Annotated in this window: 100 protein-coding genes (2 of these 100 only partly in view); 46 read left to right on the forward strand and 54 right to left on the reverse strand. The window is 65.9% G+C overall.

Going from position 1 to position 112,531, the window contains the following annotated elements; genetic code table 11:
• The 4 genes from ACN0WF_RS14015 to dctP form a co-directional block, all read right to left on the reverse strand.
• A protein-coding gene (locus ACN0WF_RS14015; RefSeq protein ID WP_417773389.1) for a hydroxymethylglutaryl-CoA reductase, degradative crosses the window boundary here: on the reverse strand, positions 1-176 show its 5' portion. 1,102 nt of this gene lie to the left of the window's left edge; the window shows 176 of its 1,278 coding nt (coding positions 1-176); the start codon lies at positions 174-176; its stop codon lies off the left edge, out of view.
• A gap of 15 nt (positions 177-191) precedes the next feature.
• Positions 192-1,505 carry a TRAP transporter large permease gene (locus ACN0WF_RS14020; RefSeq protein ID WP_417773390.1) on the reverse strand — a complete coding sequence of 438 codons (1,314 nt, stop codon included), beginning with the start codon at positions 1,503-1,505 and terminating at the stop codon, positions 192-194.
• Positions 1,502-2,005, reverse strand: coding sequence for a TRAP transporter small permease subunit (locus ACN0WF_RS14025; RefSeq protein ID WP_417773391.1), 504 nt, complete (start codon positions 2,003-2,005; stop codon positions 1,502-1,504). Before ACN0WF_RS14025 ends, ACN0WF_RS14020 begins: the two co-directional genes overlap by 4 nt.
• A gap of 82 nt (positions 2,006-2,087) precedes the next feature.
• A complete protein-coding gene (gene dctP / locus ACN0WF_RS14030) occupies positions 2,088-3,122 on the reverse strand; it encodes a TRAP transporter substrate-binding protein DctP (protein WP_417773392.1) in 1,035 nt (344 codons plus the stop codon).
• A gap of 150 nt (positions 3,123-3,272) precedes the next feature.
• Here dctP and ACN0WF_RS14035 point away from each other — a divergent pair, with 150 nt between their 5' ends.
• The 3 genes from ACN0WF_RS14035 to ACN0WF_RS14045 all read left to right on the forward strand — a co-directional run bounded on the left by ACN0WF_RS14035 (position 3,273) and on the right by ACN0WF_RS14045 (position 6,013).
• Positions 3,273-4,643 (forward strand): PLP-dependent aminotransferase family protein, encoded by a 1,371-nt coding sequence (locus ACN0WF_RS14035; RefSeq protein WP_417773393.1) that lies wholly within the window; start codon positions 3,273-3,275, stop codon positions 4,641-4,643.
• 82 nt (positions 4,644-4,725) lie between these two features.
• On the forward strand, positions 4,726-5,685 hold the full coding sequence (locus ACN0WF_RS14040; protein WP_417773394.1) for a diacylglycerol/lipid kinase family protein: 960 nt from the start codon (positions 4,726-4,728) through the stop codon (positions 5,683-5,685).
• A gap of 43 nt (positions 5,686-5,728) precedes the next feature.
• The gene (locus tag ACN0WF_RS14045) at positions 5,729-6,013 is read left to right on the forward strand and encodes a hypothetical protein (RefSeq protein ID WP_417773395.1); all 285 of its coding nucleotides are present in this window, start codon (positions 5,729-5,731) and stop codon (positions 6,011-6,013) included.
• A 121-nt stretch (positions 6,014-6,134) separates the two neighbouring features.
• On the opposite strand, the gene ACN0WF_RS14050 is transcribed toward ACN0WF_RS14045, so the two are convergent.
• The 3 genes from ACN0WF_RS14050 to ACN0WF_RS14060 form a co-directional block, all read right to left on the reverse strand.
• On the reverse strand, positions 6,135-6,410 hold the full coding sequence (locus ACN0WF_RS14050) for a hypothetical protein (RefSeq protein WP_417773396.1): 276 nt from the start codon (positions 6,408-6,410) through the stop codon (positions 6,135-6,137).
• A gap of 62 nt (positions 6,411-6,472) precedes the next feature.
• Entirely contained in the window at positions 6,473-7,510 is a 1,038-nt protein-coding gene (locus ACN0WF_RS14055; protein ID WP_417773397.1) for an AI-2E family transporter, read from the reverse strand.
• Positions 7,511-7,621: 111 nt separating this feature from the next.
• Positions 7,622-9,187 carry a CHASE domain-containing protein gene (locus tag ACN0WF_RS14060; protein WP_417773398.1) on the reverse strand — a complete coding sequence of 522 codons (1,566 nt, stop codon included), beginning with the start codon at positions 9,185-9,187 and terminating at the stop codon, positions 7,622-7,624.
• A 245-nt stretch (positions 9,188-9,432) separates the two neighbouring features.
• Between ACN0WF_RS14060 and ACN0WF_RS14065 the strand changes: the two genes are divergently transcribed.
• Positions 9,433-9,630: a CsbD family protein gene (locus ACN0WF_RS14065; protein ID WP_417773533.1), complete on the forward strand. Its 198-nt coding sequence runs from the start codon at positions 9,433-9,435 to the stop codon at positions 9,628-9,630.
• Positions 9,631-9,847: 217 nt separating this feature from the next.
• Here the strand turns inward: ACN0WF_RS14065 and ACN0WF_RS14070 are convergent, their stop codons facing one another.
• A complete protein-coding gene (locus tag ACN0WF_RS14070) occupies positions 9,848-10,642 on the reverse strand; it encodes a response regulator (RefSeq protein WP_417773399.1) in 795 nt (264 codons plus the stop codon).
• Between the two features lie 152 nt (positions 10,643-10,794).
• On the opposite strand from ACN0WF_RS14070, the gene ACN0WF_RS14075 reads away from it, so the two are divergent.
• A complete protein-coding gene (locus ACN0WF_RS14075; RefSeq protein ID WP_417773400.1) occupies positions 10,795-10,980 on the forward strand; it encodes a NepR family anti-sigma factor in 186 nt (61 codons plus the stop codon).
• Positions 10,977-11,534 carry a sigma-70 family RNA polymerase sigma factor gene (locus ACN0WF_RS14080; protein WP_417773401.1) on the forward strand — a complete coding sequence of 186 codons (558 nt, stop codon included), beginning with the start codon at positions 10,977-10,979 and terminating at the stop codon, positions 11,532-11,534. The genes ACN0WF_RS14075 and ACN0WF_RS14080 overlap by 4 nt, the downstream gene beginning before the upstream one ends.
• Positions 11,535-11,665: 131 nt before the next feature.
• On the opposite strand, the gene ACN0WF_RS14085 is transcribed toward ACN0WF_RS14080, so the two are convergent.
• The 4 genes from ACN0WF_RS14085 to ACN0WF_RS14100 form a co-directional block, all read right to left on the reverse strand.
• Positions 11,666-12,178 carry a Dps family protein gene (locus ACN0WF_RS14085; RefSeq protein ID WP_417773402.1) on the reverse strand — a complete coding sequence of 171 codons (513 nt, stop codon included), beginning with the start codon at positions 12,176-12,178 and terminating at the stop codon, positions 11,666-11,668.
• A gap of 44 nt (positions 12,179-12,222) precedes the next feature.
• Entirely contained in the window at positions 12,223-12,654 is a 432-nt protein-coding gene (locus ACN0WF_RS14090; protein WP_417773403.1) for a hypothetical protein, read from the reverse strand.
• Between the two features lie 3 nt (positions 12,655-12,657).
• Complete coding sequence (locus ACN0WF_RS14095) at positions 12,658-12,996, reverse strand: DUF883 family protein (protein WP_417773404.1); 339 nt, start codon at positions 12,994-12,996, stop codon at positions 12,658-12,660.
• A gap of 144 nt (positions 12,997-13,140) precedes the next feature.
• Positions 13,141-14,067 (reverse strand): PRC-barrel domain-containing protein, encoded by a 927-nt coding sequence (locus ACN0WF_RS14100; protein WP_417773405.1) that lies wholly within the window; start codon positions 14,065-14,067, stop codon positions 13,141-13,143.
• 520 nt (positions 14,068-14,587) lie between these two features.
• Between ACN0WF_RS14100 and ACN0WF_RS14105 the strand changes: the two genes are divergently transcribed.
• Positions 14,588-14,767: a DUF1328 domain-containing protein gene (locus ACN0WF_RS14105; RefSeq protein ID WP_417773406.1), complete on the forward strand. Its 180-nt coding sequence runs from the start codon at positions 14,588-14,590 to the stop codon at positions 14,765-14,767.
• Positions 14,768-14,866: 99 nt separating this feature from the next.
• Here ACN0WF_RS14105 and ACN0WF_RS14110 read toward each other — a convergent pair whose 3' ends face one another.
• The 6 genes from ACN0WF_RS14110 to ACN0WF_RS14135 form a co-directional block, all read right to left on the reverse strand.
• Positions 14,867-16,480, reverse strand: a complete 1,614-nt coding sequence (locus ACN0WF_RS14110) for a sensor histidine kinase (RefSeq protein ID WP_417773407.1) — start codon at positions 16,478-16,480, stop codon at positions 14,867-14,869.
• Positions 16,467-17,045, reverse strand: coding sequence for a sigma-70 family RNA polymerase sigma factor (locus ACN0WF_RS14115; protein ID WP_417773408.1), 579 nt, complete (start codon positions 17,043-17,045; stop codon positions 16,467-16,469). Before ACN0WF_RS14115 ends, ACN0WF_RS14110 begins: the two co-directional genes overlap by 14 nt.
• A complete protein-coding gene (locus ACN0WF_RS14120; protein WP_417773409.1) occupies positions 17,045-17,236 on the reverse strand; it encodes a NepR family anti-sigma factor in 192 nt (63 codons plus the stop codon). The genes ACN0WF_RS14115 and ACN0WF_RS14120 overlap by 1 nt, the downstream gene beginning before the upstream one ends.
• A 276-nt stretch (positions 17,237-17,512) precedes the next feature.
• Positions 17,513-17,704 (reverse strand): PLDc N-terminal domain-containing protein, encoded by a 192-nt coding sequence (locus ACN0WF_RS14125; protein ID WP_417773410.1) that lies wholly within the window; start codon positions 17,702-17,704, stop codon positions 17,513-17,515.
• A 513-nt stretch (positions 17,705-18,217) separates the two neighbouring features.
• Positions 18,218-18,946, reverse strand: a complete 729-nt coding sequence (locus ACN0WF_RS14130; RefSeq protein ID WP_417773411.1) for an SDR family oxidoreductase — start codon at positions 18,944-18,946, stop codon at positions 18,218-18,220.
• A 123-nt stretch (positions 18,947-19,069) separates the two neighbouring features.
• Positions 19,070-21,091: an ATP-binding protein gene (locus tag ACN0WF_RS14135; RefSeq protein ID WP_417773412.1), complete on the reverse strand. Its 2,022-nt coding sequence runs from the start codon at positions 21,089-21,091 to the stop codon at positions 19,070-19,072.
• A gap of 210 nt (positions 21,092-21,301) precedes the next feature.
• Between ACN0WF_RS14135 and ACN0WF_RS14140 the strand changes: the two genes are divergently transcribed.
• Both ACN0WF_RS14140 and ACN0WF_RS14145 read left to right on the forward strand, forming a co-directional pair.
• Entirely contained in the window at positions 21,302-21,982 is a 681-nt protein-coding gene (locus ACN0WF_RS14140; RefSeq protein WP_417773413.1) for a response regulator transcription factor, read from the forward strand.
• A gap of 740 nt (positions 21,983-22,722) precedes the next feature.
• Positions 22,723-29,601 (forward strand): hypothetical protein, encoded by a 6,879-nt coding sequence (locus ACN0WF_RS14145; RefSeq protein WP_417773414.1) that lies wholly within the window; start codon positions 22,723-22,725, stop codon positions 29,599-29,601.
• A gap of 96 nt (positions 29,602-29,697) precedes the next feature.
• Here ACN0WF_RS14145 and ACN0WF_RS14150 read toward each other — a convergent pair whose 3' ends face one another.
• From ACN0WF_RS14150 to ACN0WF_RS14160, 3 genes are all read right to left on the reverse strand, one after another.
• Positions 29,698-31,110 carry a PepSY-associated TM helix domain-containing protein gene (locus ACN0WF_RS14150; protein ID WP_417773415.1) on the reverse strand — a complete coding sequence of 471 codons (1,413 nt, stop codon included), beginning with the start codon at positions 31,108-31,110 and terminating at the stop codon, positions 29,698-29,700.
• Positions 31,111-31,193: 83 nt separating this feature from the next.
• The gene (locus ACN0WF_RS14155; RefSeq protein ID WP_417773416.1) at positions 31,194-31,622 is read right to left on the reverse strand and encodes a DUF2946 family protein; all 429 of its coding nucleotides are present in this window, start codon (positions 31,620-31,622) and stop codon (positions 31,194-31,196) included.
• 51 nt (positions 31,623-31,673) lie between these two features.
• Positions 31,674-33,632, reverse strand: a complete 1,959-nt coding sequence (locus tag ACN0WF_RS14160) for an adenylate/guanylate cyclase domain-containing protein (protein WP_417773417.1) — start codon at positions 33,630-33,632, stop codon at positions 31,674-31,676.
• Between the two features lie 214 nt (positions 33,633-33,846).
• Between ACN0WF_RS14160 and ACN0WF_RS14165 the strand changes: the two genes are divergently transcribed.
• Positions 33,847-35,724: an amidohydrolase gene (locus tag ACN0WF_RS14165; RefSeq protein WP_417773534.1), complete on the forward strand. Its 1,878-nt coding sequence runs from the start codon at positions 33,847-33,849 to the stop codon at positions 35,722-35,724.
• A 105-nt stretch (positions 35,725-35,829) separates the two neighbouring features.
• Here the strand turns inward: ACN0WF_RS14165 and ACN0WF_RS14170 are convergent, their stop codons facing one another.
• From ACN0WF_RS14170 to ACN0WF_RS14200, 7 genes are all read right to left on the reverse strand, one after another.
• Entirely contained in the window at positions 35,830-37,626 is a 1,797-nt protein-coding gene (locus tag ACN0WF_RS14170) for an ABC transporter ATP-binding protein (RefSeq protein WP_417773418.1), read from the reverse strand.
• Complete coding sequence (locus ACN0WF_RS14175) at positions 37,623-38,492, reverse strand: ABC transporter permease (protein ID WP_417773535.1); 870 nt, start codon at positions 38,490-38,492, stop codon at positions 37,623-37,625. The genes ACN0WF_RS14170 and ACN0WF_RS14175 overlap by 4 nt, the downstream gene beginning before the upstream one ends.
• Positions 38,493-38,539: 47 nt before the next feature.
• Positions 38,540-39,481 carry an ABC transporter permease gene (locus ACN0WF_RS14180; RefSeq protein WP_417773419.1) on the reverse strand — a complete coding sequence of 314 codons (942 nt, stop codon included), beginning with the start codon at positions 39,479-39,481 and terminating at the stop codon, positions 38,540-38,542.
• Positions 39,482-39,650: 169 nt separating this feature from the next.
• A complete protein-coding gene (locus ACN0WF_RS14185) occupies positions 39,651-41,192 on the reverse strand; it encodes an ABC transporter substrate-binding protein (RefSeq protein ID WP_417773420.1) in 1,542 nt (513 codons plus the stop codon).
• A 69-nt stretch (positions 41,193-41,261) separates the two neighbouring features.
• Entirely contained in the window at positions 41,262-41,975 is a 714-nt protein-coding gene (locus ACN0WF_RS14190) for an SDR family NAD(P)-dependent oxidoreductase (protein WP_417773421.1), read from the reverse strand.
• Between the two features lie 13 nt (positions 41,976-41,988).
• Positions 41,989-43,167 (reverse strand): NAD(P)/FAD-dependent oxidoreductase, encoded by a 1,179-nt coding sequence (locus tag ACN0WF_RS14195; RefSeq protein ID WP_417773422.1) that lies wholly within the window; start codon positions 43,165-43,167, stop codon positions 41,989-41,991.
• A complete protein-coding gene (locus tag ACN0WF_RS14200) occupies positions 43,164-44,459 on the reverse strand; it encodes an NAD(P)/FAD-dependent oxidoreductase (protein WP_417773423.1) in 1,296 nt (431 codons plus the stop codon). Before ACN0WF_RS14200 ends, ACN0WF_RS14195 begins: the two co-directional genes overlap by 4 nt.
• 95 nt (positions 44,460-44,554) lie before the next feature.
• Between ACN0WF_RS14200 and ACN0WF_RS14205 the strand changes: the two genes are divergently transcribed.
• Complete coding sequence (locus tag ACN0WF_RS14205) at positions 44,555-45,457, forward strand: LysR family transcriptional regulator (RefSeq protein ID WP_417773424.1); 903 nt, start codon at positions 44,555-44,557, stop codon at positions 45,455-45,457.
• Between the two features lie 9 nt (positions 45,458-45,466).
• Here ACN0WF_RS14205 and ACN0WF_RS14210 read toward each other — a convergent pair whose 3' ends face one another.
• The 6 genes from ACN0WF_RS14210 to ectA form a co-directional block, all read right to left on the reverse strand.
• The gene (locus ACN0WF_RS14210; protein ID WP_417773425.1) at positions 45,467-46,177 is read right to left on the reverse strand and encodes an RES family NAD+ phosphorylase; all 711 of its coding nucleotides are present in this window, start codon (positions 46,175-46,177) and stop codon (positions 45,467-45,469) included.
• Positions 46,174-46,593, reverse strand: a complete 420-nt coding sequence (locus tag ACN0WF_RS14215; RefSeq protein ID WP_417773426.1) for an antitoxin Xre-like helix-turn-helix domain-containing protein — start codon at positions 46,591-46,593, stop codon at positions 46,174-46,176. The genes ACN0WF_RS14210 and ACN0WF_RS14215 overlap by 4 nt, the downstream gene beginning before the upstream one ends.
• Before the next feature lie 205 nt (positions 46,594-46,798).
• Positions 46,799-48,310, reverse strand: coding sequence for an aspartate kinase (locus ACN0WF_RS14220; protein WP_417773427.1), 1,512 nt, complete (start codon positions 48,308-48,310; stop codon positions 46,799-46,801).
• A gap of 115 nt (positions 48,311-48,425) precedes the next feature.
• Positions 48,426-48,818, reverse strand: a complete 393-nt coding sequence (locus ACN0WF_RS14225) for an ectoine synthase (RefSeq protein WP_417773428.1) — start codon at positions 48,816-48,818, stop codon at positions 48,426-48,428.
• Positions 48,819-48,824: 6 nt separating this feature from the next.
• Positions 48,825-50,114 (reverse strand): diaminobutyrate--2-oxoglutarate transaminase, encoded by a 1,290-nt coding sequence (gene ectB, locus ACN0WF_RS14230; protein ID WP_417773429.1) that lies wholly within the window; start codon positions 50,112-50,114, stop codon positions 48,825-48,827.
• A 49-nt stretch (positions 50,115-50,163) separates the two neighbouring features.
• The gene (gene ectA, locus ACN0WF_RS14235; RefSeq protein ID WP_417773430.1) at positions 50,164-50,709 is read right to left on the reverse strand and encodes a diaminobutyrate acetyltransferase; all 546 of its coding nucleotides are present in this window, start codon (positions 50,707-50,709) and stop codon (positions 50,164-50,166) included.
• Positions 50,710-50,889: 180 nt separating this feature from the next.
• Here ectA and ACN0WF_RS14240 point away from each other — a divergent pair, with 180 nt between their 5' ends.
• Positions 50,890-51,366: a MarR family winged helix-turn-helix transcriptional regulator gene (locus tag ACN0WF_RS14240; RefSeq protein ID WP_417773431.1), complete on the forward strand. Its 477-nt coding sequence runs from the start codon at positions 50,890-50,892 to the stop codon at positions 51,364-51,366.
• A gap of 28 nt (positions 51,367-51,394) precedes the next feature.
• Here ACN0WF_RS14240 and ACN0WF_RS14245 read toward each other — a convergent pair whose 3' ends face one another.
• The 10 genes from ACN0WF_RS14245 to uxaC all read right to left on the reverse strand — a co-directional run bounded on the left by ACN0WF_RS14245 (position 51,395) and on the right by uxaC (position 60,672).
• Positions 51,395-51,733: an ArsR/SmtB family transcription factor gene (locus ACN0WF_RS14245; RefSeq protein ID WP_417773432.1), complete on the reverse strand. Its 339-nt coding sequence runs from the start codon at positions 51,731-51,733 to the stop codon at positions 51,395-51,397.
• Positions 51,734-51,820: 87 nt separating this feature from the next.
• Entirely contained in the window at positions 51,821-53,014 is a 1,194-nt protein-coding gene (uxuA, locus tag ACN0WF_RS14250) for a mannonate dehydratase (protein WP_417773433.1), read from the reverse strand.
• A complete protein-coding gene (locus tag ACN0WF_RS14255; protein ID WP_417773434.1) occupies positions 53,007-54,452 on the reverse strand; it encodes a mannitol dehydrogenase family protein in 1,446 nt (481 codons plus the stop codon). The genes uxuA and ACN0WF_RS14255 overlap by 8 nt, the downstream gene beginning before the upstream one ends.
• Entirely contained in the window at positions 54,442-55,185 is a 744-nt protein-coding gene (gene kduD, locus ACN0WF_RS14260; protein WP_417773435.1) for a 2-dehydro-3-deoxy-D-gluconate 5-dehydrogenase KduD, read from the reverse strand. Before kduD ends, ACN0WF_RS14255 begins: the two co-directional genes overlap by 11 nt.
• Positions 55,182-56,006: a 5-dehydro-4-deoxy-D-glucuronate isomerase gene (kduI, locus tag ACN0WF_RS14265; protein WP_417773436.1), complete on the reverse strand. Its 825-nt coding sequence runs from the start codon at positions 56,004-56,006 to the stop codon at positions 55,182-55,184. Before kduI ends, kduD begins: the two co-directional genes overlap by 4 nt.
• Positions 56,007-56,038: 32 nt before the next feature.
• Positions 56,039-56,356 carry a cupin domain-containing protein gene (locus ACN0WF_RS14270; protein ID WP_417773437.1) on the reverse strand — a complete coding sequence of 106 codons (318 nt, stop codon included), beginning with the start codon at positions 56,354-56,356 and terminating at the stop codon, positions 56,039-56,041.
• Between the two features lie 13 nt (positions 56,357-56,369).
• A complete protein-coding gene (locus tag ACN0WF_RS14275) occupies positions 56,370-57,650 on the reverse strand; it encodes a TRAP transporter large permease (protein WP_417773438.1) in 1,281 nt (426 codons plus the stop codon).
• Positions 57,651-57,654: 4 nt separating this feature from the next.
• Complete coding sequence (locus ACN0WF_RS14280; RefSeq protein ID WP_417773439.1) at positions 57,655-58,164, reverse strand: TRAP transporter small permease; 510 nt, start codon at positions 58,162-58,164, stop codon at positions 57,655-57,657.
• Between the two features lie 81 nt (positions 58,165-58,245).
• Positions 58,246-59,226, reverse strand: coding sequence for a TRAP transporter substrate-binding protein (locus tag ACN0WF_RS14285; RefSeq protein WP_417773440.1), 981 nt, complete (start codon positions 59,224-59,226; stop codon positions 58,246-58,248).
• Positions 59,227-59,265: 39 nt separating this feature from the next.
• Positions 59,266-60,672 (reverse strand): glucuronate isomerase, encoded by a 1,407-nt coding sequence (gene uxaC, locus ACN0WF_RS14290; RefSeq protein ID WP_417773441.1) that lies wholly within the window; start codon positions 60,670-60,672, stop codon positions 59,266-59,268.
• Positions 60,673-61,116: 444 nt separating this feature from the next.
• Between uxaC and ACN0WF_RS14295 the strand changes: the two genes are divergently transcribed.
• Entirely contained in the window at positions 61,117-61,827 is a 711-nt protein-coding gene (locus ACN0WF_RS14295; protein WP_417773442.1) for a GntR family transcriptional regulator, read from the forward strand.
• A gap of 13 nt (positions 61,828-61,840) precedes the next feature.
• Here ACN0WF_RS14295 and ACN0WF_RS14300 read toward each other — a convergent pair whose 3' ends face one another.
• On the reverse strand, positions 61,841-62,911 hold the full coding sequence (locus ACN0WF_RS14300; RefSeq protein ID WP_417773443.1) for a D-TA family PLP-dependent enzyme: 1,071 nt from the start codon (positions 62,909-62,911) through the stop codon (positions 61,841-61,843).
• A 598-nt stretch (positions 62,912-63,509) separates the two neighbouring features.
• Here ACN0WF_RS14300 and ACN0WF_RS14305 point away from each other — a divergent pair.
• The 6 genes from ACN0WF_RS14305 (at position 63,510) to ACN0WF_RS14330 (ending at position 74,296) form a co-directional block, all read left to right on the forward strand.
• The gene (locus tag ACN0WF_RS14305; RefSeq protein WP_417773444.1) at positions 63,510-64,265 is read left to right on the forward strand and encodes a YqcI/YcgG family protein; all 756 of its coding nucleotides are present in this window, start codon (positions 63,510-63,512) and stop codon (positions 64,263-64,265) included.
• A 338-nt stretch (positions 64,266-64,603) separates the two neighbouring features.
• Positions 64,604-65,971, forward strand: a complete 1,368-nt coding sequence (locus ACN0WF_RS14310; RefSeq protein WP_417773445.1) for a lysine N(6)-hydroxylase/L-ornithine N(5)-oxygenase family protein — start codon at positions 64,604-64,606, stop codon at positions 65,969-65,971.
• Positions 65,972-66,047: 76 nt separating this feature from the next.
• Positions 66,048-66,707, forward strand: a complete 660-nt coding sequence (locus tag ACN0WF_RS14315) for a hypothetical protein (RefSeq protein ID WP_417773446.1) — start codon at positions 66,048-66,050, stop codon at positions 66,705-66,707.
• Positions 66,708-66,775: 68 nt separating this feature from the next.
• A complete protein-coding gene (locus ACN0WF_RS14320; protein WP_417773447.1) occupies positions 66,776-73,339 on the forward strand; it encodes an amino acid adenylation domain-containing protein in 6,564 nt (2,187 codons plus the stop codon).
• Positions 73,340-73,355: 16 nt separating this feature from the next.
• Positions 73,356-74,090 carry a thioesterase II family protein gene (locus ACN0WF_RS14325; RefSeq protein WP_417773448.1) on the forward strand — a complete coding sequence of 245 codons (735 nt, stop codon included), beginning with the start codon at positions 73,356-73,358 and terminating at the stop codon, positions 74,088-74,090.
• Positions 74,091-74,092: 2 nt separating this feature from the next.
• Entirely contained in the window at positions 74,093-74,296 is a 204-nt protein-coding gene (locus ACN0WF_RS14330) for an MbtH family protein (RefSeq protein WP_417773449.1), read from the forward strand.
• A 12-nt stretch (positions 74,297-74,308) separates the two neighbouring features.
• On the opposite strand, the gene ACN0WF_RS14335 is transcribed toward ACN0WF_RS14330, so the two are convergent.
• From ACN0WF_RS14335 to ACN0WF_RS14345, 3 genes are read right to left on the reverse strand one after another with little or no spacing between them, the layout of a single operon-like run.
• Positions 74,309-75,490 carry an osmoprotectant NAGGN system M42 family peptidase gene (locus ACN0WF_RS14335; RefSeq protein WP_417773450.1) on the reverse strand — a complete coding sequence of 394 codons (1,182 nt, stop codon included), beginning with the start codon at positions 75,488-75,490 and terminating at the stop codon, positions 74,309-74,311.
• Positions 75,487-77,331 carry an N-acetylglutaminylglutamine synthetase gene (gene ngg / locus ACN0WF_RS14340; RefSeq protein WP_417773451.1) on the reverse strand — a complete coding sequence of 615 codons (1,845 nt, stop codon included), beginning with the start codon at positions 77,329-77,331 and terminating at the stop codon, positions 75,487-75,489. Before ngg ends, ACN0WF_RS14335 begins: the two co-directional genes overlap by 4 nt.
• A gap of 9 nt (positions 77,332-77,340) precedes the next feature.
• Positions 77,341-79,116: an N-acetylglutaminylglutamine amidotransferase gene (locus ACN0WF_RS14345; RefSeq protein ID WP_417773452.1), complete on the reverse strand. Its 1,776-nt coding sequence runs from the start codon at positions 79,114-79,116 to the stop codon at positions 77,341-77,343.
• 3 nt (positions 79,117-79,119) lie between these two features.
• Between ACN0WF_RS14345 and ACN0WF_RS14350 the strand changes: the two genes are divergently transcribed.
• Positions 79,120-79,920 (forward strand): MarR family winged helix-turn-helix transcriptional regulator, encoded by an 801-nt coding sequence (locus ACN0WF_RS14350; RefSeq protein ID WP_417773453.1) that lies wholly within the window; start codon positions 79,120-79,122, stop codon positions 79,918-79,920.
• Here ACN0WF_RS14350 and ACN0WF_RS14355 read toward each other — a convergent pair.
• From ACN0WF_RS14355 to ACN0WF_RS14365, 3 genes are all read right to left on the reverse strand, one after another.
• Positions 79,901-81,271, reverse strand: coding sequence for an aspartate aminotransferase family protein (locus ACN0WF_RS14355; RefSeq protein ID WP_417773454.1), 1,371 nt, complete (start codon positions 81,269-81,271; stop codon positions 79,901-79,903). The two genes, ACN0WF_RS14350 and ACN0WF_RS14355, sit on opposite strands and share 20 nt — an antisense overlap.
• A gap of 103 nt (positions 81,272-81,374) precedes the next feature.
• Positions 81,375-82,892, reverse strand: coding sequence for an NAD-dependent succinate-semialdehyde dehydrogenase (locus ACN0WF_RS14360; RefSeq protein WP_417773455.1), 1,518 nt, complete (start codon positions 82,890-82,892; stop codon positions 81,375-81,377).
• A gap of 174 nt (positions 82,893-83,066) precedes the next feature.
• Entirely contained in the window at positions 83,067-83,552 is a 486-nt protein-coding gene (locus tag ACN0WF_RS14365) for an Lrp/AsnC family transcriptional regulator (RefSeq protein WP_417773536.1), read from the reverse strand.
• 217 nt (positions 83,553-83,769) lie between these two features.
• Between ACN0WF_RS14365 and ACN0WF_RS14370 the strand changes: the two genes are divergently transcribed.
• A complete protein-coding gene (locus ACN0WF_RS14370; RefSeq protein ID WP_417773456.1) occupies positions 83,770-84,954 on the forward strand; it encodes a M24 family metallopeptidase in 1,185 nt (394 codons plus the stop codon).
• Positions 84,955-84,967: 13 nt separating this feature from the next.
• Positions 84,968-86,128: an acetylornithine deacetylase gene (argE, locus tag ACN0WF_RS14375; RefSeq protein WP_417773457.1), complete on the forward strand. Its 1,161-nt coding sequence runs from the start codon at positions 84,968-84,970 to the stop codon at positions 86,126-86,128.
• Here argE and phnF read toward each other — a convergent pair.
• The gene (gene phnF, locus ACN0WF_RS14380; protein WP_417773458.1) at positions 86,125-86,931 is read right to left on the reverse strand and encodes a phosphonate metabolism transcriptional regulator PhnF; all 807 of its coding nucleotides are present in this window, start codon (positions 86,929-86,931) and stop codon (positions 86,125-86,127) included. The genes argE and phnF overlap by 4 nt on opposite strands.
• A gap of 287 nt (positions 86,932-87,218) precedes the next feature.
• On the opposite strand from phnF, the gene phnG reads away from it, so the two are divergent.
• The 17 genes from phnG (at position 87,219) to ACN0WF_RS14465 (ending at position 103,515) form a co-directional block, all read left to right on the forward strand.
• Complete coding sequence (phnG, locus tag ACN0WF_RS14385) at positions 87,219-87,695, forward strand: phosphonate C-P lyase system protein PhnG (protein ID WP_417773459.1); 477 nt, start codon at positions 87,219-87,221, stop codon at positions 87,693-87,695.
• Positions 87,695-88,318, forward strand: coding sequence for a phosphonate C-P lyase system protein PhnH (phnH, locus tag ACN0WF_RS14390; RefSeq protein ID WP_417773460.1), 624 nt, complete (start codon positions 87,695-87,697; stop codon positions 88,316-88,318). The genes phnG and phnH overlap by 1 nt, the downstream gene beginning before the upstream one ends.
• Position 88,319: 1 nt before the next feature.
• Positions 88,320-89,444, forward strand: a complete 1,125-nt coding sequence (locus tag ACN0WF_RS14395; RefSeq protein ID WP_417773461.1) for a carbon-phosphorus lyase complex subunit PhnI — start codon at positions 88,320-88,322, stop codon at positions 89,442-89,444.
• Entirely contained in the window at positions 89,441-90,367 is a 927-nt protein-coding gene (locus ACN0WF_RS14400) for an alpha-D-ribose 1-methylphosphonate 5-phosphate C-P-lyase PhnJ (protein WP_417773462.1), read from the forward strand. The genes ACN0WF_RS14395 and ACN0WF_RS14400 overlap by 4 nt, the downstream gene beginning before the upstream one ends.
• On the forward strand, positions 90,364-91,158 hold the full coding sequence (gene phnK / locus ACN0WF_RS14405) for a phosphonate C-P lyase system protein PhnK (RefSeq protein WP_417773463.1): 795 nt from the start codon (positions 90,364-90,366) through the stop codon (positions 91,156-91,158). Before ACN0WF_RS14400 ends, phnK begins: the two co-directional genes overlap by 4 nt.
• A 2-nt stretch (positions 91,159-91,160) precedes the next feature.
• Positions 91,161-91,892 carry a phosphonate C-P lyase system protein PhnL gene (phnL, locus tag ACN0WF_RS14410; protein ID WP_417773464.1) on the forward strand — a complete coding sequence of 244 codons (732 nt, stop codon included), beginning with the start codon at positions 91,161-91,163 and terminating at the stop codon, positions 91,890-91,892.
• 11 nt (positions 91,893-91,903) lie between these two features.
• A complete protein-coding gene (locus ACN0WF_RS14415; protein ID WP_417773465.1) occupies positions 91,904-92,533 on the forward strand; it encodes a DapH/DapD/GlmU-related protein in 630 nt (209 codons plus the stop codon).
• 101 nt (positions 92,534-92,634) lie between these two features.
• Positions 92,635-93,471, forward strand: coding sequence for a phosphonate ABC transporter ATP-binding protein (phnC, locus tag ACN0WF_RS14420; protein WP_417773466.1), 837 nt, complete (start codon positions 92,635-92,637; stop codon positions 93,469-93,471).
• A 98-nt stretch (positions 93,472-93,569) separates the two neighbouring features.
• Positions 93,570-94,493, forward strand: a complete 924-nt coding sequence (gene phnD / locus ACN0WF_RS14425; RefSeq protein ID WP_417773467.1) for a phosphonate ABC transporter substrate-binding protein — start codon at positions 93,570-93,572, stop codon at positions 94,491-94,493.
• A gap of 80 nt (positions 94,494-94,573) precedes the next feature.
• Positions 94,574-95,563, forward strand: a complete 990-nt coding sequence (gene phnE / locus ACN0WF_RS14430) for a phosphonate ABC transporter, permease protein PhnE (RefSeq protein ID WP_417773468.1) — start codon at positions 94,574-94,576, stop codon at positions 95,561-95,563.
• A gap of 14 nt (positions 95,564-95,577) precedes the next feature.
• A complete protein-coding gene (gene phnE / locus ACN0WF_RS14435) occupies positions 95,578-97,206 on the forward strand; it encodes a phosphonate ABC transporter, permease protein PhnE (protein WP_417773469.1) in 1,629 nt (542 codons plus the stop codon).
• A 138-nt stretch (positions 97,207-97,344) separates the two neighbouring features.
• Complete coding sequence (locus ACN0WF_RS14440) at positions 97,345-98,046, forward strand: DUF1045 domain-containing protein (protein WP_417773470.1); 702 nt, start codon at positions 97,345-97,347, stop codon at positions 98,044-98,046.
• Positions 98,047-98,057: 11 nt separating this feature from the next.
• Positions 98,058-99,197: an alpha-D-ribose 1-methylphosphonate 5-triphosphate diphosphatase gene (locus ACN0WF_RS14445; protein WP_417773537.1), complete on the forward strand. Its 1,140-nt coding sequence runs from the start codon at positions 98,058-98,060 to the stop codon at positions 99,195-99,197.
• The gene (gene phnN / locus ACN0WF_RS14450; RefSeq protein ID WP_417773471.1) at positions 99,190-99,768 is read left to right on the forward strand and encodes a phosphonate metabolism protein/1,5-bisphosphokinase (PRPP-forming) PhnN; all 579 of its coding nucleotides are present in this window, start codon (positions 99,190-99,192) and stop codon (positions 99,766-99,768) included. The genes ACN0WF_RS14445 and phnN overlap by 8 nt, the downstream gene beginning before the upstream one ends.
• Before the next feature lie 221 nt (positions 99,769-99,989).
• On the forward strand, positions 99,990-100,724 hold the full coding sequence (locus ACN0WF_RS14455) for an FkbM family methyltransferase (RefSeq protein ID WP_417773472.1): 735 nt from the start codon (positions 99,990-99,992) through the stop codon (positions 100,722-100,724).
• Positions 100,725-101,000: 276 nt separating this feature from the next.
• A complete protein-coding gene (locus tag ACN0WF_RS14460; protein WP_417773473.1) occupies positions 101,001-101,492 on the forward strand; it encodes a molybdopterin-dependent oxidoreductase in 492 nt (163 codons plus the stop codon).
• Between the two features lie 4 nt (positions 101,493-101,496).
• The gene (locus tag ACN0WF_RS14465; protein ID WP_417773474.1) at positions 101,497-103,515 is read left to right on the forward strand and encodes a putative bifunctional diguanylate cyclase/phosphodiesterase; all 2,019 of its coding nucleotides are present in this window, start codon (positions 101,497-101,499) and stop codon (positions 103,513-103,515) included.
• 159 nt (positions 103,516-103,674) lie between these two features.
• Here ACN0WF_RS14465 and ACN0WF_RS14470 read toward each other — a convergent pair whose 3' ends face one another.
• Both ACN0WF_RS14470 and ACN0WF_RS14475 read right to left on the reverse strand, forming a co-directional pair.
• Positions 103,675-105,354 carry a methyl-accepting chemotaxis protein gene (locus ACN0WF_RS14470; protein ID WP_417773475.1) on the reverse strand — a complete coding sequence of 560 codons (1,680 nt, stop codon included), beginning with the start codon at positions 105,352-105,354 and terminating at the stop codon, positions 103,675-103,677.
• 211 nt (positions 105,355-105,565) lie between these two features.
• A complete protein-coding gene (locus ACN0WF_RS14475; protein WP_417773476.1) occupies positions 105,566-105,787 on the reverse strand; it encodes a hypothetical protein in 222 nt (73 codons plus the stop codon).
• Positions 105,788-105,837: 50 nt separating this feature from the next.
• On the opposite strand from ACN0WF_RS14475, the gene ACN0WF_RS14480 reads away from it, so the two are divergent.
• The 7 genes from ACN0WF_RS14480 to ACN0WF_RS14510 form a co-directional block, all read left to right on the forward strand.
• A complete protein-coding gene (locus tag ACN0WF_RS14480; RefSeq protein WP_417773477.1) occupies positions 105,838-106,554 on the forward strand; it encodes a FadR/GntR family transcriptional regulator in 717 nt (238 codons plus the stop codon).
• Positions 106,544-107,560, forward strand: coding sequence for an ABC transporter ATP-binding protein (locus ACN0WF_RS14485; RefSeq protein ID WP_417773478.1), 1,017 nt, complete (start codon positions 106,544-106,546; stop codon positions 107,558-107,560). Before ACN0WF_RS14480 ends, ACN0WF_RS14485 begins: the two co-directional genes overlap by 11 nt.
• The gene (locus tag ACN0WF_RS14490) at positions 107,557-108,681 is read left to right on the forward strand and encodes an ABC transporter ATP-binding protein (protein ID WP_417773479.1); all 1,125 of its coding nucleotides are present in this window, start codon (positions 107,557-107,559) and stop codon (positions 108,679-108,681) included. The genes ACN0WF_RS14485 and ACN0WF_RS14490 overlap by 4 nt, the downstream gene beginning before the upstream one ends.
• 37 nt (positions 108,682-108,718) lie before the next feature.
• The gene (locus tag ACN0WF_RS14495; RefSeq protein WP_417773480.1) at positions 108,719-110,233 is read left to right on the forward strand and encodes an ABC transporter substrate-binding protein; all 1,515 of its coding nucleotides are present in this window, start codon (positions 108,719-108,721) and stop codon (positions 110,231-110,233) included.
• An 87-nt stretch (positions 110,234-110,320) separates the two neighbouring features.
• The gene (locus ACN0WF_RS14500) at positions 110,321-111,121 is read left to right on the forward strand and encodes a glycosyltransferase family 25 protein (RefSeq protein ID WP_417773481.1); all 801 of its coding nucleotides are present in this window, start codon (positions 110,321-110,323) and stop codon (positions 111,119-111,121) included.
• Between the two features lie 43 nt (positions 111,122-111,164).
• Positions 111,165-112,112 (forward strand): ABC transporter permease, encoded by a 948-nt coding sequence (locus tag ACN0WF_RS14505; RefSeq protein ID WP_417773482.1) that lies wholly within the window; start codon positions 111,165-111,167, stop codon positions 112,110-112,112.
• A protein-coding gene (locus tag ACN0WF_RS14510) for an ABC transporter permease (protein ID WP_417773483.1) crosses the window boundary here: on the forward strand, positions 112,109-112,531 show its 5' end (the start). Its footprint extends 462 nt past the window's final position; only the first 423 of its 885 coding nucleotides appear in the window; the start codon lies at positions 112,109-112,111; the stop codon falls past the right edge of the window. Before ACN0WF_RS14505 ends, ACN0WF_RS14510 begins: the two co-directional genes overlap by 4 nt.

Genomic DNA, 112,531 nt, shown 5'->3' on the forward strand with positions numbered 1-112,531 from the left:
GCGGAGATGGCATTCTCGACCAGTCGGTCGGCCAGCTCGATCTGTCCGTCGGCGGCCGCCGAAAGGCTGGCGATGGCCGCGTTGCCGAGCTCCGCCTGTTGCGCCACGGCCTGGAGGCGGGCCTCCGGCGCCATCTTGTGGAGGCCTTCAATACGAGACGATCTGACGTCGCTCATCGTGTGTCCTGCTTGTTACTTGATCATGGATTGGGGGAGCCACAGCACGAGCTCCGGGAAGATCGCGCAGATCAGGATCCCGAGTGCCTGGAGGAGCATGAAGGGGATGATTGCGCGGTAGACGGTGCCCATGCCGATGCCGGCGGGCAGCACGCCCTTCATGTAGAAGAGCGTGTATCCGAAGGGCGGTGAGATGTAGGCCATCTGCGCCGAGACGAGGAACAGGATGCCGAACCACAGCCTGTCGAACTCGAGATAGTCGATCACCGGCAGAAAGACGGGAACGCAAAGCAGGATGATGCCGATCTCGTCGAGGAACATGCCCAGGAAGAAGAGCATGGCCAGCATGACGGCGAGCACGACCCAGCGGTCTGCTTCCAGGTTCTGGATGAAGCCGAGCAGGAAGTCTGCTCCCCCGGTTCCGGTGAAGATGGCGACGAAGGCGCGCGCGCCGATGGTGATCCAGAGGATCATCGTCGTCACCTTGACAACGTCCATGCCGACGCCCTGGATCAGCTCCCAGCCGAAGCGACGCTCGATGAGCGCCGAGACGAAGGCCAGCGCGACGCCAACGGCCGCCGCCTCGGTCGGTGTGGCGATGCCCATGTAGATGGTGCCGAGCACGCCGACGATGATGAGCATCGGCAGCACCAGCGACTTGAGCGCCGCGATGCGGATGCTCCAGGTGATCTCCTCGGTCTCGGGCGGGCGGGGAGCGACGGACGGGTTGAGCGTCGCCCGCAGCACGATATAGCCGATATAGAGCGAGGCAAGCAGCAGGCCTGGGACCACGCCGGCGATGAACATCTGGCCGATGGAGGCCTGTGCCGTCACGGCGTAGACGATGGTGATCACCGAGGGCGGTATCAGGATGCCGAGCGTGCCGCCGGCACAGATCGTGCCGATGGCCAGCTCCGGCTGGTAGTTGCGCTTCAGCATCGAGGGCAGGGCGAGCATGCCCATGGCCGCGACCGCGGCGCCGACGATGCCGGTCATGGCGGCGATGATGGTGCAGATGGCGATGGTACCGACGGCAAGGCCGCCGGGAAGCCGGCGCGACCACAGTTCCATGGCCTTGTAGAGGCTCTCGATCACCCCGGAGCGCTGCAGAATGCTGGCCATCATCACGTACAGCGGGATCGCGAGAAGCGATTCCGAGTGCATTGTGTCGAACAGGTTGAGCACGGTGACGGCCAGCGCTGCCTGTCCCCAGAGCGTGATGGTGAAGACCAGCGCAAGAGCGCCGAGGGTGAAGGCGAGCGGGACGCCCGTCAGCAGAAGGCCGACGAGGCTTGCGAACATGATCGCCAGGACGAGCTCTGAGCTCATGGACGTGCCTCCTCGTCAGACTGTCCGGAAAGGGCGGAAATCGCCTCGACGAGGGCCTGGGCGAAAAGCATGGCAAAGGCGAAGGGCACGACGAACTTCAGCCACCAGATGGGCGGGTTCCAGGCGGAGAAGCTGGTCTCCCCGAGCGCATAGGCGTTGACCGCCAGCGGCCAGCTCACCATGGCGAAGACGGCGGCGAAGATCGCGACGACGGCGTAGGTGAAAACTTCCAGCGCCTTGCGCGGCGCACCCTTGACCCGCTCGCTCAGGATGTCGACCGAGACGTGGCCGTGCAGGTGCAGCAGATAGGGGCCGGCCAGCATGAAGTGGGGGCCGAAGACGAGCGTGCTTGCCTCCATGGCCCAGACCGTCGGCGCGTTGAAGGCATAGCGCGCGACGACCTCATAGAGCAGCATCGGCACGACGGCGAAGATGATCGCGGCGGCGATGACGAAAAGGACCCGGTTCAGGCCGGTGACAAAGGCGCAGAGTGCTTTCATGGAGCTGCCGGTTGGCCGCGACGCGCGGCGGAAACGGGCGGGCGGCGCCTGCTGGCGCCGCCCGCTTGCTGTCTTGTCGGGATCAAAGGAGAGCGAGCGACTTCATGAAGGCGGTCTGGCTCTCGACGATCTTGGTTGCGAGGGGATCGCCCTTGGTCGCCTTGGACCAGGATTCGACCGCCTTGGCGCGGGCCTCAGCCACATCGCCCTGGTCGAGGTGGATCACCTCGACGCCCTGCTCGCGATACTTGTCGAGAACCTTGGTGTCCTCGACGAGGATGCGCTGGCGCAGCGAGCCGGAGATTTCGCGGGCGGCGACGGCGAGCGCCGCCTTGAAGCTTGCGGGCAACGCCTCGTAGGCGGCGGTGTTGGCCACGTAGCTGGTCGCGGTCGTCGGCTGGTGCACGCCCGGCAGGATGATGAACTTCGCCACCTCGGCGAGACCGGCCTCGTAGTTGGCCGTCAGGTCGCCGCGGTCGGCGAAATCGATCAGGCCCTTTTCGAGGCCCGAATAGACCTCGGCGGTGGCCAGCGGCGTCACCGCGACACCGAGGTCACCCATGACGGCGGAGGCGAGACCGACGAAGCGGCCCTTCTTTCCGGCCATGTCGGCGATGGTCTCGATCCGGACGGTGGAGTGCATCGGCTCCTGGCCGTAAACGGTCGGAGCAATGTAGGACAGGCCGGCCTTGCCATAGGCCTCGCGGGCCATCTCGAGACCGCCGAGTTCATAGAACCACGCCTCGTACTGATCCGCCTCGGGGAAGCCGAAGGGAATGGTCGAGGTGAAGGCGAAGGAGGGGATCTTGCCCGCTTCGTACCCGTCGAAGGTCTTCATCATCTGGAAGGCGCCGGCACGCACGGCGTCGAAAGCCTGGTTCGCTGGCACGAGCTGGCCCGCGGAGAACAGCTTGATCTCGAAACGGCCGTCGGTCAGCTCGCCAACGCGCTCGACAAACTTCTTCTCGAATTCGAACGGCGTCGTGCCGCCGTCCCACAGCGCCTGCATGCGCCACTGAACGGTTTCCTGGGCATGGGCAATCGCGGGCATGGCAAGCGTCGCGGCGCCGCCAAGCGCCGAGGCCGTCAGCAGACGGCGGCGGGTCAAATCGGTCATGGGCATCCTCCCGGGGATTGTATGTTTGTAGACCAGCTCGAATTGTCATAAAATGAAATGGGACAATCAAGGGACAGTTGCATGCGATTTCGCAATGACTGTCCCAATTGAATGGGTGGGACAATCATCGTCAAGGCTGCGAAAGCACGCATGTCGAGGGCCGGCAAAATCGTCCAGCATGTCAGCGGCTTGCTGTCCGCCGGCGCCTACAAGGCCGGCGAGCGGCTGCCCTCCGTGCGTCAGGCGGCCCGCGAGCACGGCGTTTCGAAGAACACAATGGCGGAGGCCTATGACCGGCTGGTGGCGCAGGGCCTGCTCGAGGCCCGCGCGGGATCCGGCTACTATGTGGCACAGTTCCAGATCGTTCGCCCGGTCCCTCAGGCTCCTCATGTGGCGGCGGCGGTGGACGTCGTGTCGCTGCTGCGCGAGCAGCTCGATCAGCACTATGAGGTCCGCCCCGGCGACGGGCGTCCTCCTGCGTTCTGGACGGAAGGATCGGAGCTCAAACGCTTCTTCTCCGGCTTCAAGACGGCCGAGCCGGCCTCGGTGGACTTCGGATACGGCAGCTCCTGGGGCTACGCTCCCTTGCGCGAGCGGTTGCGCATGCTGCTGCTCGAACGCTCCATATCCGTGCCGCCGGACGGCCTTCTGCTCACCCATGGCGTCAATCACGGGCTCGACCTGATCATCCGTCATCTGATCGAGCCAGGCGACACGGTCTTTGTCGACGATCCAGGCTACTATCCGCTCTTCGGCAAGCTGACGCTCGCCAAGGCGCATATGGTCGGCATCCGTCGCGGTGCTGACGGGCCGGATCTGGAAGACCTGGCGGCGAAGCTCGCCGTGCATCGGCCGAAGGTCTTTTTCACCCAGTCGCATGCGCACAACCCGACGGGCGGCACCCTTTCGCCGGCAGTGGCTTTCGGGCTGATGCAACTCGCAGAACGCTGGGGCTTCCTGATCGTGGAAAACGATGCGCTTGCCGACATCGTACCTGCGACGCTTCCCAGGCTTGCCGCGCTCGATCAGCTCAATCGCGTGCTCTATGTGGGGACCTTTTCCAAGACATTGTCGGCAAGCCTGCGCTGCGGGTTTGTCGCCGGCCATTCCTCCATCGTCGGTGCGCTGAGCAATCTCAAGATGCTGACGACGGTCGCGACCTCGGACTATGTGGAGCGCTTCGTCTTTCACCTGATCCAGGGAGGGCAGTATCTGCGTCACCTTCGCCGGCTCAAGGCGCGGGTCGAGGAGGCGCACAAGGCCTCCGGCGCGCAACTCGAGGCGGTTGGCCTGAAGGTGCGGCAGAGTGTGACGCCCGGCTTCTATCTCTGGGCGGAGTTTCCGGGTGATGTCGACGAACTGGAGCTGTGCCGCAAGGCGGCGGAGCGCAGCATCTTTCTCGCCCCCGGCAGCGTGTTCACGCCCGACCGGAGTGCGCGCGGGGCGGCCGCGATCCGCGTCAACGTCGCTTATGGGACCAATCCCGTGTTTATCGAGTTCCTGCGCCAGCAAGTGAGGTGAGGGAACCAGGCGGCCGGTTCGCGGTTGTCCTGTGGCAAGGCGCGGCCCCGTCCCGCGCATCCGCGACACGCGAAGAGGTCTCATGGCGTCCAGCTCGAAACGCAGGGTCTGCATTCTCCTCAATCGCAATGCGGGCACTGTCCGCGGCGCTGACACCGACGCACTTGTCCGCCGGATCTGCGAGCCTTTTCTTGACCGTGGCGACTTGGTGGACCTGCGGCTGCGGGCACCGCGCAGGCTTGCCGCGGAAACGCGCGCGCTCAGCCGCCAAAAGGCACATGATCTGATCGTCCTGGGCGGCGGCGACGGCACGCTCTCGCGCTGCGCCCGCGATCTTCAGGACCACCCGGCGACGCTGGCGTTCCTTCCGCTTGGGACGATGAACCTGTTCGCCAGGGCGCTGGGCATGCCGATGGAACCTGGCGCAGCCGCCCTTGCCATCGCCGGTGGAAGGCAAGCGCACATCGATGTCGGGATGATCAATGGCGACCTCTTTCTCCATCATGTGTCCTTCGGCCTGCATCCCGCGCTGATCCGCCAGCGCGAGCGCATGACCCATCGCTCGCGGCTGGGCAAGATGATTGCCGGTGCGCGCGCGTTCTGGCTGACGGTCAGGAAACCGCGTCGTCTGCGGTTGCTTGCCAAGGTCGACGGTACGCTTCACGAACGCCCGGCCACAGCGCTGATTGTCTCCAACAACGCCTTCGGTCGCGGGCACATGCCTTATGCGGACTGGCTGACGGGCGGACGGCTCGGCGTCTATTTCTGTCACAGCTTCTCCTGGCCCTCGCTCCTGCGCATTGGTGCGGAGACGCTGCTCGGCCGGTTTGCGGAGAACCCCGAGATCGCGAGCGGGGAGGCGGTCCGCGTTGATCTCGAAGCCGGGCGAGGAAATGAGGTCATGGCCTCCGTCGACGGAGAGCTCGTCCGCGTGTCCCTGCCCGGATCCGTCGACATCGTGCCGGGACGCCTGAGCGTGATGCTGCCGGCGGCCGAGACGCAGGGCTCGCCTGTCGAGCTGGCGTCGGAGCCGGGTGTGTGAAACCAAATCCCTGCTTCCGCGTTAACCTGTCGGAGGTACCGTGATGAAAACGCCCAAGATCAAGCCCTACGCTGTCGCAATCGCCGTTGCCCTGACCCTGTCCACGGGTGCTGCCGTATTGGTGCTGGCGGAGACGCAGGCCACGGCGCATGGCGCCACGGAAAGCACTCGCGCGGCGGCCGATGAAGGTGGGCGCGCCGCCAAGTCCGACTTGAAGCTTGCGACCGGGAACCTGGGCGCGGTGGAGGTGCGATGCGTGGCGCGGGGCAACCAGAGCACTTGCACCGGGTGGCCCGTTGCTGCTGCATTTGACGTCAGCGGGCTGTAATCCGCATTCGCCAACTCATTTTCCGCCCTGCCGCGTATTGCGGACGAGGGCGGCAAGGTTCGGCCGCCGGCACACGATATGCCGGCGGCTTTTTTGTTGGCGGCGTTCGAGAAGGCTCTGTCTAGAGCGCGTCCGGGCCGGAGAGGTGTGCGATTGCGCGGTCGATTTCCTCCAGCAGCGGCTTCAGGTCCTCGCCCTTGTCTGTTCCCATGCGGGAGACCAGTTCCTGGCGCATCCGCTGCAAGCGGTCGCGGCGTTCGGCCAGCGGCTCCTCCGAGATCGCGGCGGCCTGGATTTCGCGCGAACCTATGGTCAGCGCGGTCTGTTCCACGTCCTTGGCATCGCCGACCGTGGCATCGATCGGGTTCGGTTCCGACTTCGGGGTCTTCGGTTTCATGGTCTTCTCCGGATTTGTCGAATGGTGGGCCGGATCCGGTTCGCCCGGTCCGCTTGCCCGCTTCAGGCTTCCGTGGGCAAAATGTTGGTCAGTACGGCGCCGATCATCAGCAACGACGGCACGGCGATGAAGCCACCGACCGGGCCCCAGAGCCAGATCCAGCCTGCAAGCGAGAGCAGGACAATGAACGGATTGAGCGTCATCGTCTTGCCTAGGACGAGCGGTGTGAGGAACTGGGCTTCCATCAGGTTGAGTGCGAGGTAGGCGGCCGGCGGGGTCAGGATGCCGAACGTCGTGTCGGCGGTCGCCAGCCCGACCCCCGTGAGCACAAGTGCCATGACCGCCGGGCCGATATAGATCACGTAGTTCAGCGCGCCGGCCATCAGGCCCCAGAGCAGCGGCGAGGGTACGCCGAGCACGTAGAGCGTCAGCGACACGGCGATGGCCAGAACGATGTTCACGCCGGTGATCGAAAGCAGATAGCGCGACACCCGCGTCTCCACGTCGTCGAAGGTGCGGCGCACGCGGTTGCGCAACTGCGGCGTGATGCAGCGGGTGATCACGGCCTCGCGGAAATCCTTCCGGGTGGCGATGAAGAAATACATGCTGGCGAGAAACAGAATGATCTGAGCCATGAACGCGGGAGCGAAATAGACGACGCTCTCGACGGCGGTCGTGTCCTCGACGTTGACCTTCATGCTGGTGCCCGTGCCCATGGCGCTACGCAGCTGCTCCTGAAGGCCGCCGAACGAGGCGATGATGCCCTTCCAGCTGGTCAGCTCCGTCTGCAGCCGGGACCAGATGGACGGCAGCTTGTCGAGCCAGTCGGACAAGGGAACGGCGAAGCCGGTCGCGGCCGCCGAAATGAGGACCAGAAACAGGACAACGATGGCGAGCGCCGAGATCCAGGAGGGAATGCCGTAGCCTTCGATCCTGTCCGACAGCGGGCCGAACATCAGGCCGATCACGACCGCGAGGAAGACAGGTGCGAGGATGACCTGCGCCACGTCGAGCGCTGCAATCAGCACGATTGTGGCGATGGCGATCAGCGACAGCCGCGCCACGTTGGCGAGCAGTGTTTCGAACTCCGCTTTTGACAAGAACCCTCGTGCCTCCCGGCGGATGGTTCCGCGCGACATTGCGCCATCCGCTCGGTGAAGAACGTTGCAGGCGCGCGAAGGTTCCCGGATTGCGGCTTCTGTGCGGGCTGCCTAGATCGGGATGGTCATCTGGAACGACATGCCATCGGGCCGGAAGGTCCTCTCCAGCGTGCCGCCAAGCTCACCCTTGATGTTGGCGTCGATAAGCCGCGAGCCAAACCCCTTCTGCTGCGGCTCCTCGATCTGCGCGACAGTGGTCTCGATCCAGTCGAGGTGAAGCTTGCGCTCGCTGCCCTTGCCGATGATCTGCCAATGCACGGCGAGGTCGCCGTCATTCGTCGAAACGCCGCCGTACTTCAGCGCATTGGTGGCCAGCTCGTGGAAGGTCAGGCCCAGGGCCTGGGTGGTGCGTTCGTCGAGAAGGACCTGGGGCCCGTCGATCTTTTCCTTGCCATAGTTCCCGCCGAAGACCTGCTCGAGTTCGGTGCTGAGCAATTCGTGCAGGTCGGCCCGCTGCCAGTGCGAGCGCGTCAGCATGTCCTGGGCGTTGGCCATGGAGTGAAGCCGGGCGGAGAACGACTGGGCGAATTCGTCGATATCTTTGGAGTTCGCGGCCGTCTGGCGGGAGATGGCCAGCACGCGCGCGATGGAGTTCTTGATGCGATGCTTCATTTCCTGAAGCATCAGGTCCTTCTCCTGGATCGTCTTTTCAGAAACCTTGCGCAGCGCGTGGGCTGTCTCGACAGACTTGATCTGGAACCTGGTCGACATCGCCAGGGCAATTGCCAGAAGCAGCGAGATCGTGCCGATCAGGATCGTGTAGAAATGCCCGGCATTGCCGCGAAACGCGGGCGTCGCATGGATCGTGAAGGTCCATTGCCGTCCGGCGACCGTGGCGATGCGCGTCGCGGTGAGTTCGTCGAAGCTCTGGTCAGGGCTGAAATCCCGTGAGTGAAACAGATCCACGGGCGCATCGCCCGTCGTGTCCGCCGTGTCGACGGTGACGGGGAGCGGGGGCACACGCTCGAGTGCGGCCAGATGCAGGTCTCCGGCCCTGAAGGGCGCATAGACGAACCCGTCGACGGCGGTATCGGGGAGGCGTCCGGCATCTTCCGCGCCTTGCGATGTTCGTGCGCTGAAGGGGATATAGACGAGGAAGCCGGTCTGCTTGTTCTCCGTGATCTCCTGCACGAGTTCCACGGGCGCGCTTGCGCGCGGCTCTCCGGCCTCTATCGCCTTCAGCATGGCATCGCGGCGGCTCGCATCGCTGAACATATCATAGCCAAGGGCTGCAAGATTGCGCTGGTCGATCGGCTCCAGAAGAACGATTGGCGTGCGCAGACGCTGCGAGGTCTGCGGCCAGATCTCGCGTTCGATGCCGTAATTGCGGCTGAGATCGTCCTGCGCCGGCTGCTCGGCTCCCTTCGGCACGACCCGGGCATAGCCGATCCCGCGAATGCCCACGAATTCGCCCTTGAGGTCGAGGCTGGTCACATAGCGCTCGAACGCCGGGCGCGAGACGTCGCCGGATTGCGCGGTGAAGAATGCGTGGGCCGATATCAGCAGCGCGATGTGCTGGTTCACGCGGGCCACGACCCGGTCCACCGTCTCGTCCGCAATGCTCTCGAAACGGATGCGGTCGGAGGATTCCTCCGCGTCATACACAACCGCTGTCATGCAGACACCGATCAGTGTGATCACGGCAAATACAGCCGAAGGTAGAATTCGGATCACGCTGCTACTTCCATGTAATCGAGATTTTCTTTTACATCCATTGCTTGTTTTCGCCAATGATTTTCGCTGGTTGGCAAATTCCAACGTGCTTTCACCCGCAGTGGGGATCGAATTGGAACCACTCCTGCGTTCGTACGTTATCCCCCCAGGAGCATGTGTTGATGCTCCTTGAAGAAAAGGAGTTTTCCATGAACTGGAATCAGATCGAAGGTAGCTGGGAGCAATTCAAGGGTAAGGCGCAGTCTCACTGGGGGCGTCTGACCGGTGATGATCTCGATGTGATCGCCGGAAATCGCAAGAATCTTGTGGGCAAGATTCAGGAACGCTACGGCAAGGCGCAGGAAGAGGCCGAGCGCGAGATCGATGACTGGCTCGCGCGCCACTGATTGACGTTCCGGGCCTGCAAGCGAGGCCATCCAAAAGCGATCCGCGCCGGCTCCCTCCCGGCGGTGCGGATCGCTTTTTTTTTGAGGCTGACGGTGTTTTCCAGGACCGCTCAAAAGCCCGCTCGGCGCGCGGACCGGCCGTCGACCACCACAAAGGCCGGACCGATTGCAGATCGGCCCGGCCTTTGTCGTGGTGTGATCCTGTGGGAAGAGATCGTCAGGCGGCGGCGCCGACGCTCTGGTCGAAGAACAGAGCCTGACTGATCAGCGCCTTCACCATGTCCGGATTGAACGGCTTGGTGATCAGGAAGGTGGGTTCGGGGCGCTCGCCCGTCAGCAGGCGCTCGGGGAAGGCGGTGATGAAGATCACCGGCATGTCGTGCGACTTGAGGATGTCGTTGACGGCATCGATGCCGGAGCTGCCGTCGGCGAGCTGGATGTCGGCGAGCACCATCTTCGGCTTCGTCTTTGCGAAGAGCTCGACCGCTTCCTTGTGGGTCCGGGCAATGCCGGTGACCTTGTGGCCAAGTTCCTGGACGATGTGCTCGATGTCCATGGCGATCAGCGGCTCGTCCTCGATGATCAGGATCTCGGTCGCGATCTGGCTGGAGATGCCTTGCGCGGCATCCGCGAGCAGGCCTTCGATCTCACCTGCCGAGACGCCAAGAACTTGTGCCGCCTCCGCCTCGGTGAAGCCTTCGACGGATGTCAGAAGGAACGCCTGGCGGGCCGGGGAGGGGAGGATCGAAAGATTGGCGTTGGCGCGCTTTTCCCAGGCAAAGGGAGAATCATGCTCGCTTGGCTCGATCTGCGTCGAGCCGTAAATCGAGGCGAAAAGCTTGTAGAGGGAGACACGGTCGCTACCGGACTGCGGGAAACTCGAGACGTCCGCGATGAGCGCTTCCAGAGCTGCCGCTACATAGGCATCGCCCGACTTTTGCGACCCGGTGACCGCCCTTGCGTATCGACGCAGATACGGGAGGTGAGACGCAACACGGGTAGATAGTGACATGAGGGGCTCCCTGTTTGCCTTCTTCGGCATTCAACAACAGGCAAACGTCCAAGAGAACGGAAAGTTCCATCCGTTTGGATGATTTTTGAAAATCGGCGCTATAATAATACCGGGTCGACGCACTCGGCGCATCTGCGAGCAACGGAGCTGACATGCCGGACACGCGAAATTCGCCAAAGCGGGAACAGCCTCGCGGCCCCGATCACGAGCAGATCACGCAGAAGCTGCGTGAGTACTACGACTCGGTTCAGGACGAGGGTATTCCGGACCGTTTTCTCGACCTGCTTGAACGACTGGACGAGGCCGAGAGGAAATCCTCCGGCGCCGACAAGGCATGAGCGAACAGCCGCCTGCTTCCGATCCCGCCTTCAAGCGGGCCATGCTGGCCCAGTTGCCGGCCCTGCGCGCCTTCGCGATATCGCTGTGCGGGCGCGGCGATCGTGCCGACGATCTCGTGCAGAACGCCATTCTCAGGGCATGGTCCAAGCAGCATACCTTCATTCCGGGAAGCAACATGAAGGCCTGGCTGTTCCGCATCCTGCGCAACGGCTTTTACAGCGACCTTCGAAAATCGGGCCGTGAGGTCTCCGATGCAGATGGAATTCTTACCGAGCGCATGGCCGTTGGCCCGGCCCAGGACGCCTCCCTGGCGCTCAAGGACTTCCGTCATGCGCTGGAAGCTCTTCCAAGTGATCAGCGGGAGGCGATCATCCTGGTCGGTGCCTCCGGGTTTTCCTACGAGGAGGCGGCGGGGATCTGCGACTGCGCTGTCGGAACGCTCAAGAGCCGCGTCAACCGCGCACGCACGAGGCTTCGCGAGCTCCTCTCCCTTGCGGACAACGAAGGGGCGGCTCCCGATCGCTCCGGCCCGCTCGCCGGGTCCTTTGTCTGAACCTGCGAGCTTCGTGGCCAGGCTTGCCGTCGCTGCCGGAGATGTGTGAACGCAAGCAAGCCGCCACGCCGGTTGAAGGCGTGGCGGCCTGAGACTTGCGTTTCACCTAAAAGGGGCCGTGATCGATCAGGTCAGCTCGTTGCGATCGCGCGAAGCATCCAAAGGGCCTTCTCGTGGAAGGTCAGTCGCGCGGTGAGCATGTCTTCCGTCACCACATCACCGACTTCGCCGGCCTTCTCGGCTGCCTTGCGCATCGACTTCACGGCCGCGCGGTGGTCGGCGATCAGGTCGGCGATCATGTCCGCGGCTGTCGTGTGGTCGACCTCGGCGGCCTTGGGCGCGAAGGAGGCGACCTCGCCGAACTTCGCCGGGGCGAGGTGGCCGAGTGCGCGGATGCGCTCGGCGATCACGTCCGCCGCGCTGAAGAGCGCTGTGTAGTGCTCTTCGGTCAGTTCGTGCAGCGGCTTGAACAGCGGGCCGACCACATTCCAGTGGTAGATCTGGCTCTTGATGGTCAGCCGGTAGGTGGCGGCGAGGATCCCGGACAGGGAGCCGGCCATATCGGAAAGATAGGCGTCGTCGAGACCGATATCGAGCTTCTCGTCGTGGGACTCGGGCTTCAGGACTGCTGCGATCTTGGTCATGTCGGTTCCTTCATTGTCTGCTGTGGCAGTGATGCCGGCGGATGTCATTTGTCGGGCGTGCGATCCCGCGTCATCGCCAGGAACGCGAGGCCTCCAACGGCAGCCAGGCCGAGTGCGCCCTTGGAGCGCATCAGTTGCGGAAGCACGGAGACGGCGAGTGTCGCCAGCAGCGCCGGGCCGGAGGAGTTGCTGTTGCGTTCGCGGCGGCGCTTGCGCTCGAGCGCGTTGGCGATGGCCAGACCGGCAACGAGCAGCGCCGCAAGGGCGATTTGGGCGAGGGCGATGATCAGGGCGGCGTCAACCGGTCCGAAAAGGCCGGCGAGATGAACGCCGAGCGCGACGAGCGCGGCCGCATAGGCCGATATCAGCAGCAGTCCGGCAAGCGCATAGACGACTGCCGAACGCCGGAGCCGGCGCAGTGTCGCGCCGAAGTCCGTCGCCAGGATCGAGGCCAGGAGCGGCGCGAGACGCAGCATGAATCAGCGCCTGGCCAGAAAGGCGACCAGGAAGCCGATGCCGGCGGCGATGCCAAGTGCCTGCAATGGTTTGTCGCGCACCCGCGTCGAGACGGCCCGCTCCAGATCATTGAGCTCGGCGGTCAGGCTGTCGAGCGTGTCCTTGGAGGCCTGCGCCAGATCGTTGCCCGCCTTGTTCGCGCGGTCCTTGTATTCCCCGGTCTTGTCCGCGCCGTAGCGCGAGATCGACTGGGCGAGCGCGGAAATGTCGCCACGCAGGCGTTCGATGTTCTGCTCGATGTTGGCGACGTCGTCTTCCCCGCGCGAGGCGGTATTGCGAGCGGCGGATGTGCTGGTGGCCATGTAAGTCACCTCCATGTTGATTGATATTGAAGGAACGCGGCAGCGGCGAAATCGTTCCGTGGACGCGCCCTTTTTCGCGAACATCGTGCGGGCACGAGAAAACGCCGGCACGGGTGCCGGCGTTCTCGTCACTGCTGCGAGCTGTTACTGGGCAGCGGCGGGCTTGGCCTCGCCGGCGTTGCCCGAATACTCGGGAAGCGCCTCGAGCTGCTCCTGCGTGTAGCTCGTGTGGATGCGCAGGTCGCCGTTGGCATCCTCCTTGATGTCGAGCGTGTCCAGGGCCATGGAAACCGGCTTCGCACCGATGCCGAGGAAGCCGCCGACGTCGATGATGAACGCCTCGACCTGACCCTCGCCCGAGACGATCACGTCGCGAACTTCGCCGAGGTTCTCGTCCTGCGCGCCGTAGACGGCCGTGCCGATCAACTGCTCCGCCGATGCCGCCGAAACCTTGACCGGAGCCGGCTGCGTGTCGGTGGCCGCCATGTCGCTGCCCGTTGTCATCGCCGGATCGGTGGCGGCGGCCGACTTGTCGCCGGTCATCGTGCCGCTGCTTGTCCCGGCCATGGGCGTGGTGTCGGTCGCCATGGCACTCTCGCTCGGCTCGATCATCGACCGGTCGAAGGCCGGTGCGTTCTCGAGCTCCTTCTGCGTGGCGCTGATCGTGAGCCAGCGTTCGCCATCGCGCTCGACCCAGCTGACGCGCTCGAAGTCGACGGCCACATCCTTGGCGCCGATGCCCAGGAAACCGCCAACGCCGACCACGATGGCCTCTGCGTTGCCCGTCCTGGAGAGGACGACGTCATTGACCTCGCCGATGTTGCTCGCGTCCTCGCCGGCGCCGTTGTAGAGGGAGGAGCCGATCAGCGAGCTGGCGAGAATCTGGTCGGTCGAAGCGGCGAAGTAACCGTTCTTGCTCTGCATGGGAGCGGTGTCCGGAGAGGTCGAGAACACGGCGCTGCCTGCGCCGGTCGCGCTGTCCATCTCCGTCTTCTTCATGTCGCTGGCAGCGAGCGCACCCGTCGTCAGGACAGCCGCAAGTGCAGTGGTGGTCAGAAGCGTGCGGATCATGGTGTGATCTCCAAATCTGTCGAATTTCTGTATAGGTCGCAACTTTCTGGGCGTTTTGCATGTCGCCGGCCCGTTGCGACCTCGTGACAACAGATCAACCAGCGAGGAGCGGAAAGGTTCCTCTTTTTTCGTTCTTTATTTTGATGGAGATGGATTTCCGGGGTTCTTCAAAACCGCGCGCACGGCAGGCGTTCTTTTTTGACAAAGGGCCTTGCCGCGGTTCCTCACCGTGTTCCGCCAGGCGCTGGTCCGCCTGGCGCAGGCGTGCCCCGGTAACAGAAGTCAGGTCACTATAAAGACGCGTATGCGGTGCATTTCGTCGTTCTTTGGAAGAAATATTTCGAAAATTTGTCTTTCGGGCGAACCAAAATCGATATTCCGCGTTCTTGTTTTGACAGCGCAAGCCGCGTTGGTGAAATCGGAGGCCTTGGTCTTTCCCCTCAGACCAAAGCGCTTCGCCACGAACAAGATCATCTTGCGCCTGTGTTGGCTGCGAGATGCTGCTCAAAGGAGAAAGAACATGTTTGGTTGGGCCCTGACCTTTCTGATCATCGCGCTAATCGCCGCGTTCCTGGGATTTGGCGGCATCGCCGGCACAGCGATTGGCATCGCCAAGCTGATCTTCTTCGTTGCCCTGGCGCTCTTCGTTGTGTCGCTGATTTATGGCCTCATCAGCGGGCGTCGTCCGCCGGCGGTCTGACCGACCGCACGACAAGCAGCTTCCCCTCCCTGACTGCCTGGCCCTGACACCGCGGAGAAATCTTCTCCGCGGTGTTTTTTTGAGCGCCGCGGGCTGCGTCTAGTACAGGCTGGCTTTCGGCATCTCGAGACGCGTGGTCTCGCCGTCGATCGTGCAGGTTGCCGACAACTGGCTGAGATAGGCACGCACCAACCGCGACCGCAGCGGCGTCTCGTCCTCGAATTCGTCCAGCACGTCCTCGATCTGGCTCGCTCCGGAAATCAGGATGAGGATCTTGTCGCCGCCGCGAACCTCGACCTTGATCGTCTCGCCCGGCTGCAGGCAATCGAACCGGGGCGGCAGAAGCTCGGCAAGAATGAAGGCGAGCGGGATGGCGCGGTCCAGATCGATTGCCAGATGCGCCATTTCCGCGACATGGATGCGCACCTTTCCCTGAGACACCCTCGCCGGCTCACGCAGGGACTCCACCACCTCCCGCACCAGCGCCTCGATGGAGACATCCGTGCCTTCGTTCGAGGCATAGGAAATCCGATACGCGGCGGATATCGACAGGACCCTTTCCAGCGCTACCCGAAGAACGGCCTTCTCGCTCGATTCCTTTGCATCGCGGCGCTGCATGACCAGAAGACTGGTGATCATCTGCAGGGTGTTCTTGATGCGATGATGGAGTTCGCGGGTCAGGCGTCTTTGCTCGGAAAGCGAGGTTTCCAGATCCTTGGTCCGGTGCTCGATCCGGTCCGCCATCATGTCGAAGGTCATCCCGAGGATGTTGATCTCAGGTGGAGCGGTGGCGAGCATGCCGACGCGCGCGCCGGTCTCGCCGGACCCATAGCGGCGGAAGGTTGCGTAGATATGGCGCAGGTAGCGCAGCAGGAAGCGCTGGATGCCATAGCGCAGGACCACGAAGACGACGGCGAGAAGCATCAGCGGCAGAAGCAGAGCCTTGGCAATGCTGAGCCACGGCTCGAGCTGTGTTTCCGAGGGACGTGATGCTGTCACGATGCGATAGCGGGTTCCGGTCAGCGTCGCGACACCCACGTACCAGTTGCCCTCGCTGCGGGCGAAGGATGTCTGTGTTTCCTTATTGAGGTCGAGGGAAGAGACGAGGTTCAGGAAGGACTTGTTTTCTGCGGCGTCGGCCATGTGGGAGGCGACGACCAGGCCCTTGTCGTCGACAAGGGCGAAGCCGACATTGTTGTTTGCCCCCGTGGCCTCGATCGGCGCGATTAGCAGCGTTTGCGGGCGCAGGCCGATGCGGATGCCGACACCGGTTTCCTTGTTTTCACGGAAGACGGGCAGCACGCGGTCTTCGGGCACATCGGCTTCGCCGGGGCGGATGACCGTCACGCGGCCGCTGCGCAGCGCAACGGTGCAGATTGTCCTGTCGGCGACGCTTACGTCCAGGCGAACCGCCTCGCGCAATTCGCCGCGCATGGACTCGAACAAGGCTCCGCAATCGGTGAGGGCGGTGGCGTCGCGCGCCGACAGGGCTGAGGCATAGCCTTCCGCGCGCGCCATGACCTTGGCGCTCGACTGGCCTATCAGGCGCGCGTAGTCGACGAAGTTTGAATGCCCTTCCTCGGCTCGGCGCAAATGATCCGAATAGGAGAACAGAAACGCCAATGCGGCGAGCGGCACGAGTGCCGCCGCCATATAGCCGAAGAGCCGGCGATCCAGTCTGGTGCTTGTCGGGGGAAGCTTATTCCATGGCACGAATCTTGACCGCTGGTACCGAGGACACTGAAATAACTGCCTGAACGGACCTGTCGGGCCCGAACTCCTCAGCAGAATCAATACTTAGAGTTTCCGAGAGCCTGTTTCTAGCCCTGTTGACGCGGCTCTTCATCGTGCCCACGGCGCAGCCGCAGATTTCGGCGGCTTCTTCATAGGAGAAGCCGGAGGCGCAAATGAGGATCAACGCCTCGCGCTGGTCTTCGGGAAGAGCGTCGAGCGCGTTGCGAAAATCCTCGAAATCGAGATGACCGTGCTGCCCGGGGTGCTCGGCGAGTGTCGCCGAGTATTGACCGTCGACGTCCTGAACTTCGCGCTTCTTCTTGCGGTAGTCGGAATAGAAGGTGTTGCGAAGGATGATGAACAGCCAGGCCTTCATGTTGGTGCCGGCCTTGAAGCGATTCATGTTCGCCCAGGCCTTCATCAGCGTCTCCTGCACCAGGTCGTCGGCCCGGTCGCCGACCCCGACCAGCGAGGCCGCGAAGGCACGCAGGCTTGGAATGCAGGAGACGATTTCCTCCTTGATCTCGACAGTCATCGCCGCCATTACCGCGTCTCCTGTCCGGAGTTGCTCTGTTCATCAAGGCGTCGCAGCAGATCGTCGAAGCGATCCGGCACGGGCTGCGTCAGGACCTGATCGTAATAGGCCTTGAGCTGTGTCCCGATGCGCAAATGGATGTCTTCCTCGACACTCTCGCGACTTTCCCTCCGCAGATCGGTATCGGTAAGATCCGCCATTTGTAACTCGTCCTTTTTATTGCAGGCGCCAGTTTACTTCAGGCGCTAAGGGCCGGGGCCGATGTCCGGTCCGGTCTTGCAATCAGCCGTGCGTTCCGGGCCCGTTCGAACTCCCGGCATCGGCAGATGCGAGAGAGGGAAGCGCTGGACATGGCGGACGTACCGATCGCGAAACTGTTTCACGAAGCTGAAACGCACCCGCCCGGGTTCGGTTCCCTCGGCTTTCGATTTTTTTTGGATCGGCGCGAGGCCCCTCTCGGGGCCTGCGCTGCCGCGTCACGCGTAGGACGATCGCGACGGTCCCGCGAAGATCCAGAGCAGGAAGCCCAGAACCGGCAGGAGCAGGATAAGGACGATCCACAGAACCTTGCTGCCTGCGGATGCGCCGGAGCCGACGATCTTCACGATGGCATAGACATCGAGAATGAGAATGACGAGGCCCAGCAGACCTCCAACTTCGATACCCATGGGGTCACTCCTTTCTGTCTCGGTGTTCGCGGCAGGAACGCTCTTTGCCGTGGTTCCGACGGACGTTGACGCCCGCGAGCTGGCGCAAACGCGGTGCCTTCGGGCCGTTGTGGAGGCGACGGTCTCGCCGCAGGGCTGGCGATGCGTTCGTCAGAACGTCTGGCCAGCCGGCCTTCGTGGTGAGAACTCGCGTGGGGGCAATTTGGTTCCCCGGGAAATTCCCTCGCAGGCTTTTCCGCGCGCCAGGCAGGCAGGGATCGGCAAGGGGGAGGGGGCGAGACCGTCGCAACCGCGCTGCCGGAGCCATGGCGCGGCGGCTGCTTTTCCTGTCCGCATCCCGGGCGCGTGGCCGGCCTTGCCGATGTGGCCGGTCAAAGGGCGCCCCCGAAGGCGGGGGCGCGTGCAAGCGCGGTCGGGCACCTGGTCGCATGCCGGCGTCGCCCCCGGCGGTGACCCGCTTGAAGGCGCGCGACCGGGACGCGGCTTTTATCGTTCAAGGATGTGTTGCCGGCCTCAGACGGCCCAGCCGCCGTCGATGACGTGGCACTGGCCGGTGGTGAAGGCGGATTCCTCCGATGCGAGATAGACCGCAAGTGCTGCGATTTCCTGCGGGCGGCCGATCCGGCCCATCGGCTGGCGGGCGATGAAGTCGGCCATTGCCTTCTCGTAATCGCCGGTGGCGCGCAGGCGCTCGTGCAGGGATGGGCTCTCAACCGTGCCCGGGCAGATGGCATTGCAGCGAACGCCTGCGGTCACATAGTCGGCGGCCACGGATTTGGTCAGCCCGACGACCGCGGCCTTCGAGGCGCAATAGGCGAAGCGGTTGGGCACGCCCTTCACGGACGAGGCGACGGACGACATGTTGATGATCGAGCCGCGGCCCTTCTCCAGCATTCCGGGCAGATAGGCGCGGATCATGCGAAACATCGCCTTCGCGTTGAGCTCGAAGGCGAAGTCCCAATCCTCCTCCGGGCAGGCGAGAAGTGCGCCGGCGTGCACCACCCCGGCGCAGTTGAACAGGACGTCGACGGGGCCGGTTTCCTCCAAAAGTGCGGAAATTGCCGACGGATCGGTGACGTCGAGCTTGCGGGCATGCGCGCCGTCAAGACTGGCAAGGGCATCGCCGTTCACATCCGTTGCCCACACCTGTGCGCCTTCCGCAAGAAACGCTTCGGCCGTTGCCCGGCCGATGCCCTGTCCGGCTGCGGTGATAAGGCATGTTTTTCCGCTGAGACGTCCCATCGTCGATTGTCCTCCCCGTTGACCGATTGTCTTACGTCATAACGCCTGTGTGCGGCGGCTGTCAGCGCAAATCTCCCGATCCGCCGCGATCGCGGCGGCGTCTGACCCGCTGATGGCGCGGAGCTAGGCGATGGCGCGCGCGTCTTCGGCGACCCGCTCCTGCATGCGGCCGTCGAGAGGAAGGACGAGGGTGGCGACGACGCCGCAGGTCGCGCCGTTGCGCACTCGAAACCTGCCGCCATGGGCGCGCGCGACCGCGTCGACGATGTGCAGGCCAAGTCCGCTGCCGTGGATCTCTCCGGTGTTCGAGGCCCGGAAGTAGCGCTTGGCGAGATGCTGGAGCTCGTTTGCCGGAATGCCGATGCCCTGGTCGGTGACCGTGACCGTCAGGTGCGCGTCGTCGATGCTTGCGCGCACATGGACAGCCTTGTCCGCCGGGGAGAACTTGGCGGCATTGTCGAGCAGGTTGGTCAGAGCGATACCCAGCATGTTCGCGTCGAACCAGGCGTGCGTGGCGGGCGGCAGGCCCGAGGTGTCGAGATGGATCCGCTGGTCGGAAATGAGATCGCGCGACCTTTCCACAATGGTCTCGAGTGTCGAGCCGACAGGCAGGAGCCTGCACTCCGGCTTCACGGTGATCCCCGCGACCCGGCTGCGGTGAAGCGAAACGTCAAGCACCTCCACCAATGCGCGGATGGCGGACTGGATGCGCCCGATCCGGCCGCGGTTCGCATCGTCTCCGGGCGGGAGCGTGTGGAAGATCGCGGAGACGCTGGAGCGGATCACCGCCAGAGGGGTCTGGTACTGATGGGTGATCACATCGACGAAACGGATCTGCTCGGCCTGGGCGGCGCGTTCGCTGGCGAGGGCTGCCTCCGCCTCCTGCTTGGCGGCTTCCAGCTCCGCCGTCCGGATCTTCACCAGGGACCGTGCGGCGTATTCGGCCTTGCGCGCGATGCGCAGCGACGCCCCCTCGCGCCGCCTGATATCGGCCACGCGTGCGCGCTGGACCAGCGAGAGCGACATCAGGATGACGAAGATGATCGAAAGCGACTGGTAGCTGTGCTCGGTGAACATGTTCAGGCCGAGGATGCCGAACAGCCTTCCGGCGGCCAGCGTGATGCCGCAGAAGTAGACGAACGACGCTGCTGTCGCCAGGACGATGTCCAGTCTCCTGCGGCGCAGAAGCAGCAGCACGTTGCCGAAGAACAGGAAGCCCGCAAGCAGGATGGCGACGAGGATCACCGGCCCGATGACGGTCTGGTAGAAGCCGGCGAGGCTCGCGACCAGGGTGGCGGCGATGACCGGCGCGAGTAATTTCAGAAGCTTGTCGCCAAGCGGAAAGTTCCGGCGGGTTTCGAGCTGGTAGCGGGTGAAATACAGGGACGTCAGGACCACGAGGATCACGGCCCAGCCCGTCAGGATGTCGATGGCATACTGATCGCCGATGGCGAACATGCGCGGCAGCAGGCCGCTGTCGGTCAGGCCGGAAAGCATGTCCGCGAGAAGGAAGCAGAAGAAGCTCAGGAAGAGCGGCTTCCGCAGGTAGATCCAGTAGAAGAAGTTGATCAGCGCGAACGCAAACATGACGGCGCACAGGGACGCCAGTTTGACGGCACGCCACATCGAAAGGCTCGCCAGCGCTTCCGGGGACACAAGGGCACCCCTCAGGGACATCGTGCTGGTTGTCTTGATCCGCAGGTAGACGTCGAACCGGTCCGTCGCGGGAAACTGCAGTTTCGTGGCGATATACGGCAGGGGGATGCCCTTGTCGCCGTCGGCGACATGATCGCCGGCCATCTCGTGACGGAAGTCGTCCGGCGAGCGGGGGGCACCCGATTGCGCGAGGTAGATGTCGACTCTGTCCAGATATGTCGGGCTCAGGATCATGAAGAGCGCCTCTGGCCAGACACCGTCGCGTTCGAGCGTGAGCCTGATCCAGATGGGATCTTTCGTGTAGCCGAGCGCCAGCTTGTCGGGGAGGGCCGTGAAGCTGTCGCGCGCCGGGCCGAAGGCGACATCCGCGAACGAGAGATCATGCGCCGTGTCACGCAGCAGCGACATGTGCCCCTCGATCGATTTCTCGAACAGTCCCTGCTCGATCCGCAGCGTCCGCGCGGCGTCCGCGTGCGTCGCCGACGGCAAAAGACAGGCGGATATCGAGATTAAAATCCAGGCAAGGACAAGAGTTGCCTGATGTATGAGCGGCCGCTTATAAGACGAGGTGGCTGGCAGATCTCCGTCGGACGGTCCGGGGCAGGATCGCAGGCGGGCGGAAGGCGGGCTGTTCCATCCGGTTCGCGCACGCGGGCTGGTCTCTCCCGGGAATGAGATACGATTTTGGCAGACGTGATATTGATCGAGGACAACGTCGCCCTCAGGAAAAGTCTTGCTGACTGTCTGACCGTGCTCGGCCATCGGGTGACCGAAGCCGGGGATGCGGTCGAACTTTACCAGCTTATCGGCCAGCAAGTGTTCGATGTTGCCGTCGTGGACGTCAACCTTCCTCATCACAGCGGGTTTTCCATCACCGAGTATCTGTCCGGACAAACCCGGACGGCGGTGATCATTACCACCGTAAGGGATGCGGTTGAAGATCGCGTGCGTGCCTATCAGAGCGGCGCCGACATCTATATGGCCAAGCCCGTCGAGCCGGAAGAGCTTTCCGCGGCGATCCAGCATCTCGCCGGACGCCGCCGCGCCGGTGACGAAGGCGAGGGGGCTCAAGGCGAGCAGGGCTGGGTGTTCCAGACGCAATCCATGATGCTGACAGCGCCGAATGGCGAGGCCGTTCGGCTGAGCCGCCGCGAGGCCTTGTTCGTCGAGCACATGGTGCGTTCGGAGAGTGACGTCGTCGGCCGTCAGGAAATCTTCGCAGCCCTTGGGGAGCCGGACAACGAGACTTCGAGAAGCCGTCTCGACGTGCTCCTGAGCCGGCTGCGCTCCAAGGTGCTTTCCGGCACCAAGGCCAGTCTCCCCGTGATTACCGCGCACAACACCGGCTTCAGCCTGTCGGCTCCCTTCCATTTGAGGTGATGCCGGCACATGCAATGCCGGCGGGTGCGGCAGCGCCGTCAGGTCGATGGACAGAGCCGGCCATGATCTGACTCTGCGGCATCGCGCGCATTCGGATTTTTTTGCGCCTTTTAGGATAGTTTCGGCGCCGGTGTTGGTTCCTTCCCCTTCGTTGTCTTGCTTTTCCTTTTGCGGATCATCTTGTTTTTTCGGAATTTCATAGGTTGTCGATTTTAATAACATTAATTTCTAGTATTTTCTTTTATTTATTTATCAATACTCATTTATTTTTTAACGTTATAAGTATTTACTTGAAATGAAAGATATCTTTCGAAATGTAGTTTGGAGTTTCCATTATACTATATTTTATTATTTCGGGGTTTAACTTAGTCTCACCAATGAAATGCGGGCGAATCGCTCTTGTTCGGGCGATGGGCTGGTTGGGGCGAGTGAAGTGACTTGTGGCGTCATTGTTCCGGTGCGGGGGCTCCGGGCATGCGATGCCGCACCAATCTGCGTCCAATCGGCGTCTGCTTCCTTACTTGCGTTGTCCCGTCCGCGGCGGCGCGGGTCCAGCTTATTGAGCAGAGGTTTGCCCGATGCAGCGTGAATTTCCTTCCGTCTATGCGTTTTCGCGACGTGTCGTCCCCACGGGGCTCAGGTATGTCGTGGGGCTGCCATTCGCGGCCTTGCTGCTGTCGGGAACATCGCTGACGCCGGCAATGGCATATTGCAACGTAATCGATGGAGTGGCGACCTGCATGGGCGCCGACCCCATGCCGATTGTCTATGACGATTACTCGCAAGACAGGGTGACTACGGTCAACCTGCGGCAGGTTCCCGAGACCATCGATGCAACTCGTGGCGGTGACGGCTTTGGTCCGGCCGTCTATATCCGCGACAAGGGTGGAGCGACGCCGGTTCCCGGCGATTGGTCGACCCACAATCAGGACGGCCAGAAAGGCGTGGACGGCGACGCGGGGCAATCGCTCTCCGCCACGGTCACCCTCGATTATGGTTTCGACATCACCGGAGCGAGCGCTGTCGAGCTCGTTACCCAAGGTTGGCATGGCAGCGCCGGGCACGAAGATGTGCACTTCGACAAGCATGCCCAAGGCGGCTGGGGTGGCGACGGCGGTGCGGGCGGCGATCTGGTTTTCGAGGCCAAATACGACGGGAAGCCAGCCACCAAGAAGGTCGGCGCGATCAAGGCGACGGGCAAGCGATCAGACTCGCGCGGCATCCAGCTCACCACTTTTGGTGGCAACGGTGGCCTGGGCGGCTGGGCGGAGTCGGACGGCGGACTGGATGATGCCAAGGGCGGCATTGGAGGCGCGGGCGGCGCCGGCGGCAGCGTCACGCTCTCCCTGCTTGACGGACACTATCTGGACTACAACGGCGCGAGTTTCGGCATTCAGGTCCTCTCCCAAGGTGGGTACGGCGGGGGAGGAGGCTATGGTGATGTCAGTGGGGCGAACACGTCCTATGGCGGTTCAGGATTCATGGGCGGTGATGGCGGCGACATCACCGTTTCCGCGAAAGAAACGCTCAGCAAAATCACCACCACGGGGTTTGTCGGGATCGAGATCGCCAGCCTGGGCGGCGATGGTGGTACCGGCGGCAATGGCAACTATGCCGGCGATGGCGGCGCTGCGGGGGCAGGCGGAAACATCACCGCCGACCTGATGGTCGACGTCACCACGACCGGGGCCAACGCCTACTACGGAATCTATCTCAAGAGCGCCAGTGGCGTTACAGGCGAGAGCGGCAACGGGAGTCACGCCGGAGACCCGGGCAAGCCGAAAGATGCGGGCACAGTAACCCTCACCCTGACGTCCTCGAGCGTTGTGACGGACAATAGCGAAGCAGATGCGATCCTTCTGCAGAGCATTGGCGGCATGGGCGGTGCCGGCGGGGATGCCTCGGGATTCATCGCCTATGGAGCGACGGGAGGTGTGGGCGGAAACGGCAACACGGTGACCGCGACGTTGATCTCGTCGGCTCTTTCGACCAAGGGGGCGCACGCGAATGCCCTCTATGCCCAGTCCATCGGCGGTGGCGGCGGCAAGGCCGGCAAGACCTCGGGGGTTATAGCGGCCCTGGCCGCAGATGCCGGCGCCGGTGGCGACGGCGGCACCGTCAACGTCACACTGACTGACAGTATACTCGAGACGACAGGCCTCAATTCGGCCGGGGTCAAGATTCACGCCATCGGCGGTGGCGGCGGCAGCTCTGGGGCATCCGACGGCTTCTACGCCGTCGGTGGCCAGGCCGGTCTTGGCGGCAATGGCGGGGCTGTCAATCTCAACCTGGACGGCGCCACCATCAACACCATGGGGGCGAATTCGGTCGGCATCCTTGTGGAGAGCATCGGTGCCGGCGGCGGCGACGCCTATTCGCCGAGCGGTGCGTTTGCCTTCGGTCAGAATGGTGGCGGCGGCGGCAACGGAGACAAGGTAACTTTCACGAGCAAAGGCTTCTCCCTCGTGACCCAGGGGGACCACGCAGACGGCGTGATCCTGCAGTCGATCGGCGGCGGCGGCGGCAAGGGAGCAAGCTCCTTTGCAGCGATCGACATTATCGAGCCGCTGCTTGGTACGAGCGGAGGGGCAGGCGGCTTTGGCGGCGACATCAGCTTCTCCGGATCGTCGCACGACAGTATCACGACCGGTGGCGACCATGCGCGCGGCTTCTTCGCCCAGTCGCTGGGCGGTGGCGGTGGCATCGGGGGCAATACGGTCTCGATTGATATCGGTCTCACGTTCAATTCACAAAGTGGATCGAGTTCATTCGGCATTGGCCAGAATGGCGGCACCGTAGCGGGGTCGGTCGGCGGGGCCATCTCAACGGCTGGAGACAATTCGGCCGGCTCGCTCATCCAGTCGATCGGCGGCGGCGGCGGCGCGTCCGGAAACAGCATCGAGGCTGGCGTTTCGCTTGAATTCAACCACGACATGGGATCGGACGGCGGAACGGGGGGCAACGGCGGCACGGTCGACTTCACCAACAACGCGAAGATCACCACGCTCGGGCGAGATTCCGACGGAATCCTCGCCCAGTCCGTTGGCGGCGGTGGCGGCCAGTCGAGCACCGTGATCGACGCCAATGTCGGTGTGAACATTGGCCAGTATGGCACAACGCAGGGCGCCCAGGGCGGCATCGGTGGCAGTGGCGGGAAGGTAACTGTTACCTCCAATGGAGACATTTCCACCACCGGCGACCAGTCGCTCGGCATTCTGGCCCAGTCGCTGGGCGGCGGCGGCGGCAAGTCCGGGATGACCATCGACGGCGATATTACGGTTTCGCTTGGTGCGGTGACGCTCGGTCAGTCGGGCGGCGGCGGTGGCCAAGGCGGCGATGTCGAGGTTGTCAACAAGGGCAGTATCACGACTGCCGGCCACCTGGCCGCGGCTATCGTCGCCCAGTCAATCGCCGGTGGTGGCGGCCAGGCGGGCATGACCGTCAATGGCAACATCGGGCTGTCGCTTGACTACACTCATGGCGGTGACGGCGGCGAGGGCGGAGAGGCTGGCGATGTCAAGGTCACCAACAACGCAGATCTCGAAACCCAGGGCGATGGCGCCTTCGGCATCTTGTTGCAGTCGCTTGGCGGTGGCGGCGGCAACGGCGGACTGACGGCCAATGGCGCGGTGAGCGTCGTCAATGTCATGATTGGCGTGGGCGGCGACGGTGGTACTGGCGGGACTTCCGGCACGGCCGATGTCACCAACACGGCCAAGATCAACACAAAGGGCAATTATGCCGTCGGCATTCTGGTCAATGTGACGGGCGGTTCCGGTGGCAGTGCGGGAATGCTGGCGCAGGGGTCGGGGACGGGCGGACCCATTTCCGGCGCCATCTCCGTCGCCGTTGGAGGCAGCGGCGGCGCGGGTGGCAAGGGCGGCAGTGCCACGGCCACCAACTCTGGTGCGATCGAGACGTCGGGCTATGCGGCATCCGGCATCGTGGTCCAGTCGATGGGCGGCAACGGCGGCATGGGCGGCGCGGTCTATGCCGGTACGCTCAACGTCTCCACCGAAGGCAGCGGCACGGTCAACGTGACGGTCGGAGGCGACGGCGGCGACAGCGGCCAGGGCGGGGATGTCACAGTCACGAACCATGGCAGCGTCACGACCCACGGCCACTATGCGGATGCGATCTACGCGCAATCGGTGGGCGGCAACGGTGGCTCGGGCGGGCTGAGCTATGGCGCGGAGATCGGTGTCGACTTCGGTGGAACGGTCCAGTCCAATGTCCAGGTCGGCGGCACAGGCGGCTCCGCGGCCGTCGCCGGTGATGTTTCGGTGACGAATACGAGCCAGTTGGCCACGACCGGTGGCAATTCTCACGGCATCTTTGCCCAGTCCATTGGCGGAAACGGCGGCGATGGTGGTGCCGGCTACGGCTTCTTTGGCAACTTCGGCCGCGAGAAGGAGAAATATCTCAAGATTGCGCTCAACTCGCAGGTTGGCGGCTATGGCGGCACAGGCAGTCACGCCGGCACCGTTACCATCGACAACAGCGGCAAGATTTCCACCGCTCAGGACACATCCTACGGAATCTTCGCGCAGTCGGTGGGTGGCGGCGGCGGCGACGGTGGCAATGCGGGCGCTTATTCCATCGGCTACACGCACACGCCCAAAAACGAGGAAGGCGAGGAGGCGGAGTCCAAGGGCGTCACCATTTCCTACACGATGGGTGGCTTCGGCGGTGGTGGTGGTCATGGCGACACGGTCAATGTCACCAATGGCAAGGGCGCTGACATCACGACCAGCGGCACCGCTTCCTATGCGATCTTCGCCCAGTCGGTTGGCGGGTCGGGCGGTATCGGCGGCAATGGCGAACCTGACCTCAAGGGGTGGCTTGCCGATGTCTATGAGGTTTACGAGCAAATCAATACGGGCAAGGAGATCTACGAGCAGGTCAAGGGATTCCCGAAGAGCCTGATCGAGAGCTTCTCGGTCAATGTGGGCGGTGGTGCCGGGGACGCCAGCAACGGCGGCGACGTGATCGTGTCGAATGAAAGCAACATCACGACACTCGGCAGTTCGGGAACGGGCATCTTTGCTCAGTCGGTCGGCGGCGGTGGTGGTTCCGGCGGCGATGGTTCGCAGGGGCTTCTGACCTCGCTTACCGTTGCCGGCAGCTCGGGCGGCGGCGGTGACGGCGGAACAGTAAATGTCACCAACACCGGGACGATTTACACTGAAGGTGAGGGCGCGATGGGCATCTTTGCCCAATCGCTCGGCGGCGGTGGTGGCGCGGTCGGCGACATCGAGACGACCCTTGAGCATGAACTCGACAATCTTTGGGAGACCGTCGGTTCGCTCATTTTCAAGCCGGAAAGCGGCGGTGATGGCGGCGACGGCGGCGATGTCACGGTCACCATGTCGGGGACCATCACCACGAGCGGAAAGAATGCCCACGGCATTTTCGTCCACTCGGTTGGCGGCGGCGGTGGCGCGCAGGGCGAGCTCCTCCTGGAATTTGCGGAGGACAATCCGGGTTATATCGGCAGCGAGGGCCTGGACGGCAATGGCGGTTTCGTGGACATCGCTGTCGACAACAAGGGGGTGGTCGACGTCCAGGGCGAGGGTGCGGTCGGCATTTTTGCCCAGAGCGCGTCAGGCGGCGGCGAAAGCTACTCCAAGGGCGTCCGGATCACCGTCGACGGCACGGTGCGGGCGGAAGGCGCGAAGAGCCGGGCGATCCTGGCCCAGGCCTCGAGCAGCTACGAGCACGATCCTGATGGCAAGAACCCGCAGGAAGCCGTCGTCCAAATCAACATCAAATCCGGAGCCCTGGTCGAGACGACCTCGGCGGATGCCTACGAGACCATTGCCATCAAGGGTGGACGGACTGTCCTGCTCGACGGCTCAATCTATCGCTCCAACAATATCTACAACAAAGGCGCTCTGAGGAGCGCCGACATCGGTTCGGTGGTGGTGCGCAACGATAAGACGGCCTCGCTCACCATCGTCAACGATGGCGGAAGCTTCATGGGGTCGGTCGCCCTGGACAGCGCCAATGCGCAGGGGTTCTACAACATCGATGGCGGCGTCGCAGAGCTGGGCACCAGCTTTGACCTTGGCGGCCATGCGAACTCCGAGTTCCAGAACAGCGCGGTCATGAGTGCCGGCAAGGTGGGCGAGATCGCAACCTCGCGGGTGACGACGGGATCGTTCACCCAGGATGGGACGGGCGTCTACAAGGTGGATGCGCTCTTCGACGCCGCCGGCAACATCACCCACGACAAGATCGTGGTCGATGTTCACGGTAAAGACGGCCAGGTATCACTTGCCGGTACGATCGAGGCGAACTGGGCCAAGGAGACGGTGATGCCTGATGGCCACGTCGGCTTTATGTCCGTTCTGGCGACGGTGGGTGGTGGCGGAGCCATCGATATCACCGGCCTGACGGTCGCAAATACGGCCGCCGTCAGCTATTCGGTCGCGAACAAGGACAACAACACGCGGGTCGAGGTCGATTATACGGTCGACTATTCCGGCAAGACCAGCGGCGTACAGCTTGGCAAGAACGCACAAGAGTTCGCGAGCTTCTACAGCAAGGCCCTTCAAGCGATCGAGACCGGTCCCCAGTCGCTGGAACTGAAGACGGCTCTCAAGGCGATCTCCCACAAGTTCCTCAATGCCCGTACAGGCGAGGAACTGGCGCAACACTATCTCGACCATTCGGCCGGGCAAAGCCTGTCGAATGCCACGGCTGCGGTTGCCTCGTCGCAGGCACTGCACCGCCTGCTGCAGAGCTGCCCGACGCTTGATCCGAACCTCGGCGAGGACTTCTTTCGCCAGCGCGACTGCGTATGGATGCAGGCGATCGGCAACCGTCACTTCGAGGCCGCCACATCGAACAGCCGTGCATTCCGCGAGGACACGACCGGCATTGCGGGCGCCTTCCAGAAGGAGATCCTGGACGATACCTTCATCGAGGTCGGCGGACAGCTCGAGTACATCAAGGTCAAGAGCAGCACCTACGGCCAGAGCGGCACGCGGTTCAGCGCCGGTGTCGCACTGAAGCGGGAGGTCGGTCCGATGACCTTCTCGACTACTGTCGGTGGTGGTGTCTACGATCTCGACCAGAGCCGCTACTATGCCCTGGGGGCGACCAGCCATGTCGCCACCGCGGACATCAAGGGCCGGTTCCTCACGGCGGAGGCGCGTGTCTCCTCGGTGTTCGAGCAGCATGGTTTCTACGCCAAGCCCGCGGTCGCCCTGTCGGTGACCCGCTTGTGGCAGGACAGCTACAGCGAACGCGGCTCGGGTGCCTTGAACTGGAACGTCGGCGGCATCTCGAAGACGTCGGTGGCGGTGGCCCCGATCCTGGAGGTCGGTCGCGCCTTCAACGTTCAGGACCGCCCGACCGTGGCCTTCCTCCGGGCCGGTCTGACGGCGCAGCTCACCAATCCGTCTGTTTCGAACTCGGCCGTGCTGGCCGGCACGGACGCGTCCTTCGGCAGCCTGTCCTCGACGACGAGCCCGGACCGGATGCGGGCGGACTTTGCGGCCGGCTTCGACATGGATGTGAGCGAGCGGTTCTCGGTGTCCGTGCTCGGGCAGGCGGGCTTCAGCGAGAACACCACCGACTTTGGCGGCTACGCGCGCATGAAGCTGCGTTTCTGAGCCGAAGGCTTTCGGCCGGCCTCCGGGACAAACGAGCCGGAGAGCCGAGACGCGGGAGGGCGGCCCCAAGGGGCCGCCCTTCTTTCGTTTTGCCGCTCAGGCGAAGACCTTGCGAAGCATCGGCACGCGGGCAAGCACCAGCAGGTCGAGCGCCATCACCGCGACAAGCGTGAGGCCGACGAGCGGGAAGGCGAGGGACACGACGAGCATCACCAGCATGGCGCTGCGCCAATGCGGTATGCCGCCGGGAACACGCGGCGTGAAGAGCCGCGCGCCGGCCCGCGCCGGGCGGCGCATCCACCACATCGCCAGCCCGCTGATGCTCATGAAGACAACGGCGAGGCAGAACAGGGTGTTGAGCGCGATGTTCCAAAGACCCATGTCGCCCTCGTGGAAGGCGATGCCGACGGCCATCGCCTTGCCGGCGAGCGAATAGTCGGCGAAGCCCACGTCGGCGAGGATGCGGCCGGTATGGCGGTCGACATGCACTGTCCGGTCCGAGGTCGGCGTCTCGGCATCATTGCTCATCGTGTCCTGGTTGATGGTCCATACACCGGTCTCGCCAGCAGGGAAGGAGACGCGGAAGCGCCCCTGGTAGCCGAGGCGGGCGGCGAGCCCGTCGATGGCGTCGATGGTGACGGGTGTGCCCGGCGCAATGCCCTGCACGCCGGCCTGGGAACCCGAGGCCGGCATCGGCGTCTGCTCGAGAGCCCAGGGTACGTTCTTCGGCCCGCCATGGTTCATCGCCGCGTGAATGTCATCGGAGAGGGGGACATTGTCCCACTTTTCCGCCGGAAACGTGCTCCAGGCCTGAACGAATTTCTCGCCCCAGATGCCGGTCCAGGACATTCCCGAGAGCAGGAACACGACGAGCAGGGCGGAGATGTAGAAGCCGACGGCGCGGTGCAGACCCTTCCAGCGGTTCCGACCGTTGCCGGCCGTCCTGGCGAGCAGGACGTTCGCCCAGCTCTCGCCGCGCGGCCACCACAGATAGAGACCGGTGATCACCAGCACGATGCCGAAGCCGGCGGCGATCTCGATCAGACGGTCGCCGGCGTCGCCGATCAGGAGTGTCCCGTGGATGTTGTCGGCGAAGTCGTACCAGCCGTCGCGGCGGTCCCAACTCTCGAGGACCTTGCCCGTGTAGGGATCGACGGCGACCATTTTCTGCACGCCCTCGGAGGCGATGCGAAACACCGACGCACGGTCGTCCCGGTCCGGTTTGATCCATTCGACCAGCCGCCCGCCCGGGACCGCCCCAAGGGCGGCATCGGCCTGTGTGGCTACGGCAAGCACATGCGCCTGCGCGGGAACGGCGACGGCGATCTTCTCGCCGTCACGCCCCGAGAAGGCGGAGATGTAGAGCATCATCAGGCCGGTAACGGCCAGCATGACGAGGAAGGGCGCCACATAGAGGCCGGCATAGAAATGCCATCGCCACGCGGCGAGATAGAAACGTCGGTCGGCGGCCGGTGCGGCGGCTCGGCCGTGAAGGGTGTCCGTGGTCATGTCCTGCGTCTCCAGTACGCGACAGGCCGTGCGCCGGCGATGCGGGCGCGCCTGCTGGAAGAAAGTCCGTGAATTGCGGAAGCTCAGAGCGTCAGGAGACGGGGAGGCGCGCGGGCGCCGAGCGGCAGGCCCTGCCAGTGCGGATGAAACGCCGCCGGCTGCAACTCGCGCGTCGGCGCAGAGGCGGGGGGCGCGGGAAGGTCGAACGAAATGTCGGCCGCGGCAAGGGCGGTGACGACGGGCGCGAAAACGCACAGGCTGGCGTGGCGCTCGTCCGGATCGTCCGGGTTGAGGGGCTCCTCCACCTCGCGACCGGAGGCGTCGAGAAGGACCGTGCGCAATCCTTCGGAGGTGCAAAGGACGACGGAGATGTGACCGTCGGCGTCGCGCCCGGGCATCATGCCGCGCGGCATCAGCGACGACAGCACAAGCAGGACGACGAGGGCGAGCGTCAGCTCCGGTCGAAATGACCGGTTCCCGAAAGCGCGTCTCGATTGTCCGCCGTGTTTCATCGCAGCCCCGTCCCGCAGCTCGTTCCTACGAAAGCGCGGCGGCTCTGGCAATCACCGATCTTCGGAAAGCGGCGCTGCGTCGGGCGGTGTTTCGGCAGCGACGGCGGTCTTCTCGCCGATGAGTTCGAAGATGGCGACGGGGCGGGTGCGCCCCTTGGCGTGGGCGGTGCCGAGCGGGCGAAAGTCGATCTTGTCATTGCAGCGTTCGACAACGGCGGAGCTGGCGATGGCGACGGTTCCAAGCTCCTTGTTCATGCCCTCGAGCCGCGAGGCGACGTTGATGGTGTCGCCCATGCCGGTGTACTGCAGGCGCTCGGTGGCGCCGACGCTGCCGACCACCGCCTGGCCGGAGTGGATGCCGTATCTCGTGCGAAACGCCGGCAATCCCTTGCGAAGCTGTTCTGCGTTGAATTCCGCCAGCCGGCGCTCGACGTCCAGCGCGCACAGGCAGGCCTTGAACGCATGGTCCGGATCGGTGAGCGGCGCGTTCCACATGGCATAGACGGAATCGCCCAGGAACTGGATGATCGTCCCGTCATGGGCGTTCACCGAGGCGTCGAAGACGTCGAAATAGCCGGAGAGCATCTCGACGAGTTCTTCCGGCGAGTGGTTCTCGCTGATGGTGGTGAAATCGTAGATGTCGGTGAACATCGCCGTCACATCCTCGCGCCGCGCCGACCGGCCCTTGAAGTAGCCGGCTTCGATACCCTTGCGGACGAACTCTTTCGGCACGTAGAGGGCGAAGGTGAAGATCGCATCCTGGGCGCGCCCGATCGCCCAGCCGAGGCGGGAGATCTCGGTTACGCGCGAACGGACCTCTATCGGCTCGGAAAAATCGAGGCTCTGCATGCGCCGCGCCCCGAGGGTCAGGATTTGCAGCGAGTGGGAGATGAAGCGGGACAGCAGGAGCGCCAGGACGATTGCCGCCAGAACCACCGCAAGGGCAACCAGCAACCCGTGCTGCAGATCGCTATTGGCGTCGGCGAGCAACTCGTCGAGGGGACTTGCGACCACCACCCGGTGGCTGGCGAGAAGCTGGCTGCCGACCGGTTGCCCGGCTGTCACCAGATAGGCGCGGCCGCCGATCTCGATGCGCTGGGCACTGCCAGTCGCCTCCATGGCAGGCGCCAGCATGTCCGAGGTCCAGCCCGAGTGGGATCCGTTCGCGCCGCCGGCGAGCGCGAGGCGTTCCGGCCCGGCCTCGACGACGATCCGGCCCTGCGCGTTCAGAATGAAGGCGCGGGTGTCCTGCGTCACCCGCCCGCTGGCGAGCAGGTCGGTGACCGTCGTCAGGATCACGTCTGCGCCGACGACGATCGATGGATCGCCCTTGTGCGCCCGTGCGATTGTCATGCCGAGTTCGTGGGTCGTGGCCATGTCATAGGGGCCAACGGCGATTACCTGGGAATGGGCGGCCTCGCGGGCGGCGGCGTACCAGGGCCGCGTGCGCGGGTCGTAGTCGGTTTCAGGGCCGAACGCCCGTGAGATCTCTCGACCGTCCGCATCGAGAAAGGCCAGCTGCGAACGCCGGTTCGGCGCGACGGGCGGGGTGAACATGCGCACGGCAAGGACCGCGTCGTCCGGGGCACTGAGGGCTTTGCGCCAGCCGGCGCCCGACAGTTTCAGGACATGGATGAAGCTGCCGTCGGGATAGCCGGCATAGAGGCCGTCAAGGTGCGGCGCGTGGGAAAGCGCCGCGCTCAGGACAGCGACCTTGTCGGGCGTGCGCTCCGGAGGCGCGGCCAGGAAGGCATTGTCGACGGACGTCAGGAGATCAACCGGCGCGACGGTCTCGGCCGAGAGAGCCGCGAGGCGGTCGGCGAGGCGCTGCGAGAAACTGGTTGTTTCGCGGGTGGCCGCGGCGATGGCATCCGCCCGCCCGCGGGTGAAGTCCAGCGTCACCAGGATGCCCGATACGAGCACGATGAGCGTGATCGTCGACACGGCCAGAATGGTGCCGAGCGATACGGTCAGCCGGGCAGTGCGCGGTTTCCTTTGCTCCGACGACATCGCAAACAGTTCCCCCCTGGAGTTGCCGGCATTCCGGCGGCTTCGCCGCGCCGCACCGAGCCGGCCGATGCGATGAAAAGCGAATAGTCTTCATATCTTCTGAATATCTCGGAAGCATGGTTCGGGAGCGCTCGGCAAGGTCCGTTGCCGGCGCGCCTGCAGCCCCCGGTTGCGGTCGCACTTTCGAGTTCCAAAGGAGACTTCCGTGAAGCGAATGTCCATTTCCTGCCTGGCCCTGTTGGCTGCCTCCCTGGCGCCGACGGCAGGTGCCTTTGCACAGGACAGCGCCGACCGTATCTGGTCCGGTGGCCCGATCCTGACCATGGACGACACGCAGCCCCGCGTCGAGGCCGTTGCCGAGAAGGATGGAGAGATCGTCGCCGTCGGCTCAGAGCAGGACGTGATGAAGCTCAAGGGCAAGGCAACGAAGGTGATCGACCTGCAGGGGCGCACCATGCTGCCCGGTTTCGTCGACGCCCACGGCCACGCCTTCATGATCGGCATTCAGGCGGCCTCGGCGAACATTCAGCCGGCACCGGATGGACCGGTCAACGATATCGCCGCGCTCCAGGTCGCGCTCGAGGACTGGGCGAAGGCCAATCCCGACCGGGTCAAGCGCCTCGGTACCATCCTCGGGTTCGGCTATGACGACGCCCAGCTCAAGGAACAGCGCCATCCGACGCGCGAGGACCTAGACAAGGTGTCGACGGACATGCCGGTGATGATCATTCACCAGTCTGGCCATCTCGGCGTGATGAACTCCAAGGCGCTTGAGCTTGCCGGCATCACCGCCGACACGACGGATCCCGAGGGCGGCAAGATCCGTCGCAAGGATGGCTCCAACGAGCCGAACGGTGTGCTTGAGGAGGCGGCCTTCTTCGGTGCGGCGCTCAAGCAGCTCAGTGACCTCGACAAGGATGGCGCGCAAGAGCTGTTCGTCGCCGGGACGGAGCTTCTGGCGAGCTTCGGCTACACCACGGGGCAGGAGGGGCGCTCGACGCCCAACGTCGTGAAGATCATGCAGACGGCCTCCGACGCCGGCCGCACCAAGATCGACATCGTCACCTATCCGGACGTGCTGCTCGACCGCGACCTGATTCTCAAGGGCCAGTCGCGCACGTACAAGAACCGGTTCCGCATAGCGGGCGCCAAGCTCACGATCGACGGCTCGCCGCAGGGCTTCACCGCGCTGCGTGATCGGCCGTATTACAATCCGCCGGAAACCTACCGTGCCGACTACGCCGGGTATGCGGCGGCAAACAGCGACCAGGTGTTCGACGCTGTTGACTGGGCCTTTGGCAATGGCGTGCAGATCATCACGCATTCGAACGGCGAGGGCGCGTCGGACATGCTGATCGCCGCGATCCGCACTGCGGAGGAGAAATACGGCAAGGCCGACCGGCGTCCGGTGCTGATCCACGGCCAGTTCCTGCGCAAGGATCAGGTCGCCGCCTTCGACGAGCTGGATGTCTTCCCCTCGCTCTTCCCGATGCACACGTTCTACTGGGGCGACTGGCACCGCGACCGCACGGTCGGTCCGGTCAACGCGGAAAACATCTCGCCGACGGGCTGGGTGCGCGAGCGCGGCATGATGTTCTCCTCGCATCATGACGCCCCGGTGGCCTTCCCCGATTCCATGCGCATCCTTGATGCGACCGTCACGCGGCGCACGCGCTCGGGCGACATCCTTGGGCCCGACCAGCGCGTCGACGTGATGACCGCGCTGAAGGCGATGACGATCTGGCCGGCCTACCAGCACTTCGAGGAAAACCGGAAAGGCTCGATCACGCTCGGCAAGGTCGCCGATTTCGTCATCCTCTCCAAGGACCCGACAGCCATCGATCCGGAGACGCTCGACACGCTCAAGGTGATGGAATCGATCAAGGACGGCGAGACCATCTACACGCGACAGGAGGACGAGACGCCCGGCAAGCAGGGTGCGCTCCAGCCGCTTCCCTATGGCGGCGGCGACACCTTCGGCAACTTCCTGCGCCATGCCTCGCATGAGGCGGAAAGCGCCGGGGGGCATGTGCACGGGCCGGACATCTATTTCACGGCCCTGGCCAAGGGGCTCGCGCGTCACGGCGACTGAGTGCCGACGGCAACGCGCTGAAACGAAAGGGCCGCGGGGGGATACCTCCCGCGGCCCTCTTCATTGGTAGTGTGTCATCCCGGGGTGCCCGCCGGCCTTGGCTGTTCAGAACTCGCGCACCATGTGACCTTCGCCGACGGGATACATGCGCGAGGGCGGGCGTTGCCAGTCGAGTGGGCGCACGGGGCTGCGGAGTTCGTCCGTGATCAGCCCGCTGCGCTTGTGCTTCTGGCGGGGGTCAGGTACCGGCACCGCGTCGATCAGCTTCTTCGTATAGGGATGCTGCGGATTGCGCAGGATGGCATCGCGCGGACCGATCTCCACGATTTCGCCAAGCAGCATCACCGCGATCCGGTGGCTCACCCGTTCCACCACGGCGATGTCGTGGCTGATGAACAGATAGGCGAGGCCGAGCTCGCGCTGCAGGTCGAGCATCAGGTTCACCACCTGCGCCTTGATCGAGGCATCGAGGGCGGAAACGGATTCATCGGCCACGATCAGTTTCGGCTCGAGCGCCAGGCTTCTGGCGATGCAGATGCGCTGACGCTGCCCGCCGGAGAACTCGTGCGGAAAGCGCAGGGCGTGTTCTTCCTGCAGGCCGACCAGATCGAGAAGCTGTGTCACCCGGTCGGCGATCGCGGCGTCTTCCATCAAGCCGTGCACGCGGATCGGCTCGGCGATGGCGGAGCCGACCGCCTGGCGCGGATTGAGCGAACCGTAGGGGTCCTGGAAGATCATCTGCAGTCGCCGTCGGGCGTGACGCAACTCTGGATGGCTCGCGTCCATCAGGTCCTTGCCCTCGAACAGGATCTCGCCACCGGCGGGCTGCACCAGCCGCAGGATGGAGCGGCCCGTCGTGGACTTGCCGCAGCCCGATTCGCCGACGAGCGCGAGCGTTTCGCCGGCCGCGAGCGTCAGCGACACGTCCTCCACCGCATGAACGTTGCCGACCGGGCGGTTGAGCAGGCCGCCACGCACCGTGAAGCGGGTGGTCAGGTTGCGCACCTCCAGCAGCGTCTTGCCGCGTTCGTCGGGCTCATTGTCGGGTTCCGGCCCCACGCCGTTGGCATCCAGCGTCGGGAAGCGGCGCGGGGTGCGTGTGTCGCCGAGCCCGCCGAGCTTCGGCACGGCGCCTAGCAACATCTTCGTGTAGGAGTGTTTCGGGGCGGCGAAGAGATCGGCGACGGGTGCTTCCTCGACCTTGTCGCCGCGCAGCATGACCACCACCCGGTCGGCGATCTCGGCGACGACGCCCATGTCGTGGGTGATGAACATCACCGCCATGCCGATCTCTTTCTGCAGCTCGTGCACGAGCTCGAGGATCTGCGCCTGGATGGTGACGTCGAGCGCCGTGGTCGGCTCGTCGGCGATCAGCAGCTTCGGCTGGCAGGCGAGCGCCATGGCGATCATCGCGCGCTGGCGCATACCGCCGGAGAAACTGTGCGGATATTCGCCGATGCGTCGCTTCGCATCCGGGATTCGCACCAGGTCGAACAGCCGGAGCACCTCGGTTTCCGCTTCCGACTGGCTCATGCCCCGATGCCGGCGAAGGACTTCGGCGATCTGAAAGCCGATCTTGAGGACGGGGTTCAGGCTCGTCATCGGCTCCTGGAAGATCATGCCGATGTCGCCGCCGCGCACATCGCGCATCCTTTCCTCGTCGAGCGCGAGAAGATCCGTGCCGGCGAGCCGCACCGAGCCTTCGATGAGGCTCGATCCTTCCTGCAGCAGGCGCATGATAGAGAGCGCCGTGACCGACTTTCCAGAACCGCTCTCGCCGACGATGGCGACGGTCTCGCCTCGGTCGATGGTGAAGTCGATGTCGCGGATGACCGGCACCAAGGCGCCGTCGACGCGAAAGGAGGTGGTCAGTCCTTCGACCTTGAGAATGGGCTCGGTCATTGTTCCCCCTTCAGGCGCGGGTCGACCGCATCGCGCAGGCCATCGCCAAGCAGGTTGAGCGAGAAGACGACGATCAGGATCGCGAGCGAGGGGAAGAGCGCCAGCCAGAAGCTGTCGAGAATGTTCTCGAAGCCCTCGCGGATCATGCCGCCCCAGGTTGCCGTCGGCGGGTTGACCCCAAGGCCGATGAAGGCGAGCGAGGCCTCGACGCGGATCGCCGTCGCCAGCCACAGCGAGCCCATCACCAGCACTTCCGGGGCGATGTTCGGCAGGATGTGGCGGAACATCAGGCGGAGGTGCGAGTAGCCGAGCGCATGGCCCGCCTCGATGAACTCGCGGTTCTTGATCGCGATTGTCGGCGCCCTGGCTATGCGCGAGAACGGCGGGATCGCGGTGAGCGCGATGGCGATGACCAGATTCGAGATCGACGGGCCGAGCATGGCGACGACGATCAGGCCTAGGATCAGCGAGGGAAAGGCGAGGAGAACGTCCATCACCTGCATGATCAGCAGGTCGGTGCGCCCGCCGAAGTAGCCGGCGATCATGCCGATCAGCGTTCCGATGATCATCGCCGAGCTGATGGCGAGCAGGCCGATGGTGAGTGAAATGCGCGCCCCCCAGAGGATCCGCGAGAGCGTGTCGCGGCCGTAGTAGTCGGTGCCGAACCAATGCGCCTCGGAGGGCGGCTTGAGACGGTAGAGGATGTTCTGGTCGAGCGGATCGAAGGGCGCGATCACCGGGGCCAGGATCGCCAGCATCGCCACGACGGCGAATACCGCGAGGCCGAACCAGGAGGTCTTGTTGGCGTTGAAGGCCTTGAACAGGCCGCTGGCGAGCGTCGCCAGCGCAAGGCGGTAGTAGGTCATGCGCGACGGGCGCCTTGCGGTCGCGGTCGCGGCTCTCGGGGGCGTCGTCATGCGTATTTGATCCTCGGGTCGATGAGGCCATAGGTCAGGTCGGTGACCAGATTCACCAGGACGACGATGAGCGTGTAGATCACCATCATCCCCTGGAGCATCGTGTAGTCGCGCTGGTTGAGCGCGCCGACGATGAGCTTGCCGAGGCCGGGACGGTTGAAGACGATCTCGGTCAGGACCGAGTTGCCGATGAGGATGCCGAGATAGAGGCCGACAACGGTGACGACCGGGATCAGCGCGTTGCGAAGACAGTGACGCCAGACGATGACGGCGAAGGCGAGCCCCTTGGCCCGGGCCGTGCGGACATAGTCCTGGTTCAGGACCTCGAGCATGGCCGAGCGGGTCACGCGGGTGATGTAGGCGGCCATGATCAGGCCGAGGTTGATCGCCGGCAGCGCCAGGTCGCGAAGCCGGTCGGCGATCCCGTTGCCCTGGCCGGAGCTGATCACCGGGAACCAGCGCAGGTGGATCGAGAAGAAGAGCAGCAGCAGGACCGCGGAGACGAAGGCGGGAAAGGAGAGGCCGAGAAGCGAGCCGATCCGCGCGATGTAGTCGGGCAGCTTGTTGCGGCGCACGGCCGACCACACGCCGACGGGAAGCCCCACGGCAATGCCGAGGATGAGGGCGGCAACGGTCAGCTCGAGCGTTGCCGGCAGGACCTTCAGGATTTCCTCGATCACCGGGCGCCCGGAGACCATCGAGACGCCCCAGTCGCCGATGACGACCCCGCCGAGAAAGGCGATGTACTGCTGGTAGAGCGGCACGTCGAGCCCGAGCCGCACGCGCATCGCCTGAAGAGCCGACTCGCTGGCCTGATCGCCGAGGATCGCCAGCGCCGGGTCGCCCGGCAGCACCCGTACAATGAAGAAGACGATGGTCAGGACGGCGAAAAGCGTGATTGCCGCGAAGCCCAGTCGCTTGAGAATGAATGCTGTCATGAGATGTCGACCTCCGTCGCCGCGACCGGACGGACTGCTTTCGGGCGGCCCGCCGGCATGGCGTATGAGAGCGGTTCCCGAGCGCCTGCGCGTTGCGGTGCTGGGGACTGCGTCGTCACTTTCCGGGAGACCCGCGAGGGTCTCCCGGCGCGGAGTTCACGTCGTCCGGTTACTCGGAGAAGGACGCGAGCTCGGTGACCGGCGGGCTGAGGTTCAGCGAGCCGTGCACCTCGGTGCCGAGGTCGAGCGTGTCCTTCCAGGCCCAGAGCTGCATGCTCTGGACGATCGGCACCGCGCAGACCTCATCCATGATCTTGCGCTGGGCCTCGGCCCAGTACTCAAGCTGCTTCTTCGGGTCGGTCTCGGTGCGGGCGGCCTCGATCTCCTTGTCGGCCACGGCGCAGTGCGAGAAGTTGGCGATGGCCGTCGGGGTGCCGACAATCGCGTCCGAATGGAAGAACTGGGTGAGATAGACATCGGCGACGGGGAAGCGGGCGGCCGCGTAGTGGGTCACCTGGCTCATGTCCTTGCGGATCTGCTCGTGGAACGTCGCATGCTCGACCGTCTCGATCTCGAGATTGATGTCGGCCTCGCGCAGCAGCGCCTGGATCGCCTCCATGGTGGACAGCATGCCAGGCAGGGTGGTGTGGATCGCCTTGATGGTCACGCCGTCGGGATGGCCGGCTTCCGCCAGAAGTGCCTTGGCCTTCTCGATGGAATACTCGTAGGTCGGCACGTCGGCGGTGTAGCCGAGATGGCCCTCGGGAACGGGCGAAATCGCGGCGAGCGTCACGTCCGGTCCCTTGAACTGGACCATTGCATCGCGGTTGATCGCATGGGCGACGGCACGGCGCACGCGCACGTCGTCAAGCGGCGGCATGGTCATGTTCAGGTGGATCACCGACATCTCGCCCGGCTTCATCACCGACACGACGGTGCCCGGCACCTGCTTGATGCGCTCGACCCAGGTTTGCTCCTGCTTGCCGTAGATCATGTCGATCTCGCCGGACTGGAAGGCTAGGTCGCGGGACGCGTCGGAGGGAATGTAGCGGTAGAAGATCTCCTTGAGCTTCGGCTCGCCGCGGAAATACTCCGGATTGGCGACCAGCTTGACGTATTGCTGCGGCTGGTATTCGGCGAACATGAAGGGGCCGGTGCCGATCGGCGTGCGCTGGTATTCGTCACCCAGCGCCTCGACGGCGTCTTTGCAGACGATGTTGCCGCCATGATACGGCACCAGCAGGCCGAGCAGGCTCGGGACCTTGTTCTTGAGCTTGATGGTGACCTCAAGCGGTCCCGTGGCCTCGACGCTGTCGAAGGCGGTGTAGTCCTTGGCGAAGGACGAGATCGCCGGGTCAGCCGAACGCTTCAGCGAATAGACGATGTCCTCGGCATCGATCTTGCCGTAGTCGCCATGGCACTCCACGTCGTCGCGCAGCGAGAAGACCCAGGTAAGCCCGTCCTCGGAGCTCGTCCAGCTCTTGGCGATGTCCGGTTCGATGAACTCCGGGCTCGCCTCGCCGGGCTTGATCCGCACGAGACCGTTGAACATCCAGTGCAGGAGCCCCTTGTCGGGGGTCGAGGTGGCGACATGCGGGTCGAGCTTGCCGGCATCGGCGCTGCCCATCCCGACATTCAGAGTTGTTCCGGCGGCATAGGCGTTGCTGGCCGCCAGCAAGGCTGCGAATGCAATTCCCAGTCTGGTCTTCATGGTCTCGTCCTCTGGTCGTGGTTCTTGCGGGTTTTCCCGCTTTTTATCAGCCCCAGAACACGCTGCTCCTCACAGCGTGTCTTCCAGCCGGCAGTTCACCAGCATTTCCGCCATGGCTGCCGTGTTCGGCAGGGCCAGCGCCAGGGCGGCGATTTCGGCAAAGTCCTCCGGGTCGATCATCTCTTCTCTGGAGATCTTGGTGACGCCGTCGGTCAGGTCTGTTGCGACGAAGCTCGGGCAGATCGAGGTGGCGCGCACTCCGTGGTCCCAGCCGATGCGGCGGGTGCCATGGGTCAGCGCCATCACGGCGTGCTTCGTCATGTTGTAGGCAATGTTCTCGTTGCGCACGCGTTTTCCCGAGAGCGAGGCAACATTGATGACGCGCCCGGTGCCGCAAGCCTTCAGATGCGGCAGGCAGATGCGGGTCATGAACAACGGGCCCTTGACGTTGATCGCCCAGAGGGCGTCCAGTTCGGCCTCGTCGCCGTCCTCAATGGAAAAGGTGTTCGACGTACCGGCGTTGTTGACCAGGGCGTCGAGGCGGCCGAAGCGCTTCAGCGTGGCGTCGAGCCAGGCCTCGTGCGACGTGCGGTCGGCGGCGTCGTAGCGGCAGCACAGCACCCGTTCCGGGGCGATGGTGGCGAGCGTGTCGGCGAGGTCGTAGGGATCGCGCGCGCCGGCGCTGATGCTGTAGCCTTTTTCGAGCAGCTTGCGAGCGATGGCGAGACCAATCCCTCGGCTCGCTCCTGACACCATGACGACGCGACCTTCGGGGTTGAGCAAGGGCCTCTCCTTTTTATCCGTGCAGCGTGAGCGGTGCGTGCGCGGCAGTGTGTGCCGCGAAGCGATCGAAACGGAAGGGCTGGATGTCGTGTCCGGGATCGATGCCGCGAAGGAGCCTGGCGGCGATCGCGCCAGTCACGGGCCCGATGCCGAAGCCGTGACCGGAAAAGCCGGCGGCGACGACCAGATTGTCGAGGCCCGGTAGGCGGTCGATCACCGGCAGCGCATCGGGTGTGAGGTCAAGGGCGCCGGCCCAGACCTCCGCCAGCTCGGCTTCGGCGAAGGCGGGAAGCACGCTGGAGACCTTCTCGATGGTCTCGCGGATGGCGCGCATGCGCGGATGGATCACCGGACGGCCATTGGTCTCGACGATGTCGCCGGGCCAGTCCTCCGCGCCGCTGGTCACGCGGAAGCGGCCGTTGATTTCCTGACGCGCTGCCATGTCGGCATTGGCGACGCCGAGAACCGGGCTCAGCAGCGGTGCGCAGGCGGCGCTGCGCAACACGGTCACCATAGGTCGGCGCAACGGGATCTGGTGGCCGAGCGGGGCAACCAGATCGTTGACGAGGATGCCGGCGGCGAGCAGTACGGCTCCGGGCGTGATCGTGCGCCGGTCGGTGACGACACGGGCGATGCCGGCGCCGTCGGCCTCAAGCCGGATCACCCGTTCACCGAAGGAGAGGCGTGCCCCAAGGCCTTCGGCGCGGCGTGCGAAGGCCTCGACGGTCGCGACCGGGTCGGCGTGTCCGTCGGTCGGGCAGAAGGAGGCGGCGACGATCCTGTCGGAGAGCGCAGGGGCGATCTCGCGTGCGTCCTTGAGATCGGAAAGGAAGGTCAGGTCGAGGCCGGCGCGGGACTGGTCGTCGACGAGCGCGCGGATCGTTGCTGCCTCGCTGTCGTTTCGCGCCAGCCGCAGATTGCCCGAACGGCGGTAGCCGGTTTGCGCGCCGAGCTTCTCGTCGAGATCTCCCCACAGGGCCACGGCGGCGCGGGCAAGCGGCAGCTCCGCCGGGTGGCGGCCTGACTGGCGTACGCCGGCCAGTGTCCACCCCGAGGCCATGGCGGCGGGTCCGTAGGCGTCGATGATCTCGACCCGGTGTCCCGCCTCGGCAAGCTCGAGGGCGGCTGAAACCCCGGTGATGCCGGCACCGATGACAAGCACGTCCATTGTCGTCTCGCTCATGCCGGTCATGCCTTGCCCCTCCGTGAGAAGCGCGAGAGGGCGAAGGGCGCCATGTCGACCATCGGGGCTTTGCCGCCGATGTGCTGGACAACGAGCCGGGCGACGCCGGGGCCGATGCCGAAGCCATGGCCGGAGAGGCCCGTGGCGATGACGAGGCCGTCCCATCCGGCCGGCTCGTCGATCACCGGAACCTCGTCCGGCATGACATCGATGAGCCCGCCCCAGGTCTCGGCGATCTCGACGCCCTCCAGACGCGGGTGGAGCTGCTTGGCGGAAGCGAGCACATTCTGGAGGAGCTTGCGGTCGGGTGTCGGGTCCATGACGCGGACCTGCTCGAAGGGAGAGATCTCGTCGGCCTTCCAGCGGTGGTGACCGAGGGGGCCGAAGAACTCCGGGCCGACGCGCAGCTTCATGATCCGCCAGCGTTCGGCCAGAACGGGCAGGAAGGCGCGAAGGTGGCGGAAGGCCGCGGGAACGATCTGGAATTCCGCCGCGCCTGAGCGGGCGATGGTGTAGCCGCCATCGATGCGCCGGCGAAGCGAGGCGCCTGTCGCGCCGAGCGCCCCCGCCGTGACCTCGGGTCCGGCGGTCGTGCGCATGACGGACGACTTGATGGCAAGCTGCGGCAGCCCGAGCCCGAGGTTTTCCAGGAAGGTGCGCGACCAGACGCCGCCGGCCAGCACCACCGTCTGGCAGGCGATCTCGCCCTGCTCGGTAACGACGGCGCGGACCTTTCCGCCGCTGCGCTCGACGGAGCGCACGGCGCAGTTCTCGACGATGGTCGCACCACAGCGGGTGGCCAGGCGCGCCATGGCGGGCACCGCGAGGCCTGGCTCGGCCGAGGCATCGGAGGCCGTGTAGAGCGCGCCGGCAAACTGGCGGTCGTTGCGCTTGAGAAGGTCGTCGGTTTCCTGCGGGGAGAGCAGCCGCGAGCCGTGATCGAAGCCCTGGCAGGCGTCCAGCCAGTCTTCATGCTTCGCCAGTTCCTCCTCGGTCTCGGCGAGATAGCTGATGCCGCGAATGCCGTAGCCGATGTCCTCGCCGAGGCGTCCGGCGATGTCGCGCCACATGGCGGCGCTTTCGATCATGAGTTGCAGCTCGCGGGGATCGCGGCCGGCCTTTCGGATCCAGCCCCAGTTGCGGGAGGATTGCTCGCCGGCGATGCGCCCCTTCTCGCACAGGACGACCGGAACACCTTTCTCGGCAAGCAGCAGGGCCGTGCAGACCCCGACAATGCCACCGCCGATCACGACGACTTCAGTACGTTCCGGCAGCCGCCGGGGGTCATCAATGGCGCTCACATCGCCCTCCAGATACAAGCTTCCTTGTCAGAGTGCGAAGCGGTCGGATATAACGCAAATACCGTTTCCTTACGTGTGTATCCGGGAATGTTATAGTGTCGGCGATATCGCAACGCTCTCTAGAAGCTTTCCGTGCGGTGATGCGGACAGGAACCGTTTCTGCCGCAGCGGAAGATCTCGCGATTTCGCAGCCGGCGGTCAGTCGGCTGATCCGGGATCTGGAGGATCGGCTGGAGCTTTCGCTCTTCGCCCGCCGGGGCGGACGGGTGGTTGCGACGCGTGAGGCCCATGAATTGTGGACCGAGGTCGAGCGCAGTTTCATCGGCCTGGGACAGATCGAGCGGGCGGCGGCCCAGATCCGCCAGGGCTACCGGGCGACGCTGACCATAGCCGCGGCTCCCGCCATCGCGCAGTCGGCGTTGCCGGGGGTGGTTGCGCAACTTCTGGCTGAGAGGCCGGAATTCCGGGCCGAGTTCCTGTCGATGACGACCTTGCCGGTGGTGCGGCAGGTGGCGCTGCGCCAGTGCCAGATCGGCTTTGGCATTCCCACGCAACACAAATACGAGATTGACGTGGTGCGCACCGGTGCGGTGCCGTTCCGCTTCGTGGCGCCGCCGGGCCATCCGCTCGGAGACTGCAAGGTGATCCGTGCGAAGGATCTTGCGGGCATGGACTTCGTCGGCTTCATGGATTCCACCATGTCGGGGCGGGCGTTCGACCGGCTGTTCGCGAAGATGCGCCATCCACCGGTGCAGAAGATGAAGTCCTACCTCTCCCACATCGTCTCGGCTCTGGTGATGCGCGGTATCGGCGTTGGCATCGTCGATGCCTTCACGGCCGAGGATCATGAGCGGATGGGAGGCGTCGTGCGGCCGATGGATATCGCGGAACGCTTCGAATATTCGATCATCAAGCCCCATGGCGACAAGCTGAGCGGGGAGTCGCTCGCGCTGGTCGAGGGGTTCGAGCGCTACGTGGAGCGGTTCGGCGAGGCTTGAGGGCGGTGGCTATCTGGCCAGGCGCGTGATGCCGGGAACCGGGCTTCCCGCCCAATCGAACAGCCAGGTGTCGCCCTGGCGGACGTTCTGGACGAGGCGCGGCCGGAACGCGGCGAGGCACTGTCCGTTTTCGTGTCGTGCGGAAGGATAGAGAAGCCCGTTCCCGCCTGCCTCCAGAACCTCGCGGGCAAGGCGCTGTCCGGCCGGGTAGGCGACGGTGGGATCGGGGTCGAGCGCGCTGGCTTTCGTCCGTGCGGCCAATTCATGAAACTCGGCGGTGAAGCCGGCCAGAAGCTCGCGGTAGGCGGTGCGGTTTTCGTAGACGCCCGTTGCCGCGAGCTCGCGCGTCAGGTGCCAGCCGACCTCCGCCTGTGCGGTCGCCACCCTGTCGGCTCCCCATGCAGCGTACCATGCCCCCCGCTCGGGGCCGTTGAACCGGTTGCCCGTCGTCCGCGTGTAGCAGAAGGCGGCGTTCACATATGTATGGCCATAGCCGTCGGCCTCGCCGAGAAGTTCGGACGGGTCGAGACCTCCGGGAACGGGTGGCAGCGGCGAGCGGCGGGGGGAGGTGAGCCCCTCGAGCGTCTCCAGGATCGCCAGTTCCCCGGCCGTGTCGGCGAGGGGAGCCATCGCCGGCTCGTCGATATAGGCGGTGGAAATGAGACGGACGGTCGTCTCCTCGGTGAACAGGCGGCGGGCAAGGCCCTTCGCAGCGCTCACGCGCCGCCCCGAAGCGCGTCGATGTGCTGGCGCACGCGCATCATCGCCGGGATGCCGCCCGCGCACATGATCTCGACCGGGGTCCTGCCGTCGAAGCCCGGCCCCGTGTTGACCTGCTGCGGCCATCCCGTGGCGAGCGGCCCGTTGAAGAGCAGGCGCAAGCCCTTGAAGAGGCCGACGATAAGGCTCGCCCGCGTGATCTTGTCCTGGTCGAGCCGTCCGCGAAACGCTCCCGACTTCATCCGCCCCCAGGTCGCAGGCGGCACATCGAACAGCGTCGACGCCTCGGTGTTGCCGAGGCCCCATGCCTCGCAGGCGCGCACGACCGCCTTGACGATGGAGGCAACGGCCGCCGGCTCGGCGACAGGGCCAAGAACCGGGGGCATGGCAGGGGTGATCTCGACAGGTCTCAGCATGTCATGTCTCGTCAGTGTTTATCATATGATGTGAAATATATATTCATATGATGCGTAAAATCAAGACCGTGTCCTGGAAGACCGGCCTGTTCCTCCTCCCGTGGAACGGGGCGGCGAAACGACAAAGGGCCGGCACGCGTCGCGCACCGGCCCTTGTTTGTCATCGCTGACGGTTCCGGCGGGGCCGGTTGTCAGGTTGCCGGCGTCAGGCCGCCCGCGACATTTCTGCGTCCTTGCCCGAGGCGACGGCTTCCGTGCCTTCGCAGAAACGGGCATGAAGCGCGCGCACCGCGTCGTTCATCTTGCCGGCGTTGACGAGGAACTGCACGTCGACGCGGCGCCCGGTGTCCTGCGAGGAGATCACCTCGATGCCGGCTTCGTCCAGCGCCGAGAGGCCGTTGAGCGGGACGCGCAGGCCGGACAGGTCGCGGCCGATGACCGAGACGATGGCCGCGCGTCGGCTGGTGATGCGGGCCGACGGATATTTCGTCGTCAGGTCTTTTTCCACGCGCTTGAGGATCTTCAGCGGTGCCTCGACGTGATGGACGATCGTGTTGGCATTGGAGGTCTTGGAGATGATGCGCACCTGATGGCGGGTGAGCACTTCCAGGATCGCGGCGTCGTAACCCTTGACGCCGACCATGTCCTGCTCGAACAGCTCGAGCGAGGTGACGGGCAGTCCGGTGACGAGCTCGACGCCGGACTTCTCGGCGGCTTCCGCGTCGATGAGCGTGCCCGGATCCTCCGGCTCGAAGGCATTGGTCACGCGCAGCGGAACGCCCGCCTGGCGCAGGGTCTTGGCGGCGTTCGGATGGATCGCCTCCATGCCCATGTTGGAGAGCTGATCCGCGACGTCGTAGTTGGTGCGACCGATCTTGCGGACCCGGTCCTCGCCGACAAGGCGGGGATCGGCGCTGGAAAGGTGGAACTCCTTGTGAATGATCGCCTCGCGCGCGCCGGTGAGGGCGGCGGTCACGGCGAAGGTCACTTCGGAGTAGCCGCGGTCATACTCGCGCATCAACCCCTCGCGGCACTGGGCGTAGCCCGTGACGATCGGCAGTTCGCGGGTGATGTCGACCTGGTCGAAGGCATTGCCGATGCGCTCTTCCAGCGTCGGCTGGTTCTCGTCGCGCCACCCCGAAAGGTCGAGGGCGCGCGCGTTGACGCCGCGCCGGCGCAGCATCAGCGCGAGACAGGTCGCCGAGTGCGCCTCGCCGAGGCCGGCGAGAAGCTCGCGGATCGTGTGCATGTGCTCCGACAGGTGGAAATGGCCGTAGGAGCAAAGGCGCTGAAGGTCGAGAAGACAGCCGCGCGCGCCCTCGATGCGCTCGCGCACGAAGTCGTCGGCGTCCTGGCGGTCCGCCGCCTCGTCGAACAGATCGGCATTGATCTCGCGCATGGCACGGGAGACGCCGTCGAGGGCCTCGATCCAGCCATGGTGTTCGTCGGCGTCGGCAAAGAGCGCATAGACGCCCGGCGCGCCGGTCTTCTTGTCTTCCAGAAGCAGGTTGGTAACGCCACCAAAGGCGGACACGACGAAGGCGCGGCCGTACAGGCTTTCTTCCGGCCGGTCGCCGATCAGGATCGTGTCCATGAGCTCCCGGGCGCGGCTCATGGAGGTGCCGCCGATCTTCTCGACCGTGTGGCCCGTGCCGGACGCGGGCGAGGCGGCCTCGGTGTCGGTTTCGGGGGTCTTTCGGGCAGCGATGTCGGTCATGGTGAAGCTCAGGGTCCTGTCGTGAGGGGCGAGAGGGGAACGGCAAGCCGTCCCCCTCGAGCGTTTCGTCATGAGGCCCGGGGCCGGCGCGATGCCGCCCGGACGCGGGCCTGCCTCAGGCAGCTTCGTCCGCGGGCGCATAGGAGCCGTCGGCCCGGTGCACCTCGGTGCCGGTGACCGGCGGATTGAAGCAGCAGGCCATGTGCAGCTCGGTCTTGGCGCGCAGGATATGCTCGTCGTGCTTGTCGAGCGCGTACATGACGCCGGGGCGGATCTCGTGGGTCTCGCCGGTGGCGATGTCGGTGATCGAGCCCTCGCCGGCCATGCAGTAGACGCTCTCGAAATGGTTCTTGTAGTGGAACTTGTGCTCGCTTCCCGCCTCCAGGATGGTGATGTGGAAGCTGAAGCCCATGTTGTCGTCCTTGAGCAGCAGACGGACGCTGGTCCAGCGCTCGTTGCTCACCTCGCGCTCGGTGTTGCGCACCTTGTTGAAGTCGCGAATGATCATCTGTGGTTACTCCGCTGCAATACGAGTTGATTCCATGCGCTGGCCGACAGCCTCCTCGAGGATGTCGAGGCCGCGCGTGAACAGGTCGAGGTCGATGTTGAGAGGCGCGAGCACCTTCACCACCTCGTCATGGGCGCCGGATGTCTCGATGATGAGACCTTCCGCGAAGCAGGCCTTGCAGATCTCCGAGGCAAGCTCGCCCGACCCCACGTCGACGCCGCGCATCATGCCGCGTCCCTTGAGGCGGGACCCCGGAATGTGGTCCGAGACCTTCCGCAGGCGCTTCTCGAGCAGTTCGGCGCGCGTTTCGACGCCAAGCCGGAACGTGTCGTCTGCCCAATAAGTCTCAAGCGCGACGCGGGCCGTGACGAAGGCGTGGTTGTTGCCACGGAACGTGCCGTTGTGCTCGGCCGGGCCGAGAATGTCGTGCTCCGGGCGCACCAGAACGGCGGCCAGCGGCAATCCGAAGCCGGAAAGCGACTTCGCCATGGTGACCAGGTCGGGGACGATCCCAAGCCTGTCGAAGCTGAAGAAGCCGCCGGTGCGGCCGCAGCCTGCCTGAATGTCGTCGATGATCAGCAGGGCGCCGTTGGCGCGGGCGATCTCTGCGACGCGGCGCACCCACTCGGGGCGTGCGGCGTTGAGGCCACCCTCGCCCTGCACGATCTCCAGAAGCACAGCGGCGGGAGCATCGATGCCGCTCGACGGATTGGAGAGCATTTTCTCCAGGATGTCGGCCGTGTCGACGCCGTCGCCGAGGCTGGCGTCATAGGGCATGCGCGTCACCTGGCCGAGCCCGGTGCCGGCGCCACCGCGGTGGTAGCCGTTGCCGGTCGCCGCGAGCGCGCCGAGCGTCACGCCGTGGAAGCCGCTGGTGAAGGCGATGATATTGCTGCGGCCGGTTGCCTTGCGGGCGATCTTCATCGCCGCCTCGACGGCATTGGTGCCGGTCGGGCCCATGAACATCACACGGTGATCCATGCCCCGCGGCTTGAGGATCCGATCCTCGAAGCTCGTGAGGAAGGCAGCCTTCGCTGAGGTGTGCATGTCCAGGCCGTGGGTCACGCCGTCGGCGGTGATATAGTCGATCAGCGCCTGCTTCATGACCGGATCATTGTGGCCGTAGTTCAGCGAGGAACAGCCGGCCAGGAAGTCGATGTAGGTGCGTCCGTCCGCACCCTTCAGCTCCGCGCCTTGCGCGCTCTCGAACACGGTCGGAAAGCTGCGGCAATAGCTGCGCGCCTCGGACTCGCGGCGCGCAAAAATGGCACGGTCGTCGTTGTCGACGGTCGTCATTGTAATCCTCATATTCTGGAACTTCATCAAGTGGCCGCGGTGGCGCCAGTCAGGCAGCCTTCTTCACGGCCTCGGCGAAGCGGATTGTCACCATATGCTCGGTGGCATGCTCGCCGTCGAAGTGTGCGTCCTTGCGGAAATGCGGCTCTCTGTCGAGCACACCGCCCTGACGGCGCGCGAAGGACGTGAACAGACCCCAGCTCGCCGCGTTGTCGGCGGTGATGGTGGTCTTCATGCGCCGGACGTCGGAGCATGCGTCGCGATCAAGGGCTTCTGCCAGAAGGCGCTTGGCCAGACCCTTGCCCTTGGCCGCGTCGGAAACGGCGACCTGCCAGATGAACAGCGTCTCTGGATCGTCGGGCAGAAGGTAACCGGACACCCAGCCAAGAACCTCGCCGTCGGAAGCGCGTTCGGCAAGGACGCAGGTGTCCGCAAAGTGATCGCACTGCAAAAGGTTGCAGTACATGGAGTTCTCATCGAGCGGCGCGCAGCTGCCGATAAGCCGCCAGATTGCGGCCCCGTCCTCTGCGCGCGGCTTTCGGAGGGTGATGTCGTCGCCTGTCGGCGTGTCTTTGGAAACCTTCGTGAGCGTCATGGGATCCCCGTTTCGTTCGGGGTGGATAATATGTCTATCGAAATATTTTTCAACCCTAGCCAGGGGTGCGTGTCCGAGTTTGCTCGAAAATGCTAGCGTTTCTGCGGTGTTTCGGTAGGTATAAAATTCGATTATCGAAATAAGGTTCGTCTGCTAACAAGGGGCTTAAAGGGGGCGATCATGGAAGACAGGGTACAGACGAGTCTCATTGCGCTCAGGCGAATCCTGCGGGCGACTGAACTCAACGCGCGCACGCTCGCGCGCGCGACAGGGCTGACGACACCGCAGTTCATCGTCCTGTCCATCGTCGCCGAGGCGCAGGAGACGACGCCGAAGGCGATCTCCAAGCGCGCCGGCGTCGGGCAGGCGACGGCGACGTCGTTGCTCGACAAGCTGGAGGCGCGCGAGCTTGTCACGCGCACGCGCGGCAACACCGACAGGCGCATCGTCTGGGTGCGGGCAACCGAGGCCGGGCTGGAGATGCTGAAGTCGGCGCCCGACCCGCTGCACCAGGTGTTCGAGCAACAGTTCGCGAGCCTGCGCGACTGGGAGCAGGCGATGATCGTTGCCTCGCTCGAGCGGATCGGCGACATGCTCAACGCTGGCGGCATCGACGCCTCGCCGTTGCTCGATGTCGGTCCCGTCGACCGCAAGTGAGGCAGGGAGGCGCGCGCTGCCGCAGGCCTCAGTCGACGGCGTCCGCCGGGACCTCTTCCAGGATCTCGAGCAGCAGATCGGCAAGCGGGCCGAGGGCTTCTGGATTGAGCGAATAGGCGACGCGCGGGCGCATGCTCCGTCCGCCAACGAGGCCGCCCTCCCTCAGGATGCGCAGGTGCTCGGAGACGGTCGATTGCGCCAGTCCGAGCGCTGCCACCAGATCGGCGCCGATCAGCGGTCCGCGTTCCAGCAGCAGGCGAACGATGCGCACCCGCGCGGGATGGGCGAGGGCGCGGCCGAGCGCGGCGATGGCGACTTCGCTGTCGTCGCCGGCCTCATCGTGTTGTGCATCGCCCGTTTCCGCCATGCTGCCCCGCCTCTTGCATCGCACATCGTCGAATCACGATAGGCGCGTGTTCGCGTCGGATCAAGCGCGCTGCAGCACCATCCGGCATCAGCCGTGGCGGGTCTTCTCGTGGCTGAGGGCGGCGATCACGCCGCGCAGCTCGGCGAGGCCGCGCATGCGCCCGATCAGCGGATACCCCGGATGGGTGTCGCGGTCGCTGTCCGACAGCAGTTCGTGGCCGTGATCGGGGCGAAAGGGGATCTCGCTGTCGGTGCGCCCCTGCGCCGCGCGACGGCCTTCCTCGGCGAGAAGGGTCGCGACCAGCGCCACCATGTCGGTGTCGCCGCCAAGATGCGCGGCCTCCTCGAAGCTGCCGTCCGGCTCCTTGCGCACGTTGCGCAAATGGGCGAAGTGAATGCGCCCGGCGAAACGGCGTGCGATCGCAGGCACGTCGTTCGCCGGATTTGCGCCAAGCGAGCCCGAGCAGAGCGTCAGCCCGTTCTCGAGCGTGTCCTGGCAGTCAAGTACGAAGGCGATGTCCTCGGCATTCGAGACGACGCGGGGCAGGCCGAGAATGTCGCGCGGCGGATCGTCGGGATGTACGCACAGGCGTATGCCCAGTTCGCGCGCGGCTGGAATGACCTCGGCGAGAAAGCGGGCGTAATTCGCCCGCAGCGCGCCCGCGTCGATGTCCCGGTAGGCGGCGAGAGCCTTTCGCAGGCCGGGAATGTCGTAGCGGTCGTAAGCGCCGGGCAGGCCAGCCATCACGGCTGCGACGACCTGCTCCCTTTCGCGCGTTCCCGACGCATCGAACCAGCATTTCGCGCGCGCCCGTACATCGCTCGAATAGTCGGCCTCCGCCTCCTCGCGCTCCAGCATGAACATCTCAAGCGCGCACATTTGCGCCGCATCGAAGCGCAGCGCCGTTCCGCCGCCGGCCACCGGGCGGGTGAGCTCCGTGCGCGTCCAGTCGATCAGTGGCATGAAATTGTAGCAGATCGTCGCGACCCCGGCGGCGGCGAGGTTCGCCATCGACTGGCGGTAGTTGGAGAAGAGCGTGGAGAGGGATCCCTCGCCACGCTTGATCCTCTCGTGCACCGGCAGGCTTTCCACGACGACCCACTCCTGGCCTTGGCCGGCGTCGGCGATGAGGCGCTGTCGCGCCTCGATCGCTTCCACCGTCCAGATCTCGCCGTAGGGGATTTCGTGAAGCGCGGTGACGATGCCACCGGCGCCGGTCTGGGCGATCTCGTCGAGACGGATCCGGTCGAGCGGCCCGTACCAGCGCCAGCTTTCACGCATGGCAGCCCTCGACCGCCTTGCGGGCACCCTTGTCGGCAAGGGTCTCATAGGCCGCGGTCAGGCGCTGGCGGAACGCCGTGTTCGCGGCGAGTTCCTGCGGGAAGATCTCGGTGACGCCAAGAAGGGCCGCGACCTTGCCGGCCGGATCGGCCGCGCCGTTCGACAGTTCCCTCAGCCGATCGGCCATCGGATCGCGCACGTCGATTTCCGCGCCGGTCTCGTCGGTGCCGCCGACGTAGCGCATCCACGCGGCCACCGCCAGGGTGAGGCCCGCCATCGGCCGGCCGGCGGCGATGCCCTCCGCAAGTTGCGTCAGAATGCGTTGCGGCAGCTTCTGGGAACCGTCCATGGCGATCTGCCAGGTGCGGTGACGGATGCCCGGGTTGGCGTAGCGGGCAAGCAGCGCGCGGGAGTAGTCGGTCAGCGACACGCCCGGCGGCGGCGTCAGGCCGGGGATGATTTCCTCATCCCAGACCCGCGTGATGAAACGCGCGAATGCCGGGTCGGCGACCGTCTCGGCAATCGTCTCGAAGCCGGCCAGGTAGCCGAGATAGGCGAGTGTGCTGTGGGTGCCGTTGAGACATCGCAGTTTCATTGCCTCGTAAGGCGCGACATCCTTGACCAGCTCGACGCCGACGGCGGCGAAATCCGGGCGCGCGCCGCCGACGAAGTCGTCCTCCACGACCCACTGGCGGAAGGGCTCGTGCATGACCGGGCTTTCGTCGCGTCTCCCGGTCAGGGCCGCGACGCGGTCGAGATCCTCGTCCTTGGTCGCCGGCACGATGCGGTCGACCATGGTCGCGGGGAACTCGGCTTCCGCCTCGATCCAGTCGGCGAGCGCGGGCTCGATCAGGCGGGCGAGGTCGAGCACGACCCCCTTCAGCAGCCGGCCGTTGTCGGGCAGGTTGTCGCAACTCATCACGGTGAAGGGCGGCAGCCCCGCGGCGCGGCGCGCCTGGAGCGCGCGCACGATGAAGCCGGGCGCCGAGGCGGGGGCGTCGGGCCGGGCAAGATCGGTCTCGATATCCGGGTGCTCGCGCATCAGCCTGCCGGTGGCGGGCTGGTGGCAGTAGCCTTTCTCGGTGACGGTCAGCGAGACGATCTTCACGCCTGGGTCGGCCATGGCGGCGACGACGGCGGCCGGATCCTCGGGGGCGACCAGGACGTCCTCGATCACCTCGATGACGCGCGGCGTCTCGCCCTCGGGCCCGAGCTCGAGCGCTGTATAGGCGCAGCCCTGCGGCTTCAGCCGGTCGCGCTGGTCGGGGCGTTTCAGCGACACGCCGATGATGCCCCAGTCGCCGCCGGAGGCGGCCATTGCCTCGGCGATGTAGATTGCGCCGTGGGCGCGGAAAAAGGCGCCGAGACCCAGGTGGACGATGCCTGCTGCGTGGCGGGATGCGGCGGAACGGGTCAGGCGGGGAAAATCAGCGGGCAAGCCAGCCTCCATCTACGGGAATCACAGTGCCATGGATATAGCGCGCGGCCGGAGAGCACAGGAAGACCGCCGTCCCGGCAATGTCTTCCGGTTCTCCCCAGCGCGCGGCGGGAATGCGGTCGAGGATCGACCGGTTGCGCGCGGGATCCGCGCGCAGAGCCTCGGTGTTGTTGGTGGCGATGTAGCCGGGAGCGATGGCGTTGACGTTGATGCCGTCCGCCGCCCACTCGTTGGCGAGGATCTTGGTGACGCCGGCCACGCCATGCTTGGCGGCGGTATAGGAGGGCACGCGGATGCCGCCCTGAAAAGAGAGCAACGAGGCGATGTTGACGACCGCGCCCCCCGCGCCGCGCGCAAGGAGTTCGCGGCCGAAGGCCTGCGAGGTGAAGAACAGGGCCTTCAGGTTGGTGTCGATCACATCGTCCCAGTCGGCTTCGGAGAACTCGGCACTGTCGTTGCGCCGGATGATGCCGGCGTTGTTGATCAGGATCGTGTAGCCGGCGCCCGCGAAGGTGTGGCGGGCGGCCATCGGGTCCGCGAAATCGAGAAGCTGCGACGAGGCCCGCCCACCGGCAAGGGCGATCTTCGCCAGCGTTTCGTCGCAATCGCGCCGCCCGGCGCAGGTCACCTCGGCTCCGGCGGCGGCAAGTGCCACGGCAATCGCCTGGCCGATGCCGGTGTTGGCGCCGGTCACCAGTGCCTTGCGGCCGGAGAGGGAGAACGCCCCGCTCATTTCAGGTCGCCCATCTGGATGAAGTCCATGTCGGTGTAGTCGACGTTGTCGCCGGCCATCGCCCAGATGAAGGTGTAGCTGCCCGTGCCCGCGCCGCAGTGGATCGACCAGGGCGGCGACAGGGCGCCTTCCTCGTTCGCCAGCACAAGGTGGCGGGTCTCGTCCGGCTCGCCCATCAGGTGCAGGATGCGCTGGTCGTCGGCCATGTTGAAATAGAGATAGGCCTCCATGCGCCGGTCGTGGATGTGGGCGGGCATGGTGTTCCAGACGGAGCCGTCCTCGAGCGTGGTGTAGCCGAGGACGAGCTGGCAGCTTTCCATCACCAGCGGATGGACGAACTGGTTGATGGTGCGCTTGTTGGAGGTTTCAACGGCACCGAGCCTGACCGCGTTGGATTCCGCGATGGTGATGAGGCGGGCTGGCAGGGCGCGGTGTGCGGGCGCGGAGGTGATGTAGAAGCGCCCGGCGCCGGAGAAAGTGACCGCGCCCGTGCCCTGGCCGAGGTAAAGCACATCGCCGCGCGCCAGTTCGTAGGTTGTGCCGCCGGCCTCGATCCTGCCGGCATCGCCGATGTTGACCACCGCCATCTCGCGGCGCTCGAGAAAGGTCTTCGTGCGCGTTTCCTCGACCTTGTCGAGCGTCAGGCTGCCGCCCCCGGGAACGGCGCCGCCGACGACGAAACGGTCGTAGTGTGTGTAGACCAGCCGGATCTCGCCTTCGGCGAAGATGTCGGCGACGCGGAAGTGATCGCGCAGTTCGCCGGTGTCCATGTGCCGGGCGTGGTCCTGATGGACGGCGTGGCGGGTCTCGACGCTGAGCATGGCGTGTCCTTTCGGGACTTCGGTTTCAGAGATCAGAGAAAATCGTCGCGGCGCGGCGTGAAGCCGTCGATCAGCCGGCCCGCCTCCAGGCAGCGGCAGCCGTGCACCGCGCCCGAGGGGATGACGAAACTGTCGCCGGGGCCGACCTCGAAGGTTTCGCCTGAGAGCGTGAAGGAGAAGCGCCCCCGTTCCACGTATGTCGACTGGACGTGGGGGTGGGCGTGCAGCGCGCCTTGCGCGCCTTCCTCGAAGGTGAAGGAGACGACCATCATCTGCGGGTTTTCGGCGAGCACCTGGCGGGTGACGCCGGGATCGGCGGCAACCGCTGGGAACGGGCTGGTGGTCGACATGGCGGAGGTTTCCTCAGTGGAAGAGCGACGGCAGCCACATGGACAGCGCCGGGATGTAGGTGACGAGAAGCAGGGTGAAGACGGCGGCGAAATAGAACGGCCAGATCGTTTTCACCGCGTCCCAGACGGTGATCCGTCCCACGGCGCAGCCGACGAAGAGCACGGCGCCCACCGGTGGCGTGCACAGCCCGATGCCGAGATTGAGGATCAGGATCACCCCGAAGTGCACCGGATCGACGCCGAAGGCCTGTGCGACGGGCAGGAAGATCGGCGTGGTGATGACGATCAGCGGCGACATGTCCATGAACGTGCCGAGGAACAGCAGCAGCACGTTGATCAGAAGCAGAACGACGATCGGATTTTCCGAGACGTGCTGCATCAGGGCAACCAGGGTTCCCGGCACCCGCAGATAGGCCAGCAGCCAGCCGAAGGAGGCCGCGCAACCGATCACGAGCAACACCATGGCCGTTGTTCGCACCGCCGCCGTCGTCGCGCCGACGAAGGCGTTCCAGTGCATCGTGCGGTAGGCGACCACGGTCACGAAGAGTGCGTAGACCACGGCGATGCAGGAGCTCTCCGAGGCGGTGAAGATGCCCGAGCGTACGCCGCCGAAGATGATGAGGATGAGCACGAGGCCGGGGATGGCGTTGACGAAGAGCCCGCCGATGGCGGACCAGCCGCTGAAGCGCTCGACCGGATAACCGCGCTGCTTCGCCACGTACCAGGCGGACACCATCAGGCTCAGTGCCAGGATCAGGCCGGGAATGATGCCGGCGGTGAAGAGGTCGGCGATGGAAATGCGCCCGCCCGCCGAGATCGAGTAGATGATCATGTTGTGTGAGGGCGGCAGCATCAGCGCGATGATCGAGGAGACGACGGTGACGTTGACGCCGTAGTCGACGTCGTAGCCGCGCTCCTTCATCTGCGGGATCATCAGCCCGCCGATGGCGGAAGCATCGGCCGCGGCCGAGCCGGAGATGCCGCCGAAGAGGACGGAGGCGGTGATGTTGACCTGGCCGAGGCCGCCGCGCAGATGGCCGACCAGCGATCCGGCGAGAGCCACGAGGCGGCGGGCGATGTCGCCGCGCACCATCAGTTCGCCGGCGAAAATGAAGAAGGGAATCGCCATCAGGGCGAAGACCGAAACGCCGGAGTTCAGGCGCTGGAAGACGACAACCGGCGGCAGGCCCATATAGAGGATCGTCGCGAAGGAGGAGACTCCGAGGCAGAAAGCGACCGGCGTGCCGATGAGAAGCAGGACCGTGAAGGACCCGAACAGGACAAGGAGTTCCACGCGATCACTCCTGCGGATCGACCTCGCCGAAGCGCGCTGTCGGCATGCCGGCGGCGCGGCGTGCAAGGCGTTCGAGCGAGAACAGAATGATGAGGATGCCGCCGGCGACCAGCGGCAGGAAGTCGAACGCGCCGGAGATGCCGAGCGAGGGGAGCTTGTTGGCCGCGGTCTTCTCCGCGAGCTGGCTTCCGAACCAGATCATGCCGCCGCCGAAGGCGACGACGACCGCATCGGAGACCGAATAGAACGCCAGCTTGACGCGCTGGGGCAGCACGTAGAGCAGCACGTCGAAGGACAGGTGATAGCCCTCGCGTATGCCGACGGCCGCGCCCAGGAAGATGAACCATCCCATCAGCATGACCGAGGCCGGCTCTGTCCAGGACTGGCTGTCGTTGAGGAGGTAGCGGAAGAACACCTGGATGGTGATGAAGGCGGTCATCAGGACGAGGCCGGCTCCGGAAAGCCAAAGCGATATCCTTGCTATCCGCCCGGTGACCTTCGCAACGCGAGTCATCAGGATTTGCACTGTCGTCTCTCCTGGCGGGAGCGTGCCCACGGCGCACTGCCGTGCCGCGGGCACGCGGGGCCGGCTGAGTTACTCGGTCGCCTGGATGCGGGCGACCATATCCTTCAGCTTGTCGGAGGTGACATACTTCGCGTAGACCGGCTTCATCGCGTCGATGAAGGGCGTCTTGTCGATGTCGGTGATGATCTCGACGCCTGACTCGCGCACCTTCGCCTCGGAAGCCGCTTCACGCTCGGCCCAGAGCTTGCGCATGTGGGGCACGGAGTCCCGGGCTGCCTGGCGTACGATCTTCTGGTCCTCCTCGGACAGCGCCTCCCAGGACTTCTTCGACATCACTAGCACTTCAGGCACGATCAGATGCTGGTCGAGCGTGTAGTACTTGGCGACCTCGTAGTGGCCGGAGCTCTCAAAGGACGGCCAGTTGTTCTCCGCGCCGTCGATGACACCGGTCTGGATCGAGGAGTAGACCTCGCCATAGGGCATCGGCGTGGCATTGGCGCCGAGCGCGCCGACCATGTCGACGAAAAGGTCGGACTGCATCACCCGGAACTTCATGCCCGAGAGATCGTCCATGGACTTGATCGGCTTCTGGCTGTTGTAGAAGGACCGCGATCCGCCATCGTAGAAGGCAAGGCCGATCAGGTCGTGATCGGCGAAAGCGGCGAGGATCTCGTCACCGACGGGGCCGTCCATGACCTTGTGCATGTGGTCGACCGAACGGAAGATATAGGGCAACGAGGGGATTTGGGTCTCCTCGATGATGTTGTTGAACGGCCCCAGCGAGACGCGGTTCATGTCGATGACGCCGAACTGCGTCTGTTCGATGGTATCCTTTTCCTGCCCGAGCTGGGCGGAATGGAAGACCTCGATGCCGAGGCGGCCTCCGGTGCGTTCCTCGAGAAGCTGACCCATGTATTTCACCGCCTCCACGGTGGGGTAGCCGTCGGGATGCGTGTCCGAGGACCTCAGGATCTTGTCAGCCGCCCCGGCCGTGAGGGTCGAGGCGGCAAGCAGCGCAAAGGCTGCGGTCATGCTCTTCATGAAAGTCATGCTCAGTTCCTCCCTGAAAACCGAACCGACCTGATGACGTCAGAGTTTGTAGGCTCCCTTCACCAGGCGATAAGTGAGGTCATGTGCGACCTCGTATGCCTCGCTCTCGCCGAGCCTCCCGGTCTCGACAAGTGTTGCGAGGAATGCCGCGTCGACCCGGCGCGCCACATCGTGGCGGGCGGGGATCGAACAGAACGCGCGCGTGTCGTCGTTGAAGCCGACGGTGTTGTAGAAACCGGCCGTCTCGGTCGCCATTTCGCGGAAACGGCGCATGCCTTCCGGGCTGTCGTGAAACCACCACGGCGGGCCGAGGCGCAGCGTCGGATAGACGCCGGCAAGCGGGGCGAGCTCGCGCGAATAGGCGGTCTCGTCCAGCGTGAAGAGGATGATCGTCAGGCCCGGTTCCATGCCGACGGCGTCAAGCATCGGCTTGAGCGCGCGCACGTAGTCGGTGCGTGTTGGAATGTCGAAGCCCTTGTCGCGCCCGTACTGCCCCATGACCAGGCTTGAATGGTTGCGGAACGAGCCCGGATGGATCTGCATCACCAGCCCGTCGTCGAGGCTCATGCGCGCCATCTCGGTCAACATGTGGCCGCGAAAGGCGTCCGCTTCTTCCGCCGTGCAGGTGCCGGACAGCGCCTTGCCGAAGATCCGCTCCGCCTCGGCGCGGGGAAGGTCCTCGGTGCGCGCGCTCGGTGCGCCGTGGTCCGAGGAGGTGGCGCCGAATGTCTTGAAATAGGCGCGGCGGGCGCGATGGGCGGCGAGATAGCCGGCCAAGGTCGTGGTGTCCTCGCCGGTGAGCTGCCCCAAGGCCGCGACATTGTCGACGAAGCCCTCGAACTCGGGATCGATGACACTGTCCGGCCGATAGGCGGTGATGACGCGTCCGCCCCAGCCGCTGTCGCGGATCGCGCGATGGTGGTCGAGCGGGTCGAGCGCGGCCTCGGTGGTCGAGATCACCTCGATGTTGAAGCGTTCGAACAGGGCGCGTGGCCTGAATTCCGGCCGCGCCAGGCAGGCGTCGATGTGATCGTAACAGTGGTCGGCGGTGTCGGCCGAAAGCGGCACGTCCAGGCCGAAAACCTCCTGGAAGGCGTGGTTCAGCCACATGGACGAGGGGGTGCCGCGGAAGAGATGGAAGTGGGTCGCGAAGGTACGCCAGATCCGGCGTGGATCCTGCTCGGTTGAGCCGCCGTCGGCGCGCGGCACGCCAAGGTCGGCGAGCTGGACGCCCTGCGAGCACAGCATGCGGAAGACATAGTGATCCGGCACGACGAAGAGCCGGGCGGGATCGGGAAAACGATCGTTGCACGCGAACCATGCAGGGTCCGTGTGCCCATGCGGGCTGACGATGGGAAGATCCTTGATCGTTCCATAGATCGAGCGGGCGAGCCCGCGTGTCTTCTCCTCGACCGGAAACAACCGGTCGTCGCTCAAAAGCGCCATTCTGACCTCCAGATGCCCCCCGGCGGGCAGGCCGCATTTTGGGGTGGCAGATCGTCTAGTAAGCTAATATGTTAGTCTGCAAGCGGAGTCAATCACGCTTCGCGACAGGCGGATCCGGGCTGCCGGACGGTAAGTGGCGGCGGAGCGTGACCTGGCGAAGGAGGATCGCGCGCAGGTGATCGCGCGATGACTCGCGACTTGCGACACTAGCGGGGTGGCGCTGGCGATGCCTGCGAGAATTTTCCGCTGCGACCCCTGGACGCAAGCGATGGCGGCGGGTGGTGGAAAACGACCGCGGCGTCCGTTGTCTCCTGCGCGGGAGGGCTGGGGGCGTGCGGGTGCTGGTGTTGACCGCCGGCGAATGCCATAAGCCGAGCCGTCCGCCAGCGGGAGGGGACAGGAAACTTGAAACGAAACGGGTTCGACGGGGGAGTGCCGGCTGGCATGAACGAGCAGATCAAACTCAGGACGCTCGACCTGACGCGCGGGCCGTCGGTGACGGACCTCGTGTTCCAGGAACTCTACGACCGTGTCGTCGGTCTCGATCTGCTGCCGGGCACCAAACTGTCGGAAGCGGATGTGGCGCGGCGCATGGGCGTCAGCCGGCAACCGGTGCGCGATGCCTTCTACAGGCTGTCGCAGCAGGGCTTCCTGCTCGTGCGCCCGCAGCGCGCCACCGTCGTCACGCCGATCTCGGTGGAGGCCGTGCTGCGCGCGCGGTTCGTGCGAACCGCGCTGGAGCTGGAGATCATGCGTGCGGCCATGGCCAATGTCGACGGTGCGGCGCTGACGGACCTCGCCGATCTCATCGCGCAGCAGCGCCTGGCGGTGGAGGACGACGACCGCCCGGGCTTCCACGCGCTCGACGATGCCTTCCACAATCGCATCTGCGAACTTGCCGGCCATGGCCATGTCTGGGCGCTGATCCGCGACAACAAGGCTCACATGGACCGGGTGCGCTATCTCTCGCTGGAAAACGGTGCGCGGCTCGCGCTTGTCGACCACGTCGAGATCCTGGAGGCGATGCGTGATGGCGACGAGACGCTCGCCATCTCCCGCATGCGCGCGCACCTGAGCCGGATCGCCGGCATCATCTCGGAAATCCGCGCCGCCCACGCCGACTTTTTCGATCCGGACGAGTTCGAGCCGGCCTGAGCCTCCCGGTCGCTCAGGTGACCTTGCCGCGCGCGTCGATGGCGATTTCCTCGAGCGTGCCGTCCTTGCGGCGCAGCCATGCCGTGTCGAACATGTTGACGACGACGCAGACGTGGTTCGGCACGATCTCGATGCGCTCGCCCACCTGAAAACTGCCAGCCTTCGGCGTGTGGATGACGCCGTGCTCCTCGCTGAGGCCGACGACCTTCGCCTCGGGATGGCCGATCACGGTTCCGTGGCCGGTCTGGCCGAAAAGGTCGGTGGTCAGTGTCTTGGAGCCGGCATCGACCACGGCTCGGTTCGGTGTCGGGGTGGAAACCACCGTTGCATGAACCTTCACCGCGCAGTCTTCGAGCGTGCAGGCGCCGCTGGCGACCACGGCGCGGTCGTTGAAGATGTAGGTTCCCGCCCGGTACTCGGTGACGATGTCCTCGTCTCCGGCCTTCCACATGTCCGGCGTGCCGCCGCTCGACACATCAGGGCAGGCGATCCCGCGTTCATCGAGCAGGGCAAGTGCCTCACGCATGAAGCGGGCGACGCCGGTCATGTCGCCGACGGCGGGAAAGGTCATCAGCCCGCCGAAGGACAGGCCAGGTGCGGCGTTGATCCGGGCGGCGAGATCGGCAGCCTCCCGCGGCGTCTGCACGCCGCAGCGTCCGGCTCCGGTGTCACATTCCACCAGCACCTCGAGCGGGCGGGGCTCGTCTGCAAAGGCGGACGACAGCCCGTCGACGGTCGCGGCGCTGTCGGCGGTGACGCCGAGGTGGCGCAGGCGCCCGGCCAGTGCGCGCAGACGCTTCAGCTTTGCGTCTCCGACGATGTTGTAGGTGATCAGGATGTCGTCGATCCCGCCATCCGCCATGATCTCGGCTTCGCTGATCTTCTGGCAGGTGATGCCGCTTGCGCCGGCCTCGACCTGGGCGCGGGCGAAGCGCGGCAGCTTGTGCGTCTTGATGTGCGGCCGGAGGCGGACGCCGCGCGCGTCGCAATGGGCCTGCAGGCGGGCGATATTGGCCTGGGCAATCGCCTCGTCGATGATGATCGCCGGCGTTTCGGGCAGGCTTTCGCCGGTTTCCTGAGACATGGGAAGATCCTGAAGGTGCAAGGGGAATCTAGTCGTAGCGCGCTGCCCGGCAGGGTGCAATCGGCCATCGACGTCGACCTCGTCCCGCGCATCGGCTCGCCCGGCCACCACCACACGTCACCGAGCCCGCGGCCGAAGGTCTCGCTCCCCGCCGTCGTCCCCCTTTCCGTCGATTGATCGCCACGCGCCTTTCAAAATAGTTGCGCTAGGATGGGGGCACAACTCACGGGCACATGCCGCCCTTGTCCGGGAACCCGAGGGCGAGGCACGCGGCTGTGAAAGAGGACGGGGCGCCCTGGCTGTGCCGCAGCCGGGGATGGCGGCACATGACCGAAGGCTGCAGACCGGGCGCGGGAACTTCGAGGCGGTCGGCGCGCCTCCCGCCGCTGCTGCGGGCAGCGGGTGCCCTGGCGCAGGTCGGCGGGCCGGTCCCTTCGCGTGCTCTTCCGTTTGCCGCGTCCCGCCCGCGGTTAATTCCAGTCAGAAAATCCGATTTGGCCGTCCCTTTTCACGGGCGCACCTCGACGAGGGCTCCCGGGTCGGCCTGAACCCGCCCGCGCCCCGGGACGGGGGCGGGCTATCAGGAGGAAGCCCTGCCATGACATTGAGATACCAGGCTGAAATCGAATCCGCCGAGGCGAAGGGAATGAAGGGCTGGCAAAGGGAGGCGGCCCGCGCGCTTCTCGCCAGGCTTCGTCCGCCCTCCGGCTTTCCTTGCTTCTTTTCCCAGGCTGCCTGCCGGCGGGGCCGCATCCTGTTCGCCTTCGCGGAAGGGCTGGACGCGGCTTCGCTCGATGCGGGAGCCCGGGATCTCCTTGCCTATCTGGCGCGCGCGCGCGCCTGGGATGGCGACGTTGCGACGGCCGAACCGCTGGTGATGCTGTTCAATCCGGAGAATGTGCATGGCGAGACCGTCGAGGACTACCACCGTTTCGGCTGGCAGGTGTTGCAACACTGGCACGATAACGACCGTGCCGCGTGGCCTGAGGGCGTTTCCCTTGATCCGCACTCGCCCTATTGGGCCATGTGCTTCGACGGCATGCAGCTGTTCGTCAACATGAGCAGCCCGGCCCACCGGATCCGGCAAAGCCGCAATCTCGGCCCGGCTCTCACCCTTGTCATCAATCCGCGGGAGCGTTTCGATGTCGTCGCCGGCGACAATCCACAGGGGCGGTTGATCCGCGAACGCATTCGCACGCGGATCGAGGACTACGACGGCCAGCCGCACAGTCCGATGCTCGGCTCCTACGAGGCAGGTGAGATCGAATGGTGGCAATACGGTTTGAAGGACACCAACGAGCCGCCGGCAAGCGGCTGCCCATTCCGCACCCGGGCCCGGGAGACCGCGGATTGAGCCTGTATGGCTGACGTTCCATTCATCGGCTCTGTCGGGAGGTCGCGTGCCTTCCGGCAGAGCTGCGCAGATCGGTAAAAGCGTGATCCGACTTCAAAATTCCCCCGGGTCTCAAGAGAATGCGGTGCCTAATTTTGAGGAATATGATTCATGCCCCACCGAAATTCGGATGGACATTGAATCAACTGGGTTTCCAAGGTCGAAAGACATATAATTCCCTCATAGGTAGCAATAAATACGATTTTCACTTGATGGTTAATGGGTGTGAATGTAATCTACGTAACGTCAGTTTTGAATTTTTATTCTGCGTCAATTTCTTTTCGAACGCGGGTTGGGCCATGCTCACAGCACCTTACGACCATATTCACGATCTGGTTGGCATTGGCTTCGGGCCGTCGCATCTGGCGATTGCGGTCGCGGCCCGCGAGATGTCCGAGGACGGTGGCTATCCACTCTCGCAACCGGTTTTTCTGGAGCAGCGACGGGAAGTTGTCTGGCATCCGGACATGCTGCTTCCCGACTCCAAGCTTCAGGTGAATTTCCTCAAGGATCTCGCCCTGATGCGCAATCCGCAAAGCCGGTTCACCTTCCTCAGCTATCTGTTCGAGCAGAAGCGGCTGCACGAGTTCATCAACCTGCGCACCTTCTTCCCGTCCCGCAAGGAGTTCAGCGACTACTACCTGTGGGTTGCGGGTTTCTTTGCCAGGCAGGTCTCCTATGGATTGCAGGTGGAGGAGGTCGAGCCGGTCGAGGCGGCGGACGGGAGCGTTGGTCTCCTGCGGCTCACGGCGCGTGATACGGAGAGCGGCAAGGTCTCTGTGCTTCGGGCGCGCAACATCTCGGTCGGTGTTGGCGGCCGGCCGCGCATGCCCAACGGCATCGCCGAGACGGCCTGCGGACGCATCGCCCACTCGAGCCGCACCAAGTCCAGCGTCGAGCGCAACTGTCCGTCCCCGGAGGGGCGCTACCGCATTCTGGTGGTTGGCGCGGGGCAGACGGCGGGCGATGTCTTCCACTATGCGATCAACGCCTATCCCAACGCGGAGATTTCCGTCGCCCATCGCGGCTTCGGCTTCAAGCCGCAGGACGACACCCATTTCGTCAACGAGATCTTCTTTCCCGAAGCCGTGGACATGTTCTACGAGGCGACGGACGAGATGCGACGCAGGCTCCTCGACCGCCACGCCGACGTAACCCATGCGGCGGTCGACTTCGACCTTCTGCCGGTGCTCTACGATGCGATCTATCAGGACCGCGCGAGCGGTCGCAATCGGCTGAAGATCCTTCGGTTCGCTGAGGTGCTGGAGGCGCGTGAGGACGGCGGGCGGGTGCATGTGGCGCTGCGCGACCTGCTGGGCGGGGAGACGCGTCACGAGGACTATGACGCGGTGATCTTCGCCACCGGCTATCACTACCCGATGCCGGAGCCGCTTCTGGCGCGGCTTGAGCCCTATCTCGAGCGCGACGCACAGGGCCGCTACGCCTTCGCCCGCGACTATTACATCGAACGCCGGGAGGGCTTCTCGCCGAAGATCTACATGCAGGGCTACTGCGAGCACACGCATGGCCTGAGCGAGATCCTGCTGTCGCTGATGCCGATCCGCGCGGAAGAAATTCTCAAGGATATGTGCGCGGGGGACGCGGCACTCGGACTTGGAGCCGAGGCGGCGGTCCGGGATCGTTCGCGCGTCTCGACGGCAATCTGAGCCTGTTCGCCCGGGTGGTCGGCGCGTTGCGCGGCGTCCGGTTTCCGCAGGGGGCGGTTTCTGAGGAGGGATGACGATGGCGGAAGACAGCAAGGATACCGAAGGCACTGGTGGCGCGGCGAAGGCCGGCGGCGGCAAGGGGCGGGCGCGCAAGGATGCGGCCGCGGCGAAGGCAACGGCGGCTCCGGGCGCGGGCGAGGTAGATTTTGCGGCGCTCCAGGTGGAATTGCACCGAGCCCAGCTCGCGCGGATGCGCAGCGCCCACGAGCTCTGCGGCCATGCCAATGCCGAGCTCGGCGCGCTGCGCGCCGAGGTGAACGGCCGGCTCGCCGCGCGTGGCGAGGCTCTGCGCGCGAAGATGCAGGATGCCTGGCAGCGCATGCAGGAATGCCAGATGGCGCTCTGGCAGGTCTCGAACGGCGGCGGCGAGGTGGCGGCCGCCTCGGGCGAGGCGACGGCGGATCTGGTGCGCGCGCAGGCGGAGGTTCAGGCGTTGCACGCCACCTTGTGCAATCTCGCGGTGCTCGATCCCGATGCCTCGGAGGCCTATGTCGACGGGCTCGCCCGGGAGGCCGAGATCCGCAGCGCCTTCGAACGCGAGATGGCGGAGATCGATTCCCGGCACACGGACGATCTTACAACGCTCATCGACGAGGCGGGCGACGGCGATCTCGCACCGCAGATGCGCATGCAGCTCGACACTCTGAAGGGCTGGTACGGCATCGCCGGCCGATAGCAGCGACGACCCGCGGCGCGCGAGCGCGCGTGCGCCGCCTCAAGGAAATGGCAAGAGGGGTGTTGGTGATGTCGGTCATGTCTGAAGGGTCGACGACCCGTCCCGCCGCGAGCCGACGCCTGCCGGGAGATACGCCCGGCCTTCAAGCGACGCAGGGTCAGGGGCTGTTGCCCCTGTCCTTCTCGCAGGAACGCCTGTGGTTCCTTGATCGCTACAATCCCGGTTCGCCGCTTTACAATCTTCCCGCCTACCTGCCGATTCCGGGCGACGCGCCGGAGGAAACCGTCAAGGCGGCGCTGGATCTCGTCGCCGCCCGCCATCAGCCGATCAAGGCCCGTTTCGTCGCTGTCGACGGCAAGCCCTTCCAGGAGCATCTGCCGGATGCCGAGATCCCCTTCGAGGTGGTGGAGGTGCCGCGCGATCTCGCCGACGCCGCGTTCAACGACGTGTTGTCCGCCGCGCTCAAGGAGGTGGGCGACGCTCTCTTCGATCTCGACAGCGGGCCGATGATGCGGGCGCGGCTGATCCGGCGCGGCGACCGGGATGCCTGGTTCGTCTACTGCATGCACCACATTGTTTCCGATGGCTGGTCGGTCGGCGTTTTCCAGCGAGAGTTCACCACGGCCTATCGGGCATTGCAGGCGGGCGTGCGGCCGGAGCTGCCGCGGCTGCCGATCAGCTTCGCCGAATATGCCGCGCGCCAGCAGAGGGCTTTCTCGGGAGAGCGGGTGAGCGCGCGTCTGGACGCCTGGAAGCAGCGGCTTTCCGGCGACGATCTCGTGCTGCCGCTTCCTCTCGACAAGCCGCGCCCGGCCCATCTCACCTTCACGGGGGCAACACAGAGCTTCGCGCTCGATGCGGAGGCGAGCCGCCGGCTGGCGGAATTCGCCCGTTCCGCCGGCGTCACGCCGTTCATGCTGTTTCTCGCCGCCTTCAAGGTTCTGCTGTTTCGCTACACGCACAAGGGGCGCGTGATCGTCGGCTGCCCGACGGCGGCGCGCACCACCACGGATGTCGAACCGCTGATCGGATTTTTCGTCAACAGCCTTGTCATGGTCACGGACCTGGATGCAGCGATGAGCTTCCGGGCGGCCGTGGCAGCGGTACGCGAGACGACGCTCGACGCGCTCGGCAGCGAGGACCTTCCCTTCGAGAAGATCGTCGAGGCGGTCCAGCCGATCCGGAGCGCCAACATCAATCCGATCTTCCAGGCGATGTTCGACTTCCAGGGCACGACCATCGCCGCCGATGCGCCGCGCTACGCCGATCCACCGAAGTCGGTCAACACCAGCACCTCGAAGTTCGACCTGACCCTGCAGATGCAGGCGATGGGCGACCGGTTCGCCGGAACCTTCGAGTATTCGACGGAGCTTTTCGAGCACGACACGATCAAGCGCCTGCATGAGGGCTTCTGCGCGATGCTGGAGGGGGCGGCAGCAGACCCGGATGCCGCGATCGGCCGCCTGCCGGTGATGACGCCGGCGATCCGCGATCTGGTGGTTCGCGGGTTCAACGACACCGCCCGCGAGGTTCCCTTCATCTCGCTGCCCGAGCGGTTCGAGCAGATGGTCGCCCGCGATCCCGACGCACCGGCGGCGCGGTGCCTCGGCATCGGGACAAGCTATGGTGAGCTCAATGCGCGGGCCAATCGGTTCGCGCGGCTTCTGCTCGATGCCGACCTTGGACGCGGCGCGGTCGTGGCCCTGTGCATGGATGGTTCTCTCGAACTCGTCGTCGCCATGTTGGGCATTCTCAAGGCGGGCCATGCCTATCTGGCGCTTGATCCGCGCTACCCGGATGGGCGCATCGCCTACATGCTCGAGGACAGTGGCGCGGCGATGGTCGTCACCCAGAGCGACCTTGCACCGCGTTTCGCGACGATGACGGTGCCGGCGCGGGAGAAGGTACTGGTCTTCGACCGGGGCGAGGATCCCGCGACCGGATTTTCCGACGACCCCCCGGGGCTTGCTCTGCATCCGCGCACGCTCGCCTATGTGATCTACACCTCCGGATCGACCGGCCGGCCGAAGGGCGTGATGATCGAACATGCCAGCGTGATCAACCTCATCGAAGGAACGGTCGCCGCGCTGGATCTGGGGCCGGGCGATCGCATTCTGCAGTTTTCCTCCTTCGGGTTCGATGTCTCCGTGCGCGAGATCTTCGAGGCGTTGCTGTCGGGTGGCGAGATCGTGCTTGCACCGCGTGCGGACCTCCCGGCGGGCGAGGAGCTGTTCGACCTTCTCGAGCGCGAGCGCATTACCTCCATTACCCTGCCGCCGTCGCTGTGGAGCAGTCTGCGCGCGCGGTCGCTGCCGGACCTGACGAGCGCGGTCTCCGGCGGGGCGGCGTTGCCGGAGAGCGTCGTGGCGAAATGGGGCGGCGCGCGGGCGTTCTTCAACGCCTACGGTCCGACCGAAACAACGGTCGGCACCACCATGGGCCGCTGCCGGCCGGGGGCGGGCAAGCCGACCATCGGCGGGCCCTTGCCCAACTACCGGCACTATGTCGTCGACGCCGGTTTCGAACTCTGCCCCATCGGCGTCGCCGGCGAGCTTCTCATCGGCGGCAAGGGCGTGGGGCGCGGCTACATGGGACGGCCCGACCTGACCGCGGAACGTTTCCTGCCGGATTTCCTCGGCGAAGAGCCGGGCGGCCGCCTGTATCGCACCGGCGACCTCGCGCGGATCCTGCCCAATGGCGAGGTGGATTATCTGGGACGTGCCGACGACCAGATCGAGCTGCGCGGCTTTCGCATCGAGCCGGCGGAAATCGAGGAGGTGGTCAAGGAGCACCCGGACGTCGTCAACGTCACGGTGCAATGCGTCGTCGGCGGCAATGGGGAAAAGCGCCTCGTCGCCTATGTGGCGGCGCGTGGCGCGCTGTCCGGCGACGCGGTGATCGCCCATGCGCGCGGGCTGCTTCCCGACTACATGATCCCGGCGCAGGTCGTGCTGATCGACGACGTGCCGCTGACACCGGCCGGCAAGGTCGACCGGGCGCGCCTGCCGGACGCGGATGAAACGCTGATGGCGGCCATCGCCGAGGGCGCGCGCGTTCTCCCGCAAGACCGGCTCGAACGGTTGGCTCACTGGATCTGGTCCATGGTGCTCGGCACCGACGCATTCGGCGTCACCGACAACTTCTTCGCGCTCGGGGGGCATTCTCTGCTGGTCACGCAGGTGACATCGCGCATTGGCGAGCAGCTCGACATCGATGTGCCGATCCGGCTGATGTTCGAGGCCCCGACCGTGCGGGCCTTCTGCAAGGGGTTGCGCGAACGGGCGGAGGATATCGACGCGCGGCTCGACCGGCTGGATCTGCCGGCTGGCGATGCGGTTTCCGGCCCGGACGGCGCGCAGCCCGAGGAGGCGCGCGCGGCGCCGCTTGCACGCGGCTTCGACCGTGTCGCGCGGCGGCCTGAGGGGCTGTCGCCGCCGCTCTCCTTCGCTCAGGAGCGGCTGTGGTTCCTCGACCGCTTCGCGCCGCGCGGCAATGCCTACAACGGCCTCGTCTCGCTGATGCTGCCCGCGCCGGTCGAGCCGCGGCTGGCCGAGCGGGCGATCAACTCGGTCGTCGCCCGCCATGAGGTGCTGCGCACGGTCTTTGCCGTGGAGGGAGGTCTGCCGGTGCAGCGCGTCACGCCGCGCCTGCGCCTGTCGCTCGATCTCTTCGAGTTCCCCGATGCCGCCTCGGCCGCCGACAGCGACGCGATCCGCGTGCTGATCCTCGAGCAGGCGCGCCGGCCCTTCGATCTTCGCGAGGGGCCGCTGGTGCGCGCCGTGCTCGCCATCGCCGGCGACCGCTCCGGCTGCGTCATCCTGCCGATCCACCATGCCGTCTGCGACGCCTGGTCGACGGGTATCCTTCAGCACGAGATCGGCGAGACTTATCGGGCGCTGCAGTCCCGGGAGAAGCCGAATCTGCCGCCGCTCGAGGTGCAATACGGCGATTTCGCGCTGTGGCAGCGCACCCGGCTCGACGGCGAACGGCTGGCGCGCCTGTCGGACTTCTGGCGCTCCGCGCTCGCCGATGCGCCGAGCCTCATCGACCTGCCGCTCGATCGTCCGCGCGGGCCGGCGCGCGCGCCCGAGGGCCGGCTCGTGGGCTTTGCCGTCGCCCCTGACGTCCATGCCGCGCTCGCCGATCTCGGGAACGTGACGGGTGCAACCACGTTCATGGTCTATCTTGCCGCCTTCGCGGCCTGGCTGCGCAGGCTTTCGGGCCAGGAGCGTGTCGTCGTCGGCACGCCCATGTCGCATCGCGACCGGCCGGAGCTGGAGCCGCTTGTCGGGCTCTTCACCAACACGCTGCCGGTTTGCGTCGACGGTGCCGGCGAGCCGAGCTTTGCGGAACTGGTCGAGCGTGTGAAGCCGATCGTTCTCGATGTCTTCCAGAACAAGGATCTGCCGTTCGAGAAGCTCGTGGAGCTGGTGCATCCGCCGCGTCATCTCAGCGTGGCGCCGATCTTCCAGGTGATGTTCTCGCATCAGAAGGGATTGCAGGCGATCTCCATCGATGCGGCCGGGATGGCGAATGTCGCGGTTGCCGGCGCGAAGTTCGACCTGACGCTGTTCGTCAACGAGACGCCAGGCGGGGTTGCCGTCGTGTTCGAATATGCCGCCGATGTCTTCGATCCGCAGACGGTGGCCGGCTTTGCCCGCCAGTTCGAGACGTTTCTGGAGAACCTTGCCGAGGACCCCGACGAGATCGTCGACCGGGTGCCGCTTTGCGATACGGCAACGCGCGAGGCGGTGCTGCACGCGGGCATCGGCGCGACCGCCGGTGCGCCGGGTTGCCTGTTCGAGATGATCGAGGACGTTGCCCGGCGCGCGCCCTCCGCCCCGGCGCTAGAGGTGGAGGGAGAGACCATCGACTTCGCGGGTTTCCTCGCCCGCGTCGGGGAGCTGGCGCGCGGTCTCACCGCGCTGGGCGTCCGGCCGGGCGATGTGGTCGCGGTGCATCTCGCCCGTGGCCGCGACCTTGCGCTGCTGCTGGCGGCGACCTTGCGCGCCGGGGCGACCTACATGAATGTCGCCCCCGATCTTCCCGTCGCCCGTCGCCGTTTCATGATCGATGACGCGGAGGCGGTGCTCGTCGTCCACGGCGAAGAAGCAACGGATCTGGCGGGGGTGGAGGGGTCGGGCAATCCGGCTGTCGTGTCGGTCGCAGCCCTTGTCGAGGCTGGACGCGGGGGCGACCTGCCGCAAACGGTCGAGGGTCTGCGGCATGGCTATCTGGTCTACACATCGGGAACCACGGGCATGCCGAAGGGCGTGTACGTGCCGCGCCGGGTGCTCGACACGCTGATCGCCTGGCAGGTCGACGAGGCGGATTTCGCTCCCGGCCTTCGCACCTTGCAGTTCTCCCAGCCCGGGTTCGACGTCTCGATCCAGGAAATGCTGGCGACCTGGGCAAGCGGTGGCACGCTGGTGGTGCCTCGCCCGAGCGAGATCGCCAATCCCGGCCTCTGGCCGGAGATGCTGAAGAGAACGGCGGCCGGCCGGATCTTCCTGCCCTATGTCGCGCTTCAGCAACTCGCCGGCGCTTGCAGCGGGACCGACCGCGCCGGTCTTGGCCTTTTGGAGGTGATCACCGCCGGCGAGCGGCTGGTGGTGACGCCGGAGATCCGCGCGCTGTTTTCGGGGCTTGCCGCGCGCAAGGGCGGGGGAGCCGTTCTCGTCAACCAGTACGGTCCCTCGGAGAGCCATGTGGTGGCCGCCCACAGCCTTGCGGGAGATCCGGCGGTCTGGGAGGAGACGCCGCCCATCGGCCAGCCGGTCAGGGGCGCGCGGCTGCAGGTCCTCGATCGCTATCTCGAACCGGTGCCGCCGGGCATGCCAGGGGAACTCTGCATCGGTGGAAGCCAGCTCGCGGGCGGATATCTGCACGCGCCGAGCCGTACCGCGGAACGGTTCCTGCCGGATCCGCATTGTGATCCGGCCGGCCCGGGCGGGCGGATCTACGCCACGGGCGATCTCGCTCTCCTGCGTCACGACGGAGCTTTCGTCTTCGTCGGCCGTGCCGACGATCAGGTGAAGATCCGCGGCTATCGGGTGGAGCCCTCGGAGATCGAACAGGCGCTGACCTCGCGGGTGGACGTGGGCCTGGCCTTCGTGGTGCCGCATCGTTTTTCCGGCGATGTGGTCGAACTGGTCGCCTATGTGCAGCCGGCCGCCGGGCAGGCCGCACCGGACCCGCATGCGCTCGACGCCCATCTGCGCGCGATCCTGCCGGAGTTCATGATCCCCGGCGCCTTCGTCGTTATCGACACGATCCCGAAGACCGCCTCCGGCAAGATCGACAAGTCGGGGTTGCCGCCACCTGTACGTCTCGTGCGCCGTGAGAGCGACCATGTCGCGCCGCGCACGGCGCTTGAGCGTGACATCGCGGCGGTCTGGTGCGAGGTGCTGGGGCTCGCCGCGGTCGGCGTCGCGGACAGTTTCTTCGATCTCGGCGGCCAGTCGCTGCTGGCGACGCAGGTGGTGTCGCGGCTCAACGAGACGCTCGGTCTCGACGTGCCACTGCGACGCCTCTTCGAGACGCCGACGATCGCCGGCATCGCCGCCGCGCTGGACGGGGGCGAGGCCGCGCCGGTTGCGGCCTCCGCCCGGCGCGACGCGGTTGGCGGGTGAGACGGGGACGGGACACATGACCGATGCCCGTCACATGCTTGTCTGTCTTCCGCCGGCGGGGGCGAGCAGCGCCTACTTCCTTGGATGGTCGGAACGGGCCGGCGAGGGGCTGGGCATTCGCACGCCGGAGCTTCCAGGCCGTCTCGGGCGTTTCGGCGAGCCGCCGCTGAGGCGCATTGCCGACATGGCGGAGTGGGTGTTCGCCGAACTCGAGCGGGAGGGGATGCCGGATGTCCTGTCGGTCTTCGGCCACAGCATGGGCGCGCTCGTCGGCTATGAGCTGACGTGTCTGCTGGAACGGCGCGGCGGCCCGCTGCCCGTCGCCCTTCATGTTTCCGCGCACGCGCCGCCGCATGTCATGCGGCCGGGACTTGTCCCTGGCGCGAGCGACCAAGCCGTTATCCGCCATTTTTCCGGGCTCAATGGCCGTCCGGCTGACGCGGGCATGATCGAGTTGATGCTCCCGACGATCCGGGCGGATCTGGAGGCCTGCGCCGGCTATGCGATGGGCACGGCGGGCCGGCTGGTCACTCCCATCGTCGCCCATTCCGGCCGGTTCGACGCGGCGGCACCGGCTGCGGCCATGGCGGGTTGGCGTGCCTATACGCAGGGCGGTTTCGCCGCCTGCCGGCACGCGGGCGACCATCATTATCCGCTGGCGGCCGGGCCGTGCGGCATTCTTGCGGAGGTGACCCGCAGGGCCGTCGCCGTGCCGGCCGCCGCCTCCGTTCCTGGCACCTGGGGAGAGTGACGATGTTTGACGACGGCGGCGAGTTCAAGGTCGTGTGCAACGGCGAAGGCCAGTATTCGATCTGGCCGGCGGGGCGCATGTGTCCCGCCGGCTGGCAGGAGGAGGGCACGCGCGGTTCGCGCGATGCCTGCCTGGTGCGCATTGGTTTGGTCTGGACCGACATGCGGCCGGCCAGCCTGCGCGATGCGCTGGGCGAGGCGGGTTGAACGCGGGCCGTTTCAAGCGCGCGTTTCCGCTTCTTCGAGTTCATCGTCGGAGGCATCCGGCGTCAGGCTCTGCTCGGCCTCGGCCGTCGGCTGGCGGGTGAAGCCGGAAACGCCGGCGGCGGTTTCCTGATAATCGCGGGTGATCTCCACCGGGCTCACGACATAGGCGGTGATCAGTTCGGCGAGCGAGCGCAGCGCGTGCATGTGGATGCGCTCGTGGCCGTGGGAACTGTCGACGCCGAACGTGATGAGTGCGGTGCGCACATCCGCGCCCGCTTCCACCGCGCTGGCCGAATCCGAGCGGTAGTAGCGGAACACGTCCTTCTGGTAGCGGATATCGTTTTCCTGGCAGAGATCGACCAGTTTCTTCGTCAGGTGATAGTCGAAGGGGCCGGTCTGGTCGGCCATGGAGAAGGTGACGCCGAACTCGCTGGAGTTCTGCCCGGGGGCGGTGGTGCCATTGTCGACGGCGATCATCGAGGCGACGTCGGGAGTGACGATGGACGAGGCACCGACGCCCACTTCCTCCGCGATGGTGAAGAGCCAGTGGATGTCGACCGGTGTCTCGGCGCCGGCCTGGTTCAGCGCTTTCAGCGCCGCCAGCATGACGGCGACGCCCGCCTTGTTGTCGAGGTGGCGTGAGACGATGAAGCCATTGTCTAGGAATTCCGGGCTCGGGTCGATGGCGACGATATCGCCGACCTCGATGCCGAGCCGTTCGAAATCGGCAAGACCGGTGGCCAGGGCATCGACGCGCAACTCGACGTAATCCCAGCCGATGGGCAGCGTGTCGACCTCGTCGTTGAACGTATGGCCGGAAGATTTCAGCGGCAGGATGGTGCCGCGATAGGCCCCGTGTTGCGAGAAGATCGTCACCCGCGCGCCTTCGGCGAAGCGGGCCGACCAGGTGCCGATTGGCACCAGCGACAGGCGACCGTTGTCGTGCAGGAACTTCACCTGGGCACCGAGTGTGTCGAGGTGGGAGACGAGTGCGCGGGCGCCGCGGCGCTGGCCGCCCTTGCGGATCGCGCGCATGGCGCCGCGCCGGGTCAGCTCGACGGAAAGGCCGAGGCGTTCCAGCTCTCCGGAGACGTGACGGACAATGGTGTCGGTGTAGCCGGTCGGACTGGGGATCGCGAGAAGGGCCTTCAGGGTGTCGGCAAGATAGGTGGTGTCGATCGTAAGGCGGGTCATCCGCTCACCTCCGCGCTGGATTGGTCGGCTGCCGCCTGCCGGGCGGTCGCCGGCATCGACAGGGGGAAGAGCAGGTCGACGAAACGCTCGGCCGTCGGCTGCGGTTCGTGGTTGGCAAGGCCCGGCCGCTCGTTGGCCTCGATGAAACGGTAGTCCGCCCCGGTCGGCGCCTTGACCATCAGGTCGATGCCGGTCACCGGAATGTCGATGGCGCGGGCCGCGCGGATGGCCGCGTCGACCAGAACCGGATGGATGATGTCGGTGACATCGTGGATCGTGCCGCCGGTGTGCAGATTGGCGGTCCGCCGAACCTCCAGCTCCATGCCCGAGGGCAGCACTTCGTCGAGAGTGCGGCCGGACTGGCGAACGGTGCGTTCCGTTTCCGCGTCGACGGGGATGCGGGACTCGCCGCCCGTCGCCGCCGACCGCCGCCGGCTCTGGGAGGCGATCAGGTCACGGATGGTCTGGCGGCCGTTGCCAACGATCACCGGCGGGCGACGGATCGCGGCGGCGACGAGCTTGTAGTTGATGACGATGAGCCGCAGGTCCTGGCCCTCGACGCATTCCTCGACGAGCACGGTGTCGCAGATCCGCCGTGCCGCCTCGACCGCCGCTTCCACCTCTTCAAGCGTGGTCAGGCCGACGGCAACGCCGCGCCCCTGCTCGCCGCGCGCCGGCTTGACGACGACCTTGCCATGCGCGGCGAGAAAGGCCTCGAGCGCGGCAGCGTCGTCTCCGGCGATGATCTCCGCCGGCACGGCGACGCCGGCCTTCTCGACGACGGTGCGCGTCGCCGTCTTGTCGTCGCAGATCGACATGGCGACGGCGCTCGTCAGTTCGCTCAGGCTCTCCCGGCAGCGGATCGTGCGTCCACCCTGCGAGAGGGCAAAGAAGCCGCGCTCGGCATCGCTTACCTCGACGCGGATGCCGCGCCGGCGCGCCTCGCGGACAATGATCTTGGCGTAGGGGTTCAGCCGGTCGTCGGCGTCGGGCCCGGTGAACAGCGTCTCGTTGATCGGGTTCTTCCGCTTCACCGAGAAATAAGGCACCCGGTAGAAGCCGATCTTCTCGTAGAGAGCGATGGCCTGGGTGTTGTCATGCATCACCGAGAGGTCGAGGTGGGCGAGTCCGCGCGCGGCGAAATATTCGGCCAGATGGCGCACCAGCGCCTCGCCAATGCCGGCGTGGCGGGCCTGCGGGTCCACGGCGAGGCACCACAGCGAGGAACCGCGCTCGGGGTCGTTGAAGGCGCGCATGTGGTCGACGCCGGTGATCGTTCCCAGGATCTCGCCGCTGGTCTCGTCCTCGGCGAGGAAATAGCACACGGCCCGCGCGTCGCGCTTCGACCAGAAGAAGTCGGGGGGAACCGGAACCATGCCGCGCGCGGCATAGATGCGGTTGATCGCGTCCGCGTCGGTCCTTGCCGTGAGCCGGCGCAGGAAGAAGCCGCTCAGCGGTCGGCGCGAGGCACGGTAGGTGGAAAGCTGCAGGCGGTAGGTGTGCGAAGGGTCGAGGAACACTTCCTGCGGCGCATTGGCGAGCACCACATGCGGGTCGCGCACGTAGACGGCAATGTCGCGCCGGTCGAGCAGCTCGCCCTCCAGCGCGGCGACGATCTTCTCCGGGTCGGCGAACGTCTGGCCGAAGATCAGCCGTCCCCAGCCGAGGTCGAGCGCGCAGTCGGCTGCGGGAGCGGGGGCACCTGTCTCCCGCGGGTCTATCGGGGGCTTCAGGCTATCCTCGCGCATCCGCTTCAGCCGATGCGATCTGGCGTCGCGCGGGCGCGTCTCGCGCGAGCGCGTGTCACGCGGACCGCCGCCCGGGGGCTTGTTGCTCGCCATGTCGCGTCCTCAGATATCGTTGCTCTGCAACCAGAGCTCCAGCAGGGCGACCTGCCACAGTTCCGAGCCCTGGAGCGGGGTGATGTGCGAGCCCGGGTCGGCGAAGAGCCGGTCGAGGTAGGCGCCATCGAACAGACCGCGTTCGCGGGCCGGCTGCGAGGTGAGCGCGTCGCGGGCCATCTCCAGATAGGGGCCATCGAGATACTTGAGCTGCGGGACCGGGAAGTATCCCTTCTTGCGGTCGATGACCTCGTGGGGAACCACCAGACGAGCCGCCTCCTTGAGCACGCCCTTGCCGCCATGGGCGAGCTTCAGCTCGGGAGGGATCGCGGCGGCGAGTTCCACCAGTTCATGGTCGAGGAAGGGCACGCGCGCCTCCAGCCCCCAGGCCATGGTCATGTTGTCGACCCGCTTCACCGGATCGTCGACCAGCATGATCTCCGCGTCGAGCCGCAGCGCCCGGTCGACAGGCGTTTCCGCGCCCTCGGCCATGAGATGGCCCTCGACGAAGGCGAGCGCCTCGTCGCGGTTGGCCATCCAGCCCTTGCCGAGCTGGGTCGCGAGCGTCGCGTTCGGGCGGTCGAAGAAGACGCGGGCGTAGTCGGTGACCACGTCGCTGGACCCGGCAAGCGGAGGATACCAGTGGTAGCCCGCGAAGATCTCGTCCGCGCCCTGGCCGGACTGCACCACCTTGATGTGCTTCGAGACCTCGCGGCTGAGCAGGTAGAAGCCGATGTTGTCGTAGGAGACCATCGGTTCCGACATGGCCGCGATCGTGTCCGGCAGCGCGGCCATGAGATCCGACGAGGGCACGAAGATCTTGCGATGATCCGTGCCGAAATGCCCGGCGATCAGGTCGGAGTAGACGAACTCGTCGCCCTTTTCGCCATTGGCCTCCTCGAAGCCGATGGAGAAGGTCATGAGGTCGCTCTGACCTTCCTCGGCCAGAAGCCCGGTGATCAGTGAGCTGTCGACACCGCCGGACAGCAGCACGCCGACGGGAACGTCGGCGACCATGCGCCGGCGCACGGCGATGCGCAGCGCCTCGAGCACCCGGTCGCGCCAGTCATCGGCGGTCAGCTCCGCGTCGCCCGCCCGGCGGGTGTAGCTGGCGTTCCAGTAGCGGCGTTCGCTTGTCGTGCCGTCGGCAAGCACCCGGCGGATTGTCGCCGGAGCGAGCTTGCGGATGCCTTTCAGGATGGTGCGCGGAGCGGGCACGACGGCGTGAAAGCTCATGTAGCAATTGAGCGCGGCGCGGTCGATTTCGGTTGAGATATCGCCGCCGGCGAGCAGTGCCTGCACGCTGGAGGCAAAGCGCAACCGGCCGGTGGTCTCGGCGAGATAGAGCGGCTTGATGCCGAAGCGGTCGCGGGCAAGCGTCAGCGATCCGTCGCGGCGATCAAAGATGGCAAAGGCGAACATGCCGTGGAAGCGGCTGACGCAATCCGCGCCCCAGGCGTGATAGGCCTTGAGGATCACCTCGGTGTCGCCGGAGGAAAAGAAGCTGTAGCCGAGCCCCTCCAGTTCTGCGCGCAGTTCCGGGTAGTTGTAGATACAGCCGTTGAAGACGATGGAGATCCCCAGCGCGGGATCGCTCATCGGCTGCGCGGCCTGGTCGGAGAGATCGATGATCTTGAGCCGCCGGTGGCCAAGGGCGACGGGACCTTGCGCGCTGACACCGGAGCCGTCCGGTCCGCGCGGGGCGAGCCTGTCCGTCATGCGAGCGACGGTCGCAGCCTCTGCAATTCGTCCATCGAAGCGAAATTCTCCGGCAATGCCGCACATGTGATGCTCGTCTCCTTCGGTCCGGCTTGGGGCAGTCTCGCCGCGCAGCCCAGTGTGCGCCAGTCTCTCGCGACGGCGCAACGGTCGTTTTTCCGCCGGAGCTGCATTGCTGATGCGTGCCCGGCAGGTCTTGCCGACATAACGTGCGAGCTTGAAATTCGTTTCAAAGGACAAATAATCAGGGAACGAATTATTCGTCTGTTGAGTTTCTTGGCGGTGATGAAATTGCCTTTCGGCAGGGAGTGGATCGTGGCGATTGAGCGTGACGGGCAGCGTGGGGGAGACGGAAATGGCCTGCGGGCTGTCGAGGTTCTGCCCGAGACGCAGTCGGTTGCCGACGCGATCCGGCGCATCGCGCACGGCCTGGACGTGCGGTCCAAGCGCGTTGCGCGCGAGTGCGGCTTCACGGTTCCGCAGATCGTCGTGCTGGAGGCGGTTCGGGACTGCGAGGGGGCGACGACGGGAGAAATTTCGCGCCGGGCGCGGCTAAGCGCCGCGACGGCCGTCGCCATCCTGGAGAAACTCGAGGCGCGCGGCATCGTCGAGCGTCTGCGCAGCAGGCAGGATCGGCGGATCGTCCACACGCGGCTCACAGCCGTCGGCGCTGAGCTTCTGGCGGGCGCGCCGCCGCCCCTGGCGGAGGACTTCTACAGCGGTATGGCCGCGCTGGAGCCGGACGAGCGCGCAACCCTCGCGCGGGCATTTCTCACGGTCGCCGGGTTCATCGACCGGCAAGAGGAGGCGTCGGAGGACGGTGACCGTCCCCCGACGCCGGCAGGGCGTGTCAGCCGAGGACCTCGGTGATTGCCTCGCGGGTCGCCTCGACGATCCGGTCGGCTTCTGCCTCGCTCAGGCAGAAGGGCGGAGCAAAGCCCAGCATGTCGGCCTGCGGCATGGCGCGGCCGATGACGCCGCGCTTGAGCAGGGCGGCCGAGACGGCGGGGCCGACCTTGGCGCTGGTCTCGAAGAAGGTGCGGGTGTCCTTGTCCTTGACGAACTCGACGGCGCAGAGCAGTCCCTCGCCGCGCACGTCGCCGACATGGCGGTGGCCGGAGACAGCATCCTTCATCTTCTCGCGCAGGTGAAGGCCGACCCGGGCGGCGTTCTCGATCAGCCCCAGGTCGTCGATCAGCTTGAGGTTGGCGATGCCGGCGGCCGCGCCGATGGGGTGGGCCGAATAGGTCCAGCCATGCCCGATGGCGCCATATTCGTCGGTTCCCTTTTCCAGAACCTCCCACATGTTCTTCGAGACGATGGAGCCGGAGAGCGGCGCATAGGCCGAGGTCAGGCCCTTGGCGATGGTGATGAGATCGGCCTCGATGCCGTAGTGGGTTGAGCCGAACATGCTGCCGAGACGGCCGAACCCGGTCACCACCTCGTCGGCGATGAGCAGAATGTCGTGACGCTTCAGGACCTTCTGGATCGCCTCCCAGTAGCCGGCCGGCGGCGGCACGATGCCGCCGGTGCCGAGCACCGGCTCGCCGATGAAGGCGGCGACGGTGTCAGCGCCCTCGCGCGCAATCAGGGCCTCGAGATCGGCGACGCAATGGGCGACGAAGTCGGCCTCGCTCATGTCCAGGTCCGGCCGGCGGAAATAGTCCGGCGCGACGGTGTGCTTCACCATGTCGAGCGGCAGGCCGAACTTGTTGTGGAACAGCTCCAGGCCGGTCAGCGAACCGGTCATCAGGCCCGAACCGTGGTAGCCGCGCCAGCGGGAGATGATCTTCTTCTTCTCGGGCCGGCCGAGCACGTTGTTGTAGTACCAGACGAGCTTGATGTTGGTCTCGTTGGCGTCGGAGCCGCCAAGGCCGAAGTAGACGCGCGACATGTTCTCCGGCGCGCGGTCGATGACCATCCGCGCCAGGGTGATCGAGGCTTCGGTGCCGTGCCCGACATAGGCGTGGTAGTAGGCGAGTTCCCTTGCCTGGGCGGCGATGGCGTCGGCGATCTCCGGGCGGCCGTAGCCGACGTTGACGCAATAGAGGCCGGCGAAGCCGTCGAGCAGCTCGTTGCCGTCACGGTCGACGATGGTCGAGCCGTGACCGCTGGTGACGATGCGCGTCGGGCTTTCGCCGCGCGCGTGCTGGGCAAGATGGGTGGAGGGATGGAAGAAGGTCTCGCGATCCCATTTTCCGAGTTGGTCGTTGGTCAGCATGTGGTCTCTCCCTGTGTTGTGAGACATGTCTTCGGATGCGGAGCCGGCGCCGCCTGCTGGCATGAGACGCCGGCGAAAAGTCGGGGGCGGGGAGGCGGTCGCCTCAGCTCCAGTCCCGGCAGACGTATTTGACTTGCATGAATTCACGCATGCCCTGGGCGGCTCCCTCGCGTCCGAGGCCGGACTGCTTCGTGCCGCCGAAGGGGATCGTCGCGCCGGTCACCTTGGTCCGGTTGACCGCCACCATGCCGTACTCGAGCGCGCGCGACAGCCGGTAGATGCGGCTCGGGTCGCGCGTGTGCAGATAGGCGACGAGGCCGTAGTCGCTGTCGTTGGCCCGCGCCAGCACCTCTTCCTCGGTATCGAAGGGCAGGATCGCGGCGACGGGGCCGAAGGTTTCCTCTTGCAGGATCTTCGCGTCGGCGGGCACGTCGGCAAGCACGGTCGGCTCGAAGAAGAGCGTTCCGGCCGGGTGCCGGCGCCCGCCTGTCAGGCAGCGCGCGCCGCGTTCCAGCGCATCGGCGACATGTTCCTCCTGCTTTTCCATCGCCCGTGCGTTCATCAGTGGGCCGATGTCGGGATCCTCAAGCCCCGGGCCGACGCTCAGCGCCTCGGCGGCGCGGGCGAAGCGGGCGCAGAAGGCGTCATAGACCGGCCTTGCGACGAAGATCCGGTTGGCGGCGAGACAATCCTGCCCGGAGGTCGCGAATTTCGCCTTGATCGCCTCGGTGACGGCGCGCTCCAGATCGGCGTCCTCGAACACCAGCAGCGGGGCGTGGCCGCCGAGCTCGAGAACGAGCTGCTTGACCGTCGGCGCGCACTGGCCGTAGAGCAGCCGGCCGATTTCGGTCGAGCCGGTGAAGGAGAGCACCCGCACCCGCTTGTCGGCGGTAAAGGCGCCGACGACGGTCGGCGCATCGCCGGTGACGACGTTGAGAACGCCGGGGGGAAAGCCCGCGCGCTCGGCGAGTTCCGCCAGCGCCAGCGCCGAAAGCGGCGTCTCTGCGGAGGGGTGAATGACCACGGTGCAGCCGGCGGCGAGGGCTGCGGCTGCCTTTCGGGTGATCATGGCGCTCGGGAAGTTCCACGGGGTGACGAGGGCGGCGACGCCGGCCGGCTCGCGCCACAGCTCCATTTCCGCGTCGGGCAGATGCGAGGTGACGCCGTCGATGTCCGGACGACGCGCCTCCTCGGCGTAGAATTCGACGAAGCTGGCGGCATAGTCGATCTCGCCGCGCGCCTCCGACAGCGGCTTGCCCTGCTCGAGCGTCATCAGCCTGGCGAGGTCCTCGCGGTTGCTCAGGATTTCCTGGTGCCAGCGGCGCAGCGCGTCGGTGCGCTGCTGCGGCAACAGCCAGGCCCACGCGGGAAAGGCGCGCGCGGCCGCATCTACCGCGGTGCGCGCCTCCCCGGCACCAAGGCGGGCGACCTCGGCGATGGGCTCAAGGTCGGCGGGATCGGCAACGGTGAAGGTGGCGCCGTCGGCCGCCGCTGCCCAGCGCCCGTCGATGTAGGAGAAGGTTCTCAGCAGGCGCGGGTCGTCGAGAAGCGTGCCGGCGAAACCGCCGGGCTCGGTGCCGGCCTGCGTTCCGTCTTCGATGCGCCGCGTTGCCTTCTTCATGGTCCCGTCTCCCGCCGGTTGTGAGGATCATGCGGCTGTCGGTGCAGGCCGCCTGTTCCCGAAGCTTGGGCGAAATCCGGAAGAAGGCGGGTCTGAAAGCGCGCCGGCCGGCAGACGATCCGTCTTTTCTTCGAGCCGGGTGGGGTCCGATCGGTCGCCCGCCGCCGCTTTCGTTCAGTCTCCGTCGGAGAAGAGCACCTCGAAGGGGGGAGGACCTGCGGATTTCACGGCCTTGGTGACGATATAGGTATAGTAGCGGGCGATGGCGGTGCCATTGTCCAGCATCCTGTCAATCAGACGCTGATAGCTGTCGATGTCGCGGGTGACGATCTGCAGCAGATAGTCGAAGCCGCCGCCAAGCGACCAGCAGCTTTGCACCTCGGGGATGGTCATCACCGCGCGCTCGAAGGCCGCCAGCGTCGCGCCGCTGTGATTTGCAAGCTCCAGCGTGACGAAGACGGTGACATGCGGGGCGATCTTCTTGAGTGCGATCTCCGCACGGTATCCCTCGATGATGCCGGCCTTCTCAAGCCGCTTCAGGCGCTCCCAGCACGGGGTCGGGCTGAGCGCGATGCGCCGCGCCAGGTCCGCCTTGGAAAGACGGCCCTCTTGGGCAAGAACCCTCAGGATGGCGATGTCGCGGTCGTCGAGGCGGATCATCTTCCGGTCATAGCCGGGGTGCTTGCGGCTGTCCATCGTGGCCGCGCCGGGAGCATTGTCGTTCATCCGACACGAAAATGCTCAGGCGCGACGCGCGCTCGAGCGGGGCAACATAAGGTCTGTCCAAGGGCTTTGCGCCGTGATTAGAACGAAAATGGGGTGTCAGATCGACCTTTCGCCCCGATCCCGCACCACGAACCGCGCATGAGGAGGAGCGATGCCGGCGACCGAACTCCCGTTTTCCCAGATGGAATTCTCCCGCCGTCTGGAAAAGGTCCGCTCCGCCATGCGCGAGCGCGACATCGATGCGCTCTTCGTCGAGGACCCGTCCAACATGGCCTGGCTGACGGGCTACGACGGCTGGTCCTTCTATGTGCATCAGGGCGTTCTCGTCTTCCTCGACGCGGATCCGATCTGGTGGGGGCGGCGGCAGGACGCCAACGGCGCGGTGCGCACGGTGTGGATGGATGACGACCGGGTCGCCGCCTATCCCGACTATTTCGTCCAGTCCAACGTCTGTCACCCGATGGAGACGCTCGCCGCGCTGATCGTGCAGAACGGCTATGGCGAGGCGCGCATTGGCGTGGAGATGGAGAATTACTATTTCACCGCCAAGGCTTTCGCCGTGCTTCAGACCGAGATGCCGGAGGCGCATTTCGTCGACGCCACGGCGCTGGTGAACTGGCAGCGGGCGGTAAAGTCGGACGAGGAACTGGTTTTCATGCGCCGGGCGGCGCGGATCTCGGAAAAGATCATCGACGGGGTCATCGAGCGCATCCGTCCGGGCATGCGCAAGACCGATCTGGTCGCCGACATTTACGCCGACGCGATCCGCGGCACCGAGGACGCCTGGGGCGACTATCCCGCCATCGTGCCGCTGCTGCCGAGCGGGTCGGATGCGGCGGCCCCGCATCTCACCTGGGACGGCCGGCACATCCAGGCGGAGACGGCGACATTCTTCGAGATCGCCGGCTGCTACCGGCGCTATCACGCGCCCTTCTGTCGGACGATTTTCCTCGGCAAGCCGCCGCAGTATCTGCGCGATGCGGAAAAGGCGCTGGTCGAGGGGCTGGAGGCAGGACTCGATGCGGCGCGCGTCGGCAACCGGGCGGCGGATGTCGCTCGGGCGCTCGCGGCGCCTCTCGAGCGGGCCGGCATCGACCGGGCGGCGCGGTGCGGCTATCCCATCGGCATTTCCTATCCGCCCGACTGGGGCGAGCGCACGATCTCGCTGCGCATCGAGGACGAGACCGTGCTGGAGGCCGGCATGACCTTTCATTTCATGCCGGGCCTGTGGATGCAGGACTGGGGTCTGGAAATCACCGAAAGCATCGTCATCCGGGAGAACGGCCCGGCGGAATGCCTGTGCAACCGGCCCCGGGCGCTCTACGTCAAGGAGTGAAGGAGGGCGCTTCATGGCGTTGATTGACGACACGCGCGAGATCCTTGCGGAGCTGATCGCCTTTCCCACGGTCTCGCGCGACAGCAACCTGGAGCTCATCGCCTATGCGGCCGACAGGCTCGGGGCGCTGGGCGCGCGCACCGCGGTGCTGACCGACGAGACCGGCCACAAGGCCAATCTCTTTGCCACCATCGGGCCGCAGACGGATGGAGGCATCGTGCTTTCCGGCCATTCCGACGTGGTGCCGGTGGAGGATCAGGACTGGTCCTCCGATCCCTTCCGGTTGCGCGCGGAAGACGGGCTCCTCTACGGGCGCGGCGCCTGCGACATGAAGGGCTTCATCGCCGCGACGCTGGCCATGGCGCCGCGTTTCGCCGGAACGGATCTGGTGCGGCCCGTCCACATCTGCCTCACCCACGACGAGGAAGTCGGCTGCCTTGGCGCGCGCCGGCTGGTGGAGGAGATCGCCCGCTGGGAGATGCGTCCCTCGGTCGCCATCATTGGCGAGCCGACAGAAATGCGGATCATCGAGGGACACAAGGGCTGCTGCGAGTACACCACCGTCTTTTCCGGCTTGGAGGGGCACGGCTCGCGGCCGGAACTCGGCGTCAACGCGGTCGAATACGCGGTGCGCTACGTCTCCCGGCTGATGGAGCTGCGCGAGACGCTGAAGGGGCGTGCTCCGGCGGCAAGCCGCTTCGAACCGCCCTGGTCGACGCTTCAGGTCGGGCGGCTCGCCGGCGGCGTCGCCCACAACGTCATTCCCGGTCATGCCTCTGTGGACTGGGAGATGCGCCCCGTCAGCGAGGACGACAAGCGGTTCGTCTGCGAGGCGATCGGGGCCTATGTGCGCGATGAACTGCTGCCGGACATGCGCAGGGTCGCGCCGGAGGCCGAGGTGCTGACGCATGTCATCGGCGAGGTTGCGGGGCTGGAACCGGTCGACGACAATGAGGCCCGACGCATCGTGGCGGCGCTCACCGGGGCAAACGGGGCGGACGTGGTTGCCTTCGGCACCGAGGCGGGCCTTTTCCAGTCGCTCGGCATGTCGGCGGTCGTCTGCGGCCCGGGCTCCATCGCCCAGGCCCACAAGCCGGATGAATTCGTCAGCCTCGACCAGCTCTCCGCCTGCCTCGACATGCTCGGCGGCCTCGCGCGGAAACTCTCCGCCTAGGCTTTTTTCTCGGGATCGGTGGTGACTGAAAGCGTTACCCGGTCTGCGGCGAAGCGGCTCAGGCTGAGCTGGATCGGGCGTCCCTCGCCGTCGGCATTGAGCGAGCGGGTCAGCAGCACCACGGCGCCCGGCTGCAGGGCGAGATCGGCCCTGTCGGTGCGGCTTGCCGGTGCGGCCGAGATCTCCGTCGACACGCGCATGTAGTCGGAAACCCCGCAGGCGGCGAACGCCTTGGTGATCGAGCCAAGCTCGCGGAAGTGACCGGGAAGCGCCTCGAAGCGGATGGCGTCGAACCAGTGGGTCGCGCGCGACAGCGGGGTTCCATCGGCTTCGCTCACCACTTCCATGCGCAGGACGCCCGCTCCCTCGGCGAGGCCGAGCGCCGTGGCGACAGCGGCGGTCGCCGGTTCGCCGACCGTCTCGATCAGCCGTCCCACCGTGCGCGAGACCTGGCCGCCGAGGCCGGCGGAAAACCGTGTGCGCGGGCCGATCGGATAGGTCAGGCGCGCCCGTGGCACGATGGTCGTGCCGCGTCCCTGCACGGTCTCGACCACGCCTTCGCGGGCCAGGGCCGAAAGCGCCTGACGCACCGTGTGGCGGTTGACCTCGAACTGGGAGGCAAGGGCCGCCTCTGTCGGAAGGCGGCCGGTGTCGTCATAGACACCGTTGCCGATGGCGGCGCGGATGTCGTCGGCGATCTGTCGCCACAGGGCAACGCCGGTCTGTCGGTCGAGCCCCCGGGGGGCGGCCTCGTCTCCGCTCCTGCCCGTCGTTTCGCCGCTGTCCCTGTCCGCTTCGCTCACGCCAGCACCTTGCTCCGGCCGCGTTCCGGCCCGTTTCCGTTGCGCGTGTTTGCCCCATTGCGCCGCCGGCATCAAGCCAGCCGCTTTCCGCCTGCACTGCTGCCGGCCGGCTATTTTCGCGCCAGCGGTCATCAACCCGTCATGGGATAGCGGTATCTTACATTTGTTGGTTGTCTATAACACTAGACAAATTTTGCGGAGAGGCGTAAAACCCTCGGCAGGACGACAGGCCCCGACGACCGGCGCCGCCGGAACGGGGCGAGGCGAGTTCGAAACGGAGCGAACCGATGACGACTTCTGAGCGGGCAGAGGATCTCTCGCCCCAAATGGCGGGGCTCAAGGCGTTGATGGACGTGCTTGCCGCTTCGCCGCGCGCCGAGATCGAGGCCTGCGCACAGGCGCTGGGCGCGGTGCCCGAGGCGCAGCCGGTGCGCGGGCCGGAGACCGGGCTCGTCATGCTGCGCGGGCGCATCGGCGGCGACGGCGCGCCCTTCAACCTGGGCGAGGCGGTGGTCACCCGCGCCACCGTGCGTCTGGACGACGGCACGGTTGGCCATGCCTACGCGCTCGGTCAGGACAAGGCCAAGGCCCGGCTTTGCGCCACCCTTGCCGCGCTCTGGTCTCAGGGCGGGTGCTGCGAGGCGCTGCTGCGCGATGTCGCCGAACCACTCGCGGAGGCGCGCGCCGGCGAGGCCTCTAAGGTCCGGCGCGAGGCCGCCGCGACGCGGGTCGACTTCTTCACCATGGTTCGCGGAGACGACTGATGAGCACCGCAGATCTTTCCGCCATCGCCGTTGCCGGCGGCTTTGCCGAGCCGGTGTTCGGTGCGCAAGGGGTGTTTCGCGCCCTGATGGACGCCACCGCGCGGCCCGGCACGGTCGTGCCGCTTGCCGTGGAGGTCGCGCCGCCGGCCCCGCTTGGCGTCGGGGCGGGCGCCATCGCGCTGGCGCTTTGCGATGCCGACACGCCTGTCTGGCTTTCTCCCTCGCTGCGCGGAGATACCGTTGCCGCCTGGATTGCCTTCCAGTGCGGCGCGCCGCTGAGCGACGATGAGGGCAAGGCCGACTTCGCCTTCGCGCCCGCCGCCGAAGCGCCGGGGCTTTGCGCGCTTTCGCAGGGAAGCCAGGAGTATCCGGACCGCTCGACCACCCTGGTGCTTGAGATCGAGGCACTTGAGGGCGGCGAGCGGTTGACGCTCCAGGGGCCCGGCATCGACGGATCCCGTGTCATCGCGCCCAGGGGACTTCCCGCGGATTTCCTCGCCGCGCGCGCCGACAACCGCCTGCTTTTTCCCCGCGGCATCGACGTGGTGCTGGTTGCCGGCAGCGAGATCCTCGCCTTGCCGCGCAGCACCGTGATTGCCGCGACCGACATGGAGGCCCGCTGACATGTATGTGGCTGTAAAGGGTGGCGAGGCCGCCATCGCCAATGCCCACGAGATGCTTGCCGACCGTCGGCGCGGGGACCGTTCGGTTCCGTCCGTCTCCGTCGCCCAGATCGTCGAGCAGCTTTCGCTTGCCGTCGACCGGGTGATGGCGGAAGCCTCGCTCTATGCACCCGAGCTTGCCGCGCTTGCCGTCAAACAGGCGCGGGGCGACATGATCGAAGCGATCTTCCTGCTGCGCGCCTACCGAACGACCCTGCCGCGCTTTGGCGCCTCGCGCCCGCTCGAGACCGGCGCAATGATTGCCGAGCGGCGGGTGTCGGCGACCTACAAGGACCTGCCGGGCGGGCAGGTGCTCGGGCCGACCTTCGACTACACCCATCGCCTGCTCGATCCGGATCTGGCCGGCGACGGTGAGGTCGCCGCCGCACCGATGCGCGCAAGCGAGGGCGAGCCGCTGATGCGGGTCGCCGACATTCTCGCCGGAGAAGACCTGATCGAGGGCGCGGCGGCGGGCGATGCGCAAAGGGCCGAGCCCTCCGGTGACCTGACCCGCGAGCCGACCGAGTTTCCCATGGCCCGCGATCTCCGTCTTCAGGCGCTGGCGCGAGGCGACGAGGGCTTTCTGCTGGCGCTCGGCTATTCCACCCAGCGCGGCTATGGCCGCACCCATCCCTTCGCCGGTGAAATCCGCCTGGGGCTGGTCGAGGTTGAGATGGATGTGCCGGAGCTGGGCTTCTCCGTCTCGCTCGGGCAGGTGCGCGTCACCGAATGCCAGATGGTCAACCAGTTCGCCGGTTCGGCGAAGGCGCCGCCGCAGTTCACCCGTGGCTATGGGCTGGTCTTCGGCCAGTCGGAGCGCAAGGCCATGGCCATGTCGCTGGTCGACCGCTCGCTTAGGGCCGACGAGTTCGGCGAGGACCGGGTGGCGCCGGCGCAGGACGAGGAATTCGTCATTTCCCACTGCGACAACGTTCAGGCGACCGGCTTCGTCGAGCACCTGAAACTCCCCCACTACGTTGATTTCCAGGCGGAGCTGGATCTGGTGCGCCGCATGCGCGCCGAGTTCGAGGCCGCCCGCGCGCGGGACGACGAGACGGCGACCCCGGCATCGGAGGCTGCGGAATGAGCACGAGCGCAACGCGAACCGGCGCGGTGTCGGGCGACATCGCCAGCTACAACTTCGCCTATCTCGACGAGCAGACGAAGCGGATGATCCGCCGGGCGATCCTCAAGGCGATCGCCATCCCCGGCTATCAGGTCCCCTTCGCCAGCCGCGAGATGCCTATGCCCTATGGCTGGGGTACGGGCGGCGTACAGGTGACGGCCTCGATCATCGGTCCCGATGACACGCTCAAGGTCATCGACCAGGGCGCCGACGACACCACCAACGCGGTCTCGATCCGCGCCTTCTTCCAGAAGGTCGCGGCCGTCGCGGTGACGACGCACACGGGCGAGGCCTCGATCATCCAGACACGCCACCGGATCCCGGAAGCGCCTCTGCGCGAGGGGCAGGTCATGGTCTATCAGGTGCCGATCCCCGAGCCGCTGCGCTTTCTGGAGCCGCGCGAGACCGAGACGCGCAAGATGCACGCGCTCGAGGAATACGGGCTGATGCACGTCAAGCTCTACGAGGACATCGCCCGCCACGGCCATATCGCCACCACCTACGCCTATCCGGTGCTGGTCGCCGGGCGCTACGTGATGGACCCGTCGCCGACGCCCAAGTTCGACAATCCGAAGATGGACAATTCCCCCGCCCTGCAGCTTTTCGGTGCGGGCCGCGAGAAGCGGATTTACGCGATCCCGCCCTACACGCGGGTCGTCAGCCTCGACTTCGAGGATCATCCCTTCGAGATCCAGAGCTTCGATGAACCCTGCGCGCTCTGCGGCGCGGAGGGCGTCTACCTCGACGAGGTGGTGCTCGATGACAAGGGCGGGCGGATGTTCGTGTGTTCCGACACCGACCATTGCGAGGAACGGCTCGCGGCCGGCCACCGCGGCCGCCTCGCGCCCGATGAGGCCTATGGCAGCAAGGAGACCGTGGCATGAGCGGGCTTGCACATGACGACGACCTGCCGCTGCTCTCCGTCGCGGGACTGACCAAGTCCTACGGCGCGCGCATCGGCTGCGAGAACGTGAGTTTCGATGTCTATCCGGGTGAGGTGCTTGCCATCGTCGGCGAGAGCGGATCGGGCAAGACCACGCTTCTCAACTGTATCTCGACCCGGCTCGAACCCACTTCCGGCTCGGTCAGCTACCGGATGCGCGACGGGACGGTGCGCGATCTTTACGGCCTCGGGGAGGCCGAGCGCCGGCTGCTGATGCGCACCGACTGGGGCTTCGTCCATCAGAACCCGGCCGACGGGCTGCGCATGACGGTGTCCGCCGGCGCCAACGTCGGCGAGCGGCTGATGGCAGTGGGCGAGCGTCACTACGGCCGCATCCGCGAGACCGCGACCGAGTGGCTCGGTCGCGTCGAGATTGACGAGGACCGCATCGACGACCAGCCGCGCGCCTTTTCCGGCGGCATGCGCCAGCGTCTGCAGATCGCCCGCAACCTGGTCACCGGCCCGCGTCTCGTCTTCATGGACGAGCCGACCGGCGGCCTCGACGTCTCGGTGCAGGCGCGCCTGCTCGATCTGCTGCGCGGCCTCGTTTCCGATCTCGGGCTGGCGGCCATCGTCGTCACCCACGATCTCGCGGTGGCGCGGCTGCTGTCGCACCGGATGATCGTGATGAAGGGCGGCGAGGTGGTCGAGGCCGGCCTCACCGATCGGATTCTCGACGATCCGCAGGCGCCCTACAGCCAGCTTCTCGTTTCCTCGATCCTGCAGGTGTGACCATGAGCAAGCTTTCTTCCGGGTTGCAACCCGGTGTCGCCCTTTGCGTCGCGGGCCTTTCCAAGGCCTTCACCATGCACCTTCAGGGTGGCGTTCAGCTTCCGGTTGTCGAGGGCGCGCATTTCTCGGTCATGGCCGGCGAATGCGTCGTGCTCGGCGGTCCGTCGGGGGCGGGCAAGAGCTCGATCCTGAAGATGCTCTACGGCAATTACGCCGCCAACTCTGGCAGCATCCTGCTGCGTCACGGAGAGGGGGCGGTCGATCTTGTCGCCGCCGATCCGCGCGCGATCATCCGCGTTCGGCGCGACACGATGGGCTACGTCAGCCAGTTCCTGCGCACGGTGCCGCGCGTCGGGGCGCGCGACGTGGTGGCGGAGCCGCTCGTGTCGCGGGGCATCGAGCCTTCGGCCGCGCGCGAACGGGCGGCGGCGCTTCTTGAGCGCCTCAATCTGCCGGAACGGCTGTGGTCCCTGCCGCCGGCGACCTTTTCCGGCGGCGAGCAGCAGCGCGTCAACATTGCGCGCGGCTTCATCACCGATCATCCGGTGCTGCTTCTCGACGAGCCGACGGCCTCGCTCGATGCGGTGAACCGGCGGATCGTCATCGAGATGATTGCCGAGAAGAAGGCGCGCGGCGTCGCCCAGATCGGCATCTTCCATGACGAGGAGGTGCGCGAGGCGGTGGCCGACCGGATCGTCGACGTCACCGTCTTTTCTCCGGCGCGTGCGGCGTGAAGGGGGCGACGATGACCAAGCTTTCGCAAACGCCACTGGTGCACGAGACCGCCAGCGTCGTGGACAGCCGCCTCGGCCGCTATACGGAGGTCGCAGAGCGCTCGCGCATCAGCGAGGCCACCCTCGACGATTATTCCTATGTCACGCAGGACTGCGTCATCTGGTGCGCAGACATCGGCAAGTTCGCGAATATCGCCGCCGCCGTGCGCATCAACGCCCCCAATCATCCGACGTGGCGGGCGACGCTTCACCACTTCACCTACCGGGCCAACGACTACTGGCCGGACGCGGGGACGGAGGAGGCCTTTTTCGACTGGCGGCGCGAGGGGCGCGTGCGCATCGGCCACGATGTGTGGATCGGGCATGGCGCAACGGTGCTGCCCGGCGTCACCGTCGGCGATGGTGCGGTGATTGGCGCGGGTGCCGTCGTCTCGCGCGATGTCGCGCCCTACACGATTGTCGGCGGTGTGCCGGCAAAGCTTATTCGCGAGCGTTTTTCTCCAGATATCGCGGCGGGAATGCAGAAGCTGGCCTGGTGGGACTGGGATCATGACCGGTTGCGCAGGGCTCTGGAGGATTTTCGTCTGCTCAATGCGGAAGAGTTCCTGGCTAAATACATGGAAAGTAACGGGATGCGCTGAAGTGAAGTTGGTGTGCGCTGTCAGAAAACCTTCACGAAATCGCAGGCAGGTTGTCATGTTGGCGCATTACGCAGGCCCCGATAACGACAATCGGGGCGCAAATGTTCAAACTCGACGGTGTGACGCGCAAATTCGGCACATTCACTGCGGTGAAGGCGGTGACGCTCGACATCCCGCAAGGTCAGATGGTCGGCGTCATCGGGCGCTCCGGCGCAGGCAAGTCCACCCTGCTTCGCATGATCAATCGGCTGATCGATCCGACCGGTGGCCGGCTGGTGTTCGACGGTCTGGAGGTTTCCGCTCTGCGGGGCCGGGGGCTGCGGAACTGGCAGCGCGACTGCGCCATGATCTTCCAGCAGTTCAACCTGGTTCCGCGCCTCGACGTGCTGACCAACGTCCTGCTTGGCCGGCTCAACCACCGCTCGACCGCGCTCAACCTGCTCGGCATCTTCTCTCGCGAGGAGCGGGCAGCGGCGATTTGCGCGCTGGAGCGCCTGGGCATCGCCCAGACGGCGCTGCAGCCGGCCGGCACGCTTTCGGGTGGCCAGCAGCAGCGGGTGGCGATCGCGCGCGCACTGATGCAGCGTCCGCGCATGTTGCTTGCCGACGAGCCGATCGCCTCGCTCGATCCGCTCAACGCCCAGAAGGTGATGGACGCGCTCAAGGACATCAACGAGCGCGAGGGCATCACCGTCATCACCAATCTGCACACGCTGGATACCGCCCGCAGCTATTGCGAGCGGATCATCGGCATGTCGGAGGGCGCGGTCGTCTTCGACGGCACGCCGGAGCAACTGACCCCGCTTGTCGCGCGCCGGATCTATGGCGCGCAGGCCGAGGAGCTCTCGGAAGCGATCACCTCCACCAGTCTTTCCATCGCCCCGCGGGCGACCCCCGAATCCGCTCGGGCCCTAGAACCGGCGCTTGCTGCCGGCTAGGGCCGCGGATCGGCCGCCCGCGTGTCGACCGGCGGCCGGCGCATCTGAAGCGTGAACGACGAACGCCCGGAAAATCCGGAACACCCATGGAGACGTCAATGCTCAAGAACCTTCTTCTTGGCACCGTTGCTGCTGCCACGATGCTGTCGGCGGCCGCCGCCATTGCCCCGGCCCAGGCCGAGACCGTCAAGGAATTCCGCGTCGGCATTCTCGGCGGCGAGAACGAGGCCGACCGCCTGCGCAACTTCCAGTGCCTGACCGAGAAGCTGCCGGCCGCGATCGGCGTCGAGAAGGTCGCCCTCTTTCCGGCGGCCGACTACGACGGCGTCATCCAGGGGCTTCTGGGTGGCACGCTTGACTACGCCGAGCTCGGCGCCTCGGGCTACGCCAAGGTCTTCCTCGACGACGAGAAGGCCGTCGAGCCGATCCTGACCACTGTCCAGACCGACGGCTCCACCGGTTACTATTCGGTGATGGTCGTGCGCGCCGACAGCGGCATCAAGTCGCTCGAGGAGATGAAGGGCAAGAAGCTCGGCTACGCCGATCCGGACAGCACCTCGGGCTTCCTCGTTCCCTCCGTGACCCTGCCGGAAGCCATCGGCATGCCGGTCGCCGACTACTTCGGCTCCACCGGCTTCGGCGGCGGTCATGAGAACCTCGTCCTCGAGGTGCTCAAGGGCACGTTCGACGGCGGCACCACCTGGGCCTCCGGCGTCGGCGAGTTCAAGGACGGCTACACCTCCGGCAACCTGCGCAAGATGGTCGACAAGGGCATCCTCGACATGGACGACCTGGTCCAGGTCTGGCAGTCGCCGCTGATCCCGAACGGCCCGATCGTTGTGCGCACCTCGCTCGACAGCGACGTCAAGGCGAAGTTCAAGGACTTCATGATGAAGCTTCCCGAGAGCGATCCGGCGTGCTTCTCGGCGATCCAGGGCGGTGACTACACCGGCTACACCGAGGTCAATGCCGACTTCTACAAGGCCATCGTCGCGGCCCGCAAGGCCAAGATCGGTTCCTGATCCATCGCATCGCGACGGGCGGCGGCCACAGGGCCGCCGCCCGTTTCATGCAGTTCCCTTCCTTCTTTTCACGGCTTCCCATGGCGTTCGCAACGGTCTCCCCATCTACCGCCGGTCCCGCCGGTGCGGCCGGCCTCTCACCGGCCGGTGAACTGATCGAGCGTCACTGGCGCGAGCAGGCCGCGCGCAAGCGGCTTTACACCTGGGGCGGGCTCGCAGCCCTTCTCCTGGCGCTGTCCGGCGCATTGTGGTTCGCCAACGACACCAACGCCGGCAAGTTCTTCGACCGGCTGCCTTACTTCTTCGACTTCTTCGTCGATCTTGCGCCGCGCGACCCCTGGGAGGTCTGGCGCGCCCTGTTCGACTTGCCGTCGCCCTACTACGATGGCAGCCTCAAGTACAATTACCCGGAGGGGCGGATTTATCTGACCGAAGGGATCTATGTTCCCGAGTATTTCTACAAGATGCTCGAGACGCTCAATATCGCGATACTGTCGACACTGATCGGCTTTTTCTTTGGCTTCCTGTTATGCTTCCTTGCGGCCAAGAACATGGTCGCCAACGTCTGGCTGCGCGGCACCGTGCGCCGGTTCATGGAGTTCCTGCGCGCCTTTCCGGAAATCGTCATCGCCGGTTTCTTCGTCGCCATCCTGACCATCGGCCCGATCCCTGCGATCTTCGCCGTGTCGATCCACACCGTCGGCGCACTCGGCAAGATGTTCTTCGAGGTGGTCGAAAACGCCGACATGCGCCCCGACGAGGGGCTGCGTGCGGCCGGGGGCAACTGGCTGGAGCGCGTCTGGTTCGCCATCGTGCCGCAGGTCATGCCGAATTTCACCAGCTACGCGCTGTTGCGCCTGGAGATCAACGTGCGCGCTTCGACCATCATCGGCGCCGTCGGCGGCGGCGGCATCGGCGAGGCGTTGCGCCTGTCGATCAGCCGCGGTCACGAGGCCAAGACGCTGGCGATCGTGCTCCTGCTGTTCCTGACCATCATCGCCGTCGACCAGTTCTCCGCGTGGCTGCGCAAGCGCCTCGTCGGCGAGCAGGCCTTCGCGTTCGGCCGCTGAGGGGAGGGGCAGACATGACCGCACAATCCACCGCACCGCTTTCCACCGCCGAGATCGAGGCGCTCGCCGAGCGCCATCCGCAGGTCTTCGCGAGCAGCTTCTGGCGTCACGCCCGACCGGTGATCTTCGGAGTGCTCGCCGTGGTCTACGGCGTCTATTGCTGGTGGTTCTTCGGCATCGGCAAGGTGCTCGGCGAGGCCAACTGGGACATCGCCGGCAATTATCTCGCCGATTGGGTGTCCTATGAGACCCGCCCCGATTTCGAGATCGAGACCGATGGCGCGATGTCCGTCTCCTGGCCCCGGTTCTCACCGCTTGGCGATAACCCGAAGCCGGACTGGATCGCGACGACGACGCGGCTGATGGAGCGGCGGGTGGAAACTCCGGCCGTCACCGGAACGGATGCCCCGGCCTCGGCGCGCGAGAAGACGGCCGCCTCGGGCTTCATGGTGCCTGGCGCGCCGGGCACAGAGCCGAAGGGCGCGGCCTCGGGCGGCAGCAGCTTCTCCTTCATGGCGCCGGGTGCACCGACCGGCGGGGCTTCCGCGCAGACGACGGGCGATGCGGCGCCGGTGGCACCGACGACAGTGCGCGAGGAGGTGATCGCCTCGGCCCGCGTCACCATGGGCGCTGGCAACGTCATCGACATCACGCCGCGCCGGGTCGTGGTGTCGCGCGGCGAGGAGCGGGTCGTGCTGCTGATCGACCGCATCGGCGAGACGGTGCGCGTCGAGGGGGGGCGCGGCGAGGGGGCGCTGCCCGACTGGGCTTCGCAGAAGCTCGACGGCGGCAAGGTCATCGTCCGCTTCGGGTTCGTCGGACGCGCCGAGATCCACTATGACGCGGTCAAGGTCCGCCATCGGTTCCTGGGCTGGGAGAACTTTGTCTTCGACACGAACTCGCCGTTCTGGGACAAGAGCGCCGGCGAGGTCGTGTCGCTGGTGCTGTCGGGGCCGCGCATCGATCCGTCGCGCTCCAACCTCTCGCTTGCCTGGAACAACATCCTCTACAACGCGGAATGGCAGCATCTCGACGTCTGGACCAAGCTGCTCCAGACCATCGTCATGGCCTTCGTCGGCACGCTGTTCGCGGGGCTGGTCGCCTTCCCGCTGGCTTTCCTGGCGGCACGCAACATCACGCGGAGCCACTTCTTCAACCAGCTCTGCAAGCGTTTCTTCGATTTCCAGCGTTCGGTCGATATGCTGATCTGGGCGCTGTTCTTCACGCGCGCCTTCGGTCCGGGGCCGCTCGCAGGCATTTCGGCGATTTTCTTCACCGACACGGGCACGCTGGGCAAGCTCTACTCGGAATCGCTGGAGAACATCGACGACAAGCAGCGCGAGGGGGTGAAGTCGGTGGGCGCCTCGCCGATGGCGGTGCAGCGCTACGGTGTCCTGCCGCAGGTCTTGCCGCTGTTTGCCAGCCAGGCGCTGTACTTCTGGGAATCGAACACCCGCTCGGCGACGATCATCGGCGCGGTCGGGGCGGGCGGCATCGGCCTGAAGCTGTGGGAGGCGATGCGCACCAACCAGGACTGGGAGAATGTCGCCTACATGGTTCTTCTCATTCTGGCCGTTGTGTTCATATTCGATAATATCTCCAATGCGCTGCGTGCCCGCCTGATGGGCAAGCCGAGGCATTGAGAAGCCGATCCCGCAGGCCGCCTTTTCAGCACGGCGGCCGTCTCGCCCTCGCGCCGTCCGGCAGCACCTCGTGCCGCCGGACGTTTCCCGTTCCGCGCTGACACCGACATCTGTACCGAGAGGCCGAAAACCAGCCCGATGCGCTACGCCGTCTATTTCACGCCGCCCGCCGATCACCCTCTTGTCTCCCTTGCCGAATCCTGGCTCGGGCGCAGCGCCTTCGGTCATGCCGTTGTGCCGCGCGACATCGGCGGCTATTCACCCGCTGACAGGGCCGGGATGGTGCGCGACCCGGCGCGCTACGGCTTTCACGGCACGCTGAAGGCACCGTTCCGTCTCGCCGAGGGACGCAGCGCTGAGGAGCTGGCGGTGGCCTTTGATGCCTTCGCCGCCGCCCGCCCGGCGCTGGCGCCGCTGCCGCTCGCCGTTTCGCGCATCGGCGGCTTTCTCGCCCTGACGCCGGCGGGCGCGACGCAGGAGCTTTGCGCCCTGGCCGACGCCGCGGTGCGCGCCTTCGAGCCGTTTCGCGCCCCGCTTGGCGCGGCGGAGATCGCCCGTCGCAATCCTGACCGTCTGACGCCCTCGCAGCGCGACAATCTGCTTTCCTGGGGCTATCCGCATGTCTTCGGGGACTTCCGGTTCCACATGACGCTGACCGGCCGTCTCGGCGACGACGAGGCGGAGCGGGCGCTGCCCACGCTCGCCGCGCATTTTGCCGGCGCTCTCGCCAGCCCCATCGCTTTCGACCGCATCGCGCTCTACGAGGAACGCGAGCCCGGCGGTCCCTTTTCCGTGATCCGTATCCAGACGCTCGCCGGCGGCGGGCAGGCCAACCCGTGAAAGACAAGAAGATGGACATGATCCTGACCAATGCCCGCATTGTCCTCGCCGAAGAGGAAATCCTGGGCAGCCTTCACATTCGCGACGGCAAGATCGCGGCCATCGACACGGGCCCGTCCGAGGCGCCGGGCGCGCTCGACATGGAGGGCGACCACGTCATTCCGGGCCTCGTGGAGCTGCACACCGACCATCTCGAGAACCACTACAACCCGCGCCCCAAGGTGCACTGGAATCCGGTCGCGGCCGTGTGCGCCCATGATGCGCAGATCGCCACCTCGGGCATCACCACGGTCTTCGACGCGCTGCGCGTGGGCATCGACGACAACGCCGACCTGTCGACCGAGGACATGCGCCGGCTGGCCGACGCGATCGAGGCAGGCGTTGCCGCCGGACGGCTGCGCGCTGATCACTTCATCCATCTGCGTTGCGAGGTTTCCGCGCCCAATTGCGTCGAGGCCTTTGACCTGTTCGAGGAGGATCCGCGCGTCAGGATCGCCTCGCTGATGGACCATTCGCCCGGCCAGCGCCAGTTCGCCAGCCTCGAGGCCTATGCGATCTACTACAAGGGCAAGATGAAGATGACGGACGCGGAGTTCACCCGCTTCTGCGCCGACCGCGTCGCCCAGTCCGAAACCTATTCCGACAAGCACCGCAAGGCCGTGGCGGAACGGGCGCAAGCGCGCGGCATCATGCTCGCCAGTCATGATGACGCCACCCAGGCGCATGTGGACGAGGCGGTGGCCTTCGGCATCCGCGTTGCAGAGTTCCCGACGACGCTGGAGGCCGCCCGTGCGTCGAAGGCGGCTGGGCTCGGCGTGCTGATGGGCGCGCCCAATGTGGTGCGCGGCGGCTCCCATTCCGGCAATGTCTCGGCGCGCGAACTTGCCGCCAACGGGTTGCTCGATATTCTCTCGTCCGACTACATCCCCTTCAGCCTCATCCAGGCGGCCTTCTTCCTCGGTGAGGTCGTCGACGAGGTGGACCTTCCCGCGGCGATTTCGATGGTTTCGCGCACGCCGGCCGCTGCTGCCGGTCTTTCCGACCGGGGCGAGATCGCGACCGGCAAGCGCGCCGATCTCGTGCGCGTGCGGGTCGAGGAGCATATCCCCATCGTGCGCACGGTCTGGCGCGAGGGCACGCGCGTTGCCTGATCGCGCCGAGACACCCGCGGTCGAGCCGGGCCGGCTGATCGTCGTCGTCGGGCCGAGCGGCGTCGGCAAGGACAGCCTGCTTGCGGCGGCGCGCGGCCGGCTGTCGGGCCGCGACGGGCTGATGCTCGTGCGCCGCACCATCACGCGGCCGGAAACCGGCGACGCGGAAGCGCATCTGCCCATGTCGCTGGCCGGGTTCGAGGCGGCGGAGAAGCAGGGCGCCTTCGCCTTCACCTGGCGCGCCCACGGGCTTGCCTACGGGCTTCCGGCGGCGCTCGATGCCCATCTCGACGCCGGCCGGCCGGCGCTCGTCAACGGCTCGCGCAAGATGCTCGCGGCCATGGCCGAGCGCTTTCCCGGCCTCGCCGTCGTCTCCGTGACGGCAAGCCCCGAGGCGGTTGCCGCAAGGCTTGCCGCGCGGGGGCGCGAGACGCCGGAGGAAATCGCCGCGCGCATCGCGCGCGCGGCCGAGATCCCGGCCGTCGCGCCCGTGGTTACCGTGGACAACAGCGGTCCGCTCACGCGCACGGTCGAAGATTTCATCACCGCCATCGAAGAGCTGCTCGTCTGACGTTGGGGGCAGTGCACGGGAGAGGCGGAACGGTGAGCGCCTATGACCGGAAGCCGCCTCTTCATGCTGATTTTGCTCATGAAACTGGCGGGAAATACGAAGGCGAATTTTTGCCCTCGTGAAAACTAGCAGGATTGGCAGCGGCGGCTTCCCATGCTTTTCGAGAGAGGGGGAAAGCGTCGCTCAGGCCGTCCAACGGTGCGATGCAGAGGGAGGTCTATATGACCTGGGACGTGGTGAGACATGGCAGCAGCGGGCTGGATCTGAGCCTTGACGCGGATGTCGCCAGCGAGCGCATCGCCGAGGAAATTCGCGCGGGCCGCTACGAGTCGGAAGAGCTTGCCATCGCCAGCGAACTGGTGCGTGCCGATGACCGGGTGCTCGAGCTTGGCGCCGGCGTCGGGTTCATCTCCGCCGGTGTCGTGTCGCGGGTGGCTCCGGCCTATTACGCCGCCGTGGAGGCGGACAGACGTCTGGTGCCTCATATCGAGCGCACCCATTCCCTCAACGGCGTCCACGGCGTCGATGTGATCAATGCCGCCTTTGTCAGCGACCCGGCCGTGCTGGCACGCGGGGCGGTCGAGTTCACGCTGCACCGCGAATTCTGGCGCTCGGGTATCGGTCAGGACCAGCCGGGCATCATCGAGACGGTCAGCGTGCCGGCGGTCGACGCCAGCCGCTTCATCGCCGAAAAGGCGATCACCGTTCTCATCGCCGATATCGAGGGGGCGGAGCTGGAGTTGTTCCGCCATCTCGATGCCGGCGGACTTCGCTCCATCGTCCTCGAGCTGCACCCACAGCGGACGGGGACGGACGGCATTCACGAGATCTTCGGCCATCTGGCGCGATGCGGCTTCGTCTATGACACCGCGCTTTCCGCTGGACCGGTCGTCTGCTTCCATGCGCTGGCGGATGCCGGTGAGCTTCGCCCGAAGCTCGTGGCGCGCAGCGGCTGAAGGCGCCGGCCGGCCGCTGGTCGGCCGGGCGCAGCCGGCAAGCATGGCCGGCTGAAAGGGGCCAGGACGGCTCCGGCGAACGGATGAAGCCCGCCGGTTGCGGCTGGCCGCCAGAATCCGGACGTTAAAATGTGGTTCGCCATTTGATGATAGGATCGCTTGACTGGGGGTGCTGTGTGCACCGGCGGCCGCGCCGGGGTGTCCGGGCAGTTCGGCGTTATGCAAGGCGGTGAGATAGACGGGCGCGGACCACAGGCCGCGCGTGGAAACGGAGCCATGGAAATGTCGTTCCGAATGCTCATCCTGGCACTGGCCGGACTGATGGCGGTGCACCTGACGGATCCGGCGCAGGCGGAGGGGCCGGTTGTCCTGACCGTCGCTGGAGCCATCGCCGGTGGCGCTTCGCTCGACTTCACCATTGCCGATCTGGAAAAGCTCGGCGTGACCACGATCACGACCACCACCCCCTGGTACAACAAGAGCATGTCGTTCGAGGGCGTGCTGATGAGCCGCCTGATGGAGGCGGTCGGTGCGAAAGGCTCCATGGTTGAGGGCATGGCCCTCAATAACTATTACGTCGAGATACCCTTCTCCGACTTGAAGCAATTTGACGTACTTCTGGCCTTCAAGGCGGACGGTGAATATATGTCCGTGCGTGAAAAGGGGCCGTTATTCGTCATTTACCCTTTTGACCGCTTCCCTGATATTCGCAACGAGCTGTATTATTCCCGTGCCATCTGGCAATTACGCCGGCTCACCGTGAAGTGATACCTTGCGAAGAGAGACGATCCTAGCTCGTGTCCTGAAGTTCGGCGACTGGTTTCGCTACGTCGCGCTTGCCCTGCTCGGCATCCTCGTTCTGTTGATACTGGTGCAGGCGGATGCGGTGATGACGAGCGGCGACGCGGTCGGGCGCTCGATGCGCTACGACATGGCGATGACCGGACAGAACGGCCGGCTCGACATGACGAATGCGCGAGAGACGCTGGCGCGCTCGGTCGTGACGCGCGATCCGCTGGATGTCGAGGCAGCTCGGTTGTTCTACGAAATTCTTGTTGGCCGGTTGGAGCAGTGGCAGGACGGTGCCTTTGGGGATTTCGTCGACGCTTCTGCGGATCGGTCCACGCAACTCCGTGATGTGGCGCGGCGGGTGGAGGCGCTGGCGCCGCTCTACCGGCAATTGCCCGACCCGGAGGCCTTCCACTCCATCAACGCGGTGCTGGCGGACGCCGCTCGGGTGTTCGACAAGATCGGCGGGGAGGCGATGTCGGAAAACCTCTCTGCGGCGGGGGAGTTTCGGCAGCAGCTCTATGAGCGCCAGAGGCTTCACAACATCCTGCTGCAGATCCTGATCGGCTTCGGAGCGGGCCTGCTGTTGCTGATGAGCGTGCAGGCCTGGTCGTTGCAGCGCGCCCGCGCGGACGCCGAGCGCGCTGCAAGGCGGTTCGAGTTCGTCGCGCGTCACGACCCGCTGACCCGTCTGCCCAATCGCTCCGCCTTCCACGCCGCCTTGCAGGAGGAGACCGCGCGTCAGGCGCGCGACGGCGAAGCGGATGGCAGCATCGCGGTCTTTGCCCTCGATCTCGACGGCTTCAAGGCGGTCAACGACATTCTCGGACACGCAGCGGGCGACGACCTGCTGGTCGCGGTCGCTGGCCGTATCGGCCGCGTGGCCGCCGGGTGGGGGCCCGGCAGCTTCGTTTCGCGGCTGGGCGGCGACGAGTTCACGGTGTTGCTGCGGGTGCACGGTGGGGAGAAGGAGGCGCTGGAGAAGGCGCTGCAAATCAGCTCGGCCCTGCATGAGACCTATAGTCTGGCCGGGGGCTCGGTGGTGGTCAACGCGACCATCGGCATCTCGCTCGACGACGGACGCCGACGCAGCGGCCCGGATCTGCTTCAGGATGCCGACATCGCGCTCAGCCATGCAAAGGCGAACGGCAAGGGCCAGGTTCAACTCTATGACGCGTCCATGCGCATTGATGCGACCCGCCGGCGGCGGATCGAGGCGGATTTCGACAGCGGCCTGGGCAAGGGCCAGATCACGGCGCATTTCCAGCCGCAGGTCAACATGGAGACGGGGGAGATCGTTGGCGTGGAGGCGCTGGCGCGCTGGCGCCATCCGGCTCTTGGCTGGATACCGCCCTCGGAGTTCATCCCGATCGCGGAAGGCTCGGGCCGGATCGTCGAGATCGGCGAGCGGATCCTGGAGCTGGCCTGCCGTGAGGTGCAGCGGATGCCCATCGACTGCACCGTCTCGGTCAATCTGTCCGTTGTCCAGCTTGCCCGAGAGGATCTGGCGGACCGGGTGTCGGAAATCCTGCGTCGCACCGGGCTGCCGCCGCAGCGGCTGACGCTGGAGGTGACGGAAAGCGTCGTGATGCGCGACACACGGCGCGCGGCGGAAACGCTCGGCCGGCTGAAGCGGCTCGGCATTGCCATTTCGCTGGATGATTTCGGCACCGGCTATTCGGCGCTGTCCTATCTGCGGGCGTTCGACTGGGACGAACTCAAGATCGACCGCAGCTTCGTTCGCTCCATCGCCAGCGACGAGCACAGCCTCTCGATCATCGCTTCCATCGTTGGTCTTGCCGAGAAGCTCTCGATCAAGGTCACGGTGGAGGGGGTGGAAACCCGTCCCCAGGTCGACATGCTCAAGGGGATTGGTTGCCTTGTCGCGCAAGGGTTCTATTTCGGGGTTCCCGCGTCGATAAGCGATATCCTGCGTTCGCCCGCGGGCACGCGGCGGATTGTCGCCAAGGGCGACGACGGCGATAGCGCAGCCCGCGCCTGACGCCTGCCTGCCTTTCACGCCTTGCAAATAGCCGATGGGGGAAGGACTTGCTTGCCTGTGCGACAGGTCAGGCGGGGCGCGTCGGAGACATGTGCGCCGAAACGGCGATGGGGCCCGTGCCGCATGCGGCACGGGCCCCATCGTGGGTGTTGGGTGTCGTCAGGCGCTGCGCAGGGTGCGCACGAAGTCGACGACCTCGTTCTGCAGTGTGTTCGACTGTTCGCTCAGTTCGCGGGACAGGGTCATCAACTGGGTCGAGGCATCGCCGGTGGTGCGGGCTGCGTCGCTGACGCCAGCGATGTTCTGCGTCACCTCGTCCGCGCCGCTGGCGGCGAGCTGGGTGTTGGCGGCGATCTCATTGGTCGCCAGACCCTGCTGTTCGACAGCGGCGGAGATCGACTGAGAGGCCTCCTGGATCGTGCCGATGGTGTGGACGATCCGGGAGATGGAGTCGACGGTGGTGTTGGTGGCCGACTGGATCTCGCCGATCTTGCGGCCGATCTCGTCGGTCGCCTGGGCGGTCTGGTTGGCCAGTTCCTTCACTTCGGAGGCGACAACCGCGAAGCCTCTGCCCGCTTCGCCGGCGCGCGCCGCCTCGATGGTGGCGTTGAGAGCCAGCAGGTTGGTCTGGGCGGCGATGGTGGCGATCAGGTCGACGACCTCGCCGATCTGGTGTGCGGCCGAGGAAAGCTGCTGCACGTTGCGGCTGCTCGTTTCCGCCTCGGAGGCGGCCTCGCGGGCGATGGCGGAGGAACGCGTCACCTGCGTGGCGATCTCGCGGATGGAGGCGGTCAGTTCCTCGGCGCCGGAGGCAACCGTCTGGACGTTCGTGGAGGCGGAGTCCGAAGCGCCGGCAACGGCCTGGGCCTGGCGCGTGGTCTCCTCGGCGGTGGCCGAGAGGTTGTGCGCGGCTTCGGCGACATTCGAGGAGGAGCGGACGAAGCTCTGCGACAGGGTTCCCATCTTGGCTTCGAACTGGTCGGCGATGGTGTTGCGCTCGGTGCGCATGCGCTCGGCGTTGCCGCGTTCGGCCTCCGCCTGGCGGGCACGCATCTCTTCTGCCTCGACCAGCCCGTCGCGGAAGGTGGCCAGTGCGCCGGCCATGTCGCCAAGCTCGTTGCGGCGGTCGGCGAAGGGGATCGGGGTCGACAGGGCGCCGCCGGCGATCGACTGCATCGCGGCGGTGATCTTCTGCAGCGGGCCGGTGACCCCGGAGATCACGTAGAGAAGGCTGGCGACGCCAATGACCACCGCGATGACAACGGTCACGATGATCAGCGTCAGGACGCCATCATAGGTCTCGATGCTCGTGGTGTAGGCGTTGGCCGACCCTGTGTTGTTCATCTCGATCAGCTTGACCAGGTTGGCGGAAGCGTCGTCGAAGAGCTGGCGCATGTCACCCTTGAACAATGCGGCGGCCGCGTCGTTCTGGTTGTTGCGGGACAGGTCGAGGAGCGTCTTTTCCTGATCGCGGTATGCCTGCCATTCCTTGGAAAAGAGGTCGTAGATTTGACGTTCCTGATCCGAGGAGATCAGCGCTTCATAGGTGGTTCGCCGATCATGAAGCCGCGTCGTGATGGCCGCAAGGTCTGCTTCGGCGCGTGCCATCTGCTCCTTGTCTTGCGACATGATGTGGGCGCCCTCGGCGATGCGGAGATCGGAGGTCGCCGTGTTGATGGCGTTGACGACCTTGACGCTGGGCAGCCAATTGGTCGCGATTTCGACGGTGCTGGCGTTGAGCTTGCCGGCGCCGTTGATCGCCATATAGGCGACGCCGAGGTTTGCGACGAGCAGAAGGCTTGTCAGCGTGATCAGAATGACACGAACCGATGTCCGCATGGGGCTTCTCCAAAGAAAGTACTGGCGGCATGGTGTTCGGCCAGTTGAGTATTAGCAAGGCGCTTCAAGCTGTTAAACAGGAGTTAAGTCTCTCTGGAGAAATTTAAATCGCGGCGAATTACTTTGAATGTTTGGGTTTTTGCAATAAACGCAGAATTGCGTCTATGTCGAAATCAATCTCCCGTTGCGGTCTTGTGCGCGACTTTACGTCTCACGGGATGGTGTGGCGCGGTCTGACGAAGGCTTTGGCCGGATCAGAACCAATTGGAAATTGGTTCGGTTTGTCGTTGCGCACCGTCGCCGCGCCTTGCTCTGCATGAAATGATCGAAAATTCGGCATTTGCGCGGGCAGAAAGCCGCTTGTTTCAGCAAGTCTCTTCCATTCGCAAGATTCGCGATATCCGCGGTTCGTCGGCGCTTGCCATAGCGTCATCTCTGAGTCACAAAAGAGACCAATTCCTGTAATGGTTCGGATGGGTTCGGGTGGCGGAAGAAGACGGGCAAACGGGACGTAACTCCCACCTCGCGCTGGAGCGGTTGCGGGTCATCGTCGACCAGTTCGAGCGCGAGGGGCGCGACCAGTTGCCGGCGGAGCGCGAGCTTGCCGAGGAGATCGGCGTCGGCCGCCGCGCGGTGCGCCGGGCGCTCGACGTGCTCGAGGCGGAGGGCAGCATCCTGCGCCGGCAGGGCGCGGGCACCTTTGTCGCGGCCGCCCGCATGCCCTTGGCGGGTGAATTCGTGCCGCTGCCGGAGGCGTCCAACATGTTCGAGGTGATGGAGGCACGGCTTGTGGTCGAGCCGGCGCTCGCCCGCCTCGCGGCGCTGCGCGCCAGTCCGGCCGAGGTCGCCCGCATGCGCGAGATCGCCGGCAAGGTGGCGGCGGCCGAGGATCTCGACAGCCGCGAGCTCTGGGACGGCGCGTTGCACCGGACGGTCGCCACGGCTGCCGGCAACGCGCTGTTTCTTGCCATGTTCGATGTTGTCGACCGGGTGCGCCAGGACGAGACCTGGCGCCATGTCCGCGAGGCACTGCGCACGCGCGGATCGATGTCGCTCTATGTTTCCCAGCATTCCGAGCTTGTCGACGCCATCGAGCGCCGCGACCCGGTCGCCGCCGAGCGCGTCATGCGCAAGCATCTTCTCAGCCTTCAGGAGCGGTTGATGCTCCAGACGACGGAGGATCACGCCGATGTCGGCTGAAATCCGCACGGCGGCCGCCGATGCGCCGCTGCTTTCGGTTGAAAATCTCGCCCTGCGGTTTCGCGGCACCGGCGCCAATGTGGTCGACGGCGTGTCCTTCTCGGTCGACCCGGGCGAGACGCTGGCCATCGTCGGCGAAAGCGGGTGCGGCAAGTCGGTGACGGCGCTGGCGCTGATGGGCCTGCTGCCGATGCCGCCGGCCGAGATCGTCTCGGGGCGGGCGATGTTCGAGGGGAGGGATCTTTTCTCCCTGTCGAAGGCCGAGCGCGCGCGCCTGCGCGGCGACCGCATGGCGATGATCTTCCAGGAGCCGATGACCTCGCTCAACCCGGTCTTCACCGTCGGCGAGCAGATCGCCGAAAGCGTGCGTCGCCACCGCAACGTGACGCGGGCGCAGGCGCGGGCGCGGGCACTCGAGATGCTCGAAGCGGTGCGCGTTCCCGCCGCCGCAAATCGCCTCGACGACTATCCCCACCAGATGTCGGGCGGCATGCGCCAGCGGGTGATGATCGCCATGGCGCTTGCCAACAATCCGCGGCTGCTGATTGCCGACGAGCCGACAACCGCGCTCGACGTGACCATCCAGGCGCAGATCCTCGATCTGGTGCGCGCGCTCCAGAAGGAGACGGGCACGGCGCTGATCATGATCACCCACGATCTTGGCGTGGTGGCCGAGACGGCCGACAAGGTCGCGGTGATGTATGCCGGGCGCGTGGTCGAGGCGGGGTCGGTGTCGGCGGTGTTCGACGATCCGCAGCACCCCTATACGCTCGGCCTGATCAGCTCGGTTCCCTCGCTTGGCGATCGCTCCGACCGTCTCGCGACCATTCCCGGCATGGTGCCGGCGATCGACGCCATGCCGGCGGGCTGCCGTTTCGCGCCGCGCTGTCCCTTCGCCGACGACGGCTGCGTCTCGGCGCCGCCGCCTCTGGTGCCGGTCACGGCCGGGCATACGGTCGCCTGCCGCTACGCCCCCCTCGAAGCGACCTTCGGAGACGCAGCATGAGCGCGACAGAACGAGCCTCCGCGACCGTCGCATCGCCCGAGATCGTGCTTGAGGCGCGCGGCGTCGCCAAGCATTTCCGCGCCGGCTCCGGCTTCGGCGGTTCGCTCTTCGGCAAGGATCCGGTGGTGCGCGCCGTCGATGGCGTCTCGCTTGCCGTGCGCAAGGGCGAGACGCTGGCGATCGTCGGCGAAAGCGGTTGCGGCAAGTCGACGCTCGCCCGCCTGCTGCTGCGCCTGATCGATCCGACGGCGGGCGAGGTCTTCTATGGAGGGCGCGACATCGCGCGGCTGCCGGCCGCCGAAATGCGCCGGCTGCGCAAGGATCTGCAGTTCATCTTCCAGGATCCGTTCTCCTCGCTCAATCCGCGCATGAGTGTCGGGGCGATCGTCGAGGAGCCGATGCGCGTGCACAGCACGTTGTCGGCGGCGGAGCGCCGGGCCGAGGTGGCACGGCTGCTCGAGCGCGTCGGCATTCGCGCCGCCTATGCGGAGCGGTACCCGCACGAGTTTTCCGGCGGCCAGCGCCAGCGCATCGGCATTGCCCGCGCACTGGCCTCGCATCCGCGGGTGCTGATCGGCGACGAGCCGGTTTCCGCCCTCGACGTGTCGGTGCAGGCGCAGGTGATCAACCTGCTCGAGGATCTCAAGGACGAGTTCGACCTGACGCTGGTGCTGATCGCCCACGATCTGGCCGTAATCCGCCACATGAGCGACCGGGTGGCGGTGATGTATCTGGGCGAGGTGGTCGAGCTTGCCGAGACGGATGCGCTCTATGCACGTCCTCTCCATCCCTACACCCGCGTGCTGATGCGCGCGATCCCGATCCCGAGCCCGCGGGCGCGCAAGGCCGAGGCGGTGCTCACCGGCGACATTCCCTCGCCGCTCAACCCGCCGTCGGGCTGCCGCTTCCACACCCGCTGCCCGCTTGCCACCAAGATCTGCGGGAGCGCGCGACCCGAGCTTGTCGAGGTCGAGCACGGCCGCCATGTCGCCTGCCATCACTGGCGGGAGACAGAGGCGGACACGGCCGTCGCCGAACCGGAGCCGTCGGAGGCCGCGCGCCGGCGTCTGGCGCTCTACCGGGCCAGAAGTACCGCCGGACGCACGACGACCGGCGGATGACCGACTGAAAAGACCCTTCACCAGAGGAGACCTTGAAATGCGTAACAGTCTCTATGCCGCCCTGCTCCTGAGCGTCAGTGCGCTCGTGGCGCTGCCTGCCGCCGCCGCCGACCTGCGGATCGGCCTCCAGGACGATCCGGACGTACTCGATCCGGACCAGTCCCGCTCCTTCGTCGGCCGCATCGTCTACACCTCGCTGTGCGACAAGCTCGTCGACATCACTCCGGAGCTGGAGATCGTCCCGCAGCTCGCCACCGCCTGGTCCTGGTCGCAGGACGGCAAGGTGCTGACCATGGACCTGCGCGAGGGCGTCGTCTTCCATGACGGCACCACCTTCGACGCCGAGGCGGTCAAGGCCAACATCGAGCGTTCCAAGATGTTGCCGGAGAGCCGCCGCAAGAGCGAGGTCAAGTCGATCGAGAGCGTCGAGGTGACCGGCCCCTACCAGGTCACGATGACACTGGCCCAGCCGGACGCGACCCTTCTCGCCCAGCTCGCCGACCGCGCCGGCATGATGGTGTCGCCGACCGCGGCCGCGGCCGCCGGCGCCGACTTCGCCGCCAAGCCGGTGTGTTCGGGTCCGTTCAGGTTCGTCGAGCGGGTCCAGCAGGACCGCATCGTCCTGGAGAAGTTCGCCGACTACTGGAACGCGGACAATATCCACTTCGACAAGGTCTCCTTCCTGCCGATCCCCGACACCACCGTGCGCCTGGCCAACCTGCGCGCCGGCGACCTCGACATGCTCGAGCGTCTGGCGGCAACCGACGCCGCCTCGGTCAAGGCCGATGACAAGCTGACCTACGCGGATGCGGTCAGCCTCGGCTACCAGGGCATCACCGTGAACATCGGCAACGGCGAGCGCGGCAACACGCCGATCGGCAATGAGGCCAAGCTGCGCCAGGCCTTCGAGCTGACGCTCGACCGCGAGGCGATCAACCAGGTCGTGTTCGAGGGCGCCTTCGCCGCCGGCAACCAGCCGTTCCCGCCGACGAGCCCGTGGTACGACAAGAGCGTGCCGATTCCGGCCCGCGATATCGCCAAGGCCAAGGAGCTGATGAAGGAAGTCGGTGTCGAGACGCTCGACGTCGAGGTGCAGGTCGCCAACAATCCGGTCCAGACGCAGATGATGCAGGTGGTCCAGTCGATGGCGTCCGAGGCCGGCATCAACGTCAAGCTGAAGTCGACCGAATTCGCCTCCCTGCTCGCCGACCAGTCGGCCGGCAACTTCGAGATGAGCCAGGTGGGTTGGTCGGGTCGCGTCGATCCGGACGGCAACATCCACTCCTTCCTGACCTGCAAGGGCGGTCTGAACGACGGCAAGTATTGCAGCGAAGAGGTCGACGCCCTGCTCAACAAGGCGCGCACCAGCAACGATCTGGCGACCCGCAAGGCGAGCTATGACGCGGCCGAGAAGATCCTCTCGAAGGATCTGCCGATCATCTACCTCTACCATCCGACCTGGATCTGGGCGCTCGACAAGAAGATCGAGGGCTTCGTTCCCTATCCCGACGGCATGATCCGTCTGGAGAACGTCCGTCTGGCTGGCCAGTAAACCCGACATGGCGGCGGGGCCCGGCTTTTCCGGGCTCCGCCGTTCCTTGAGCGCCGAAGATTTTCCTTTGATCCCGTGCAGGCTTACATGACGTCCTTGCCGATCTTCGCCATCAACCTCGACCGCGCGCCCGAGCGGCTTGCGCAACTGGGGGCGCGTCTCGACGCGCAAGGGCTCGCCTTTGAGCGGGTTGCCGCCGTCGATGCCCGCAAACTGTCGCGTGCCGACATCGCCCGTCATGTGGATGGCGTCGGCTACTGGGGGCGATTGACGCCAAGCGAGGTCGCCTGCTTTCTGAGCCACCGCAAGTGCTGGAAGACGATTGTCGAACGCGGAGTGTCTCACGCCGCCGTGCTCGAGGATGACGTCGTGCCGGGCGCTGCCGCCGGCGAGGTTCTGTCGCGTGCCGACTGGGTTCCGCCGGATGCCGATCTCGTCAAGCTCGAGATCAGTCTGAAGCCGGTATGGCTTGCCTGCCAGAGGGCTGCCCGTCGGGGCGCGCATTCCGTGAGGCGGCTCTATTCTTCGCACGACTGCGCGGCCGCCTATGTGGTGACGCGGTCCGCGGCGCGCTGGCTGGTCGCCGAGACCGAGCGGTTTCGTGACGAGGTTGATGAGGTGCTCTTCACCGAGCGCTCGTCACTGAACCGCAGCATGAGGGTCTATCAGATGGAGCCGGCCCTTTTCCTGCAGAAGCACAGGTTCGACGATGCCGGATCGGTGGGCGATCCGGGCAGCTTCATCAAGGATCGCGAGGGCAAGGTCACTCCGAAGAGGTCGCTTGTCGTGCGGCTTGCGCGCATGTGCGCGCAAGGTCGTCGCGACCTTGTCCAGTCGATGATGGTGTCCCTGGGACGTCGCCACACGGATGTGGTGGATTTCCGATGACCCGATCCGCTCTTTTCTCCCCCGCCAGTTCCGGAGCCGCGTGATGCTTACGTTCATCGCCCGCAGACTGCTGATCGCCATTCCCACGCTGCTCATCGTGTCGGTGTTCGTCTTCACGCTGCAGAAGCTGCTGCCGGGCGACCTGGCACTGATGCTCGCTGGCGAGGACCGCGATCCGCAGGTAATCGAGTTCATCCGCGACAAGTATCGGCTGAACGATCCGCTGATCGTGCAGTACGGCTACTGGCTCGCCGGTCTGCTGCAGGGGGATCTCGGCATGTCGCTGAGGACCAACCAGCCGGTCACCGAGCTGATCGCGCAGAAGCTTCCCGTCACCATCCAGCTCGCGGTGATGGCGATGATCATCGCCATGGTGATCGGCATACCCGCCGGCATTCTATCCGCCGTGAAGAAGGGCGGGCCGGTCGACTATATCGCCAATTTCGTTGCGCTCTCCGGCCTGTCGATCCCCAACTTCTGGCTCGGCATCATGCTGATCCTGCTCGTTTCGGTGGAGCTCGGCTGGCTGCCGGCGTCGGGCTATGAATCCTTCTTCGTCGATCCGGTGCGCTCGCTGGAGACGATGATCATGCCGGCCTTCGTGCTCGGCACCGCGCTCGCGGCGACGCTGATGCGCCACACCCGCTCGGCCATGCTCGGCGTGCTCAAGGCGGACTACGTGCGCACCGCCCGCGCCAAGGGGCTTGGCGAGGGCGTTGTCGTCGTCAAGCACGCCTTCCGGAACGCGCTGCTGCCGATCGTGACGCTGGGCGCTCTGCTTTTCGGCGAGCTGCTCGCGGGTGCGGTTCTGACCGAGCAGATCTTCACCATTCCCGGCTTTGGCAAGCTCATCGTCGATGCGGTCTTCACCCGCGATTACGCGGTCGTGCAGGGGGTGGTCCTGTGCACCGCCGCCGGCTTCATCGTCATGAACCTGGTGGCCGATCTTCTCTACTTCCTTCTCAACCCGCGCATGAGGAGCGCCCTATGACGGCGGCAAGCGAAACGGCCGGCATGGACGCGGCCGAGGATCTTCCCGCGCGCCGCGAAAGCCGCGCCTGGAAGAAACTGAAGCGCAACAGGAGCGCGCTGCTCGGCTTCCTGATGGTGTTCTTCTTCGTCGCGGTGGCCGTGCTGGCGCCGCTGCTTCCCATCGCCGACCCGATCGCCACGAGCTGGACGGCGGTGCGCAAGGCGCCTTCGGCCGCGCACTGGCTCGGCACCGACGAGATCGGCCGCGACATTCTCTCGCGCATGATCTGGGGGGCGCGCGCCTCCCTGATGGCCGGTGTCGTCTCGGTCATCATCGCCGTGATCGTCGGCGTGCCCTTCGGTCTGGTCGCCGGATATTTCGGCGGCTGGGTCGACCAGGTGATCTCGCGCATCACCGACGCGCTGCTGGCCACGCCC

The sequence above is a fragment of the Stappia sp. genome (assembly GCF_048268045.1).
Classification (GTDB): Bacteria; Pseudomonadota; Alphaproteobacteria; order Rhizobiales; family Stappiaceae; genus Stappia.

What these genes read in the sequence shown, in the direction of transcription:
- ACN0WF_RS14020 (WP_417773390.1), bottom strand. Translation starts at nt 1,505, where the DNA reads ATGAGCTCAGAGCTCGTCCTGGCGATCATGTTCGCAAGCCTCGTCGGC.
- ACN0WF_RS14025 (WP_417773391.1), bottom strand. Translation starts at nt 2,005, where the DNA reads ATGAAAGCACTCTGCGCCTTTGTCACCGGCCTGAACCGGGTCCTTTTC.
- dctP (WP_417773392.1), bottom strand. Translation starts at nt 3,122, where the DNA reads ATGACCGATTTGACCCGCCGCCGTCTGCTGACGGCCTCGGCGCTTGGC.
- ACN0WF_RS14035 (WP_417773393.1), top strand. Translation starts at nt 3,273, where the DNA reads ATGTCGAGGGCCGGCAAAATCGTCCAGCATGTCAGCGGCTTGCTGTCC.
- ACN0WF_RS14040 (WP_417773394.1), top strand. Translation starts at nt 4,726, where the DNA reads ATGGCGTCCAGCTCGAAACGCAGGGTCTGCATTCTCCTCAATCGCAAT.
- ACN0WF_RS14045 (WP_417773395.1), top strand. Translation starts at nt 5,729, where the DNA reads ATGAAAACGCCCAAGATCAAGCCCTACGCTGTCGCAATCGCCGTTGCC.
- ACN0WF_RS14050 (WP_417773396.1), bottom strand. Translation starts at nt 6,410, where the DNA reads ATGAAACCGAAGACCCCGAAGTCGGAACCGAACCCGATCGATGCCACG.
- ACN0WF_RS14060 (WP_417773398.1), bottom strand. Translation starts at nt 9,187, where the DNA reads ATGACAGCGGTTGTGTATGACGCGGAGGAATCCTCCGACCGCATCCGT.
- ACN0WF_RS14065 (WP_417773533.1), top strand. Translation starts at nt 9,433, where the DNA reads ATGAACTGGAATCAGATCGAAGGTAGCTGGGAGCAATTCAAGGGTAAG.
- ACN0WF_RS14070 (WP_417773399.1), bottom strand. Translation starts at nt 10,642, where the DNA reads ATGTCACTATCTACCCGTGTTGCGTCTCACCTCCCGTATCTGCGTCGA.
- ACN0WF_RS14075 (WP_417773400.1), top strand. Translation starts at nt 10,795, where the DNA reads ATGCCGGACACGCGAAATTCGCCAAAGCGGGAACAGCCTCGCGGCCCC.
- ACN0WF_RS14080 (WP_417773401.1), top strand. Translation starts at nt 10,977, where the DNA reads ATGAGCGAACAGCCGCCTGCTTCCGATCCCGCCTTCAAGCGGGCCATG.
- ACN0WF_RS14085 (WP_417773402.1), bottom strand. Translation starts at nt 12,178, where the DNA reads ATGACCAAGATCGCAGCAGTCCTGAAGCCCGAGTCCCACGACGAGAAG.
- ACN0WF_RS14090 (WP_417773403.1), bottom strand. Translation starts at nt 12,654, where the DNA reads ATGCTGCGTCTCGCGCCGCTCCTGGCCTCGATCCTGGCGACGGACTTC.
- ACN0WF_RS14095 (WP_417773404.1), bottom strand. Translation starts at nt 12,996, where the DNA reads ATGGCCACCAGCACATCCGCCGCTCGCAATACCGCCTCGCGCGGGGAA.
- ACN0WF_RS14100 (WP_417773405.1), bottom strand. Translation starts at nt 14,067, where the DNA reads ATGATCCGCACGCTTCTGACCACCACTGCACTTGCGGCTGTCCTGACG.
- ACN0WF_RS14105 (WP_417773406.1), top strand. Translation starts at nt 14,588, where the DNA reads ATGTTTGGTTGGGCCCTGACCTTTCTGATCATCGCGCTAATCGCCGCG.
- ACN0WF_RS14115 (WP_417773408.1), bottom strand. Translation starts at nt 17,045, where the DNA reads ATGGCGGCGATGACTGTCGAGATCAAGGAGGAAATCGTCTCCTGCATT.
- ACN0WF_RS14120 (WP_417773409.1), bottom strand. Translation starts at nt 17,236, where the DNA reads ATGGCGGATCTTACCGATACCGATCTGCGGAGGGAAAGTCGCGAGAGT.
- ACN0WF_RS14125 (WP_417773410.1), bottom strand. Translation starts at nt 17,704, where the DNA reads ATGGGTATCGAAGTTGGAGGTCTGCTGGGCCTCGTCATTCTCATTCTC.
- ACN0WF_RS14130 (WP_417773411.1), bottom strand. Translation starts at nt 18,946, where the DNA reads ATGGGACGTCTCAGCGGAAAAACATGCCTTATCACCGCAGCCGGACAG.
- ACN0WF_RS14145 (WP_417773414.1), top strand. Translation starts at nt 22,723, where the DNA reads ATGGGCGCCGACCCCATGCCGATTGTCTATGACGATTACTCGCAAGAC.
- ACN0WF_RS14150 (WP_417773415.1), bottom strand. Translation starts at nt 31,110, where the DNA reads ATGACCACGGACACCCTTCACGGCCGAGCCGCCGCACCGGCCGCCGAC.
- ACN0WF_RS14155 (WP_417773416.1), bottom strand. Translation starts at nt 31,622, where the DNA reads ATGAAACACGGCGGACAATCGAGACGCGCTTTCGGGAACCGGTCATTT.
- ACN0WF_RS14160 (WP_417773417.1), bottom strand. Translation starts at nt 33,632, where the DNA reads ATGTCGTCGGAGCAAAGGAAACCGCGCACTGCCCGGCTGACCGTATCG.
- ACN0WF_RS14165 (WP_417773534.1), top strand. Translation starts at nt 33,847, where the DNA reads ATGTCCATTTCCTGCCTGGCCCTGTTGGCTGCCTCCCTGGCGCCGACG.
- ACN0WF_RS14170 (WP_417773418.1), bottom strand. Translation starts at nt 37,626, where the DNA reads ATGACCGAGCCCATTCTCAAGGTCGAAGGACTGACCACCTCCTTTCGC.
- ACN0WF_RS14175 (WP_417773535.1), bottom strand. Translation starts at nt 38,492, where the DNA reads ATGACCTACTACCGCCTTGCGCTGGCGACGCTCGCCAGCGGCCTGTTC.
- ACN0WF_RS14180 (WP_417773419.1), bottom strand. Translation starts at nt 39,481, where the DNA reads ATGACAGCATTCATTCTCAAGCGACTGGGCTTCGCGGCAATCACGCTT.
- ACN0WF_RS14185 (WP_417773420.1), bottom strand. Translation starts at nt 41,192, where the DNA reads ATGAAGACCAGACTGGGAATTGCATTCGCAGCCTTGCTGGCGGCCAGC.
- ACN0WF_RS14195 (WP_417773422.1), bottom strand. Translation starts at nt 43,167, where the DNA reads ATGACCGGCATGAGCGAGACGACAATGGACGTGCTTGTCATCGGTGCC.
- ACN0WF_RS14215 (WP_417773426.1), bottom strand. Translation starts at nt 46,593, where the DNA reads ATGCTGAGACCTGTCGAGATCACCCCTGCCATGCCCCCGGTTCTTGGC.
- ACN0WF_RS14220 (WP_417773427.1), bottom strand. Translation starts at nt 48,310, where the DNA reads ATGACCGACATCGCTGCCCGAAAGACCCCCGAAACCGACACCGAGGCC.
- ACN0WF_RS14225 (WP_417773428.1), bottom strand. Translation starts at nt 48,818, where the DNA reads ATGATCATTCGCGACTTCAACAAGGTGCGCAACACCGAGCGCGAGGTG.
- ectB (WP_417773429.1), bottom strand. Translation starts at nt 50,114, where the DNA reads ATGACGACCGTCGACAACGACGACCGTGCCATTTTTGCGCGCCGCGAG.
- ectA (WP_417773430.1), bottom strand. Translation starts at nt 50,709, where the DNA reads ATGACGCTCACGAAGGTTTCCAAAGACACGCCGACAGGCGACGACATC.
- ACN0WF_RS14240 (WP_417773431.1), top strand. Translation starts at nt 50,890, where the DNA reads ATGGAAGACAGGGTACAGACGAGTCTCATTGCGCTCAGGCGAATCCTG.
- ACN0WF_RS14245 (WP_417773432.1), bottom strand. Translation starts at nt 51,733, where the DNA reads ATGGCGGAAACGGGCGATGCACAACACGATGAGGCCGGCGACGACAGC.
- uxuA (WP_417773433.1), bottom strand. Translation starts at nt 53,014, where the DNA reads ATGCGTGAAAGCTGGCGCTGGTACGGGCCGCTCGACCGGATCCGTCTC.
- kduD (WP_417773435.1), bottom strand. Translation starts at nt 55,185, where the DNA reads ATGAGCGGGGCGTTCTCCCTCTCCGGCCGCAAGGCACTGGTGACCGGC.
- kduI (WP_417773436.1), bottom strand. Translation starts at nt 56,006, where the DNA reads ATGCTCAGCGTCGAGACCCGCCACGCCGTCCATCAGGACCACGCCCGG.
- ACN0WF_RS14270 (WP_417773437.1), bottom strand. Translation starts at nt 56,356, where the DNA reads ATGTCGACCACCAGCCCGTTCCCAGCGGTTGCCGCCGATCCCGGCGTC.
- ACN0WF_RS14280 (WP_417773439.1), bottom strand. Translation starts at nt 58,164, where the DNA reads ATGACTCGCGTTGCGAAGGTCACCGGGCGGATAGCAAGGATATCGCTT.
- ACN0WF_RS14285 (WP_417773440.1), bottom strand. Translation starts at nt 59,226, where the DNA reads ATGACTTTCATGAAGAGCATGACCGCAGCCTTTGCGCTGCTTGCCGCC.
- uxaC (WP_417773441.1), bottom strand. Translation starts at nt 60,672, where the DNA reads ATGGCGCTTTTGAGCGACGACCGGTTGTTTCCGGTCGAGGAGAAGACA.
- ACN0WF_RS14295 (WP_417773442.1), top strand. Translation starts at nt 61,117, where the DNA reads ATGAACGAGCAGATCAAACTCAGGACGCTCGACCTGACGCGCGGGCCG.
- ACN0WF_RS14300 (WP_417773443.1), bottom strand. Translation starts at nt 62,911, where the DNA reads ATGTCTCAGGAAACCGGCGAAAGCCTGCCCGAAACGCCGGCGATCATC.
- ACN0WF_RS14305 (WP_417773444.1), top strand. Translation starts at nt 63,510, where the DNA reads ATGACATTGAGATACCAGGCTGAAATCGAATCCGCCGAGGCGAAGGGA.
- ACN0WF_RS14310 (WP_417773445.1), top strand. Translation starts at nt 64,604, where the DNA reads ATGCTCACAGCACCTTACGACCATATTCACGATCTGGTTGGCATTGGC.
- ACN0WF_RS14315 (WP_417773446.1), top strand. Translation starts at nt 66,048, where the DNA reads ATGGCGGAAGACAGCAAGGATACCGAAGGCACTGGTGGCGCGGCGAAG.
- ACN0WF_RS14320 (WP_417773447.1), top strand. Translation starts at nt 66,776, where the DNA reads ATGTCGGTCATGTCTGAAGGGTCGACGACCCGTCCCGCCGCGAGCCGA.
- ACN0WF_RS14325 (WP_417773448.1), top strand. Translation starts at nt 73,356, where the DNA reads ATGACCGATGCCCGTCACATGCTTGTCTGTCTTCCGCCGGCGGGGGCG.
- ACN0WF_RS14330 (WP_417773449.1), top strand. Translation starts at nt 74,093, where the DNA reads ATGTTTGACGACGGCGGCGAGTTCAAGGTCGTGTGCAACGGCGAAGGC.
- ACN0WF_RS14335 (WP_417773450.1), bottom strand. Translation starts at nt 75,490, where the DNA reads ATGACCCGCCTTACGATCGACACCACCTATCTTGCCGACACCCTGAAG.
- ngg (WP_417773451.1), bottom strand. Translation starts at nt 77,331, where the DNA reads ATGGCGAGCAACAAGCCCCCGGGCGGCGGTCCGCGTGACACGCGCTCG.
- ACN0WF_RS14345 (WP_417773452.1), bottom strand. Translation starts at nt 79,116, where the DNA reads ATGTGCGGCATTGCCGGAGAATTTCGCTTCGATGGACGAATTGCAGAG.
- ACN0WF_RS14350 (WP_417773453.1), top strand. Translation starts at nt 79,120, where the DNA reads ATGCTCGTCTCCTTCGGTCCGGCTTGGGGCAGTCTCGCCGCGCAGCCC.
- ACN0WF_RS14355 (WP_417773454.1), bottom strand. Translation starts at nt 81,271, where the DNA reads ATGCTGACCAACGACCAACTCGGAAAATGGGATCGCGAGACCTTCTTC.
- ACN0WF_RS14360 (WP_417773455.1), bottom strand. Translation starts at nt 82,892, where the DNA reads ATGAAGAAGGCAACGCGGCGCATCGAAGACGGAACGCAGGCCGGCACC.
- ACN0WF_RS14365 (WP_417773536.1), bottom strand. Translation starts at nt 83,552, where the DNA reads ATGATCCGCCTCGACGACCGCGACATCGCCATCCTGAGGGTTCTTGCC.
- ACN0WF_RS14370 (WP_417773456.1), top strand. Translation starts at nt 83,770, where the DNA reads ATGCCGGCGACCGAACTCCCGTTTTCCCAGATGGAATTCTCCCGCCGT.
- argE (WP_417773457.1), top strand. Translation starts at nt 84,968, where the DNA reads ATGGCGTTGATTGACGACACGCGCGAGATCCTTGCGGAGCTGATCGCC.
- phnG (WP_417773459.1), top strand. Translation starts at nt 87,219, where the DNA reads ATGACGACTTCTGAGCGGGCAGAGGATCTCTCGCCCCAAATGGCGGGG.
- phnH (WP_417773460.1), top strand. Translation starts at nt 87,695, where the DNA reads ATGAGCACCGCAGATCTTTCCGCCATCGCCGTTGCCGGCGGCTTTGCC.
- ACN0WF_RS14395 (WP_417773461.1), top strand. Translation starts at nt 88,320, where the DNA reads ATGTATGTGGCTGTAAAGGGTGGCGAGGCCGCCATCGCCAATGCCCAC.
- ACN0WF_RS14400 (WP_417773462.1), top strand. Translation starts at nt 89,441, where the DNA reads ATGAGCACGAGCGCAACGCGAACCGGCGCGGTGTCGGGCGACATCGCC.
- phnK (WP_417773463.1), top strand. Translation starts at nt 90,364, where the DNA reads ATGAGCGGGCTTGCACATGACGACGACCTGCCGCTGCTCTCCGTCGCG.
- phnL (WP_417773464.1), top strand. Translation starts at nt 91,161, where the DNA reads ATGAGCAAGCTTTCTTCCGGGTTGCAACCCGGTGTCGCCCTTTGCGTC.
- ACN0WF_RS14415 (WP_417773465.1), top strand. Translation starts at nt 91,904, where the DNA reads ATGACCAAGCTTTCGCAAACGCCACTGGTGCACGAGACCGCCAGCGTC.
- phnC (WP_417773466.1), top strand. Translation starts at nt 92,635, where the DNA reads ATGTTCAAACTCGACGGTGTGACGCGCAAATTCGGCACATTCACTGCG.
- phnD (WP_417773467.1), top strand. Translation starts at nt 93,570, where the DNA reads ATGCTCAAGAACCTTCTTCTTGGCACCGTTGCTGCTGCCACGATGCTG.
- phnE (WP_417773468.1), top strand. Translation starts at nt 94,574, where the DNA reads ATGGCGTTCGCAACGGTCTCCCCATCTACCGCCGGTCCCGCCGGTGCG.
- phnE (WP_417773469.1), top strand. Translation starts at nt 95,578, where the DNA reads ATGACCGCACAATCCACCGCACCGCTTTCCACCGCCGAGATCGAGGCG.
- ACN0WF_RS14440 (WP_417773470.1), top strand. Translation starts at nt 97,345, where the DNA reads ATGCGCTACGCCGTCTATTTCACGCCGCCCGCCGATCACCCTCTTGTC.
- ACN0WF_RS14445 (WP_417773537.1), top strand. Translation starts at nt 98,058, where the DNA reads ATGGACATGATCCTGACCAATGCCCGCATTGTCCTCGCCGAAGAGGAA.
- ACN0WF_RS14455 (WP_417773472.1), top strand. Translation starts at nt 99,990, where the DNA reads ATGACCTGGGACGTGGTGAGACATGGCAGCAGCGGGCTGGATCTGAGC.
- ACN0WF_RS14460 (WP_417773473.1), top strand. Translation starts at nt 101,001, where the DNA reads ATGGAAATGTCGTTCCGAATGCTCATCCTGGCACTGGCCGGACTGATG.
- ACN0WF_RS14470 (WP_417773475.1), bottom strand. Translation starts at nt 105,354, where the DNA reads ATGCGGACATCGGTTCGTGTCATTCTGATCACGCTGACAAGCCTTCTG.
- ACN0WF_RS14475 (WP_417773476.1), bottom strand. Translation starts at nt 105,787, where the DNA reads ATGACGCTATGGCAAGCGCCGACGAACCGCGGATATCGCGAATCTTGC.
- ACN0WF_RS14485 (WP_417773478.1), top strand. Translation starts at nt 106,544, where the DNA reads ATGTCGGCTGAAATCCGCACGGCGGCCGCCGATGCGCCGCTGCTTTCG.
- ACN0WF_RS14490 (WP_417773479.1), top strand. Translation starts at nt 107,557, where the DNA reads ATGAGCGCGACAGAACGAGCCTCCGCGACCGTCGCATCGCCCGAGATC.
- ACN0WF_RS14495 (WP_417773480.1), top strand. Translation starts at nt 108,719, where the DNA reads ATGCGTAACAGTCTCTATGCCGCCCTGCTCCTGAGCGTCAGTGCGCTC.
- ACN0WF_RS14500 (WP_417773481.1), top strand. Translation starts at nt 110,321, where the DNA reads ATGACGTCCTTGCCGATCTTCGCCATCAACCTCGACCGCGCGCCCGAG.
- ACN0WF_RS14505 (WP_417773482.1), top strand. Translation starts at nt 111,165, where the DNA reads ATGCTTACGTTCATCGCCCGCAGACTGCTGATCGCCATTCCCACGCTG.